General features: G+C 45.9%; 86 protein-coding genes. 18 read left to right on the top strand and 68 right to left on the bottom strand.

The genetic code is table 11. The annotated features are described in order from the left end of the window. Positions 1-83: 83 nt before the first annotated feature. Entirely contained in the window at positions 84-923 is an 840-nt protein-coding gene (gene fadR, locus AB4405_RS10785) for a fatty acid metabolism transcriptional regulator FadR (protein ID WP_372060774.1), read from the bottom strand. A gap of 677 nt (positions 924-1600) precedes the next feature. Between fadR and nhaB the strand changes: the two genes are divergently transcribed. Together nhaB and dsbB are read left to right on the top strand one after the other, a co-directional pair. Continuing rightward, entirely contained in the window at positions 1601-3193 is a 1593-nt protein-coding gene (nhaB, locus tag AB4405_RS10780; protein WP_372060773.1) for a Na(+)/H(+) antiporter NhaB, read from the top strand. 78 nt (positions 3194-3271) lie between these two features. After that, positions 3272-3814 carry a disulfide bond formation protein DsbB gene (gene dsbB / locus AB4405_RS10775; RefSeq protein ID WP_372060772.1) on the top strand — a complete coding sequence of 181 codons (543 nt, stop codon included), beginning with the start codon at positions 3272-3274 and terminating at the stop codon, positions 3812-3814. A 94-nt stretch (positions 3815-3908) separates the two neighbouring features. Here dsbB and AB4405_RS10770 read toward each other — a convergent pair whose 3' ends face one another. Continuing rightward, on the bottom strand, positions 3909-4511 hold the full coding sequence (locus AB4405_RS10770) for an SEC-C metal-binding domain-containing protein (RefSeq protein ID WP_372060771.1): 603 nt from the start codon (positions 4509-4511) through the stop codon (positions 3909-3911). A 120-nt stretch (positions 4512-4631) separates the two neighbouring features. Between AB4405_RS10770 and dusC the strand changes: the two genes are divergently transcribed. Beyond that, complete coding sequence (gene dusC, locus AB4405_RS10765; RefSeq protein ID WP_102467694.1) at positions 4632-5594, top strand: tRNA dihydrouridine(16) synthase DusC; 963 nt, start codon at positions 4632-4634, stop codon at positions 5592-5594. Between the two features lie 74 nt (positions 5595-5668). Here dusC and malZ read toward each other — a convergent pair whose 3' ends face one another. The 4 genes from malZ to AB4405_RS10745 form a co-directional block, all read right to left on the bottom strand. After that, positions 5669-7510, bottom strand: coding sequence for a maltodextrin glucosidase (malZ, locus tag AB4405_RS10760; protein WP_372060770.1), 1842 nt, complete (start codon positions 7508-7510; stop codon positions 5669-5671). Between the two features lie 143 nt (positions 7511-7653). After that, entirely contained in the window at positions 7654-8448 is a 795-nt protein-coding gene (locus AB4405_RS10755; RefSeq protein WP_102467692.1) for an ABC transporter ATP-binding protein, read from the bottom strand. Then, positions 8445-9386 (bottom strand): ABC transporter permease, encoded by a 942-nt coding sequence (locus tag AB4405_RS10750; protein WP_102467691.1) that lies wholly within the window; start codon positions 9384-9386, stop codon positions 8445-8447. The genes AB4405_RS10755 and AB4405_RS10750 overlap by 4 nt, the downstream gene beginning before the upstream one ends. 66 nt (positions 9387-9452) lie before the next feature. Beyond that, complete coding sequence (locus tag AB4405_RS10745; RefSeq protein ID WP_102467690.1) at positions 9453-10418, bottom strand: ABC transporter substrate-binding protein; 966 nt, start codon at positions 10416-10418, stop codon at positions 9453-9455. A gap of 396 nt (positions 10419-10814) precedes the next feature. On the opposite strand from AB4405_RS10745, the gene AB4405_RS10740 reads away from it, so the two are divergent. Then, positions 10815-11918 (top strand): PQQ-dependent sugar dehydrogenase, encoded by a 1104-nt coding sequence (locus AB4405_RS10740; protein ID WP_372060769.1) that lies wholly within the window; start codon positions 10815-10817, stop codon positions 11916-11918. Positions 11919-12036: 118 nt separating this feature from the next. Here AB4405_RS10740 and yfbV read toward each other — a convergent pair whose 3' ends face one another. Next, positions 12037-12489, bottom strand: coding sequence for a terminus macrodomain insulation protein YfbV (yfbV, locus tag AB4405_RS10735; RefSeq protein WP_102467689.1), 453 nt, complete (start codon positions 12487-12489; stop codon positions 12037-12039). A gap of 332 nt (positions 12490-12821) precedes the next feature. Here yfbV and AB4405_RS10730 point away from each other — a divergent pair, with 332 nt between their 5' ends. Both AB4405_RS10730 and pta read left to right on the top strand, forming a co-directional pair. Then, on the top strand, positions 12822-14018 hold the full coding sequence (locus AB4405_RS10730) for an acetate kinase (protein ID WP_372060768.1): 1197 nt from the start codon (positions 12822-12824) through the stop codon (positions 14016-14018). 129 nt (positions 14019-14147) lie between these two features. Continuing rightward, positions 14148-16292, top strand: coding sequence for a phosphate acetyltransferase (gene pta / locus AB4405_RS10725; protein WP_372060767.1), 2145 nt, complete (start codon positions 14148-14150; stop codon positions 16290-16292). A gap of 159 nt (positions 16293-16451) precedes the next feature. On the opposite strand, the gene AB4405_RS10720 is transcribed toward pta, so the two are convergent. The 7 genes from AB4405_RS10720 to AB4405_RS10690 form a co-directional block, all read right to left on the bottom strand. Beyond that, positions 16452-17396, bottom strand: coding sequence for a glutathione S-transferase family protein (locus tag AB4405_RS10720; RefSeq protein ID WP_372060766.1), 945 nt, complete (start codon positions 17394-17396; stop codon positions 16452-16454). A gap of 220 nt (positions 17397-17616) precedes the next feature. Continuing rightward, the gene (gene oppF / locus AB4405_RS10715; protein ID WP_372060765.1) at positions 17617-18618 is read right to left on the bottom strand and encodes a murein tripeptide/oligopeptide ABC transporter ATP binding protein OppF; all 1002 of its coding nucleotides are present in this window, start codon (positions 18616-18618) and stop codon (positions 17617-17619) included. Beyond that, the gene (locus tag AB4405_RS10710) at positions 18615-19586 is read right to left on the bottom strand and encodes an ABC transporter ATP-binding protein (protein WP_102467684.1); all 972 of its coding nucleotides are present in this window, start codon (positions 19584-19586) and stop codon (positions 18615-18617) included. The genes oppF and AB4405_RS10710 overlap by 4 nt, the downstream gene beginning before the upstream one ends. A 21-nt stretch (positions 19587-19607) precedes the next feature. After that, positions 19608-20510, bottom strand: a complete 903-nt coding sequence (oppC, locus tag AB4405_RS10705; RefSeq protein WP_372060972.1) for an oligopeptide ABC transporter permease OppC — start codon at positions 20508-20510, stop codon at positions 19608-19610. A gap of 15 nt (positions 20511-20525) precedes the next feature. After that, positions 20526-21446 (bottom strand): oligopeptide ABC transporter permease OppB, encoded by a 921-nt coding sequence (oppB, locus tag AB4405_RS10700; RefSeq protein ID WP_372060764.1) that lies wholly within the window; start codon positions 21444-21446, stop codon positions 20526-20528. Positions 21447-21545: 99 nt separating this feature from the next. Continuing rightward, complete coding sequence (locus tag AB4405_RS10695) at positions 21546-23177, bottom strand: ABC transporter substrate-binding protein (RefSeq protein WP_102467682.1); 1632 nt, start codon at positions 23175-23177, stop codon at positions 21546-21548. Positions 23178-23987: 810 nt separating this feature from the next. Beyond that, the gene (locus tag AB4405_RS10690) at positions 23988-24824 is read right to left on the bottom strand and encodes a helix-turn-helix transcriptional regulator (RefSeq protein ID WP_372060763.1); all 837 of its coding nucleotides are present in this window, start codon (positions 24822-24824) and stop codon (positions 23988-23990) included. A 596-nt stretch (positions 24825-25420) separates the two neighbouring features. On the opposite strand from AB4405_RS10690, the gene AB4405_RS10685 reads away from it, so the two are divergent. Then, entirely contained in the window at positions 25421-26137 is a 717-nt protein-coding gene (locus AB4405_RS10685; protein WP_102467680.1) for a cation transporter, read from the top strand. A gap of 191 nt (positions 26138-26328) precedes the next feature. Here the strand turns inward: AB4405_RS10685 and AB4405_RS10680 are convergent, their stop codons facing one another. The 3 genes from AB4405_RS10680 to AB4405_RS10670 all read right to left on the bottom strand — a co-directional run bounded on the left by AB4405_RS10680 (position 26329) and on the right by AB4405_RS10670 (position 27789). Next, entirely contained in the window at positions 26329-26856 is a 528-nt protein-coding gene (locus AB4405_RS10680; protein WP_372060762.1) for an NADPH-dependent FMN reductase, read from the bottom strand. 115 nt (positions 26857-26971) lie between these two features. After that, on the bottom strand, positions 26972-27235 hold the full coding sequence (locus AB4405_RS10675) for a YfcL family protein (RefSeq protein ID WP_372060761.1): 264 nt from the start codon (positions 27233-27235) through the stop codon (positions 26972-26974). Positions 27236-27261: 26 nt separating this feature from the next. Beyond that, positions 27262-27789, bottom strand: coding sequence for an elongation factor P hydroxylase (locus AB4405_RS10670; protein WP_372060971.1), 528 nt, complete (start codon positions 27787-27789; stop codon positions 27262-27264). A 212-nt stretch (positions 27790-28001) separates the two neighbouring features. Between AB4405_RS10670 and AB4405_RS10665 the strand changes: the two genes are divergently transcribed. Then, positions 28002-28625, top strand: a complete 624-nt coding sequence (locus AB4405_RS10665) for a trimeric intracellular cation channel family protein (protein WP_372060760.1) — start codon at positions 28002-28004, stop codon at positions 28623-28625. 73 nt (positions 28626-28698) lie between these two features. Here the strand turns inward: AB4405_RS10665 and fusA are convergent, their stop codons facing one another. The 3 genes from fusA to prmB form a co-directional block, all read right to left on the bottom strand. After that, positions 28699-30714 (bottom strand): elongation factor G, encoded by a 2016-nt coding sequence (gene fusA / locus AB4405_RS10660; protein ID WP_372060759.1) that lies wholly within the window; start codon positions 30712-30714, stop codon positions 28699-28701. 302 nt (positions 30715-31016) lie between these two features. After that, positions 31017-32102, bottom strand: a complete 1086-nt coding sequence (gene aroC / locus AB4405_RS10655; RefSeq protein ID WP_372060758.1) for a chorismate synthase — start codon at positions 32100-32102, stop codon at positions 31017-31019. A gap of 200 nt (positions 32103-32302) precedes the next feature. Further along, positions 32303-33235: a 50S ribosomal protein L3 N(5)-glutamine methyltransferase gene (prmB, locus tag AB4405_RS10650; protein ID WP_102467674.1), complete on the bottom strand. Its 933-nt coding sequence runs from the start codon at positions 33233-33235 to the stop codon at positions 32303-32305. A 63-nt stretch (positions 33236-33298) separates the two neighbouring features. Here prmB and smrB point away from each other — a divergent pair, with 63 nt between their 5' ends. After that, the gene (gene smrB / locus AB4405_RS10645) at positions 33299-33829 is read left to right on the top strand and encodes an endonuclease SmrB (protein WP_102467673.1); all 531 of its coding nucleotides are present in this window, start codon (positions 33299-33301) and stop codon (positions 33827-33829) included. Between the two features lie 142 nt (positions 33830-33971). Here the strand turns inward: smrB and sixA are convergent, their stop codons facing one another. After that, a complete protein-coding gene (gene sixA, locus AB4405_RS10640) occupies positions 33972-34436 on the bottom strand; it encodes a phosphohistidine phosphatase SixA (protein WP_372060757.1) in 465 nt (154 codons plus the stop codon). A 332-nt stretch (positions 34437-34768) separates the two neighbouring features. On the opposite strand from sixA, the gene AB4405_RS10635 reads away from it, so the two are divergent. After that, the gene (locus AB4405_RS10635; RefSeq protein WP_372060756.1) at positions 34769-37558 is read left to right on the top strand and encodes an insulinase family protein; all 2790 of its coding nucleotides are present in this window, start codon (positions 34769-34771) and stop codon (positions 37556-37558) included. An 83-nt stretch (positions 37559-37641) separates the two neighbouring features. On the opposite strand, the gene fadJ is transcribed toward AB4405_RS10635, so the two are convergent. Both fadJ and fadI read right to left on the bottom strand, forming a co-directional pair. Continuing rightward, positions 37642-39756, bottom strand: a complete 2115-nt coding sequence (fadJ, locus tag AB4405_RS10630; protein ID WP_372060755.1) for a fatty acid oxidation complex subunit alpha FadJ — start codon at positions 39754-39756, stop codon at positions 37642-37644. Further along, complete coding sequence (fadI, locus tag AB4405_RS10625; RefSeq protein WP_102467669.1) at positions 39756-41078, bottom strand: acetyl-CoA C-acyltransferase FadI; 1323 nt, start codon at positions 41076-41078, stop codon at positions 39756-39758. The genes fadJ and fadI overlap by 1 nt, the downstream gene beginning before the upstream one ends. A gap of 627 nt (positions 41079-41705) precedes the next feature. On the opposite strand from fadI, the gene AB4405_RS10620 reads away from it, so the two are divergent. From AB4405_RS10620 to AB4405_RS10605, 4 genes are all read left to right on the top strand, one after another. Beyond that, entirely contained in the window at positions 41706-42212 is a 507-nt protein-coding gene (locus tag AB4405_RS10620; protein WP_241903118.1) for a sigma-70 family RNA polymerase sigma factor, read from the top strand. Beyond that, positions 42205-42924 carry a DUF3379 domain-containing protein gene (locus tag AB4405_RS10615; protein WP_372060754.1) on the top strand — a complete coding sequence of 240 codons (720 nt, stop codon included), beginning with the start codon at positions 42205-42207 and terminating at the stop codon, positions 42922-42924. Before AB4405_RS10620 ends, AB4405_RS10615 begins: the two co-directional genes overlap by 8 nt. A 267-nt stretch (positions 42925-43191) precedes the next feature. Then, positions 43192-44439: an outer membrane protein transport protein gene (locus AB4405_RS10610; RefSeq protein ID WP_372060753.1), complete on the top strand. Its 1248-nt coding sequence runs from the start codon at positions 43192-43194 to the stop codon at positions 44437-44439. 331 nt (positions 44440-44770) lie between these two features. After that, positions 44771-46024 carry an outer membrane protein transport protein gene (locus AB4405_RS10605; protein WP_372060752.1) on the top strand — a complete coding sequence of 418 codons (1254 nt, stop codon included), beginning with the start codon at positions 44771-44773 and terminating at the stop codon, positions 46022-46024. A 266-nt stretch (positions 46025-46290) separates the two neighbouring features. Here the strand turns inward: AB4405_RS10605 and AB4405_RS10600 are convergent, their stop codons facing one another. The 22 genes from AB4405_RS10600 to flhA form a co-directional block, all read right to left on the bottom strand. After that, positions 46291-47217, bottom strand: coding sequence for a VacJ family lipoprotein (locus AB4405_RS10600; protein WP_372060751.1), 927 nt, complete (start codon positions 47215-47217; stop codon positions 46291-46293). 223 nt (positions 47218-47440) lie between these two features. Further along, complete coding sequence (ccmI, locus tag AB4405_RS10595) at positions 47441-48670, bottom strand: c-type cytochrome biogenesis protein CcmI (RefSeq protein WP_372060750.1); 1230 nt, start codon at positions 48668-48670, stop codon at positions 47441-47443. Next, complete coding sequence (locus tag AB4405_RS10590) at positions 48670-49149, bottom strand: cytochrome c-type biogenesis protein (RefSeq protein ID WP_372060749.1); 480 nt, start codon at positions 49147-49149, stop codon at positions 48670-48672. Before AB4405_RS10590 ends, ccmI begins: the two co-directional genes overlap by 1 nt. Then, positions 49146-49700, bottom strand: coding sequence for a DsbE family thiol:disulfide interchange protein (locus tag AB4405_RS10585; RefSeq protein WP_102467661.1), 555 nt, complete (start codon positions 49698-49700; stop codon positions 49146-49148). Before AB4405_RS10585 ends, AB4405_RS10590 begins: the two co-directional genes overlap by 4 nt. Then, the gene (locus AB4405_RS10580) at positions 49700-51661 is read right to left on the bottom strand and encodes a heme lyase CcmF/NrfE family subunit (RefSeq protein WP_372060748.1); all 1962 of its coding nucleotides are present in this window, start codon (positions 51659-51661) and stop codon (positions 49700-49702) included. The genes AB4405_RS10585 and AB4405_RS10580 overlap by 1 nt, the downstream gene beginning before the upstream one ends. Beyond that, a complete protein-coding gene (gene ccmE, locus AB4405_RS10575) occupies positions 51658-52143 on the bottom strand; it encodes a cytochrome c maturation protein CcmE (protein WP_102467659.1) in 486 nt (161 codons plus the stop codon). The genes AB4405_RS10580 and ccmE overlap by 4 nt, the downstream gene beginning before the upstream one ends. Then, positions 52140-52346, bottom strand: a complete 207-nt coding sequence (ccmD, locus tag AB4405_RS10570) for a heme exporter protein CcmD (protein ID WP_102467739.1) — start codon at positions 52344-52346, stop codon at positions 52140-52142. The genes ccmE and ccmD overlap by 4 nt, the downstream gene beginning before the upstream one ends. A 2-nt stretch (positions 52347-52348) precedes the next feature. Further along, positions 52349-53104: a heme ABC transporter permease gene (locus AB4405_RS10565; RefSeq protein WP_372060747.1), complete on the bottom strand. Its 756-nt coding sequence runs from the start codon at positions 53102-53104 to the stop codon at positions 52349-52351. A gap of 65 nt (positions 53105-53169) precedes the next feature. Next, positions 53170-53838 carry a heme exporter protein CcmB gene (gene ccmB, locus AB4405_RS10560; RefSeq protein ID WP_102467657.1) on the bottom strand — a complete coding sequence of 223 codons (669 nt, stop codon included), beginning with the start codon at positions 53836-53838 and terminating at the stop codon, positions 53170-53172. A 1-nt stretch (position 53839) separates the two neighbouring features. Continuing rightward, entirely contained in the window at positions 53840-54457 is a 618-nt protein-coding gene (ccmA, locus tag AB4405_RS10555) for a cytochrome c biogenesis heme-transporting ATPase CcmA (protein WP_102467656.1), read from the bottom strand. A 288-nt stretch (positions 54458-54745) separates the two neighbouring features. Next, positions 54746-55249 carry a DUF2802 domain-containing protein gene (locus AB4405_RS10550; protein WP_372060746.1) on the bottom strand — a complete coding sequence of 168 codons (504 nt, stop codon included), beginning with the start codon at positions 55247-55249 and terminating at the stop codon, positions 54746-54748. Next, the gene (locus AB4405_RS10545) at positions 55249-55743 is read right to left on the bottom strand and encodes a chemotaxis protein CheW (RefSeq protein WP_102467654.1); all 495 of its coding nucleotides are present in this window, start codon (positions 55741-55743) and stop codon (positions 55249-55251) included. Before AB4405_RS10545 ends, AB4405_RS10550 begins: the two co-directional genes overlap by 1 nt. Positions 55744-55800: 57 nt before the next feature. After that, the gene (locus tag AB4405_RS10540) at positions 55801-57054 is read right to left on the bottom strand and encodes a chemotaxis protein CheW (RefSeq protein WP_372060745.1); all 1254 of its coding nucleotides are present in this window, start codon (positions 57052-57054) and stop codon (positions 55801-55803) included. Continuing rightward, positions 57041-57823 carry a ParA family protein gene (locus AB4405_RS10535; RefSeq protein WP_102467653.1) on the bottom strand — a complete coding sequence of 261 codons (783 nt, stop codon included), beginning with the start codon at positions 57821-57823 and terminating at the stop codon, positions 57041-57043. Before AB4405_RS10535 ends, AB4405_RS10540 begins: the two co-directional genes overlap by 14 nt. A 4-nt stretch (positions 57824-57827) precedes the next feature. Then, positions 57828-58955 (bottom strand): chemotaxis response regulator protein-glutamate methylesterase, encoded by a 1128-nt coding sequence (locus AB4405_RS10530; protein WP_372060744.1) that lies wholly within the window; start codon positions 58953-58955, stop codon positions 57828-57830. Positions 58956-58966: 11 nt separating this feature from the next. Then, on the bottom strand, positions 58967-61237 hold the full coding sequence (locus AB4405_RS10525; RefSeq protein ID WP_372060743.1) for a chemotaxis protein CheA: 2271 nt from the start codon (positions 61235-61237) through the stop codon (positions 58967-58969). Positions 61238-61246: 9 nt separating this feature from the next. Beyond that, positions 61247-61963, bottom strand: coding sequence for a protein phosphatase CheZ (locus AB4405_RS10520; RefSeq protein WP_102467650.1), 717 nt, complete (start codon positions 61961-61963; stop codon positions 61247-61249). Positions 61964-61994: 31 nt separating this feature from the next. Beyond that, on the bottom strand, positions 61995-62363 hold the full coding sequence (gene cheY, locus AB4405_RS10515) for a chemotaxis response regulator CheY (RefSeq protein ID WP_096995504.1): 369 nt from the start codon (positions 62361-62363) through the stop codon (positions 61995-61997). A 45-nt stretch (positions 62364-62408) separates the two neighbouring features. Continuing rightward, a complete protein-coding gene (locus tag AB4405_RS10510; RefSeq protein WP_372060742.1) occupies positions 62409-63143 on the bottom strand; it encodes an RNA polymerase sigma factor FliA in 735 nt (244 codons plus the stop codon). Then, positions 63136-64020, bottom strand: coding sequence for a MinD/ParA family protein (locus tag AB4405_RS10505; RefSeq protein WP_102467737.1), 885 nt, complete (start codon positions 64018-64020; stop codon positions 63136-63138). Before AB4405_RS10505 ends, AB4405_RS10510 begins: the two co-directional genes overlap by 8 nt. Positions 64021-64032: 12 nt before the next feature. Beyond that, positions 64033-65742 (bottom strand): flagellar biosynthesis protein FlhF, encoded by a 1710-nt coding sequence (gene flhF / locus AB4405_RS10500; protein WP_372060741.1) that lies wholly within the window; start codon positions 65740-65742, stop codon positions 64033-64035. A gap of 81 nt (positions 65743-65823) precedes the next feature. Then, the gene (gene flhA, locus AB4405_RS10495; protein ID WP_372060740.1) at positions 65824-67923 is read right to left on the bottom strand and encodes a flagellar biosynthesis protein FlhA; all 2100 of its coding nucleotides are present in this window, start codon (positions 67921-67923) and stop codon (positions 65824-65826) included. A 206-nt stretch (positions 67924-68129) separates the two neighbouring features. Here flhA and AB4405_RS10490 point away from each other — a divergent pair, with 206 nt between their 5' ends. From AB4405_RS10490 to AB4405_RS10475, 4 genes are all read left to right on the top strand, one after another. Then, the gene (locus AB4405_RS10490; RefSeq protein ID WP_372060739.1) at positions 68130-69029 is read left to right on the top strand and encodes a LysR family transcriptional regulator; all 900 of its coding nucleotides are present in this window, start codon (positions 68130-68132) and stop codon (positions 69027-69029) included. Positions 69030-69108: 79 nt separating this feature from the next. Then, the gene (locus tag AB4405_RS10485; protein WP_102467645.1) at positions 69109-70209 is read left to right on the top strand and encodes an efflux RND transporter periplasmic adaptor subunit; all 1101 of its coding nucleotides are present in this window, start codon (positions 69109-69111) and stop codon (positions 70207-70209) included. A 12-nt stretch (positions 70210-70221) separates the two neighbouring features. Then, entirely contained in the window at positions 70222-73293 is a 3072-nt protein-coding gene (locus AB4405_RS10480) for an efflux RND transporter permease subunit (RefSeq protein ID WP_372060738.1), read from the top strand. 4 nt (positions 73294-73297) lie between these two features. Further along, positions 73298-74794 (top strand): efflux transporter outer membrane subunit, encoded by a 1497-nt coding sequence (locus tag AB4405_RS10475; protein WP_372060737.1) that lies wholly within the window; start codon positions 73298-73300, stop codon positions 74792-74794. A 130-nt stretch (positions 74795-74924) separates the two neighbouring features. Here the strand turns inward: AB4405_RS10475 and flhB are convergent, their stop codons facing one another. The 23 genes from flhB to AB4405_RS10360 form a co-directional block, all read right to left on the bottom strand. Then, positions 74925-76055, bottom strand: coding sequence for a flagellar biosynthesis protein FlhB (flhB, locus tag AB4405_RS10470; protein WP_372060736.1), 1131 nt, complete (start codon positions 76053-76055; stop codon positions 74925-74927). 22 nt (positions 76056-76077) lie between these two features. Continuing rightward, positions 76078-76860, bottom strand: coding sequence for a flagellar biosynthetic protein FliR (gene fliR / locus AB4405_RS10465; protein WP_372060735.1), 783 nt, complete (start codon positions 76858-76860; stop codon positions 76078-76080). A gap of 8 nt (positions 76861-76868) precedes the next feature. Then, positions 76869-77138, bottom strand: coding sequence for a flagellar biosynthesis protein FliQ (fliQ, locus tag AB4405_RS10460; RefSeq protein ID WP_102467640.1), 270 nt, complete (start codon positions 77136-77138; stop codon positions 76869-76871). Between the two features lie 12 nt (positions 77139-77150). Next, positions 77151-77981: a flagellar type III secretion system pore protein FliP gene (fliP, locus tag AB4405_RS10455; protein ID WP_372060970.1), complete on the bottom strand. Its 831-nt coding sequence runs from the start codon at positions 77979-77981 to the stop codon at positions 77151-77153. A 25-nt stretch (positions 77982-78006) separates the two neighbouring features. Beyond that, positions 78007-78447 carry a flagellar biosynthetic protein FliO gene (gene fliO / locus AB4405_RS10450; RefSeq protein ID WP_372060734.1) on the bottom strand — a complete coding sequence of 147 codons (441 nt, stop codon included), beginning with the start codon at positions 78445-78447 and terminating at the stop codon, positions 78007-78009. A gap of 2 nt (positions 78448-78449) precedes the next feature. After that, positions 78450-78860: a flagellar motor switch protein FliN gene (gene fliN, locus AB4405_RS10445; protein WP_102467637.1), complete on the bottom strand. Its 411-nt coding sequence runs from the start codon at positions 78858-78860 to the stop codon at positions 78450-78452. A 16-nt stretch (positions 78861-78876) separates the two neighbouring features. After that, positions 78877-79923 (bottom strand): flagellar motor switch protein FliM, encoded by a 1047-nt coding sequence (gene fliM / locus AB4405_RS10440; RefSeq protein WP_102467636.1) that lies wholly within the window; start codon positions 79921-79923, stop codon positions 78877-78879. 7 nt (positions 79924-79930) lie between these two features. Further along, on the bottom strand, positions 79931-80425 hold the full coding sequence (fliL, locus tag AB4405_RS10435) for a flagellar basal body-associated protein FliL (protein WP_372060733.1): 495 nt from the start codon (positions 80423-80425) through the stop codon (positions 79931-79933). A 104-nt stretch (positions 80426-80529) separates the two neighbouring features. Further along, positions 80530-82431, bottom strand: coding sequence for a flagellar hook-length control protein FliK (locus AB4405_RS10430; RefSeq protein ID WP_372060732.1), 1902 nt, complete (start codon positions 82429-82431; stop codon positions 80530-80532). 170 nt (positions 82432-82601) lie between these two features. Beyond that, the gene (fliJ, locus tag AB4405_RS10425; RefSeq protein WP_372060731.1) at positions 82602-83045 is read right to left on the bottom strand and encodes a flagellar export protein FliJ; all 444 of its coding nucleotides are present in this window, start codon (positions 83043-83045) and stop codon (positions 82602-82604) included. A 13-nt stretch (positions 83046-83058) separates the two neighbouring features. Continuing rightward, positions 83059-84378, bottom strand: coding sequence for a flagellar protein export ATPase FliI (gene fliI / locus AB4405_RS10420; protein WP_372060730.1), 1320 nt, complete (start codon positions 84376-84378; stop codon positions 83059-83061). Continuing rightward, positions 84378-85178, bottom strand: a complete 801-nt coding sequence (gene fliH / locus AB4405_RS10415; RefSeq protein ID WP_372060729.1) for a flagellar assembly protein FliH — start codon at positions 85176-85178, stop codon at positions 84378-84380. Before fliH ends, fliI begins: the two co-directional genes overlap by 1 nt. 21 nt (positions 85179-85199) lie before the next feature. After that, positions 85200-86252: a flagellar motor switch protein FliG gene (gene fliG / locus AB4405_RS10410; protein ID WP_372060728.1), complete on the bottom strand. Its 1053-nt coding sequence runs from the start codon at positions 86250-86252 to the stop codon at positions 85200-85202. After that, positions 86252-87958: a flagellar basal-body MS-ring/collar protein FliF gene (fliF, locus tag AB4405_RS10405; protein WP_372060968.1), complete on the bottom strand. Its 1707-nt coding sequence runs from the start codon at positions 87956-87958 to the stop codon at positions 86252-86254. Before fliF ends, fliG begins: the two co-directional genes overlap by 1 nt. 51 nt (positions 87959-88009) lie before the next feature. Beyond that, the gene (fliE, locus tag AB4405_RS10400; protein ID WP_102467628.1) at positions 88010-88321 is read right to left on the bottom strand and encodes a flagellar hook-basal body complex protein FliE; all 312 of its coding nucleotides are present in this window, start codon (positions 88319-88321) and stop codon (positions 88010-88012) included. Between the two features lie 137 nt (positions 88322-88458). After that, positions 88459-89895 carry a sigma-54-dependent transcriptional regulator gene (locus AB4405_RS10395; RefSeq protein ID WP_372060967.1) on the bottom strand — a complete coding sequence of 479 codons (1437 nt, stop codon included), beginning with the start codon at positions 89893-89895 and terminating at the stop codon, positions 88459-88461. Then, entirely contained in the window at positions 89895-90971 is a 1077-nt protein-coding gene (locus AB4405_RS10390; protein ID WP_102467626.1) for a PAS domain-containing sensor histidine kinase, read from the bottom strand. The genes AB4405_RS10395 and AB4405_RS10390 overlap by 1 nt, the downstream gene beginning before the upstream one ends. A gap of 211 nt (positions 90972-91182) precedes the next feature. After that, the gene (locus tag AB4405_RS10385; protein ID WP_372060727.1) at positions 91183-92643 is read right to left on the bottom strand and encodes a sigma-54 dependent transcriptional regulator; all 1461 of its coding nucleotides are present in this window, start codon (positions 92641-92643) and stop codon (positions 91183-91185) included. 231 nt (positions 92644-92874) lie between these two features. Then, positions 92875-93285 (bottom strand): flagellar export chaperone FliS, encoded by a 411-nt coding sequence (fliS, locus tag AB4405_RS10380; RefSeq protein ID WP_102467624.1) that lies wholly within the window; start codon positions 93283-93285, stop codon positions 92875-92877. Positions 93286-93295: 10 nt separating this feature from the next. Beyond that, positions 93296-93598, bottom strand: a complete 303-nt coding sequence (locus tag AB4405_RS10375; RefSeq protein ID WP_372060726.1) for a flagellar protein FliT — start codon at positions 93596-93598, stop codon at positions 93296-93298. 82 nt (positions 93599-93680) lie between these two features. Beyond that, a complete protein-coding gene (gene fliD / locus AB4405_RS10370; RefSeq protein WP_372060725.1) occupies positions 93681-95627 on the bottom strand; it encodes a flagellar filament capping protein FliD in 1947 nt (648 codons plus the stop codon). 60 nt (positions 95628-95687) lie between these two features. Beyond that, positions 95688-96149 carry a flagellar protein FlaG gene (locus AB4405_RS10365; protein WP_372060724.1) on the bottom strand — a complete coding sequence of 154 codons (462 nt, stop codon included), beginning with the start codon at positions 96147-96149 and terminating at the stop codon, positions 95688-95690. 134 nt (positions 96150-96283) lie between these two features. Then, a complete protein-coding gene (locus AB4405_RS10360; RefSeq protein WP_372060723.1) occupies positions 96284-97414 on the bottom strand; it encodes a flagellin in 1131 nt (376 codons plus the stop codon). Between the last annotated feature and the right edge of the window lie 366 nt (positions 97415-97780).

Raw genomic sequence — 97780 nt, 5'->3', positions numbered from 1 at the left:
CGGCTTTTTATTGTTTCGTCGGCAAGTATTCAAACCTAAACAACGTTTTCTCTTACATAACACGAACAAAATTTTACCAAAACCTAACCATCATCTTCAGTAAAACTCGTTGGCAATGTTGTTTTCATTTCATTCCACATATGGCCGCTGTCTAAACCGTATTGGCGAATAACCATCGGCAAACGGTCTCGATCACCAGACTCACAAATAACCAGCAAGTCCTTATAAAAATTTAGTGCCAATGTTCTTGCTTGGGCGTTAGAAAAATAATATGTGCCTACGCGGTCATACAGTTTTTTAACCCCATTGAAGATCAATCCGTAAATTTGATTCCCGGAATGAAATGCTAATCGCTGAAACAACATGTAATCATAAAAGTTAAACGTGCGAGCAATTAAAGCGATCTGACGCTTCTCTTCGTCTTTTTCGGTTTCATCTTTTACATGCTGACGAATCTTGTCTTCGTACGGTGAGGTTGCAACAAATGCATCCCATGACTCTGCGTTAAGTAAGCTCTCACAGGACTCAATCACACCCTCTATAGTGCGTTCTGAGTTTTCTTTGTTCGCTTTGAATGCATAACGCATAAAAATCGGGCTAATACTCGTTCGAGCAGCAAGCAAATCTTCAACAATCGACGTTGCATTATCAGCATCTAGGGTCATCAACGTATCGAGAATATGTAAACCGGAGGTTTCCATAAACTGGTTCACTTTTGTTGGTTTACCATGCTGAATGGTCAACCAACCATCTCGAGCCAGACGCTGTAATACCTCTCGCAATGTGGTCCTTGTGACCCCAATTAGCTCTGATAACTCACGCTCTGCCGGTAAAATTGAACCAGGGGGAAAGCGACCATTCCAGATACTCTCGATAATATATTTTTCAGCGAACCCTGCTGGGCTCTTCGCCTTAATCACCATTATGGGGTTTATCCAATTAATTTATTCATTTGGTTATGGAACTCATCATACCACTACTTAAAGAATTTGGTAAACCTACACTACTTATATCTGTAACATTAAAAATATAGAGTATTGACTCTATATTGACATTTTATTAGCGAAGTGCCGTTATTGGTGATGAATATGAATCACTTGCTCCTGTTAATAGTGCTGCTACATACTCATGCCTTGGTACGCATGCAGTTTGTCCCTATAATTCAATATATCTATTATTACGTTATATCCGAAGGTTCGATACTTTTCGCACAGAATAACTTACTTTTTTACGCCCTTCACATACCTTATTATCGATGAGTCTTATTTTAAACAATCCATGCTCACACAGATGTTTAACTTCAAGGCATGAAACACCGCAATTTACTTATCTTGCATGGATCGCGTTTTTGGCAAAAACTATAAAAATCAACCCCTAAAATTGTAATTTTTGTTGACTAAATTTAACCAAAGAGTAGAGTTGCGGTCGAAGCAAGGAGTGCTTTAAAACTGAGAGACTTGGCAAGTGAACGCAGTTATTCGCTAACGTGCAACCATGTTTGTTTTCTAAGTTTTTACAGTTCAACTTTTGTTTGGAACTTCCTCTCAAATACTCAACGCACCCTTGCAATTGTCGATTAATAACAACAAAGAGTATTAGTATGCCGATGTCTCTAGGAAACGCTTTCATCAAGAACTTCCTTGGTAAAGCTCCGGATTGGTATAAATTAGCGATCATTGCTTTCCTAATTATCAACCCTATCGTTTTTTTTCTGATTGATCCCTTCGTAGCTGGTTGGCTACTGGTTATCGAGTTCATTTTTACGTTAGCAATGGCGCTAAAATGCTACCCATTACAACCAGGAGGGCTGCTCGCGATAGAAGCTGTCGCCATGGGGATGACCAGTCCTGCCATGGTAAAACACGAAATAGTCAACAATATCGAAGTATTGTTATTGTTGGTGTTTATGGTGGCAGGCATCTACTTCATGAAACAACTATTGTTGTTCATGTTTACTAAAATTTTGCTCGGTATCCAATCCAAGATCATTTTATCGTTGGCTTTTTGTTTTACCGCCGCTTTCTTATCCGCATTCCTCGATGCATTAACCGTGATTGCCGTCGTCATCAGTGTCGCTGTAGGCTTCTACTCGATCTACCATAAAGTCGCATCCGGCAAAGGGTCAGGTTCTTCTCATGATCATACTCACGATGAAGAAATCTCTGAACTGACGCGTGACGATTTAGAAGACTATCGAGCTTTCTTGCGCTCACTACTCATGCATGCCGGTGTTGGTACTGCCCTAGGTGGCGTAATGACCATGGTAGGCGAACCACAAAACCTGATTATTGCCGATCAAGCTGGGTGGCTGTTTGGTGAGTTTATCATTCGCATGCTACCAGTTACTGCACCAGTATTCGTACTTGGTCTTGTCACTTGTGCGTTGGTTGAAAAATTTAAGGTATTTGGCTACGGCACTAAGCTACCTGAAAACGTTCGTAAGATTTTGGTTGATTTCGATCGAGAGGAACGCAAATCTAGAACTAAGCAAGACGTTGCAAAGCTTTGGGTTCAAGGCGCTATCGCTGTTTGGTTAATTGTGGCGCTTGCCATGCACCTTGCTGCGGTTGGCCTCATCGGCCTTTCCGTCATTATTCTGGCGACAGCGTTTACGGGCGTGATCGAAGAGCATTCAATGGGTAAAGCATTCGAAGAAGCGTTGCCGTTTACTGCTCTACTTGCGGTATTCTTTTCTATTGTTGCCGTCATCATCGATCAAGGCTTGTTTAAGCCCATCATCGATGCTGTCCTTCACGTTGAAGATAGCAGCAGCCAACTCGCGCTATTTTATGTTGCCAACGGTATCTTATCGATGGTATCAGACAACGTCTTTGTCGGAACAGTCTACATAAACGAAGTAAAAACAGCACTCAACGAAGGCATCATCACTCGCGATCAGTTCGACTTGCTGGCCGTTGCTATCAACACAGGTACGAACCTACCGTCCGTTGCAACACCAAATGGCCAAGCGGCGTTCTTGTTCTTGCTTACATCAGCACTTGCCCCGCTCATCCGTTTGTCTTACGGCAGAATGGTCGTGATGGCACTGCCTTACACCCTAGTACTGGCACTTGTTGGTTTGTTTGGTATTGTTTATTTGCTCGAACCGATGACCGCTTGGTTTTACGACGCGGGCTGGATTGTCGCGAACTCAAGTAAAGTTATTGAGGCCGCAGTCTCATCTGGGCATTAATTTTTAGTTGATTGTGAAACTAATCCACGATAAAAAGCTCTGAGTATTCAGAGCTTTTTTTATTCCAAGGACGAATCAGTGACCATTCTCTCCAACATCAAAGCATTTTCAACAACACGTCTATCATGGGCTTTGTTATTTGCTTGCACATTAATCTTTGAACTATGTGCGCTTTTCTTTCAGCATGTCATGATGCTGGGTCCGTGCGTCATGTGTATCTATGAGCGAGTGGCAATGTTCGGTATTTTAGGTGCCGCGTTTATTGGCATGCTCAATCCAAAAAATGTCGTCTTGCGCTGGGTTGGGTTTGCCGCATGGGGTGCATCCGCGGTAAAAGGCCTCACCTTAGCTCTTGAGCATGTCGACTACCAGTTTAATCCCTCTCCATTCAAAACCTGCGACCTCTTCGTCACATTTCCGGATTGGGCACCACTCAATGAGTGGGCACCATGGCTATTCGAGGCTTACGGCGATTGTTCAAAAGTTGTTTGGCAGTTTTTAACACTGTCCATGCCGCAATGGCTTGTCATCATTTTTGCGGGTAACCTTTTCGTGTTAGCGATCATTATTTTATCTCAAGGTGCTAAGCAGACCCGCTCACGTGCTCGAGGTTTTCAATAAGTGACACTTGATTGAAGCCAGTCTGTCGATGTTAAAAAGCCTCCAACAGGAGGCTTTTTAACGACAATTTGTACATTCATTACTAGTGTTGAAGTTATTTACCACAACATTTTTTGTACTTCTTACCGCTTTCACAAAGACACGGGTCATTTCGTCCCGTGTCTTTAAACGGATTGACTGACTGAGACTGATGGCCAATCATCATCTCATCCGCGGCCAGTGCTATCTCGTTGATCATATGATCAACTTGTGGGATTAACCCTTCAAGTTGCGGTAAGGTCTCAAACCCGGCTTCCGTCATTTGCGCATGCGTTTGCTCTTCATCAATCGCCAACATTAGCGTCGTTAACCAAGCTTGCAACATACGCATTGTGCCATCATTGGGCGACTTTTTTAGCCATAACGGTTCAACATGCTCCCAAACCACCATAAAGCCTTGCGCAAAATCGGCTAAACGCTCTCGACTTTCACCCACTTTAGGTAGAAGGCTGTACTGATTAGCTTTCAAATACGCATACTGTGCATTTAAGTGTGCGACGACCCAGTCTTCCTGTGACTTGTCGTAATCAGCAATCACGCTCGCAAGCCAGACCGAAGGCTCAAGTGGAGATACGGTAAAGTTTGCGGCTAAGATCGCCCCTTCTAGATAATCGGCCGACTCGCCTTGCCACGCTTCTGGCAATTGAATGAGGTTCATAAGTTCAATTCTGTATTTAGGTTTGCCGCAAGTATATTTCGAGCGTGTCGATACATCAATGGTCGATTCTTGATCGCTTTCCAGATAGAATCGCCGCTCCAGAATTATGAGAGTACCAATATGCGTGTTGTGCTAGGTCCGATGGAAGGTGTTTTAGACCATTTGATGCGAGAGATTTTGACTGAGATTAACGACTATGATCTCTGCGTCACTGAATTTGTGCGTGTTAGCGACCAATGTCTCCCTGACCACGTTTTCCAGCGCATTTGCCCTGAACTCTCGCAAGGGTCACAAACTAAATCTGGTACGCCTATCCATATTCAATTACTTGGCCAGCACGCACAATGGATGGCAGAAAATGCGGTAAAAGCGGAACAGATGGGGGCAAGGGGGATCGACATTAATTTTGGTTGTCCAGCGAAACTAGTGAACAGAAGTAACGGTGGTGCCGCCATGCTTCAGTATCCTGACCAAATCTACCAAGTCGTTAAAGCCTGCCGTGATGCCGTCGACGCTACCATTCCAGTAACAGCGAAGATTCGCCTCGGTTGGGAGAATCCAGACGATTGTTTCGAGATCGTTGACGCCATTGAACAAGCCGGCGCAGCTGAACTCACGGTTCATGCTCGAACCAAAAGCGGTGGGTATAAGGCCAGTGAAATTAAGTGGGATTATATCACTGAGATCCGTAAACGCACGTCACTGCCGTTGATAGCCAACGGTGAGATTTGGAACTACGCGGATGGCCAGCGCTGTATTGAAACCACCGGTGTCGATTCATTGATGGTATGTCGAGGCGCATTTAACGTGCCTAACTTAGGCAATGTCGTCAAACATAATCATTCCGTGATGCCCTGGCATGAGGTCGTTGACCTATTATTGCAGTACTCCACATATGAAATGAAAGGTGACAAAGGCTTATACTATCCGAACCGGGTGAAGCAGTGGTTTGCTTATCTTCGCAACCAATACCCTCAGGCGATGGATTTATTTAGAGAAATTCGCATCCACAAAACCGCTGCACCCATCGTTGCCGATATAAAACGCTATCGTGACGCAATCGATGGTGCAACGACCCTGTGATCATTAAGTGCTAGAGCCGGAGATTCTTAACTGCCAGAACTAACGGCTTATTACTAGAGTTGGCTCATCAATCATTACCTTTCGGCGTTGGCAAGCAGTATTGACCCTCTCCCGCCAATTGTCACGGTAAACGCACTGTCTTGAACCGGTTGAGACTTCTTCGTCCACCAGCAATGCATTACATGAAGATCGGTGGCAAGCTTCCATAACGGTAGTGTCACTGTGATGTCACGATCAGAAAGGTTAAAGCCGCTGATCACAACTTCCCCCCCGAGTACTCGTGCAAAGACAAGGCATTGCTCACTCACCGACAAGGTGACAAAGCTGCCTTTCTGTAACGCTTTGAACTGCCGTCTTGCCGCGATTAGATGCTTAAAATACACTAACCAATCACTATCCACTGTCTTATCCCACGGAAAACATCGGCGATTATCGGGATCATGCCCTCCTTCCAAACCCACTTCCGTGCCGTAATAAAGACAAGGTGTGCCAACATACGTCATTAACAGTTGCGACGCGATTTTGACTGCTTGTGAATCCCCATGCAATGTCGTCAAGAACCGTTCCGTATCATGGCTGTCCAGTTGATTCAGTTGTGACAACTGGTTGGCCCACGGCACTTTGGCTTGCGCCTCCAACAACCAAGCTAAGAAGTCATGACAATCTATGTCAATGGGATCAAATTGAATGTCCTTATGAGCCAATAGCGCCCTAACTGGGTGGGCGAACCCATAATAGTTCATTGAACCGTCTTCTTGATCGCCTTGTAACCAACTCGTCGCCTCAAAGAAATGTTCACCTAACATGTAAGAATCTGGCGAGACCGTTTTCATTGAATGACGAAACGCTTTTACGTAGTGGGCATTATTCGCGGCCCCTTCCCCTTCTCCCAGCATATGGATAACATCAAAACGCCAACCATCAATAGAATAAGGTGGTTTTAACCAATGTTTGATGACAGAGTTTTCATTGAGATAAATCTCGTTACGCACTGGCTCGTGATGGAAATTAAGTACCGGCAACGTATCAATGCCCTTCCAGCCGACATAATCCTGACTAGCACCATCAAAAAAATAGTAGTCGCGATATGGGCTGTCTACCGACCCATACGCCCCATTGCCTTGCTGTGATTTATCAAACCATGCGTGCTCGGTCGAGGTATGGTTCAGCACCGCATCCAACACCACTTTCATACCACGTTGGTGAATATCAGCCGATAGCGCTGCGAACTGCTGATTGGTGCCAAATTTTGGGTCAATCGAAAAATAGTCAACTGTGTCGTATTTATGATTCGAGTAGGACTTGAATATAGGGTTAAGGTAAAGGGTGGTGATGCCCAACGCCTGTAAATAGTCTAGTTTTGCTTGTATACCCGCTAAATCGCCACCGTAGAACTCGACCGCCCCGGTATTACCGTGCTGACCAACCGGATCCCCCCACTGTCGTTTAACCGATTGTCGATTCTTACCAAGATATTGATATTCACCTGTTTCTACGCTCAAAGACGGGTCACCATTACAGAACCTGTCGGGGAATATTTGATAAAAAACTTGTTCTGACACCCACTCTGGTGGGCGATCGACACGATTGTATTTAAAGTGATATTCTCTTCCTGGCATCCTGGGCTGCACCCCTCGGCCATCTAACCAATATTGCTTGGCTCCTAAGATTGCTTTGAACGTGTAGTATGTGACGTCTTTATCAAGACTCATCGGCAGCTCTGCACGCCACACCCTCAATTGACCTTTGAGACCCATAGGCTGCATCTCAATCATATATTCTTCATTATCAGGCTCATGCCTGAGCAGAACACGCTCGAAAGATAGATCTTCGGTTAATAATTCAATCACGAGATAGCTCACGTTCAGCGTCACGCCATCGGTCGTTTGGGAGTGGTAGAGATAAGGTGTGCTCATGGGTATCTTCTTATTAAACGATTGAGATAAGACTATTTTAATTAACTTCCCCTATAAAAAAATCCCCCTTCAAATTGAAGAGGGATCACAGTTGGTAGGGTTAGAACTTAGGGCGTAGCGACAACCTCATACACCTTAAATAACTAGCTAAGCAGCAAGCTATCATCCGCTAATTCTTCGCCTCTTACCTTAGAGAACATCTCAAGTAGGTCCGGTACCGACATATTGGCGCGCTGATCACCGGCAACATCCAACACGATCTCACCTTGGTGCAACATTACCGTTCTATCACCACACGCAAGCGCATCTTTCATCGAGTGAGTCACCATCATAACGGTCAGGTTAAACTCATTGATGACCTTTTTTGTCAGGTCGATAATGAAAGCCGCCATACGAGGATCTAACGCAGCAGTATGCTCATCGAGTAATAGTAACTTACTGTCGGAGAGCGTCGCCATCACTAAGCTCACGGCTTGGCGTTGACCACCTGACAATAGCCCAATGTTGTCACCTAGGCGATCTTCTAATCCCAAGCCAAGAATACTAATACGCTCTTGAAATAGCTGACGACGTTTTGAGGAAAGTGACATACTCCAGCCTCGTTTTTTCCCGCGCATGTAAGCCAATGCCATGTTCTCTTCGATTGTTAAATCGGCACAGGTCCCCGCTAGTGGGTCCTGAAAAACACGTGCGCATTGGTTAGCACGCTGATCGACAGTTTGCCTAGTGACATCCATCTCATCAATCAAAACCCGACCACCAATCATTGGTGTTTCACCTGTCACGGCGCCTAATAAGGTTGATTTCCCAGCGCCATTAGAACCAATAACCGTCAGAAACTGATGCTCTGGAACCTCTAAATTCACACTTCGTAACGCGCGGTTTTCCAGGATCGTTCCTGGGTTAAAAGTGACCTGAATATCTTCTAATCGAATCATGTTACTTTCCCCGTTTTGCCTGAATTTGAATTTGCCTTATTCTCAACAGGCTTACCGACCTTTTTTGCTTTAAGGTTCCCCTTAATCTTCGGCGCAATCAACGCTGCGGCAACAAGGATGGCCGTAACCAAGTTAAGATCTGATGCCTGTAATCCGAACATACCACTACTTAAGGCAAACGCGACCGCAAGGCGATACAAAACGGACCCAACGATAACCGCCACAACAGCGATCCAAATTCGTCGACCAGGAATAAGCGTTTGACCGAGAATAACAGCCGCTAAGCCGACAACAATCGTCCCTACCCCTGAAGTCACATCAGCAAAGCTGTTCGTTTGAGCAAACAGCGCGCCTGCAAAACCAACGAACCCATTTGATAACGCCAAGCAAAAATACGTGTATAACGCGGTGCTTGCGCCTTGAGCTTTCACCATACGTGCATTGACACCCGTCGCGCGAAGCCCTAAACCAAAGTCACTATTCAATAAGCGGACAACAAACCAAGCGGAAATAAGGACTAATACACCAACAACGATAGGACGAATGTACATTGAATCCCCCATCATTTCGAATGGCGTTAAAATCGTCTCCTCACCTAACAGCGCGATATTAGGTCGACCCATGATTCGGATATTGATAGAAAATGCAGCGATCATCGTCAAGATAGAGGCCAGAAGATGCAAAATACCACAACGAACCGCTAAAAAAGCCGTGACCCAACCTGTCGCTGCGCCAGCAACAATAGCCATTCCCGTCGCGAGCCAAGGGTTAATTCCAGAAACGATGGCCGTTGCTGCCACTGCAGCGCCCATAGGAAAACTGCCATCAACACTCAGGTCAGGGAAATCGAGCACTCTGAAAGTAAGGTAAACACCCAGTGCCACTAAGCCATAAATAAGGCCTATTTCAATGGCACCGAAAAATGCAAAAGCAGACATAACAACTCCTTTTCTGCTTATTTATAAGGACCGAGTAGAGCACTCGGTCCGGAATAGGAACAAAACCTATTTAACGCTGGTCGCGCGATCCATGACGGTTTTAGGAATCGTTAGACCCAATTTTTTAGCGGCCGTCGCATTAATAACGAGATCCGACCCTTTAGCGACTTTAACATCCAGTTCACCGGGATCTTTACCATCTAAAATTTGTGCAACGTAGTCCGCCGTTTGCACGCCTATCTGGTAGTAATCAAAGCCAAGGCTTGCTACTGCACCACGCTCAACATAAGACGTTGCTGCACCAAACACTGGTGTATTCGCTTGGTTTGCTGAAACAATCATACCTTCAATTGCACTGGCAACAGTGTTATCGATCAACGCATAGATAATGTCTGACTTACCAACAATTGCCTGAGTCGCGGTTTGAACATCCGCCGTTCTAAGCGCTGTTGCTTCAACCAATTCGATACCATGTTTCTTGGTGCTTTCTTTCAACAGCTCCATCAAACTCACGGCGTTAGCTTCGCCAGGATTATAAACCACACCGATCGTTTTCACGCTTGGCATAATTTCTTTAATAAGCGCCACGTGCTGGTCAACTGGAGACAAATCTGACAAGCCCGTTACATTTTGTCCTGGCTGCTCGAGTTGCTTAACTAACTTTGCGCCTACCGGATCGGTCACAGCAGTAAAAACAACCGGGATATCACGCGTGGCAGAAACAAGCGCTTGTGCGGTCGGCGTAGCAATTCCGACGAGCACATCTGGGCGTTCACCAACAAATTGGCGAGCAATCTGAACCGCAATCGCAGGATTACCTTGCGCTGTCTTATACTCAAACTCTAAATTCTTACCCTCTTCATAACCGTTGGCTTTAAGGCCATCAACCAATCCTTGTCTTGTCGCATCCAACGCAGGGTGTTCAACGATTTGTGAAACGGCAACTTTTGCCGTTTTTGCCATAATGCTGGCTGAAGACAACAATGCTGCCCCCGTTAAAATCGCGGTGGTAATTAGCTTGCTTGCTTTCATCTTGACTCCTTGATTCAGCAACTCGTTTTTGTGTTTGCTGTGACGACACCCCATTATTGAATTTGAGGTGTAATTATTATTTTACGATCTATTATCGATGTGATTTATTAATCACACTTAACCAATATTACTACCAGTAAGCACACCAAATTGAAAGAAGTTATTAACATCTAGCGCTGCAAACGTGCGGGCAGGACAGTTTCACAAAAAACATTCCCTCTGCGCCGTACATAATACAATACAGGATGCGCTGTCTATTTTTCAATGACGAAACCATAGCAGTGAACGCACGACAAATAGCAATGGCCAACATGAACCACGATGACAACTTCCCGATCTATTACTAATCAGCATTCCCGACTATATTTGAAATAACGTCGTCTTAAAGGGATAAAAATGGACATAAAATCTCTCATCCGTATAGGCCTTATAGGATGTATAGCTTCAACAGCTAACGCTCAAGAATTTGAAAGCAGTGAGCATAAAAAGCTCACGCAAGTTTCTGGCGTACCATGGGCAATCGAAACCTTTTCTGATACGCATTTTCTCGTCTCGATTCGTTCTGGTAAATTGCTACTACTCAATAGCAAAACTGGCCATTCCGAAACCATTGCTGGGCTACCTGAGATTTATAGCAAAGGACAGGGCGGGCTGATGGACATAGTGCAAAGCCCCAAAAATGATAATGAGTTCTTTTTTACTTACGCGAAGCCCGTCGATGATGGGGGTGCACCGACGCTTGCAAAAGCCACGCTTGAAAATCAAACCCTGGTCAACTGGCAAGACCTATTTACCAGCAACACGGCAGTAACGACAGGTCGTCATTTTGGTAGTCGGCTCGTTATTCAAGATAATAAAGTGTTTATGACCATTGGTGATGCGGGAGATAGGGACAACGGCCAAAACACCAAGACCCACGCAGGAACCATCGTAAGGCTAAACCTTGACGGTACAATCCCTAGCGATAATCCATTCATTGAGGATGGGAATTACCTACCCGAAATTTACAGCTATGGGCACCGCAACCCCCAAGGTATTGCTTATCACCCTAGGACCCAACAATTGTGGGCAATCGAACATGGCCCTAGAGGCGGTGACGAACTCAATTTGATTGTAAAAGGTCATAACTACGGCTGGCCGGTCACTTCACACGGAAAAGAGTACTGGGGGCCGTTAAATGTTGGCGAAGCGCAAGAAAAAGAAGGGATCGCCGCACCGAAAAAAGTCTATATCCCATCAATCGCACCAGGTTCGCTTTATATTTACCCACATCAGTACTTTCCTCGCCTAGAAGGTAAGCTATTAATCGGTGCGTTGAAGTTGACTCACATCAACCTACTCGAAATCAATCAAGCGGGACAAGTGTTGGAAGAAAGGCGTTACTACGAGGAGTTCAATGAGAGGATAAGAGACATTACCTCTGATACGAAAGGCGTCGTCTGGTTTACGACCGACAGCGGTTACATCTACCAGGTCTCCCGCGCATACGAACCACAGTAGTCACCAAAAAGCGAAGATCTTACTTATGTATGAAGACACTCTGATATAACTCTATAACTCTTATCATAAAAAAACAGCCTGCTACTCAGCAGGCTGTTTTAAAAATTCAATACTATTATTAGAACCAACGCTCAAACGAGCTGCGGTCGAGCTGTCGAAAAGCATTATTCAGCATAACCGCCAATTCTTTGTAGCGAGGTTTCGCTTTCGGTGGCTCTAAGGCATAACCCGTTTCCGTCACCTTTTGATGAAGCTCGCGGTACCAAGATGCCAGTGCAGGAGGTAATGTGGTGTTTGACCGGTTTCCCAACCACCACATGCCTTGTAGCGGTAGACTGATCGCAAACAATGCAATAACAATTGTTTGAGGGAGCGCTTGTGCGTTGTTGAAGACCATCTGAGTAAGCACACTAATAGCCGCCACTGCAGGCATCACTTTCACAGCAAACTTTGTCGCCTTAATAATGCGCTGTTCTGGAAACAGAGGCGTTAACTCTTTTCTCATCGGCCAAGTATCCATGTACTTCTGACCATTTTTCAAACTCTGAGTTAAGCTTAGTCTTTCACTCATCGGCAACCTCACTAAAAAAAAGTTTAACCATTCAAATAAAAACGCAAAATATTGACGAAAGTTAATATTCTTTCAAATTTATTTTGTTATCATTACGCAATATCGTTATTCTCTGCGTAACCTCAATCTCATTGTTGACTTTATTTTCGGATAAGGCAACCCAGAGATGAACGTCGCAAGGACGCAAAAGTGATTTTCTGAGAAAATCGCTTATGATTATACGGCAATTGTTGAATTTTTGATCAAGGCTGAATCGTAACAATTTGTGCGATCTCAGCCTTGAGATATTTATACCCTTGATCTTCGATCAGACAAATTACAGGTAACCTTTAATGTCTAAGCTAGTTTTAGTTTTAAACTGCGGCAGTTCTTCTCTTAAGTTCGCTATCGTTGACGCAACCAATGGTGAAGAACACCTAACAGGCCTTGCTGAGTGTCTTCACCTTCCTGAAGCACGTATCAAGTGGAAACTTGATGGCAAACACGAAGCACAACTAGGTAACGGTGCTGCTCACGAAGAAGCATTAGCGTTCATGGTAGAAACTATTCTTGGTTCTAAGCCTGAGCTTAAAGCTAACCTAGGCGCTATCGGTCACCGTATCGTACACGGTGGCGAGCAATTCACTTCGTCTGCACTTATCACTGATGATGTTCTTAAAGGAATTGAAGGTGCTTCAACGTTTGCACCTCTTCACAACCCTGCGCACATCATTGGCATCGAAGCGGCTAAGCACAGCTTCCCTGAGCTTAAAAACGTAGCGGTATTTGACACAGCATTCCACCAAACAATGCCTCAAGAGTCTTACCTATATGCCCTTCCGTACAACTTGTACAAAGAGCACGGCATCCGTCGCTACGGCATGCACGGTACTTCTCACCTATTTATCGCTCGTGAAGCTGCTGAGCTACTAGGCAAGCCAACAAGCGAACTAAACATCATCAACTGCCACCTTGGTAACGGCGCATCTGTATGTGCTATCAAAAATGGTGAGTCTGTAGATACTTCAATGGGTCTTACTCCACTTGAAGGTCTTGTGATGGGTACGCGTTGTGGTGACATCGATCCTGCGATCATCTTCCACCTGCATGACGCACTAGGTTACTCAGTTGAGCAAATCAACACGATGCTAACGAAAGAGTCTGGCCTACAAGGTCTAACTGAAGTGACTTCTGACTGTCGTTTTGTTGAAGACAACTACGGCGAGAAAGAAGAAGCAACGCGTGCGATGGACGTGTTCTGTCACCGCCTTGCAAAATACGTTGCTGGCTACACGGCAACTCTAGACGGCCGTCTAGACGCTATCATCTTTACTGGTGGTATCGGTGAGAACTCTGCACCAATCCGTGAAATGGTTCTTAACCGTCTAGGCGTATTCGGTATCGAAGTAGATAACGATGCGAACCTGAAAGCACGCTTCGGTGGTGAAGGTACTATCACTTCAGCTGACAGCCGTATCCCAGCAATGGTTATCTCGACTAACGAAGAGCTAGTGATTGCCGAAGACACTGCGCGTCTAGCAGGTCTGTAAGATTCAAACTGGCTGACCTAATGGTCGGCCAGTTTTTTATTAAGCTCAGTTTTTCTCGCTTGCCCCCAATCGAAGTGCACAAATGCACTGAGCTTCTTCCCCCCTTATATAGTTTGAGGTGCTCAAAGAATGTCCCGTACTATTATGCTTATCCCTACTAGCGCAGGCGTCGGCCTAACTAGCGTTAGCATGGGTCTCCTTCGCGCAATGGAGCGTAAAGGTGTTAAAGTTTCTTTCTACAAACCAATTGCTCAACCTCGTAGTGGTGGTGATCAGCCTGATCTAACCACAACTATCGTTGCCGCGAACAGCGATATGAAAATTGGTTCGCCTCTTCAAATGTCTGTCGCAGAAAGCCTAATCGGCAACGACAACATGGATGAGCTGCTAGAGACGATTGTAGAGCGTTACAACCAAATCAATAAAGATGCAGATGTGACTCTAATCGAAGGTTTGGTTCCAACTCGTAAGCACCCATTCGCTAACCAAGTGAACGCGGAAATTGCAGCGACACTTGGTGCAGAAATCGTCATGGTTGCAACACCAAGTACAGACAACCCAGTACAGCTTAAAGAGCGTATTGAAGTAGCGTGTTCAAACTTTGGTGGTACAAAGAATAAGAACATCTCTGGCGTTATCATCAACAAATTGAACGCACCCGTGGATGAAGCAGGCCGTACTCGCCCTGACCTTTCTGAAATCTTTGATGATGCAGACACTGCAAAACAAAACGAATTGAAAGTGATGGAAATCTTCAACACTAGCCCAATTCGTGTGCTAGGTTGCGTGCCTTGGAGCATCGACCTTATTGCAACGCGTGCTATCGATATGGCGCAGCACCTTAATGCTGAAATCATCAACGAAGGCGACATCGCCACTCGTCGTGTGAAAAGCATTACCTTCTGTGCACGTTCACTGCCAAACATGATTGAACACTTCAAGCCAGGTTCATTGCTTGTCACTTCAGCGGATCGTCCAGATGTTATCGTTGCTGCTGCACTTGCTTCAATGAACGGCGTTGACATTGGTGCTATCTTGCTAACTGGCGGATACGACATTCCAACTGAAATCCGTGACCTAATTAAGCCTGCACTTGATACTGGCCTGCCAATCTTCAAGGCACAAGGTAACACATGGCAAACGTCTCTGAACCTGCAAAGCTTTAGCATTGAAGTCCCTGCGGATGATAAAGAGCGTATTGAGTTCATCAATGACCACGTTGCTGGCCATGTTGATGGCAACTGGATTGAATCAATGACGGAAGGGACTGAAAAGTCTCGTCGTTTGAGCCCACCAGCATTCCGTTACCAGCTAACTGAGTTCGCTCGCAAAGCTGGCAAGCGTATCGTCCTTCCTGAAGGCGATGAGCCACGTACCGTTAAAGCGGCGGCTATCTGTGCAGAGCGCGGTATTGCTGAATGTGTGCTTCTTGGTAACCCTGAAGAGATTCGCCGCGTTGCTGCGCAACAAGGTGTTGAATTGGGTGCTGGCGTACAAATCATCGACGCCGATGCAGTACGCGATAACTATGTTGCTCGTCTTGTTGAGCTTCGCGGTGCGAAGGGCATGACAGAAGTTGTGGCTCGTGAAAAACTTCAAGATTCAGTTTTCCTAGGCACAATGATGCTAGAAAACAACGAAGTTGACGGCCTTGTTTCTGGTGCGGTACACACGACAGCAAACACTATCGTGCCTCCGTTCCAAATCATCAAAACGGCGCCTGATGCGTCTATCGTATCCTCTATCTTCTTCATGCTTCTGCCTGACCAAGTATTGGTTTACGGTGACTGTGCGATCAACCCAGACCCAACGGCTGAACAGCTTGCTGAGATTGCTATTCAGTCTGCAGACTCTGCAACTGCATTTGGTATCGAGCCTCGCGTTGCAATGATCTCATACTCTACTGGTGAGTCTGGTAAAGGCGCAGATGTTGATAAAGTACGTGAAGCAACGAAACTTGCTCAAGCGAAACGTCCTGACCTTATCATTGACGGTCCGCTACAGTACGATGCTGCTATCATGGAAAATGTTGCCGCTTCTAAAGCGCCTAACTCTCCAGTTGCCGGTAAAGCAACCGTATTCGTATTCCCTGATCTAAACACAGGTAACACGACATACAAAGCAGTACAACGTTCAGCTGACCTTGTATCAATCGGTCCAATGCTGCAAGGCATGCGCAAACCGGTTAATGACTTGTCACGTGGCGCGCTAGTAGACGACATTGTTTACACTATCGCTCTAACAGCAATTCAGTCAAGCCAAGAGCAAGGCTAATTAATGTCGCTAGCGAGATAACATTCACGCAAGCAACAAATCATTAGTCCTATGAAAAAGCGCCTTCGTTACCGAAGGCGCTTTTTGCTTTTGAACTCTTAACTCTTAACTCTTAACTCTTAACGACTTTAAATCGCTCATCACCTTGATTCGGCAACGCTAGATGCTTTCTCGACCATGCAACGATTCTAAATCTAAATCAGGCCCCATCGGCACAATTTGCGTTGGATTAATCCCAGCATGACTAAAGTAATAGTGACGCTTGATATGATACATATCGGTTGTCTCTTTCACCCCAGCGACCTGATACAATTCTTTGAGATAGCCTTGAATATGCTCATAGTCGGCAATGCGCTTTTTGTTGCATTTAAAGTGACCAACATAAACCGCATCAAACCGCACTAAGGTCGTAAACAAGCGCCAGTCTGCTTCTGTTATCTGACTTCCCGCTATGTAGCGATGCTGAGATAGATGCTCATCAACTTTATCTAAGGCATTGAACAACTCTGTATACGCCTCTTCATAGGCATCTTGCATCGTGGCAAACCCACAGCGATATACCCCGTTATTTATCGCTGGATAGATAAAGTCATTCCAATCATCAATGCTTTTGCGCAGTTTCTCGGGATAATAGTCGTCCGTATTTCCTGTTAAATCATTGAACTCAGAATTAAACATGCGAATAATCTCAGACGATTCGTTACTCACAATCGTCTGCGTTTTTTTATCCCAAAGCACAGGAACGGTAACGCGACCTGAATAATCTGATTTTGCTTTTGTATATATCTCATGAAGATTTGAGAAACCGAATAAAGGTTCAGGAAGCCCAAAAGACCAACCTTGGCTGAGCATGTCAGGGCATACTACGGTTACATCAATATGAGGTTCGAGTCCCTTTAATGCACGAAAGATCAACGTTCGGTGCGCCCAAGGGCATGCGAGAGAAACGTAGAGATGGTAACGGCCCGATTCCGGCAGAAACTTTGCTCCAGCCTCATTTTTCACCCAATGGCGAAACCCTGCATCTTCACGGACAAACTTACCGCCACTGGTTTTTGTGTCATACCAAACGTCATGCCATACGCCATCAACTAATTTACCCATTACCCACACTCACTTTATTCTGCTTTGAAATCAGTATAGAGAACGAGATCGCTAAGGTTCAGTGGGGTAGGTAAAAGAAGATGTTCGAATAAACTGAAGGAACAAAAAAAGCGCGACTCAAATTGATGTCGCGCTTAGGCCTGTCACAGGCTGAAATTATTGTCTTTGCTGTTCATAACGCTTAAGCGACATAGCGACGCTACTGCGAAAATAGAGCGAACTAGACCGAAACGTTAAGGCAAGACACGGCGTGCACATCTGAGCCTTGAATGGTCGGCTTTTGCTGAGCACACTGTTCCGTTGCTTGAGGGCAACGAGTCCTAAATACACAACCAGACGGTGGGTTAATCGGCGACGGCAAGTCCCCTTCCAACATTTGAATGGTTTTAGAACGCTCCAGTCTTGGATCCGGGATCGGTACTGCAGACATTAGCGCGCGCGTATAAGGGTGCTTAGGGTCAGCAAACAAAGCATCGGCTTCACCGAGTTCAACAGCGTTACCTAAATACATCACTAGAACACGGTCAGAGATATGTTTCACTACCGACAGGTCATGCGCAATGAACACTAGGCTCAAGCCTAATTCCGTTTGTAGCTCTTTAAGTAGGTTAACCACTTGTGCTTGAATCGACACATCAAGCGCTGAAACCGGCTCATCACAGATGATCATTTTGGGTTTCAGAATCAAGGCTCGAGCAATCCCGATACGTTGACACTGACCGCCAGAAAATTCGTGAGGATAACGGTTGATCACGTTAGGCAACAAGCCTACTTTCGTCATCATTTCCTTCACTTGATCCTTCACTTCTTGCTTAGATAGTTGCGGATAAAATGTTTGTAGAGGCTCGGCGATGATATCACCAACGCTCATACGTGGATTCAATGATGCCAGGGGATCTTGGAAAATCATCTGAATCTCTTTGCGCGTTTCACGGCGCTGAACCGCTTCCATCTTAGTCAGGTCTTGACCTAACCACATGACTTCGCCTTCCGTTGCTTCAACCAAGCCAATAATCGCGCGAGCAAACGTCGATTTTCCACAGCCTGACTCACCAACAACGCCTAAGGTTTCGCCCTCGTAAAGGTGAACATCGATACCATCGACCGCCTTTAGATTGGCAGGTTTTGACCATGGCCACGAAGATTTAGATGCAATGCTGAAATGTACCTTGAGGTTCTTAACATCAAGCAGTAGAGATTTATTATTTGAAATAGCGTTCATCGTACCCAAGTCTCCCAATCAGAAAAACACGCGCGTTGGCGATCTTGCCCAAAGCTCGTCAGTATCGGTGCTTCTTTACGGCAACGATCGGTCACTCGATGGCAACGCTCTTGGTAAGGACAGCCTGTTGGCAGACGCAGCAGGTTGGGTGGGTTGCCCGGTATGGTCGGTAGCACCGCTTCTACGCTATCGAGACGTGGAATCGCTTTAAGAAGACCTTCTGCATACGGGTGCGTCGGCTGGTAAAATATTTCGTCAACCGTCCCATATTCCATGGTACGACCAGCGTACATCACCAATACCTTGTCACACGATCCTGCCACAACACCCAGATCGTGGGTGATCATGATGATAGCGGTATTAAATTCGCTTTTAAGCTCGTTAAGCAAATCCATGATTTGTGCTTGAACGGTCACATCTAATGCGGTGGTTGGTTCATCGGCGATAAGCAGTTTAGGGCGACACAACAACGCCATAGCAATCATGACACGTTGGCGCATACCACCGGAGAACTCATGAGGGTACATGGTAATACGCTTGCGAGCCTCAGGGATTTTTACTGCTTCAAGCATGCGTACCGATTCTTCAAATGCTTCTGATTTTCCCATGCCTTTGTGAAGCATAAGCACTTCCATCAACTGGTCACTCACCTTCATATAAGGGTTGAGCGACGTCATCGGGTCTTGGAAAATCATGGCAATTTGTTCAGCGCGCACCTTGTTCAAGGCCTTTTCAGGCAGATTTAGAATCTCGTTGCCTTCAAACTTTGCACTGCCAGAAATAATACCGTTTTTGGCCAGTAGGCCCATAATCGCAAAAACCGTTTGCGATTTACCTGACCCTGACTCACCCACAATACCTAAGGTTTCACCTTGGTTTAGTGAGAAATTTAAATCGTTAACTGCGGTAACAATACCATCTTGCGTGGTAAATTCGACTCGCAGATCTTTGACATCTAATAAGCTCATATTGTTTCCTTTCTCTAATTCTTATCTGTCTTTTGGATCAAGCGCGTCACGAAGACCATCGCCCACATAGTTGAAGCAGAACAAGGTCACGACCATAAAGATGGCAGGGTAAATCAACTGCCAAATCGCCACTTCCATGGTTTGAGAGCCTTCTTGAAGAAGCGCGCCCCAACTTGTCATGGGTTCTTGAACACCTAAGCCAAGGAAAGAAAGGAAAGATTCCGTCAAAATCATGCTTGGAATCAGCAGCGTTGAATACACCGCAACGATACCCAATACGTTTGGAACAATGTGCTTTGTAATGATTTTCCAGTTACTCACACCAGAAACATACGCCGCTTCGATAAACTCTTTATTACGCAGGCTGAGTGTTTGTCCACGAACAATACGCGCCATATCCAGCCACGCAATGGCCCCTATCGCCACAAAGATTAGAACGATATTTCGTCCAAAGAATGTCACTAGTACAATCACAAGGAACATGAAAGGCACCGCGTATAGGATCTCCAGGATACGCATCATGATACGATCGACACGACCGCCGATGAATCCCGACGTTGCGCCGTACAAGGTACCAATTAATACCGCAACAAACGCCCCCAAGATACCGACCATCAGCGAGATTCGTCCACCGATTAGCGTACGTGTGTACAAGTCGCGACCCAAGCTGTCGGTACCAAACCAGTGATCGGCGCTCGGCGCAGCGTGCATCGCATACCAATCGGTATCATCAAACGCGTGCTGAGCAAACATCGGTAAGAAAATCACCGCTAGCGTCATTAAAGTCAGAATAAATAGACTGACCATCGCCGCTTTATTACGCATAAAACGAATACGAGCGTCTTGCCACAAACTGCGGCCTTCAATTTCTAGATTCTCGGAAAATTTTTCAATCGCTTCCAAGTTTTCTTTTTTCGTTAACATCATTACCGCACTCCCTTAGTAACGAATTTTCGGGTCAATCATCGCCAGTAAAATATCAACGATAGCGTTGAAAAGAATGAATAGGAAACCAATCAAAATGGTGACTCCCATTACTAGCGAGTAGTCGCGGTTAAAGGCAGCGTTCACAAACAGTTTACCGATACCGGGTAAGCCAAAGATCGTTTCAACCACTACTGAACCGGTGATGATGCCAACAAACGCAGGTCCCATGTAAGAAACAACCGGGAGCAATGCAGGTTTTAAAGCATGCTTGAGAACGATGTAACGGTAGCTCAACCCTTTCGCGCGAGCAGTACGGATAAAGTTACTGTTCAGTGTTTCAATCATGCTGCCACGAGTGATACGGGCAAACGTTGCCACGTAAAGCAACGACATTGCCATCACAGGTAAGACGATGTACTTCATGCCGCCATCGTGCCAGCCGCCTGCTGGAAAGATATTCCAATGGAGCGAAAATAGGTAGATCAATGCGGGTGCCAACACGAAGGATGGCATCACCACCCCGAGCATGGCGGTCGACATTATGGTGTAGTCGACCCAGGTATTATGCTTCAAGGCGGCAATAGTGCCGACGCTTACCCCCATGATCACGGTGAATATAAAGGCAATAAAACCAACTTTTGCAGACACAGGCAGTGCCACGGCAATCAGCTCATTTACGGTGTAATCTTGATATTTGAAGGAAGGACCAAAGTCACCTTGTAGAATGTTCGTCAAGTACGTGGTGTACTGCTCAAACACAGGCTTATCAAGACCATATTTTGCTTCAATGTTCGCCATCACTTCCGGAGGAAGGGGACGCTCACTTGAAAAAGGGTTACCTGGTGCAAAACGCATCAGGAAGAAAGATACGGTAATAAGCACCAACAAGGTTGGGATTGCTTCGAATATCCGTTTCATAATGAATTTAAGCATAAACTCACTCATCCAGTCTGTGACAATTTAAAATAGAAGAGACCCTGCGTGTGCTTTCGCACACACAGTGTCTTATATCGTTATATTTTTTATAGGGTTTTATTTAGCTTTGATGTAGAGATCTTTAGAATAGATCTTATCTTCAGCGTTACCTTCAGGGTAACCACCAAGCTCAGGTGACACGAGACGAGTCGTCACGTACTGATAGATTGGTGCGATAGGCATGTCTTTCGCGAGTAGTTTTTCAGCGTCGATATAAAGCTTAGTACGCTCTTCTTCAGAAGTAGAAGCCAGTGCTTTTTCGATCACCGCATCGTACTCTGCACTCTTGTAGTGCTGACCCGCTGTTGTGTTAGCGCTCACCATTAGAGTTAAGAATGAAGAAGCTTCATTGTAGTCACCACACCAGCCAGCACGTGCAACGTCAAAGTTACCTGTATCTTTACTGTCTAGGTACGATTTCCACTCTTGGTTCTCAAGTTTTGCATTGATACCCAGTTCTTTTTTCCACATTGAAGCAATGGCTACCGCAATCTTCTTGTGGTTTTCAGACGTGTTGTACAAAAGATCAAATTCTAGAGGGTTACTCTTCGAGTAGCCGGCTTCTTCAAGGAGACGTTTTGCTTCTGCAACACGCTCTTTTTGCGTCAACTGACCGTAAGCTGGAGTCACCGGATCAAATCCCGCTGTGATTTCAGGCGTTAAGAAATAAGCAGGTTTTTGGCCTTGGCCAAGGATCGCTTTAGAGATGATATCGCGGTCCATTGCATAAGACATCGCTTTACGAACGCGAACGTCGTCGAACGGTGCTTTTTGTGCATTAAATTGGTAGTAATAAGTACAAAGGTTACCTTTGATAGCAACGTCTTGTGGGTATTCTTTTTGTAGGCGACGGAAGTGCTCATTCGGTACTTCGTAAGTGAAATCTAATTCACCAGACAAGAAACGGTTCATTTCCGCTACTTGGTTTTCAATTGGTAGGAACGTTACCTTGGTCAATACTGTCTTATCTTTATCCCAATATGTATCGCTCTTAACAAGCTCTAGACGCTCGTTTACTACCCATTTGTTTGGTACAAATGCGCCGTTACCTACGAAGTTTTCTGGCTTCGTCCATTGGTCACCAAATTTTTCGACCGTTGCTTGGTGAACAGGCTTAACCGTTGTGTGACCCATCATCATTACAAAATAAGGAACCGCAGTATCCAAAGACACTTGTAATGTATGGTCATCCAGTGCCTTAACACCTAGCTCACTCTTGTCTTTCTTACCAGCAACGATGTCTTTTGCATTCGCCATCTTGGTGTATTCCATATACCAAGCGTACGGAGAAGCCGTTTTAGGGTCAACTGCACGTTGGAAGCTGAATACAAAGTCATTGGCGGTTACAGGGTCGCCGTTAGACCACTTCGCGTCATCACGAAGATGGAATATAAACGTTTTGTTGTCTTCCGTTTCCCAAGACTTAGCAACACCGGGGATAGTTTTGCCGTTTGCATCTTGGTTGACCAAGCCTTCTAGAAGATCACGAATAACATGTGATTCTGGAACGCCTTGAGATTTGTGCGGATCAAGTGTTGCTACTTCTGTACCATTACCACGTACAAGCTCTTGTTTATCTGCTAGTTTTGTGCCAGCAGGAACGTCTGCGGCAAGCGACGAAAAAGAGGTGGCAGCCACTGCCATACTCGCGCCTAGAAGAAGGGCTTGAGTGATTTTGTTCTTATACATGCATCTAACTCCAAGTAATTTTTATTGCATCCATGACGTCTTCGTATATTTGCTAGAACGGACAGCATTTTAGATTAATTTAGCTTCAACAATGAGCACAAAAATCTAAATCCATACAAAGATTGCGGTTCACATTACCAACCTTCAAAGTAATTTGCCATTAATTTGTAACAGAAATGGCATAACAAGCCTGTTTGCTCGAATAACCAGCAGATTACCCTGAAATATCGCTAATCCTTTAAAACTTATCGCTACAAAGTGCTAGATAGACAAAAGTGGTTATTTAAAATTCTTAAAAGAACAAGTTTTTTAGAACAATACACCATATATATCTACACTTATTTAACAATTAACCCTCATTCTACCCTTTGTACAGAATGTTCAAGTGTCAAAATAAACCTAAATGTGATATTTATCACATCAAATAGAAAGTCTTTTTTTTTACTCGATAAAGGTCACAAATTTTTCGGACTGCACCGTTTAATTGGTACGCTGAGAATAGAGATTATCACGCAGATTAATGAGCCACTAAATCAGTAACGACCTTCTAGAATTCAATATCACATCATTTTTGGGCATTATTTTTTACACCACTTGCACTTAACAAACAAGAAAGCAAAAAAAACCCAGCCTTTGACTACCAAAAAGACTGGGGTAACTGGAGGTTTGCGCGGCTCTAGCGCAATCTCAGATAAGGAGATGTATTATATGACGAGAAAGCGTTGCTACTTTGCGCATCATCAACACAAGTAAATGTTAAATATTTTTAACATTTACTTCCATAACCCATTCAGGGGACATACTGAGTGGTTAGTGAACATGTTTCCCACCAAAATATACCGTCAAAGGATCAATGTTACTGTCAGATGGCACTGACGAAGCCGCCTCCAGAAAAAGGGAGAACAGCTCGGATTGTGACGATATCTTTAACTTATTATGTATTCGCTTTCGATACACTTTAACCGTTTCCGTACTGACCTCCAATAAAGGAGCGATCGCCTTCGTCGAATAGCCTTGCAGCACAAGTTGCGTGACCTGACATTCTCGCTCACTCAAAAAGTCCTTACCGAAATTGCTAAAAATATCGTTGAGTTGATGGCCGATGGTTCGTTCTTCATTATTGCTCATTTTAAAATGCTTACTCACGGCAGCCTGAATGAGTTCAAAATAAATATCGAGGCGAGACTTTTCATCGCAAGACACCGCTTCTTGCTCACGAAGTCCGAGTGATAGCACAACATTAAATTCTGCGGAACACTGTATCAACATCCCAACCTCTTTCTTTAACCCAGTTTGCTTATACACCTGTTGGTAGTAATCGCTGGTATAAAATTCATCGGGTGCAATGTCGTCAAGCTTGTAAATTCCATCTTTAATGCCCGCCCTTATCAGCTGATAAAAGGGATCAAGAACTAACGTATTGAGCAACTCTTTGTTTTTCACCTCGTCACAGAAGTAATCTGAATCGTTATAGATCATGACAGGGGGTTGACCTTGGTTAAATCCCATCACCACTAGGCTTTCATAACCAATAATTTGAGTCACAAGCTTCGATAACTCTGACAGAAATTCAGCCTCCCCAATGGCCGTTACCACACTTGGGTACTTGTCACTAAACACTTGCCAACCTTCTATAGGTAAGGACATAGACACTCCTTATTGTCATTGCCATTCTATCAATAAGGATTTACCACGATTAGTGGCGTACCTCAACGCTTCCCCCTCCAACCTATTCGCTTCAATCAAAGAGCGACAGCCAACCTATTAGTTCTTCGGATCAAGAGCGAATGTAAGTAAATATTTCTTACATACTGGCAAATATAATTAACATCAAAAAGGACAATAACGATTTTTGATAGCATCCATCACAGTTTTAATTCGAATTTTATAAAATAAGCCTACTTCGATAACCAACTCGACTCGACCCAGCATCGGATTCCGCCCCGCTCCTCATCACGCTTATCTATTAACAGGCTTGTTATGCAAATAATTTAAAGGCCGAGCCCTAGGGTAACAACCCCAAAGCACCATTACCGTCGCTTTTAAACACCATTTGAGTTCAAGCAAATAGCGTTACCTTTGTCTTTAGTTCGCGATGTAGGCAACAATAAAAACCATCACAACAAACACAATCTAAACAAATTTAACAAACCTGTAACCCAAAGGGGGACTATGGCAAAAAGTCCATTCAGCACATCATGGAATAGCTGATAAAAATATATCTTAGAGACAAGGAATTGGTTATGAAAGTCACACAAGTAGAAAATCAAGCTATGGTCGCTGGCTTTGTCATGTTCTGTATAATGGCAATTGCTGGTTACGTTATGATGGGCCCAAATTACGTAGACTCAAACTTAGTCTTCGTCGATGCGTTATTCTCAACGCTATCGGCTACCTGCACACTTGGGGCAATTATGGTCTCTCGCGTGGTTGCGAAGCATTACGCAAAAGTGCCCGAAGGTGAAAGTAACCCTGAGAATTACTATGTATTATTTCGCGCAAGCCTTTTAGTCCTTGTGTTGCTGCTTGCCTTAGTCGGCGCTGCAGAAACGCTTGTTCTTCTCTATGGTGGGGCGACAGTATCTCTTCCTAACGCTGACCTATTTGCTATGTACTTCCTTGGTATTGGCCTTTTTTACTGCGTTTTATGGTTCCTTTATGCTCGCGCTAATCGTAAAGTCAACGGGCAAAGCTCTCTCTTAACAGCAGAAACACTTAACGCTAAAGTGAATGCTTTCTTACTCATTGGCGTGATGTTTATTTATATTGCAGTCATCAACATCCAAGCAATTTCAAGTATTTCAATAGGGCAAAGCTCGATTGGTGCCATGGCCGACAACTTGATACTTCTTGTTATCATCGCGGTCATCTCGCCAGAGCCAATTAAGTTAGCAAAAAGTGCTCTTAAGCAATTACGAACCAATAAAACCATGGTCTCCATCACTGGCCATAAAGCATGATGATTTCAGTACGCTTTTAAAAATATGCGAATGACTAGGTGAGAGGGATCGAGCCAGTCGCTAGCGGTTAATAAAGAATAGAACTGTGAATATATAACACAAAAAGCCACCTCTCCCCGAGGTGGCTTTTTGTGTTTATCGCGACTCAATTGCTACAACAAGAGACTCGTTTAACATCTCTTGTTCTGTTGCTACTCAACTAACGTGGCAACAGCTTGCTGCAGTTGTTGTTTGATTTCAGCATTAAGAACGTCACCATTCTCAACGTCAAAGTTGTCATAAAAACTTGGTACAGAAAGACTCGCTTTTACATTACCACCAAAATATGGCGCTGAATTCAAAGCGGCGGCCAACACATTTGCAGCCCCACCCGGTCCCGGTGAAGTCGATAAGTACACAGCAGGTTTTCCAGCAAAGACTTCACGTTCAATACGTGTCGCCCAATCAAACAAGTTCTTATAAGCCGCTGGAAAATGACCATTGTGCTCTGCATATGAGATGACTAGAGCGTCAGCCTGAGCAATCGCTTCTAGAAACTGTTTAGCGCCATCAGCTTGTCCGATCTCTTTCTCTTTGTCTTCGCTAAAAAGAGGAACTTCATACTGATTGATATCAAGCACTTCAACATCAGCTCCTTCAATTTGGTTTGCGGCGTACGTCGCAAGTGATTTGTTAATAGATGTACTACTAGTGCTTGCGCCAAATGCGATAACTTTCATGATGATTCCTTATATTCTTATTGCTGCTTGCTTCTATTTGTTAATAGATTAGTCCACTAACAAAAATCAACAAGCTAGAAAATCTCACTAAGTCATTCAATATTTTCGAACAAGGTTAAACCAGCGCTTGCAGTTCAGCCCAGAGTGCATTAACGATGGTTCGATCTGACGGGCTTAATTCTGATTTTGCTTCATCTAAGCTTACTTGGATACGAGCCTTCAATATTGCAATATCGTCGATCTCTTCTTCCTCACAAGAAGCCGTAGATAGCGAAATGTGTCCGCGTAGGTAGCCCCCAGCAAACAACTCGTCGTCTGACGCTTCTTGGATTCGTGCGTCAATAATTTCGATAAGCTGTTCTTCGTATTCAATAATCATATAAAACGTTGTCCTAATTGTGTCGTTCAACGAACAATAAACTGTTCACTGGTTAATTCTGGGGTACCGTAATGCTGCCTGAGCGCAAGCGAAAGCTGTGCCACTCGAACTGGCAGCCCTTCTTGCAATATTTTATCTAATTCATCTTTCACTTTTTGCATGAACACCAACCGATCAGGTTCGACATCACCATTTAAGTTATCGCAGCTTACTGAAAATGGAAAACCAGCACTGGTTGCTAAAATCCATTCATAGGCTTGTGGACGAATCTCAACTTTTTCAAATTCAGATTGGACTTGTTCAGTACGACCATCGGGTTCATACCAATAACCGAAATCTTCCAGTAGTCGCCTCTGTGGACCAGCCACACACCAGTGTGCGATCTCATGTAGCGCCGAAGCATAAAAACCGCGGGCAAATATAATACGATGGTATTCGTAGGTGTTATCGGCTGGCAGATAGATCGGCTCATCGCCACCCAACTCTAGAACGGTATTATAGTCGCTGAAAGTCTGGTTAAAAATCGTTATTAAGTCTTGATATTGGTGCTGCATGGTCATTTTATACTGCAAATATTAGGGCCATATTGTCTATGGAATTGGCAATAAGGTAAAGTCTCTATCTGTCTTTTGTTCTTTCTTGTTTATTTCTCTTTTATTCATTAGTTTTATTTATCGGTAAAACGTTTCCGTTGTAGTTAATTTCATTCGTCAACAACACTTATCCCCCCTACACTAGCGCATCTTTTTCTTTTGAGATTCATATCATGTTACTCAGTGTTTTGTACATTATTGGTATTACGGCCGAAGCGATGACAGGAGCGCTCTCTGCGGGCCGACGTAACATGGACTGGTTTGGTGTCATGCTTGTTGCCAGTGCGACCGCTATTGGCGGAGGGACGGTAAGAGATATTCTGCTGGGTCACTACCCACTAGGTTGGGTAAAAAACCCAGAGTTTTTGGTCATCACCTGTATTGCAGGCGTCCTAACCACTGGGCTTGCCAAATGGATAATTAAACTGAAAGGCGTCTTTATTCGACTCGATGCACTGGGGTTAGTTGTTTTCACGATTATCGGGACTAACGTGGGCCTGAGTATGGAATTGCACCCTTTTATTTGCATCGTTTCAGGGTTAGTCACGGGTGTATTTGGAGGATTACTACGTGATCTTATCTGCCGACAAACCCCGTTAGTTCTTCATCAAGAGCTATACGCCTTAGTTTCCGTTGTCGCAGCGTGTCTCTATTTGGGGCTACTAGAGCTTGGTTTTAATACACTGCCAACAACAATAATCACCATTGTCGTAGGTTATACATTGCGCATGGCAGCCGTGCGCTTTAAATGGCGACTTCCTAATTTCAAGTTAGATACCGAAGAAGCCATCCATTAGACGTGACTCATTGGTGCCTGGGGCTTAAAACGAATAAAGGTCTCGTCAAAACGTAACGAGACCTTTACTTGAGTTAGTCACTCTCTGCACATACGCGATTTTGAACCGAGGCTGGTGCAGGCTCATAGTGACTCAGCGTCATACTAAAACGCCCCTCACCTCCGGTTAACGCTTTCAAGCGACGAGAATAATCTTGCAGTTCATTAACCGGCGACTTTGCTTGCAACCGCGTGGTGGTGTACCCCGTCTGCTCAGTGCCTACAATCAACCCCCTGTTGCCCGACAAATCGCCGGTCACGTCACCAACACAGGACATGGGAATGTCCAATGCAAGGTCAACTATCGGCTCCAATACAATAGGACCCGCTGACCTGACTGCGTCTAAAAATGCTTTTTTACCGGCAATCACAAACGCAATTTCTTTGGAATCAACAGAGTGATATTTGCCTTCATGAAGCGTCACTTCTATGTCTCGGATAGGGTTCCCCGAAATCGCCCCTTCTTCCAGTGCCTGGCGAATACCTTTTTCAACTGCCGGTATCAATGAGGTTGGAATGGAAGCCCCGACCACCTTATTAATGAAGGAAAACCCTTTACCACGTTCTAAAGGCGTAACCGATAACGACACCTCGCCAAACTGTCCAGCGCCACCACTTTGCTTTTTATGCCGGTATCGCGCGTCTGCTGGGCGAGTAATGGTCTCAAAATACTCGACACTGGGTTGATGAGTATCGACGTTGAGCTTGTAGACCTTCTCCATTTTTTCTAGTGCAATGGTGAGGTGAAACTCACCCTGGCCACTCAACACCGTTTCGTTTGTTGCGGCACGATGTTCCAACTTAAGAGAAGGATCCTCAGCCAAAATTTTCGTCAGAACATCGGAAAGTTTCTGTTCATCCCCACGCTTCGTTGGCGTCATAGCTAAACTGTACATGGACTCAGGAAACAACAGGGTGCGAAATTTCACGCCGTCTTCGTCATGGGAGTCATGAATCAACGAATCGAAAGCCAACTCATCCACTTTCACCATCACGCATAGTCCACCAGCTTTACAAGACGCAATCTCTTGACGTTTTTTCCCTTGCAATGAGTATAAATGTCCTACCTTAAAAGCCTTATTATTCTCACCCACATAGAGTTGGCTACCGGCGGTAATCTCCCCTTGGAAGACTCGAATATAAGCAATTTTGCCAAGGTAAGGGTCGACGCTGACTTTATAGACATGCGCGACGGTATGATCACGCTTATCACAATTAATCGCCACTGACTGGCCATGTTTTTCTAACAATGGCGGATTCCCTTCATCAGGCATTGGCATAATTTCAGCTAATGTACGCAGCAATAAATCACAGCCTGCTCCTGTGTCCGAAGACACAAAACAGATCGGTATGACATGCCCTGTCCGTAAAGCTTCTTCAAACGGATCGTGAAGTTGCTCTGCCGATAGCTCCGAGCCTTGCTCTAAATAGACCTCCATTAAGGATTCATCCATCTCAACAACTTGGTCCACCAGCAACTCGTACGATTCATCAACACTACTAAATAGCGTCGCTCGCTCAATGTTGGGTTCAAAATAACAATCGACAACCTCTGCGGGTTTATCCGATGGAAGATTGATGGGTAAACACTGCGCACCAAAACGTTGCTCTATTTCATCAAGGTATGCCATCAACCGCTCTGGATGTGCGTCAATTTTATTAATGATGATCATCTGACACTTACGCTGTTGGTTAGCAAAAGCAAAAAGCTGTTCAGACACTTGATTGATCGGGGTGCTTGCATCAAGGACCAGTGCCGTCGCTTCGACCGCAGGGAAAATACTGAGCGTTCTGCCCATCAGTTCCGTTTGCCCCGGAGTGTCGATGAGGTTGATACGGTGCTTATTCCACGTTAGAGAAATAGGGGTAGCTTCAACACTGTGTTGATAATGAATAGACTGGTCATCAAAATCGGTGATTGTGTCGCCATCTTCAACGTGCCCCAAGTGTGAGCTGGAGTGCGATTCGAAAAGCAAGCGTTCGATTAAGCTGGTTTTACCGGTACCGGTTTGGCCAATAAAGGCAATATTTCTGATTTCATAATGGGACATAACAGGCTCCTTAAATGATAGAAAACACGTGTACACGTCGAGTCGGCGGTTTCCCGCCTTCTCGTCTTCCATGTCATTTTTTGGATTCCTCTACTCAAGAAGCACCTCCTTGTCACCGGAGTAGATAGTCTGACCCTATAACCATATTATTTATGTGACTAATTTCATGTCGCCGTAATTTTTATAGTGACCATGACGCATTTCCGTTATTTATGCGATGTTTCGTGAACCAATACAAAAAAACGCCCCGAAGGGCGTTATTTTCATATTTGTTGCATCCGTTGTGCTTCCACACTAGGCGATTAGATTTTTGGCGTCTCTGTTGTCACGCCGTGGTTTTGACCACGATGGCGCAATAGATGGTCCATCAGTACAATCGCAAGCATTGCTTCTGCAATGGGTACCGCACGGATACCCACACAAGGATCGTGACGACCTTTAGTAATAAGCTGGGTCGCTTCGCCGCTTCGGGTAATCGTATCTCCTGGAACGGTGATGCTCGATGTTGGCTTCAAGGCAATACTGGCAACAATATCTTGCCCAGTAGAAATACCACCTAGAATGCCACCAGCATGGTTGCTGCTAAAGCCTTCTGGGGTTAAAGGGTCGCGATGCTCACTGCCCTTTTGCCCAACCACATCGAAACCGTCGCCAATCTCTACGCCTTTCACCGCATTAATGCTCATCAGTGCGTGAGCAATGTCAGCATCAAGCCTGTCAAAGATAGGCTCCCCAAGACCAACTGGGATATTCGTTGCGACGACCTGCAACTTGGCACCAATCGAATCGCCCTGCTTTAGAAGCGCACGAATCAGCTGGTCAAAGTCATCAACCTTATCGGCATCAGGACAAAAGAACGCATTGTTTTCAATCTCGTTCCAATCTACCTTATCGATGCTGATATCACCCATTTGTGACAAATAAGCGCGAACCTCAACACCAAATTCTTTTTTCAAGTACTGTTTTGCAATCGCACCCGCGGCGACACGCATCGCAGTTTCACGCGCTGAAGAGCGACCACCACCTCGGTAGTCACGCACGCCGTATTTCTGATGATATGTGTAATCAGCGTGACCAGGGCGGAATTTGTCTTTAATTTCTGAATAATCTTTAGAGCGTTGGTCGGTATTTTCAATCAGTAACCCGATTGACGTACCTGTTGTTTGACCTTCAAAGACACCAGACAGGATCTTGACTTCATCCGCTTCACGTCGTTGAGTGGTATAACGTGATGTGCCAGGACGACGGCGATCGAGGTCAACCTGGAGGTCTGCCTCTGAAATTTCCAATCCTGGAGGGCATCCATCAACGATACAACCTAGCGCGATACCATGGCTCTCTCCGAATGTTGTCACTCGAAAGTGTTGTCCGATACTATTTCCTGCCATTACTTCCTCTGTTTTCTAGAACAAGCCCGCCTCAATACAATAGCTTGTTCTTCTGCCTGTCTGTTCTTCGTGATTTCATAGTGACGACAAAGCCTGACGTTGTAAAGCCCCAAACAAAAAAACGCCGCAATAATCATTGCGGCGTTTTCGTTAAAATCATGACGATAATTCGTGAGCGCTATGCCACGAACAAAGGCATGCTAGTCTTTATAAATGGCGAAATCATCCGCGCACGCTAGCAACTGTTCACGACTTAGCATGAACACGCCGTGGCCGCCATTCGCAAACTCAATCCAAGTGAATGGAATATGCGGATATTGTTCCATCATGTGTACCATGGAGTTACCCACTTCACAGATAAGGAAGCCATCATCAGTCAAATAATCCGGTGCATTACACAAAATGCGTCTCACCAACTTAAGACCATCACTCCCAGCAGCCAAGCCAAGTTCTGGCTCATGCGTAAACTCTTCTGGCAATGAGTTCATATCTTCTTCATCCACATACGGCGGATTAGTGACAATGAAATTGTACTTGTCTTTCGGCAGGTCGCGGAATAGATCGGAACGAATAGGGAAAACTTGCTGCTCTAGGCCGTGGTCTTGAACATTTTGCTCTGCCACTTCCAGCGCATCTGCCGAGATATCGATAGCATCCACTTCGGCGTTCGGAAACGCATGCGCGCAAGCAATGGCAATACAAGCGCTTCCTGTACACATATCCATGATACGTGTCGGTTCTTCTGTTAGCCAAGGTTGGAACTGCGCTTCAATCAACTCGCCAATTGGTGAACGTGGCACAAGAACGCGCTCATCAACAAAGAACTCCAATCCACAGAACCACGCTTTATTCGTGAGGTAAGCGGTTGGCGTTCTGTCGTTGATGCGTCGAATGACTCGTTCAACGACTCGCAAACGCTCACTGCTCGTTAGGCGAGAGTTCAATACATGCGGTGGTACATCAATCGGCAGATATAATGTCGGCAAGATAAGCTGAACGGCTTCATCCCAAGCATTGTCTGTACCGTGTCCGTAGAAAAGACCCGCGGCATTAAAGCGGCTAACAGTCCAGCGTATCAAGTCTTGAAGTGAGTGAAGCTCGGAAACGGCCTCTTCCACAAAAATCTTATCCAAAATTGCCTCCAAAAAGCGCTACAATACTACCCAATAACGACGTTCACTGAGTTTTTCTAAAAAATGAGCCAAAATGACACCGACGCGGATGACGATTTCGCCCTTTTTAGGGGTGAAGTACAGGGCGTAAAAAAGTTGCGACAGGATACCATAGTCCAGCAACCAAACCGAAATAAGAAACAGAAAGAAGCAAAAAGAACGCATCGAGAGGCCTCTGATGCCGAGTTCTATTTTTCTGATGAATTTGTGCCTCACTTGAGCGAAGACGGCCCGACCCGTTACGCGCGTGACGATGTATCCACTTACGAAGTTAAAAGACTGCGTCGTGGTGTGTATGTCCCAGACGTATTTTTAGATATGCACGGCATGACTCAACAAGAAGCCAAGCGTGAGTTGGGGGCAATGATTGCTCACTGTGTAAAAGAAAGTATTCATTGTGCCTGTGTGATGCACGGTATCGGCAAACACATACTCAAGAAGAAAGCGCCTCTTTGGCTAGCACAACATCCCGATGTGATGGCATTTCACCAAGCCCCTCTCGAGTTTGGTGGCGACGGTGCATTGTTGATTTTACTCTCGATTCCTGAGAAATAATGCGCTAAAGCGACCCAAATCTAAATCATTCATACCAAATAGCATGACATTCAAATAAGTAATACGCTCAAATAAGTAGCATGTTGAAGCTAGGCCATCTGAATCATCAGATGGTCAAACGTGTTTTGTCAGTATTGTCAGTCTAAGGGTGAAGATGCCAGAGTAATTCGCCCTGTCTTTTGTCAACATCGTATTCTACACACACCAACCCCGACGTAGGGAACATGGGTGCATTGATGCCGCCCACTAATTCCGCAGTCAAATAACCAACCAACGGTAAGTGTGATACCAATAAGATGGAATCCAAAGACTCTACTTTCGTCAATGCGTTGATAAACTCCGCGACATCTTCCGCCTGACCATAGGGCGTAATGTCATCACATACGGCAACGTCTTTGCCGTTAAACTCAGCACTGATGATATCCCATGTCTGCTGCGCTCTTAAGTAAGGGCTCACCAAAACCATATCAAACGATGAAAATCCTTTCTGTTTACATGCACGTGCAACCGCAAGAGAACACGCTTCGCCATGTGGAGTTAGGGCTCTCTCTTCATCCGAAGCGGCATAATGAACCGCTTCTCCGTGACGCATTATAAAAACTTTCATACCTTTACCTGTTCAAATCGGCGAGCCCAAAGTATGTTTAAAGGACTCTATATGACCATTACTCAAGAATAAAAAATTAATTATATCAATTGACTTGCTAAAGGCGTCGACTTTCTTAACAATTTAATGAGTAAACTAAGAAAAATTGTAACTTTATTTTTGCGTGTCTCTTATTAACCGTCATAATTATTCTACTCAGTGAGTTTAATGAATATTTGGCAACAACTGTTAGTAGCATTTATGAGAACACTAGAGTTACCCATGAGACGACGCGTTTTTTGCCAGATGCTTGGTATGCCCGTCCAAGCTTTCGCTTAATCTGGAGAAGATAAGTGCATCTAAGTCCTAACGATAACCGTTCCTATCGTACCCTTACCCTCGATAACGCGATGCGGGTCTTGCTGATTAACGATCAACACGCTCAAAAATCGGCGGTGGCGCTCGCCGTGAACGTCGGTCACTTCGATGACCCCGACGATCGAGAAGGTCTCGCCCATTATCTAGAGCATATGCTGTTCCTCGGGACTGAAAAATACCCTAAAGTGGGAGAATTTCAATCCTTTGTTAGCCAACACGGTGGTTCCAATAATGCTTGGACAGGCACCGAGCATTCTTGTTTCTTCTTTGACATCTACCCCAACGCTTTTGAACGAGGGCTTGACCGCTTTAGCCAGTTCTTTTCTGCGCCGTTATTTAACGAAGAAGCGCTAGATAAAGAACGACAAGCCGTCGATTCAGAATACAAACTCAAACTTCACGATGACGGCCGACGTTTATATCAAGTACAAAAAGAAACCGTCAACCAGGCGCACCCTTTCGCCAAGTTCTCTGTCGGCAATCTCGATACGCTAAGCGACCGAAATGGCAAGTCAATCCGAGATGAGATCTTACACTTCCACCAACAAGAGTACTCGGCGGATCTCATGACTCTTGCACTCATCGGTCCGCATGACCTAGATGAACTACAGCAATGGGTTGAAGATAAATTCAGGTCCGTCACTAATCAACAACGCGTAGGAAAACGGGTTGAAACGCCCTACATGACGCCAGAAAATACCGGTGTCGTGGTTCGAGTGGAACCCATCAAAGAAATTCGTCGATTGACCCTGGCATTCCCAATGGCAGAAACCAATCAGTACTATCACAGCAAACCCCTGTCTTATTTTGCCAATTTATTAGGCCATGAAGGCAGTGGCAGCTTGATGTTGTTTTTAAAAAACAAAGGCTGGATCACGTCACTCTCCGCAGGTGGCGGCGCATCAGGCAGTAACTTTCGTGAGTTTTCCGTTGGTATGACACTGACTCAAGAAGGGCTCAACCACACCGACGACATCATACAATCGGTATTCCAGTATATCTCGCTTATCAAGACGGATGGGATGCAAGAGTGGCGTTATCTTGAAAAACGCGCAGTATTAGAGTCGGCATTTCAATTTCAAGAGCCAGCGCGTCCACTGGATGTGGTCAGCCACCTCGTCATGAACATGCAGAATTATCAGGTTGAAGACATCATGTACGGCGACTACAAGATGGCGGCGTACGACGAAACGCTCATTCGTCATTTTGGCGAACAACTGACAACAAACAATCTCAAGGTAACGCTTGTCGCGAAAGAGCAACACTTTGATAAAGAAGCCGAGTGGTATTTTACCCCCTATTCCGTCGAGCGCTTCTCCGATGAGCAGCGTGCATTATTTGTTGAAGCAGAGTCCACACTCCCACAGGATCTGCCTTTCTCATTGCCAGAAAAAAACCCGTTCATCATTTATGATTTGAGCAGCTACCCAGCCGAATCCAGCGGTGAATACCCGGTATTATTGGAAGAGCTTGATGGCTTTCGTCTATGGCACCTTCAAGACAGCGAATTTAACGTGCCAAAGGGCGTGGTTTTTATTGCCATTGATAGCCCACACTCAGTAAGCACTCCACGAAATATCGTTAAAACTCGCCTTTGTGTTGAAATGTTCCTTGATTCACTCTCAGAAGAAACCTATGAGGCTGAGGTTGCTGGCCTGAACTATGATATGTACGCACACCAAGGTGGTGTCACTCTGTCTATTTCTGGCTTTAGCAAGAAACAACCACAGCTGCTCAATATGATCCTGCAGCGCTTTGCGACTCGCGAGTTTAATCAGGCCCGTTACGAAAGTATCAAGGCGCAGCTATTACGCAGCTGGAAAAATGCCTCTAAAGACCGCCCCATCTCTCAGTTGTTCAATCAAATGAGCGGTATTTTACAACCTAACAATCCACCCTACCCTGTGTTGATCGAGGCACTTGAAACCATCGATGTAGACGAACTGCCATCATTTGTTCAGTCGATCTTGTCAGAACTCCACATCGACATGTTTGTCTATGGCGATTGGCAGCGTCAAGGCGCTATCGATATTGCGACCACGTTAAAAGATGCACTTCGCCTTGCTGACCAGCAATATGAAGAAAGCCTGAGACCACTCGTCATGTTGGGCAAAAACGGCAGCTTCCAACGAGAGATGTTCTGTGACCAAGAAGACTCCGCTATCGTAGTTTATTATCAATGTGATGATATTTCGCCACGTAGCATTGCACTGTACACGCTTGCCAACCACTTAATGTCCGCGACCTTCTTTCATGAGATTCGCACTAAGCAGCAGTTAGGGTATATGGTCGGTACCGGCAACATGCCTCTTAATCGCCATCCCGGGATTGTACTCTATGTGCAATCTCCCAAAGCCGCGCCAGGTGAACTCATTCGTTCGATTGACGAATTCTTAAATGCGTTTTATATGGTGCTGTTTGAGCTCGATGATTACCAATGGCATAGCAGTAAAAAAGGCTTATGGAATCAGATATCGACGCCCGACACGACGCTAAGAGGACGAGCACAGCGCTTATGGGTGGCTATTGGTAACAAGGACACAAATTTTGATCAGCGCGAAAAAGTGTTAGAGCAGCTCAAAAACCTGACTCGAGCCGATATGATTCGCTTTGTGGTTAACGAGCTTAAACCGCGTACTGCCAACCGTTTGATCATGCACAGCTTAGGGAAAGCACACCTCGACGCACCTCGCTTAAACGTCGGGCTCGAGATTGGTTCCATCGATGAATTTCAGCTACGACCAAAAGACACGGATTTAGGTTAGCGTGGTCTATTAACCACAAACAATAAAAGCCATCCCTAGGGATGGCTTTCCATTTCATCTAACACGGTAAACGATGACGAGCGTTAGTAGAACGTCTCGTTTAAACCCGCTCGAGTCAGCAAGCCGTCACACGGTGCAAATCGATCACCATGTTTTTGCGCGTGTTCGTTCATCATCTCAACCACCTTAGTGATACCGAGCGCATCCATATAGTGGAACGGTCCACCAAGGAACGGCGGGAAGCCAATCCCGAAGATTGCGCCAATATCGCCATCTCTTGGGCTTTGAATGATACCTTCATCTAAACAACGAACCGCCTCATTCAACATCGGTAATACGCAACGCAATGCCATCTCTTTTTCTGACGACTTCGCTTCCGGTTTCAGCCCTAGCACACTATAAACTGAGCTATCGACTGACTTTTTCTTACCTTTATAGGTATAAAATCCTTTGCCCGATTTTCTGCCTTTGCGGCCATCATTCAACAGCTTGTCAAAGACATCCGGCCCTTGGAATCGCTCGCCCAATTCTGCAACCAAAATAGGCATAATTTTTGCGCCGATATCAACCCCAACCTCGTCAAGCAGCGTAATAGGCCCAACAGGAAAGCCAAAGTTAAGCAAGGCTTTATCTAGGGCTTCAATCGGCTCATTAGCCAAAAGGACGTTGGCGGCTTCATTCATGTAAGGCGCCAAGATTCGGTTCACGTAGAAACCCGCCTGGTCTTTAACCACTATTGGGGTTTTACCTTGCTTCTTCGCTAAGCTAACCGCGGTTGCTACTGCCTCATCAGAGGTGGTGTCATGTGGGATAACCTCCACCAGTGGCATCTTATCGGCTGGGCTGAAATAATGCAGCCCCACCACATTTTCAGGCCGTTGTGCTTGTTCGGCAATCTGACGAATAGGCAGCGATGACGTATTGGTGGCAAAAATAGTATCTGGACGCGCATGAGTTTCGACATCTTTTACCATCTGCTGTTTAAGCGCCAAATCTTCAAAGACCGCTTCCACCACAACATCGGCTTGATCGAAGCCGGTAAAGTCCGTGCCTCCTGCCATTTGTAGCATCTGTGATTGCAGTTCCGCTTTAGATATAATGCGGCGCTTACGCTTTTTCTCATACAGCTTGTAGTTGTAGCTTAAGGCATTAAGTACGCCTTCATTCGCCACATCTTTGATTCGCACCGACGCCTTAGCCTTGCTCACCGTGACGTGAGTAATGCCTGCGCCCATCAACCCCCCACCTAAGACCACGGCATTTTTCACCGTTTTAGGTTGAGCATCACGACCCAATTCTTTCTTCATTTCTGTCGTTGCAAAGAAGATAGAGCGCAACGCTTTAGATTCGGAGCTCATAACCAACTCACCAAAGCGTTTAGCCTCGTATTCCAACCCTTTCGCCATGCCTTTTTCTAGGCCGTAACGAATGACGGCAAGGATGGCATCAGCCGCTGGGTAATTACCACGAGTTTTAGCATGGGTCTTCTTCGCAGCTTGGTCAAAGATCACTTTTCGCCCAAGTCCTGTGCCAGCCATGACCAGTTCTTTATTAGACAGTTTTTTCGTTTTGCGCTTTTTACCTTTGTCTAAGAACTGCTTAGCCACATCCAGCAAGATAGTTTCTGGCACCATGGCGTCAACAACACCTAGTTTCTTAGCTTTCTTAGCGCGAAGTTGCTTGCCGGTAAGGATCAAATCTAATGATGGCAATAAGCCAATCAATCGAGGCAGGCGCTGCGTGCCGCCGGAACCTGGCAACAAGCCAAGTTGAACCTCAGGCAGTCCCAACTTAGTAATCCCAGCGTCCGTACATACACGGTAATCACAAGCCAAGGCAAGCTCTAGCCCCCCGCCTAGACAAGGACCATGTATCGCAGCAACCACAGGAAACGGCATGCCAGCCAGCCGGCCAAACATCTCTTGTCCTTTTGCCGCAAGGCTTTGCGCCTCGTCAGCGGACGTGCAAGCCGCCAACATACGAACGTCTGCGCCAGCGACAAAATTATCGGGTTTTAAAGAATGTAGGATCAAGCCTTTAAGAGACGATTTCTGTGCATCGAGTTGACCAAACACATCCGCCATCTCGTCAGCGAATGCCGCTTGCAGCGTGTTCATCTTTTCGTTTGGTACATCAATACTTAACCAAGCAATGTTTTGCTCATCTACTGTTAGCTGAAATGCTTTTTGATCACTCATTATTCCACCTCCAAAATCATCGCAGCACCAAGACCACCAGCCGCACAAGCGGTATTCAACGCCAATCCACCGCCACGTCTTTGTAGCTCATTAAGAGTTTGGGTAATCATTCGTGCCCCCGTCGCCGCAAACGGATGACCGTAGGCAATAGAACCACCAAGCACGTTAAATTTATCCATATCGATTTCGCCGATCGCTTTGTCGCGCCCCAGCATCTCTTTGGCAAACTTATCACTGCCAAACATTTTCACGTTCGACAACGCTTGCGCTGCAAAGGCTTCGTGCATATCGATAAGCGTTAGGTCCGATAACGAAATACCCGCGCGATCAAGTGCCATTGGGGTTGCATACGATGGCCCCATTAGCATATCTTTTTGTACACCTATCGCAGAAAACGCATAAGAACGTATGTAACCTTTTATCTCCAAGCCCAACTCTTTTGCTCGGCCTTCGCGCATCATCATAATAGCCGCCGCACCATCGGTAAGCGGCGTACTGTTCGCCGCCGTCACGGTTCCGTATTGGCGATCAAATGCTGGGCGCAGTTTTGCATAACCGGCCAGCGATGAGTCATGACGAATGTTGTTATCTTCGTCTAAATACTTTCGATACGGTTCGGGGAAAGCGGTCATCACCTCATCTCTCACCTTGCCGTCTTTCCAGGCTTGCGACGCCAAGCTATGCGACCGGTGTGCGAGTTCATCTTGCTCGAGACGAGTAATGCCGTATGACTTGGCCATTTGTTCCGCGGTTTGCCCCATTGACTGACCCGTTGAATATTCAGCGACAGCAGGGGGAACGGGCATCAAATCTTTAAGAGAGAGCTTCTTTAGAATACTCAGCTTTTGTCCGACAGTTTTGGTCTTGCTTAGCGCAAGCAAATTCGCCGCCAGTGTTTTAGATACACCAATAGGCAGGACTGAAGAAGAATCGGCGCCACCGGCTATTCCCACATCAATCGTTCCCGACATGATGCTTTCGCAGACGTTCGCTGCCGCTTGGAAACTCGTGGCACATGCGCGGGTGACACTGTAAGCATCAGTGTGGATGTCCATTCCTGTACCTAGCACGATCTCGCGAGCAATGTTCGGCGCTTCTGGCATTTGCACCACTTGGCCAAAGACGACTTGCTGCACCAATTTAGGGTCGATATCAGTTCTTGCCATCATTTCTGCAACAACCATTTTACCTAAATCAACGGCAGGCACCTGCCCGAATTCTGTGCTTTGTTTTGCGAAGGGAGTACGAAGCCCTGCAACAATGGCGATTCGCTCACCATTGCGTGTGGTAAGGTCGAGCTTCCTCACATCCTGATTGCTCATAGTTTATCCTTTCAATAAGAGGTCTGACCACGACATTGTAACGAAGATGTTAAAGATTTAAAACGTTCGTTTGATAAAATTTCGAGTCTTTATTGAATAACGTGATAGGGTCGACCAAAATTGAATATGAGATTTCGTTCAATTGGGTGAGAATAGCAGTAGGTTTTATGTTATTTAAAAATAAGTTAGCGAACAGCGTATAAAAAACATCTATGGCGTCGCGCCTCATTTAAAAGTCGCTGGCGAACGATTGTCACCCAAAAAAAGTGCCGTAGAAAAGTAAATGACAGGTAAAAAAAAACCACACAATCAATTGTGTGGTCGGAATGTATAAAGCAATTAACTTGCGCCAATTGAAAATAATCAGTTTCCTGATTAGGAGAAAGTAAAGTCAGCCTTCAAAAGGAAGTGTCATCTTGCTCAACATGTCGGTTTCGAAAAACCAACGAGATGACAGAAACTAATATAACGATTTCGCGTTTATAAAATTTGCAGTAGATCAATTTTGAGTGACTTTACTGGCCTTATGTAACAAAAAATGCCAATCACAGAGCAAAAACGGGGGCTCCTGTGTCAGTGATAAAAAAAATTCGAAATAAATTTTCAGATAGTCCGGTCAACTTAGATATGGATAAACAAAGAAAATACGAAGCACTTGTACGTGCCTATCATCGTGACCTGTTCCGATATGCTTATTGGTTATGTAAAGACAAGAGCATTGCGGAAGACTTGGTTCAAGAAACCTGCCTCCGCGCTTGGAAATCTTTAGATAGCCTCCAAGACGAAAAGGCGGCAAAATCGTGGCTAATCACGATACTACGACGTGAAAATGCAAGACGCTTTGAGCGCAAGCAGTTCGATCTCGTGGATATCGATGATTTTGGCAACGAGGCCAAGGTATCTGATGACCCGCACCATCAACAAGAATGGCTTCACGCCCAGATAATGAAACTCGATGTTGAGTATCGCGAACCGCTTTTTTTACAAGTCGTGGCCGGCTTTAGTGGCGAAGAGATTGGTGACATACTCGATTTAAACAAAAATACCGTCATGACCCGACTGTTTAGAGCCAGGAACCAGCTCAAAGATATGATGGAGTCTAGCGCATCACCAAGGGGGCAACAAAATGGATGAATTAGAATTCCGTCGTCGCATTATGTCCGAACCGAAGGCGAGAGATACTGAGCTGCTGGAAGCTATTCAGAATAACGACGCCAATGCTAAGTTTATGGATGACATCCTGTCGCTGGATGCGCGTATCGAACAAGCCATGAAGGTCGATGTTCCCGATGACTTAGCCGATAAAATACTGTTTAATCAATCAAGCAGCAACGTGGTAAAAGTGAACTTCAGCAAACGCGCTATGTCGCTCGCCGCATCCATCGCATTCGCCTTTGGCCTTGCAGTGGGTCAGGTCAATTGGGGAGGCGCTATTGTCGCACCTGCTCATGCCTCGATGAGTGACACCGCGATTGAACACGTTCATAACGAAATGGGCTTTATTGACCCACTCGATGAAAATGTGTCAGAAGCACAGATCAACGCGAAGCTGCTGCCGTTTGCTTATCAGATTGGTCAACAATTCCCTTACCACGTGTACTATCTTAATCACTGTGGCTTTGGTGACGCAAATGCGATGCACATGGTTTTCCAAGGGGAAAAGGGAAAAGTGACACTTTTCCTTACAAAAATACCCAGTGAACAAGCGAACCTTTTCGATAAAGACGGTATGTCAGGGCTGGTTGAACCGATCGGTGACGCAAGCTTTATCTTAGTCGGAGAGAAAGGCGAAGACTTTTCTAAGATCGGCGAAAGTATAAAAAAAATACTCGATCCTGCGGCTTAATTCGTCCAAAAGGCTTCATTTCATCATGAAGCCTTTTTTGTATGCAAATCTTGTCAACACGCACCAATAACTAGAGTACAAACTCTAAAAATAGACATTTTCGATACTTTTCCTGTCAGATACTCATCATTTATATACTTTTCACTTCTTTTTTACTACTGGTCTGATTTCTATTGCCTATACTACCGATTAGGATCAGCCCCAAAATTGAGTATTAACTCAATTCAATAACGCCCATAGAGGCGATTACATAAAGGATGTATATAAATGACAACTTCGCGTCTGTATAAGAAAACACTAGTAGCAGTGGCCGTGTCATCACTCACACTTGCTTCGCAGCAAGTCGCAGCTGCTGGCTTCCAACTTAACGCTCAATCTGCAACCGGCTTAGGTCGTGCTTTTGCTGGTGATGCGGTTATCGCTGATAACGCATCGGTTATGGCTCGTAATGCTGCAGCTATGACACTATTTGACTCACACCAATTCTCCGGTGGTTTGAATGTAGTAAGCTCTAGTGTTGATGTGAAAGACATTGGCGGCGTAGGTGCTGGACTAGAAGATGCTAACAACACTGCAAACTCTCCAGTTCCAAACATCTATTATATTCACCGACTAAATGATAAATGGGCACTTGGCGCAGGTATTTATTCTAACTTTGGAACTACTAATAATTTCGATGATTCTTTCGGTAGTACGACTCCAGGAGCTTCACTCTTTGGCGGAACTACGGAAATTAGTAGCATAAATTATACTCTTAATGTCGCCTATAGAATCAATGAGCAATGGAGTCTTGGTGGCGGTTTAGACATAGTACAGGGCAGCGGAAAACTAGAAAGAAACCTTGTAGTTGGGTCTAGCTCAACAGCGGCATTAGCTATTGACGCTAGCGGTGTAGGCGTGGGCTTCAACTTAGGCACTGTTTTTGAGCTTAACGAAAATAATCGCTTTGGTTTAGCATATCATTACAGCCCTGAAATTAAAGCGTCAGGCGATATGTATTATGACCCCACTTTCGGTGTCCTCGGCAACCAAATTGCGGATCAGAAACTAAAAATGGCCCTACCAAGCATGGTTGAATTTTCGGGCTATCATAAAATTCAAGATACTAAATTTGCAGTACACTATAGCCTACAGTGGATTGGTTGGAGTGTATTCGACACTCTGGAAACAGATGGTGGAGTTCCAATCAAAGATTATGATTGGAAAGATGGTTATCATGCATCAATCGGTGGTACGTATTACTTGAACGACTCGTGGACACTGCGTGCCGGGTATATGTATGACACAGCAGCACAAGATCAATTGACTTCAATTTCAGTACCAGATTCAGATCGTCAATGGTTATCAGCAGGTTTTGGTTACCACTTTAAACAACACCATGTTGTAGATTTTGGTTTCACTTACCTAATGGGCAAAGATGTTAGTGTAACAGAGCAATCGGGTCCGGCAACATTAACTGCAACAACGCAAGCTAACGCAATACTAGCTGGTATCCAATACAGCTACAGCTTCTAATTGCCAACCAGTTAAAAGCGTAAAGCATCACTATCGAAAGGGTCGGTTATCCGACCCTTTTTTGTGCCCAAAATTCACATCAAATTAACCCATTCAGACATCCAAAAGCCGCTCTATTTGCGTAACTGGTCACACCTGCCTTTCATATTTAGTTACATGTGTTCGCTGAAAAACTGAAACAACCTCATAACAAGTAACATATATCTCCCAAATTATATAAATTCAAAGCATTTAACTCCAAAAATGCACCTTTTGTAATAAATAAGTGTTAAAGCATTTGCTCTAAAAATACAATCGCCGCTCAAAATAGAAATGCATTGAGCGAATAATAATGACAATATCAACACGTACTCCCCTTTCCATAGCAGTGGTGCTAGGTTTACTTTCTTCTACGCAAGTGTCTGCCGCAGGTTTCCAGCTTGCTGAGTATTCAGCGACGGGCCTAGGCCGCGCCTTTGCTGGTGAAGCAGCGATGGCAGACAATGCCAGTGCACAATGGCGTAACCCTGCCATGCTGACTTACTTAGAGGGCACTCAGATTTCCGGTGGCGTGTTGTATGTTGATCCTAATATTGATGTGAAAGGAACAGCACGTAGCGGTTATACCGAAGCAAACGACATTGCGCACAGTGCTCCGATTCCTAATCTCTACATCTCCCATCAGATTAATGACCAGTTTACGGCAGGCCTAGCACTTGGCTCGAATTACGGCATGGAAACTGAGTTAGACCAAAACTTCAAAGCAACACATTTTGGCAACCAAGCGAGTGTCATGACAATGGAGATTGTCGGCAGCGTCGGTTACAAAATTAATGACCAGTTCAGTATTGGCGGTGGTGTACGTTACGTAATGGGTGATGGTCATTTTGGCGCGACTATCCCAGGTACGACAACAAACCTAAAATACATGGAAGGCTCAGACACCTCATGGGGTTACCAACTGGGTGCCGCATGGCAGATCAATGATAGCAACCGTGTGGGTATTGCTTATAAATCAGAAGTCATGATGGACTTTGAAGGGCATGCTGAAGGATTTGCCTATTCTCCTTCAAATCCAACCCAGAAAATTGACGGAAAGCTAAGTGTTCCATTACCGGCGTCGTTAGAAATCGCTTCACACCACACCTTAACTGATAACTGGGCAATACACGGAAGCTTCAATTGGACTCAGTGGAGTAAGTTTGAAGAGCTCGTTGCTGAGTTGGATGGTAGAGATCCTGATCTTATTAAAGAAGAAAATTGGAAAGACAGTTACCGTTTTGCAATTGGTACTACTTACAATCTAAATAAAAAAGTCACATTGCGCGGTGGTGTCGCTTATGACATGTCGGCCGTTGACGACAAATATCGTACGACGACAATACCAGAAACAGATAGGACTTGGCTAAGTGCTGGTGCTAGTTACGCCTTTAGCGATCAATTTACCATTGACGGTGGTCTCACTTACATAATGGCACGAACGGCATCGATCAGTGAACCAAGAGACTCATCCGATGAAGAAGCCGCCTTGTTGTTTGGTAATTTTGAAGGCGAAATCTCTGGTGATGTATGGATTGCCGGCATTCAAGCCAACTACCGTTTCTAATTTCACTGCGTAAATACGTTGTTACTGACACGATAATCTCAGTATTGGTAACAACGTAAACACAATGCCTAACTGCGTGTCACTCCTGCGCAGGCAGGAACCTAACTAAGGCTGGGGCTCGCTGAAAGTCGATCCCAGCCTTAGCTGGGATGACAAACTTTTCCTATGGCACTTTTCTTCTAGCACTTTTGCTGTATAGCTATATCTAGAGTCTTGCTTATCAAAACGCCACTCTGAGAGTGGCGTTTTATCTGGTCATCGTGAATCTATTCAAAATCGTCTAAGTAATCATCGATATACGCTTCTTGCTCTTCGTCTACCTCATCATTTGTCACTTCGGCGTTGTAGTCCTGACGTTGAATATAGATATCTCGAGTCAGTGCATACGGATCCGGCGATTGCTCAAGTGTGGCTTCTTGCGGCACCAACAATGCTCGTTTCTCCATTCCTTCTAGTGCCCACTTACCAAAGCTGGCCCAGAAGTTTAGGTATGAGATCGGCGGGTAGAAGCCATCAACAGTATCAGCAAAAGAACGTACTGTGGTTGGGCCGTAACCCGGCACCATAATATAAGGACCGTGCCCTACACCGTAATGCCCAATCGCATCACCAAACTCTTTCTTGCCTCGTTTTTCAATTCCAGCGGCTGACGCAATATCAATAAAGCCTAACAACCCTAAGGTACTGTTTATCCAAAAACGATTAAAATGGTCTAAAGCTTTGCCCCCATTACCCATTACCGCATTGTTGACGGCGCTGAAGGGTTCATCTAAGTTCGCTAGAAAGTTACGTACACCAAGACGCACAGGATCAGGAGTATAATTGACGTATGCCAATGATACTGGGCGAACAAAGTACGGATCGAGATAATCATAGTTCAGATCCCACATCACACGGTTAAAGCCTTCAATGGGGTCATAGATGTCTGAATCTGTGACAGATTCATCGGCAGCGTTGGTCTCTAAAGGCGTGTTGAGATCAGGCGTCTGATCGGAGTCCGATGCCAAGGCAGGTTCAGAATTCACGGCAGTATTATTACTGGGTTCTGATTGCTGTAATTGCTGTGCTGTTGTCTCTTCAACGTGAGTCGATTGAGCTGTTTCATCAGGTGCCGACGAACAACCAAACAGAAATACGCTAGAAACAAAAACGGCAAAAAGTGTCTGCTTTTTGCCGGTTAATGCTGATTGCATAACCTCTTCCATAAGTCGCTGCAATCTGAGTTTTTTTAGTTTTTACTTTCTATAACCATATGATTTATAGAAATAATGCTCGAGATTGCTACTGTACTACTTTGAATGAGTATACATCCTAGTATTCAAGCATTCTAGGTTTAGTCGCAATCAAGATGCATTTAAATAACAATCATTTCATCATTATTGATTATTAATGAATGTAACCGAGCGTTAGCACTGGTTAATATTGCTGATTGATATTCACCTCAATCGTATCACCAAGCTTGCCCGGTTGGCTCTCGCCATACCAGTCACCCTCACGGGTAGACACGTTGCCATCGCTATCAATTCGCGCACGAATCATAAGACCATCTAGGTCAGACAACTTTCGGCCTTCCATCATGCTGTCTTTATCATCCAACACGACAGTGCGAGGGAATGTACCGACAGGGTAACGAGCGGCAGCGACTGGCATCGGTGCGCCATCAGCGGTATGAGCCGAAACAATCAAAAACGACGTCGGTCGTGCCGACATTTCTGGTGAAACGGTAATATTCACCGCTACCGCGTTCGCACTTACCTGCCCCGTTTTGTGCTCCGTTTCACCAAGACGCGCTTCTGCACTCTCGATACTACGGCTCAGCATTTCGTAACGGCTATCATCTGGGCCAATCAACTGTTGCATAATGCCCCAATATTTCGCGGCACCAGCAAAGTCTTCGCGTTCAAACGCATCAAAGGCCAACAAAGAGAATACACGCAGATCAACATAGTCTTCTTGAATTAGCCCCGTCAATAGACCACGGGCGCGATTCTGATCCATTTCGTCTTGCGACATCATCAACGCTTGAGCGAACCCTAGCTGAACATCAGCATCTTTAGGTTCTAAACGGTAGGCATTTTCCATGGCATCTGTTGCCGTTGTCACATCACGATTTGCCAAGGCAATACGACCGAGTAACAACCAACCGGTAGAGTCATTCTTTTGGTAATGCAAGCGAGTTCGAAGTGCCAGAGTCAAATCTTGCATTTCCTCTTCGGTCATCGGCTCTGCAGACCCTGCCATCAATTTCTTCGATAACTCAGGCAAGTTTGCGGAAACGTCTTGCCACTCTTTCACTTTTGTCGCACCACCAAAGGCAGCGTACAGGCCATAACTCATACCAACAATCAATATCAGTGACGGCACAAGTACGGTCATTGGAGAGATCGCCGACTTGTCCTGCTTCTCTTCTTTTGGGATGTCATCAAGGAGAGACTGCTTAAGATCAGAGATGAGGTCTTGTTCGTTTTCAACCAAGCCTTCTTCTGTCTCGATCGCCAATTCGCCTAGACGGTCTTTATAGAGCGCTTTGTTGAGATCGTCACGTAGCTGCTCATCGTTATGTACTTTTTTACTGCGCAGTGGAATCGCTAACATGAAGCAAGCAACAACGACTAATGCGACAGTCGATATCCAAAATAGTGTCATTATTGCTTATCCCCTGTCTTTTTTTCGTCTAGCAAGGCGTTAAGCTCCGCTTCTTTTTCATCACTCCAGTTACTGGTGCGTGCTTTTTTGATTTTGCTTTTACGACTTCTCAAGATAATCATACCAAAACCAATCAGGACAACAGACAAAGGCCCAGCCCATAGAATAGCGGTGCCCAGAGTCAGTGGCGGATTGTAGGTCACGAAATTACCGTAACGCGCAATCATGTAGTCAACGATCTCTGACTTAGACTTGCCATCTTTGGTCATCTCATACACTTTTTGACGTAAATCTTGCGCCAATTCTGCATTTGAGTCGCCAATAGTATTGTTCTGACACTTTGGACAGCGAAGCGTGTGATTCAGCTCTTGGAATTGAAGCTCTTGTTCCATCGAGTCAAATTCATGGATCTCAATCGCGGCCTGAACAGAAAAAGCCAGCACGAGTGCAGAGATCCCAGCGATTAACCACTTTCTCATTGTTTCGCCTCCTGCAGGAGTTCTTGATACATCGGCTGAAGTTTTTCACTCCAGTTACGAGCATTTACATCACCGACATGGCGGTAGCGAATCACACCATCCGCATCAATTAAGAAGGTTTCCGGGGCACCATATACACCAAGATCAAGACCCAGCATGCCGTCGCCATCGAACAAACTAATAAGGTACGGATTACCCAGTTCTTGCAGCCATTGAACGGCTTTATTGCGTTGATCTTTGTAGTTAAGTCCAATGATTTTAACGCCATCTCCCGCCAACTCGTTTAGATATTGGTGCTCGGCGTAACACGTTGGGCACCACGTCGCCCAAACATTAAGAAGAAGAGGCTCACCTTTAAAGATAGATTGATCATAAAGCTTGCCAGGTTCGACTAAGTCTTCAAGTCGAAACTCTGGAACCTGTTTGCCCAACAATACGGACTCTAGCTTGGTCGGATCGTCTCCCGCTGAATTGCGGCCTAGCTGAACCGCAAAGACAGTAACGAGCACCAAAAAGAAGACCAAAGGAATAAACAGTATCTTTTTGTTCATTACGCTTTCTCCTCTTCAGTTGACGGTTTACGGAAGCGGTAACGCTTGTCGCTAATGGCTAGTGCACCGCCTATCGACATGAATATCGCACCTAACCAAATCCAACGAACAAACGGCTTGTGGTAGATACGGATCGCCCACGAACGCCCATCATCAAGCTGCTCACCCATCGCGATATACAAATCACGAGTGATACCGCGATCAATCGCCGCTTCGGTCATCATAGACTTCGCGGTGCGATAGAAACGCTTCTCAGCATGTAAGGTGTTGATGTACTTACCGTCTTTTGTGATTTCGAAATCAGCAATGTAGCCATCGTAGTTCGGGCCGTCATGATCACGTAGACCTTTGAAGTAAAAGTCATAATCATTGATTTGGTAGTGTTCACCCGGCGCTAAACGCACGTCACGCTCTACGCTATAGTTCTGCACCATTGCAATACCAATCACGGTGACCGCCATGCCTAAGTGAGCCATGATCATAGCCCAATGGCTACGTGGGAGTTTTCTTACCCCCACCATAAAGCTGTGGCGGTGAGTCGCACGTTGATAGAGCTCAAAGCCGTGCATCGTGACAATCCACGTGGCCATTACCCAGCCAAGGAACGCAAGACCTGTGAAAAACTCGGCCAGCAACATAACCATTAATGCTGAGAACGCTAGCGAGATCACACCAGAGATAAGCATCGGTTTTATGAGCTTCGATAAGTCATCACGCTTCCAGCGAACCAGAGGACCTATACCTAACAAGAACGCAAATGGCACCATTAACCACGTAAACAACATATTGAAGAATGGCGCACCAATGGACACGGAACCCAAACCAATCTGTTTATGGACGAGCGGCAGCAATGTACCAATCAACACAACAACCAGTGCGGCTATGAGTAGAATATTGTTACCTAGCAGCGCATTTTCACGCGACACTAAATCAAAGTTACCCCGAACTCGAACAGAGGCCCCTTTCACGGCGAACAATAGCAATGACCCACCAATCACAAAGACCAGGAAGCCCAAAATGAACATACCGCGCGATGGATCGGAAGCAAACGCGTGTACAGAAACCAAAATACCTGAACGAACTAAGAACGTACCGAGTAAGCTCAATGAGAACGCTGAGATTGCAAGCAATACGGTCCAAGCTTTGAATGTGCCGCGTTTTTCAGTAACCGCAAGGGAGTGCATGAGCGCCGTACCGGCTAGCCAAGGCATGAATGAGGCGTTTTCAACCGGATCCCAGAACCACCAGCCACCCCAGCCAAGTTCATAATAAGCCCACCATGAACCTAGTGCGATACCCAACGTTAGGAAAACCCATGCCGCTGTAGTCCAAGGACGGGACCATCTTGCCCATGCCGTATCCAAACGGCCTGTCATCAATGAAGCAATCGCGAAAGAGAAGGCAACCGAGAAACCAACATAACCCATGTACAACATCGGCGGATGGATAATCAAGCCAGGATCTTGCAATAACGGGTTGAGGTCACGGCCATCAACTGGGAAGAATGGCAGCGTACGCAAAAACGGGTTAGACGTGACGATAATAAACAGTAGGAAGCCCACGGTTATCATACCCATCACAGCCAAAACACGCGACACCGACTCTTGAGGCATGCCACGACTGAAGGTCGCGACGGCTACAGTCCAACCTGCTTGGATTAATACCCAAAGCAGCAACGAGCCTTCATGCGCACCCCATACCGCTGTTAGCCGATAATACCAAGGCAGCATGGTATTGGAGTTACTGGCAACATAGGTCAGGGTAAAGTCGTTACTATAGAAAGCCCATAGCAGAATAAGAAATGACATCAACAACATTAAGAACATGCCCCAAGACAACGGTCTTGCGGTGTTCATCAGCATGGTGTTGTTTCTTGAGGCACCAATAAGTGGCAAGATACTGAGCAGAACCGAAAGGCTCAGCGACACTATCAGGGCGAAATGCCCAATTTCAGCAATCATTGACCGCTTCCTTGTTTTTGTTCAGACGAATATTCGAGTGGCGCATGAGTTTTCTTCATCGCTTCGGCGACTTCAGGAGGCATGTATTCTTCATCATGCTTCGCTAATACTTCAAAGGCTTCTATCGTCGTTGGATCGACCAGCACACCTTGTGCCACAATGCCTTGCCCTTCACGGAATAGATCCGGAAGAATACCATCGTAAACCACCGTCACTTTCGGGCCGACATCCGCCAGATCAAAACTGACACGCAGTGATTCATTGTCTCGTTTTACTGAGCCTACGACGACCATGCCGCCAATACGCAAGCGCTGGCCAACCTCTGGCAGAGAGCCATCATCTTTACCGTTTACCAATTCCGTTGGTGTATAAAAAAGGTCCATATTCTGATTTAACGCATAAAGAATGAGTCCCACGGTGGCACTGATGCCAATAAAGATAGCAAGGATAATTCCAAGCCTTTTCTTACGCCTAGGGGTCATAATGTATTCTCCATATTTTTCGCCGCGTCAATCCGCGCTTGTCTGTCTACTTTAGCCTGAACCTCTTTGAGTAAGGTCTTGCCGCGTGAAACACTGGTTAAAAGCAAAATAAAAAGTGATAAAAAGGTAATGCCAAAGGCGCTCCAAACGTAGCCTGCATAACCGCCCATCGCAAAAAAGTCACTTAATGAATCAAAATGCATGGTCATTGCCCTCTTGGCTTAAGCTGTTGATTGGCAAGAGCTATCACCCACGGGCGATGACCTTCCTTACTGATAATTTCGTTACGAAGTCGGATGAGCGTCAATGCACCAAAGAAAAATGCAAAGCCTATGATATTGAGCAATAACGGCCAAAGCATATCACTTGAGATTGACGGTTTTGCAAACTTGGTAATCGACGCGCCCTGATGGAGTGTGTTCCACCATTCAACAGAAAAGTGAATGATCGGCAGATTGACCACACCGACAATAGCAAGAATGCCCGCTGCTTTAGCGGCGGTTTTTTGGTCGTCAAATGCATGATAAAGCGCAATAACGCCGAGATACAGGAACAAAAGGATAAGTTCAGAAGTAAGACGTGCATCCCACACCCACCAAGCGCCCCACATCGGCTTACCCCAAACGGCGCCAGTCAGTAACGCAATAAAGGTAAAGACTGCGCCAATAGGTGCCATTGCAAGGGCCGCCATGCTCGATAACTTTACCTGCCAAACGAGCCCAACAAATGCGGCGATCGCCATCGACATGTATACACCCATTGACCAAATCGCCGACGGGACATGGATATAAATGATCCTAAAACTATCGCCCTGTTGATAGTCAGATGGAGCGAATGCAAGCCCCCACACCGTACCAACAGAAAGACAAGCCAGCGCTATCGTGGCAAACCACGACAACAAACGACCACACAATTGATAAGCAGTTTCAGATTTGGCATAAGGATGAAGCCATTTCCACATAGTGTCTCTCACTCTTTTAACAACATTGCCGTGTCTCTACAATGGACACACGCGCATAATAATTATTAGTTAACGCTGACTCTAAGGGCAGCGCTGATAGCAATTGGGGTTAATGTCATCGCACCTGCCAACATGGCCGCCAACAAGGCTAACTGCCCGTTATACGCAACACCCAGCGATGCCGCATCAATTGCAGACGTAGCAAAAATCAAAATAGGGATATAAAGCGGCAATACCAATAAACTTAGCAAGACCCCTCCCTTTTGCAATCCAACCGTTAACGCAACACCAATGGCGCCAATAAAGCTTAACGTTGGTGTGCCCACTAACAATGTTAATACCACCGCCAACCACGTATCGAAATCTAGTGATAGCAAAACAGAAAGCAGTGGGCTAATCAAAATCAGCGGCAACCCCGTTAGCAACCAATGTGCGATAATCTTTGCCATCACTACCAATGATAATGGTATGGGCATGAGCATCATCTGCTCCAACGCGCCATCTTGGAAGTCATCTTTAAAGAGGCGCTCCAAGGATAATAAAGCCGAAAGCAGTGCGGCAACCCAGACTATCCCAGCCGCAATGCGTGCTAATAAATTTGGCTCTGGCCCTATACTCAAAGGAAAGAGCGTAATGACAATAATAAAAAACCACAATGGGTTAAAAATGTCCGCTTGACGTCGAAAAGCAATAAGTAGTTCGCGACGGATGATTTTCATCGTAGAAGCTAACATACTACGCTCCGAGCTTAATTTTTTTTAGTTTAGGGCTTTGACTAAACATATCTTGATGGGTGGTCAACAATACAATGCCACCTTTGTTGGCATGGTTGAGAAACAAGTCTTCCAATACCTTGACACCTTGTTTGTCAATCGCCGTCAATGGTTCATCTAGTATCCATAATGGTTGCTCACTCAGCCACAAACGCGCTAACGCAACTCTTCGTTGTTGACCAGCGGATAGCTGTGCAACTGGCACGTCCTCACGCCCAGCCAGTCCGACTTGGGTCAAGGAATCAAATATCTGAGATTCAGAGGTATCAGGAGCATGAATCGACTGGTAAAACTTTAAGTTTTCAAAGGCGGTCAATTCTCGCTTAACACCCGTCTGGTGCCCCAAAAAGAGCAACGATTGGTGATACTCTTCTCGATTGGACTCAATCGTTTCATCTTTCCATCGAATTTCGCCACTTTCTCTATCACCTAGACCCGCTATGATTCGCATCAAGGTGGTTTTTCCAGTGCCGTTTCGACCTTCAATCTGAACTAGGTCCCCGGATTGTAACGAAAATGATAAATTTTCGAACAATACGCGTTCATCTCGAATCGCGGTTAACTTTATGACTTCTAACATTCATTTACGTGCTGGGTCGAAAAGAGGTTCATCTTACCATAGCTATAAAGCGACAATAGGATAATGATCAAACTCGCTTCACGAAACTTGAGAACAACGCGCCAAGCGTTGATACCATTACCAATCAACTAACCCTTAAGTATTATAAAATTAAATTTTTTGCGCCATAATGACTGTTAGAATAGCAGACGTCATTTTGCTCGCGAATAGGAAAACGTAATAATTTATTATGAATGTAACAAGAAAATAACAAGTGTATCTCTTTAATATCAATACACTTGTTAACAACTATCGAGGACGCTTTGGCGTTTGATAATTTCTGATTTGAGGTTTGGCAGTTTGACCGCGCGTGGTATTTAACGGTGGAACCCGTTCTTTGCCTGCAATCTTGTTTTGCAGTGACATCATGAGTTCAGCTTCGGCTTTTGGCAGCTCGCACTCTTCAATCAATTCATTGATGTCCGCACCAAGTTTAACCATCTTGTTGGCTCGAGTGTAAAGACGGCCATCGCTATCGATGTTTTCTAATTCAACGACACGCTCAGTCAAGTGACGGATAATATCCTCTTGCTCTGAGATCTTTTGACCCAAACCCACCAACACCGAGCGAACTTCAAGCAATTGTTTATTGCACTTGTCTAACTCTCTGTCTGACTGACGAATCTGTTGACGGCTTGTATTTTTGTGCACGTTTAACTGGCGATGAACTTTCACTAACCAGATAAAAGCCACAATAAACGCAACCGCCCCTATCCATGGTAGAGGCGATTGAAATGGCAATGACTCAAACATTATAAGTAAGCCATATCGTCCCACTCATCTTCTGAGAGCAGTTTATTTAAGTCGACAAGTATCAGTAACTTACCTTCACGATTACTCACGCCTTGAATGAATTTCGCACTTTCATCGGTACCAACACTCGGTGTGGTATCAATTTCTGAAGAGCGTAAATACACCACCTCAGCAACACTATCAACTAAGATACCGATCACTTGACGTTCTGATTCAATCACAATAATACGTGTATTATCGGTGGTCTCACCTTGCATTAAGCCAAAGCGTGAACGTGTATCGATAACCGTAACCACGTTGCCACGTAGGTTGATAATACCTAACACATAGTCTGGCGCACCGGGAACAGGCGCAATTTCCGTGTAACGAAGCACTTCGCGTACTTGCATTACGTTGATGCCGTATGTTTCCTCTTCTAATTGGAAGGTTACCCACTGCAACACTTCGTCATTAGCTTGGTCTTTTCTTAGTTCTACATCCATCGTCTGAGACATGATTTTCCTCTCAATATCTTAATTGCGGAGCCATCCACAATGGCATCATTCTTGTTGTTATTGTACTGAATTAACATCTAATCCAGCATTAAGCATTTCAATTAGTTCTGACACATGCACTAGTGCACACATTTTTTCTTTCACCATGCCGGCAAGCCATGGACGTTTACCTGATTGCTCACGCCAACGAACGGCTTCTGGTTGCAGTTGTTCCGTGCCTTTCAATTTCGTTGCGGCAAGGCCCCAATTACTTTCTCCAAGCATCACAATGTATTCATAATCCAATTTATAATCATCATCGTTCAGCACCTGAGGCATCACCCAGCGTGCCGTATCGACAACATCGAACTGGCTATCTCGACTCGACTGCAAACCAAGATACCATCCAGGTCGTCCGATCAAATGACTAAGCTCTCCCATTTGATGAATCCCGCCCAACTCATCAAGCGGAACTGCAAATGTCACGTCATTAACCGAAAAATACAATACTTGAAAACTTTCACTGCGCTCGGTGCTTTGCCAACTATCAAGGTGGCCACCACCAACGTCTCCGGTCGACGCGGCCCCGATATGCGCGTCTGCTGACTCGTTTTCTCGGCTTGTGTCAGTGCCTACTTCAGGCGCTGTCTCGGCAATTGCAGGCTTTACATCAACAGAATCATGACGGTCGATGTTTAGATTTACATCCACGCTTTTACTAGTATCGGCAGTTAACCCATCAGCTTGAGGGTTGGATTCGTTCGCAACCACTTCTTCTGTCGGGATCTCCCAACCCTGAATCTCAGTCTCTAACGACTCGTTACTATCCGCTTCTGACTGAGACAAAGTCACGGCATCAATGTCACCGCGCATGCCATCAAATAACTTTTCTAACTGTTGTAAATTCGGCGGTTCATCATAGTCAATCGGTGCACTCGTTGATGGATAAATAGCAGATTGCGTCATCGGCGATTGAACAGGTGATAACCATTCTCTTGGCTCCGGTAGGCAAGCCGCGGAGTTTGCATCCTCGCTTGCTGCAACCTTGCTTGGCGAGTGGAGTTCGCCGTCAACTTGACTACCAGCGTCAACATTTTCAGTGACCGTACACTGAGCATCTTGCTGAGACAAAACATCGACAGCGGTATCTATATCTACTTCCACATCTACCGCTATATCAACAACATCGTCTTCTTTGGATTGCGCATCGGATAGCACCGTCGATGGAGGAAGGCCGTCAATGTCTTCTGAGAAGTCACCGATACCAAGTAATGAGTTGAAGTAGTCATCAAGCGCCTGTTCGCTTGATAGAGGCGTCTCATCCATTGCCATCAATTGCCAGCCTCTCTAAATAAATAAGCAGTTGCTTGTAGGCAAACACCCCTCGACTACCAGAAGCAAAGTGTGATGCTGGTAAGTGCTTGAGGCTCGCATCTCGGAACTTGGTGTCAATCGGCACCGCTGAGCTCCAAACTTGATCCGGATAATCCTGCTTCAATTGTGTGAGCGTTTGCAGCGATGCACGAGTTCGTTTGTCATACATCGTGGGTACAATCGTCACTTTAAATGGTCGTTGACGAGACTTTTGCATGATGGCCAATGTTCGAACCATTCTTTCCAGCCCTTTCATGGCCAGAAATTCAGTTTGAACTGGAATCAGGATACGATCGCTGGCGGCCAGAGCGTTCACCATCATGACGCCAAGGATAGGTGGACAGTCTATGAGCACATAATCGTAGTGGTCACGCAGCGTGAGTAACGCTCGCTTAAGAATAAGCCCCATACCACTGCGATTACCCATGACACGGTCTAGGGTCGCCAAAGACATATGGGCTGGAATCACATCAATATTGTCTATCTCTGTGGCATGAATCAGCGCTTTGACTTTAGGTTCGGTAAATTCCTTTAACTGAAACAAGTCAAATAAACTCTGAGGTAAGGTGTCTGAATCCATGCCGAGGTAAGTCGTCAGGGAGGCATGAGGGTCGGTATCAATTAATAACACGCGGTGACCTTTCTGAGCTAGAAGCCCTGCTAAGGTTACCGTGCTTGTGGTTTTTCCGACGCCACCTTTTTGATTCGCAACACTCCATACAATCATGTTGCTACCTCTTTAATTCAACAAGAATACGTTCCGCGACGCGTTCTAATGGTAGGTCTTCTGTCGAGATCCCCGCTTTTGCAACGGCTTGCGGCATTCCATATACCACGCAGCTTTCTTCATCTTGTGCCCAGATGGTCGAACCGGCCGCTTTCAACATACGAGCACCTTCTCGGCCATCTGCACCCATACCGGTTAATACAACCGACAACACTTTGTCTTGGTATATTTTTGCCGCAGACCCGAATGTCACATCGACACAAGGTTTGTAATTCATTCGCTCACCGCCATCAATAATTCTGATTTTGGCGTTAGATGGGCGTCCTTCTAGCATCATTTGCATGCCACCGGGTGCAAGGTAAGCCACACCGGGCTTAAGTACGTCCCCATCAGCGGCTTCCTTAACGGTAATTTGGCATAGCGAATTTAAGCGAGCTGCAAAGGCGGCAGTAAACGTCGCGGGCATATGTTGAATAAGCAAAATAGGATGTGGGTAATTTCTCGGAAACTGCGTCAGTATTTTTTGTAACGCAACTGGCCCACCTGTTGAAGTGCCGATCGCTGTCAATTGATACTGTTTTCCCGAGGCACGAAAACGAGCTTGGACAGGCGCCGCTGGCGTGACGATGGATTTGGATATGGTACTGTCTGACGCTTTCAACGCCGCAGGGCGAGTTGAGGCAGGCTCAATTCTTGGAGTACGACCTGCCATCGGCATGCGGCGAAGCATTGCTCGCCGACTTGCAATGTGCTGGACACGTTGCTGTAACAAGGTGACTGCTTCGTCTTTGTTGCGAGCGATGTCTTCAAACTTCTTAGGTAAGAAATCCAGCGCTCCGGCCTCAAGTGCGTCTAACGTCGCTTTAGCGCCGTCATGGGTCAGCGATGAAAACATGAGAATCGGCGTAGGTTGCTTTGCCATTATCTCACGCACAGCGGTAATCCCATCCATCACAGGCATCTCAATGTCCATGGTGATAACGTCAGGTTTTAGAGAAAGCGCTTTTTCAAGCGCCTCCTTTCCATTGACCGCCACATCAATGACTTCTAACCGAGGAGCGGCGTTAATGATGTCACTAACTCTACGACGAAAGAAACTCGAATCGTCTACTACTAACACTTTGATCGACATAGATTTCCTTATCAGATACGCGACGCGGCAGCGTACTGCTTAAGCAAATCAGGTACATCCAAAATAAGCGCAATATGGCCATCACTGGTAATCGTTGCCCCCGCCATGCCAGGCGTGCCCTGCAATAATTTATCGAGAGGCTTAATCACAACCTCTTCTTGGCCGATGAGTGTATCGACGACAAAGCCAACCCGTTGACTGCCAATCTGAACAATCACGACATGACCATGTCCCTTACGCAACTCAACTTGATCGGCATGAGAAGCAAGCCAGTTTCGCAAATAAAATAGTGGGATCGACTTGTCACGAACGATGATCGTTAATTGACCATCAACAACATTCGTTTGGCTAAGATCAAGGTGGAATATTTCATTTACGCTCGCCAGAGGTAAAGCAAAAGGATGTCCTCCCACTCCGACCATTAACGTGGGTAAGATTGCCAGTGTGAGCGGCACCTTAATCGTGATCTTGGTACCCGTTCCAAGCTCTGAATCAATATCAATCGAACCATTAAGTGTATTGATGGCCGTTTTCACCACGTCCATACCTACACCGCGTCCAGAGATATCCGAGATCTTTTCTTTGCTCGAAAAGCCAGGCATGAAAATCAGATTGAAGCACTCTTTGTCGGTCAGACGAGAAGCCGCATCTTCATCCATCATGCCGCGTTTCACCGCAATAGCACGCAGTTTATCTGGGTCCATACCTCCGCCATCATCAACGATAGCGAGCTCGATATGATCACCTTCTTGTGATGCCGAAAGTGTGACGGTACCGGTTCTAGATTTACCGGATTGTTCGCGTACATCCGGCATTTCAATGCCGTGGTCGACCGAGTTACGAACCAAGTGAATCAGAGGATCCGCTAACGCCTCAACCAAGTTTTTATCGAGGTCTGTCTCTTCGCCTTGCATCACAAGAACAATGTCTTTGTTCAGGCTGCGTGCCAAATCGCGGATGACGCGAGGAAAACGTCCAAATACCTTTTTAATAGGTTGCATACGCGTTTTCATCACCGCACCTTGTAAATCGGCGGTCACGACGTCTAAATTAGAAACGGCTTTCGACATTTCCTCATCGTTACTGTTTAGCCCAAGGCTAACCAGTCGATTGCGAACCAATACCAACTCACCCACCATGTTCATAATGGTATCAAGGGTTGACGTGTCAACACGCACGCTTGCTTCAGCTTGCGGTTTCTTTACTGGTGTCGCTTTTGTTTCGCTGTTTGTTGGCAGTTTTTTCTCTTGTAACACAGGCACAGAAGCGACGGGCTGAGCTTTTTCGGTCTCTACTGCAACGGTTGGTCTCGGCGACACCGTCGCTTCGGATACCTGAGTAGGAACAGACGATGTCGACCCCTTCAATACTGAAACCGGTTGGGTTGCCGCTTCCAATTCTTCTGGCGAAGGACCATTACCTACACCATGAAGTTCATCCAACAGTTTTTCAAACTCTTCATCAGTCATCAAATCTCCACCATTAGGTGGCGAGGATGGAGAAGGCGGTGGTGTCGATACAGCGGCTGGAGGTGGTGGCGTAGCATCCCCTAAGGAAGGGCCTTTTCCTATACCATGCAACTCATCCAGAAGCTTTTCAAACTCATCATCCGTAATATCCGACGAGCTAGCATTAGCCGCGACAGGCGCTCGATCCACAGCAGCAATCGCTGGTGATGGGGGTGGCGTCACCGCATTTTTTTTCTGATTAGGCGCTGCACCTTTACCGTGAAGCTCGTCAAGAAGACGTTCAAATTCGTCTTGAGTAATGTCGTCAATTGAACCACTTTGCACGTCGACTGAGCTTGGTTCAATTGCCGCTACAGGCTCAATTATGGGAGCAATGGGGGCGATTTGGGGCGCAATAGGGTCAGGTACGTCTTCATTACTGGTCGCCGGTGAGCTAAGGCGATGCAGCTCTTCCAATAAATCAGGATCGGCAGATGACATTGTTTCTGAATTCTGCACGGCTTGGAACTGGTGGTTAATCGTGTCCAATGCCCTTAGCATCGTATCCATCAAGCTTGCGTTAACGCTTCTTTGACCATTACGAAGAATATCAAACACGTTCTCCGCGCCATGGCACGTATCAACGAGTTCGGTCAGCGCCAGGAATCCAGCACCACCTTTAACCGTGTGAAACCCTCTAAATATCGCATTCAGCAGATCTTTATCTTCAGGGTTGTTTTCTAGCTCCACGAGTTGTTCAGACAACAATTCGAGAATTTCACCCGCTTCTACTAGAAAGTCCTGAAGAATCTCTTCATCTAATTCGTAGCTCATAATCCACCTCTAAAACCCAAGACTCGAAAGCAAATCATCAACTTCGTCTTGCGAGGAAACGGCATCAATGCGTTCATGAGGATTGATAATCGGTCCTTCAACGCCAACTGGTGCCTGCTTTGGTTTTGTTGTTATTGATTGTTGTTCGTCACTGAACACTTTCAAAATTTCCACAAGCCTTGTTTCCACTTCACTCACTAACGTGATAACGCGGCGTATGATTTGTCCAGTAAGATCCTGAAAGTCCTGAGCCATCAATATGTTGGTCAACTGAGTTCGAAGTTCAGTGCTGTTGCCCTCAACCTGAGTCAGTAGATTATCAATTCGATGACACAAATCTTTAAATGTTTGTAGCTCGACACGTCCATGCATCAGTTCATTCCATTGTGGACGAACTTGTAGCAAGCACTCATGGAGGTTGTCAGCCATCGGCAAACAATGTTCAACCGCATCCATGGTTGTATTGGCCGAAACCTCGGTCTTGTTAATAACGTATTCAAGACGGTCTCGCGCTTCAGGAATTTCGTCATTGGCAATCTCGTTGAGACGAGTATCAATGCTAAATTCACTCAGTGCGTCGTGCAGATCTCGTGTCAATGCTCCTACTTCTTGAAGCACCTTACTTTCACTGCCGCCTTGAACCATTATGATTAGCTCATTCGCCTCTTGTTGTTTGCCTTCTTCAAGCAGTTCAACAAGTTGCTTCGCTTGTTCCAATGAAATCATTCTGAAATAGCCGCTTTGCTATAGGAGCGCGTTATAAGCGCTCAAAAATTTTATCTAGTTTTTCTTTTAAGGTTGCTGCGGTAAATGGTTTAACAATATAACCATTCACACCGGCTTGTGCCGCTTCAATAATTTGCTCGCGTTTTGCTTCAGCTGTAATCATTAAAACGGGTAAATGCTTTAACTCGTCATCCGCTCGGATATGGCGAAGAAGATCAATGCCTTGCATGCCTGGCATATTCCAGTCAGTCACAACAAAATCAAAATCGCCTTTTTTGAGCATAGGTAACGCCGTTAAACCATCATCAGCTTCAAGTGTGTTGCTAAAGCCCAAGTCGCGTAGAAGGTTTTTGACAATACGTCGCATTGTTGAAAAGTCGTCAACAATAAGGATTTTCATGTTTTTATTCAAAATTGCCTCCACTGACAGAAAGATCAGTGATTATTAATTATTATCAGTCCAAGCGTTGAGCTTGGTACGAAGACGCTGCATCGTTTGACTAAGTATTTGGCTAACGCGCGATTCGCTGACGCCCAATACCTCTCCTATCTCCTTCAAATTTAACTCTTCGTCATAATACAAGGATAACGTTAACGCTTCACGCTCGGGGAGCGTTTTAATTGATTCAATTAACGCTTCGCGAAAAGCTTCATCCGCGACACCCTGAAATGGCGAGTTGTCTTCATCATCAGTAGCAATAGAGACCGAGTCCTCTGAAACGCCTAAATCTTCAATACCAACCAGACGAGAACAGCTAATATCTGTTAACGCTCGGTGATACTGTGTCAAACTCATCCCTAAATGCTGCGCAACCTCACTATCGGTAGGCTCCCGGTTAAGTTCGACTTCAAGAAGAGAGGTTGCTTGAGATATATCACGACTATTTTTATGTACCGACCTTGGCACCCAATCGCCACGACGAATATCATCCAGCATAGAACCACGTATACGAATACCCGCATACGTTTCAAAACTCGCGCCTTTACTACCGTCGTAGTTTTTTTGCGCTTCAATCAAGCCGATCATGCCTGCTTGAATTAAATCTTCCACCAGTACATTTGGTGGTAGTCGCCCAATTAAGTGGTGCGCAATCCGCTTCACTAATACTGAGTATTTCTCTAAGAAAGCTTGTTGACCGCTTAAATTGGCGTGCTGGTCATAGGTCAAAGCTTTATTCACTAAATGGTTCCTCTACGGCAGGTCTATTTAGCAAACGCTCCACAAAAAATTCCAAGTGTCCACTTGGAACCTTGGGTATAGGCCAAGTGAGCGCTTTACTCGCTAAAGAGTTCAATGCTAATGCAGCAGGAGAACGTGGAAACGCATCGACAACAATTTTTTGTCTTTTCACTGCTTGTCGCACTTTATCATCTAATGGGATGCATGCGACAAGTTCAAGACTCACATTGAGGAATCTCTCTGTGACTAATGTCAATTTTGCGAATAATTCTCTGCCTTCACGGTAACTGCGAACCATATTCGCCACAACTTTGAAGCGTTGTACTTGATGCTCACGGCTGAGGAGTTTAATCAACGCATAGGCATCCGTAATTGATGTAGGTTCATCACAAACCACAACGACTACATCTTGAGCAGCACGAGAGAAACTCACGACCATGTCCGATATTCCTGCTGCAGTATCGATCAGCAGAATATCCATATCGTCTTCTAAGCTACCAAACGCTCTGATAAGACCGATATGTTGTGCATGGCTAAGCTCCGTCATGCTTTGTGTGCCCGACGTTGCTGGTATAATGCGAATACCGTGTGGACCCTCAACAATGGCGTCTTTAAGCTCACACTCTCCTGCCAATACATGACCGAGGTTTTTCTTAGAGCGAATCCCTAGCATTACATCGACATTCGCTAGACCTAAATCAGCATCTAAAACCATGACTTTTTTGCCTTGGCGAGCCATACAGATAGCCATTCCTAGTGTGACATTGGATTTGCCAACGCCACCTTTACCACCAGTAACCGAAATCACTTTCGTATGTGTCGGTTGAGCCAAACGCCTCAGGCCACTTGCTTGGTCATATATCATGTTATTTGTCATATTCGATTGCACCTAAACCCCCTCCATGTCGCTGTTCCAAAAGTGGGGTTCGTTCTCTGTCGACTTCTCAAGTAATTCGTTCGCTTTAGCGACCATGTATTTTGGCTGAGCGATTACAATATCTTCCGGGACTCGTTGCCCGTTTGCGATGTAAGTCACTGGCAGCGCATTTTGCACTACAACACTGATAAACTCTCCCAAACTCAGTGATTCATCGAGTTTGGTCATGATGCAGCCAGAAAGCGGGATGCGTCGAAAATGATCCAGTGTTTCTTGTAACACCTGGCGTTGCGCGGTAGCAGGTAACACCAAGTAACTATTAATATTCTCACCGCTTTCTTGCATCAAGGTATCAAGCTGTTCAGACAAGCGGACATCTCTTTGTCCCATACCGGCGGTGTCAATCAAAACCAGACGTCGATTTCGTAACTGATATAATACATCGGCCAGTTCTTCAGAATCTTTAGCCACTCTTACCGGACATCCCATAATTCTGCCATAAATCGACAACTGCTCATGGGCACCAATTCGATAAGTATCCGTAGTAACTAGCGCGACATTGTCTGAACCATATTCCATGGCGGCTCTTGCCGCTAGTTTCGCAACGGTGGTCGTTTTGCCAACACCAGTAGGGCCAAGCAAAGCGACAATGCCCCCTTGGCGAAGGATGTCTTGCTTACTCACGACAATTTGATCCGAAACTAACGCCAATAGCGCCTTCCATGCCTTTTGAGGCGGCGTATCTTCAGGGATATAACAAGCCAGTTGGTCCGCTAATTCAGGTGACAGCCCCATGCGCTCGAGTCGTTTGATCAGCATGGCACGAAGGGGTTCTCTGCGTTCAACTTCTTGCCACATCAATCCGGAGACTTGATGCTCAAGTAGACGACGAATGGATGACATGTCTTCCTTCATCGATTCAAGCTCTTCGCCAATTTTGCCATCTCGCTTATTGGAAGGAGAATGACTATTGGGCATATGACTCGCGGGGGATCCCTGATTTATGCCATTGCGACCTAATGCATTTCTAGGTTCAGCCCTTTCTTCAAATGACCGTTGCTGAGCAGCATACGGGCTCTGGTTATCGCGCAGGTTATTGTTATCACGCAGGCTACTGTTATCACGTAAGCTATTGCTATCACGTAAGCCACTGTCTCGCAGACCACTATCGCGTAAACCATTATCACGAGCGCCATTACCTTGTGTATGATTGTCACGCATGCCACGTTCGGGCGTATTCGATGAATACCCACGATTTCCCTGAGCATATTGATATTGATCGCTACTTTGATAGGCGTTATTCATTGACGCAGTGCGCTCAGATTGACGCTCTAGCAGCGCAGACAGTGAATCTGTTGGCTTGACTGGTGGTGTTGGTTCGCTGGAAGCAGGACCACCGCGATAGTTTTTCAGCATATTAGCAAAACGATCGGTCACCGACGGTGCATTCGTTGCGCTTCTCGGGTTCAGGCTAACGTGGTCGTCTTTTAGCTCACGCTCGCCAGCATAGTCCGATGGGTTTGATTGAGTGGGTGGGGACAATGCCTGCCTGCTCATTTGACGAGGGGCTGACTGGTTACCATCACCATCGACCGCGGCAACGATTTCAACACCACCCGCCACTTTCTTATTCGACATAATAACCGCCTCAGCACCAAGTTCTTCTTTCACTTGCTGCAGTGCTTGTCTCATATCTCTGGCAAAAAATCGTTTAATTTTCAACGGTCACATCCATTTTCAATACCGGCATTCATAGGTCTTAATGTGTCAGTTTTATGGTTAACAAGAACAACTTGTTCATTCTTAATTACCGACGGCCTGTACGATACGTATTTGTTTTTCATCAGGTATTTCTTGGTAAGACAACACTCTCAAATTTGGAATGGTGTTCTTTACAAATTTGGCTAACGTCGAGCGAAGTACACCCGAAGTCAGTAAGACGGCCGCTTCACCTTTCAGTTCTTGCTCTTGCGTGGCCTGCGTCAATGACGCTTGCAAACGCTCGGCTAAACCAGGTTCAATGCCTGCAGATTCTCCACCTGCCGCTTGCATAGTTTGATGCAATATTTGTTCCAGTTCAGGAATAAGTGTAATAACGGGCAATTCAGGTTCTATTCCATTGATTTCTTGAACAATTAGTCGTTTAAGTGCAATTCGTACAGCAGCCGTTAAAACGTCAGGTTCTTGACTCTTTGAAGAATATTCAGCCAATGTCTGAACGATGGTTCGAATATCTCGAATAGGAATGGCTTCGTTCAATAAGTTTTGTAACACCTTGACCATGGTACCTAATGGCAATTGTTCAGGAACAAAGTCTTCAACCAGTTTTGGTGCGCTTCGGCCAAGCAATTCGAGTAGGTTCTGGACTTCTTCATGCCCTAACAGCTGTGCAGCATTGTTGGTGAGCAGTTGGCTAAGATGGGTGGCAAGTACCGTTGAAGAGTCCACTACCGTATAACCTAATGCCTGCGCATGTTCTTTTTGTACTTCTTGAATCCATACTGCTTCAAGGCCAAATGCGGGATCAATCGTCGACTCGCCATCAATGAGGCCATAGACTTGCCCAGGGTTAATCGCCAGCTCTTGATCGGGTCGAATTTCCGCTTCACCCACCGCAACGCCCATCAGCGTGATGCGGTAAGAGTTTGGTGTGAGCTCCAGATTATCTCGAATGTGAACCGCTGGAATAAGAAAGCCAAAATCTTGTGATAGCTTTTTACGTACCCCTTTAACACGCTCTAACAATTCTCCGCCTTGGTCTCTATCGACCAAAGGAATCAATCGATAACCGACTTCTAAACCTATAACATCAACAGGATGAACGTCATCCCAAGACAATTCTTTAGGCTTGCTTGGTGAATCGCCAGCTTGAAGTTCCGCGGGAAGGTTTTTTTGTTCTTCTGCTTTTTTGTGTTTCTTTGTCATCCAATACGCCCCGCCACCGGCCAATGCAGCGAGTAACAAAAATGCGAAATGCGGCATGCCAGGGACAATACCCATTATAAACATGATACCGGAGGTGATCATCAACGCCTTTGGATTATCAAATAGCTGAAAGACAACCTGTTGCCCCATATCCTCGTCAGTATTTTGACGCGTCACCATAATAGCAGCGGCAATAGACAATAAGAGCGAGGGAATTTGGGCAACCAAGCCATCACCAATCGTCAGTAGCGTATAAATCTGCAGGGCTTCGCCAAATCCTAATGAATGCTGCATCATACCGATGCCAAGACCGCCGACGATATTAAGGAAAAGGATCAAGATACCCGCGATTGCATCGCCTTTCACAAACTTTGACGCACCATCCATCGAGCCATAAAAGTCGGCTTCTTTGGTCACTTCAAATCGACGGGTTCGCGCTTGATCCTGGTCAATCAGCCCAGCATTTAAGTCCGCATCAATGGCCATTTGCTTACCAGGCAAGGCATCCAAGGTAAAGCGGGCACTCACTTCTGAGATACGACCGGCACCTTTTGTGACCACCATAAAGTTGATGATCATTAGAATCATAAAGACAATCAGGCCAACCGCATAGTTACCCCCGATGACCACATTACCAAACGCCTCGATAACATTACCCGCAGCGCCACTTCCTTCATGACCATAGAGTAAGACGATACGAGTCGAGGCAACATTCAATGCCAAACGCAATAGTGTTGCGATTAATAGTACCGTTGGGAAAGCAGCAAAATCGAGAGGGCGACGGGTGTAGACCGATACCAGTAAAACCACCATCGCTAAGGCGATGTTAAAGGTAAAAAACAGATCGAGAAGAAACGCCGGTATTGGCAGTATGATCATCGCCAACGCAGCAAGGACCATAATTGGAGCGCCAATAGCAGGCAAAGCTCGACTTGGTAAAGCCGGCATCTTATCGGCGAACGGTAACGTTAATTTCATCGACTACATCACTGCGGATGGTGCATATTCGCACCAGAATTAAAATACTTCAGCGATATATGCAAAATTCATACCCAACACCCGTCATTATTTTGACGCGCCACTTATGCCGTCTTATCAATGATTAATGTCGAAACCTCAGGTACTATTCGCACAAAATATTACAGGGCCAACAGGGTCTAAAACCATTTCATATGGGAACTCAGATGAAAATTGCCGACTTAAAATTATTTATCAAGGTTGTTGAACTTGGCAGCTTTACTGGAGCGGCAAATGCGCTCGACCTACCTAGAGCAAACGTGAGTCGTCGTATCAATGAGCTTGAACGAGAGATTGGCACGCAGTTATTTCATCGCACAACACGAAGCTTATCGCTCACCCATAGCGGCAATACATTTTATGAAGAAATCACCAGTGCAATCGAATTATTTGATCGTGCCCAGCAATCAATCACGACATCAGCTCAAGTTATTTCAGGCAGAATTAAGCTAGGTATCCTACCTGAGACATATGAATTATTGCAGCCAATCCTATTTGACTTCCAAGACAATTACCCAAATGTCGAGTTAGATATCCGCAGCATCAACAACGGATTCAATGAAATGTTCCGGCAAGGTCTCGATATCGCACTGCATGGCGGCCGTTTAATCGATTCCGATATCGTCGCGAGAAAAGTGATCAGTTTTGGGCGAACTTTGGTGGCATCGCCTGGCTACCTAGAAACGTTTGGCGTTCCAATTTCGATACAATCTCTTTATGAACACAAGTGTATCTGTTTTCGCTGGCCTAGTGGTGATGTAGACGATAAATGGCATTTTAGTACCGGCCATTTTTCTGTTAATGCCCGACTCATCTCCGATAGTGTAGGGTTTATTAAAGGTGCCACACAGCAAGGACGTGGCATTAGCTTTCTTCCTACGATGATGATTCAGGATGAATTAAAAGCTGGACGGCTCGTATCTTTGCTGCCCCATGAAACCACGCTAGAAGCAGATGGGTGGCTACTTTATCCACAGCCAAAAACACTGAATCAAGCAAGCCGCTTACTTATTGAACATCTTTCTGAAGAAATCCCTAAATTAAACTTATTGTCACGAATTGTGTGACAGTAAGTCTCAATAAGACCGGATTATCTCCCCACGGTTCACGATTATGATAGCGCCATAATAATGGAGCTATATAATCATGAACAGAATGAACCTAATAACACTCAGTATGGTGTCAACGCTAGTACTCACAGGTTGTCATCACCCCCAAGTCGCAGCCAATGCACCGACACACAAGAAAACCCTCCAAGTCGTGCAACTAAAAGACTCTCTCGAGCATTCAGCTAAGCATTTTAACGGGGTCGTTCGTTCGCAAGAAAAAGCCAATCTCACCTTTCGAGTGCCAGGTACGATTTCTACTATCCATGTTCGTACCGGCCAATTAGTGGCACAGGGCGACCCAATTGCGCAGCTCGATCCCCATGATTATCAGGTCGCGTTAGAAGAGCTGCAAGCTAAAATGCTTGAAGCCAAATCCGCACATAAACTCGCAAAGGCAGAATTACGCCGTGTCAAACAAGCGACTGAGGATAACGCCATTGCCAGCGTCAATCTTGACCGTGCCACCAGCGGATATGAACGCAGTCTTTCGGCGATTAAAGTCGTTGAAAAAAACATCCAACGCGCCAAAGACGTCCTGCATTATACTCAGCTAACGGCTCCATTTGATGGTGTCATTGGCAAAGTAAACTTCGAGCAGCATGAACAAGCCTTGCCCGGTGTCGCTGTCGTTACCCTTCACAATACCGACCAATTAGAAGTTGAAATCGATGTCCCTGAAAACATGATTCAACGCTTTGAGCTTGGTGAACAGGGCACCGTTTCTTGGCATCATTCATCTGAACCAGTCAACGCGCGCATTACAGAAATCGCTCCGCTGCCACATTTGATCAAGCAAACCTACACCGTGACTTACGCTATCGATGACGCTAGCAATGAGAACAACAACCACAAAAAGTTGTTCCCCGGTAAATCTGTGTCTGTCACCTCAACGCTCACCAATATTGATGAAGCGCACTGCGTGCCTTATTCGGCTATCGTGGGCGAAAAAGAAACACTACATATCAATGTAGTACGTAACAAAACCGTGGTCACTACCCCCGTCGAACTGCGTTCACTCGATGCCTATCAGGCTTGTATTACCGGGCCGATTTATCGTGATGATTTTGTTGTGGTCAGCGGCTCAAGCTATCTACATGATGGCGATATCGCGGATCAATTAATCATGCGCAAGCAGTAAGGAATACTGACCATGAAGCTTGCTGAATTCGCAATTCGTCAACGAACGTTTTTGCTATTTTTCACCGCCCTAAGCATTATTGCTGGGATCTACTCTTATTTTGACCTTGGTAAACTTGAGGACCCAAGCTTTACCATCAAAACAGCAGTGGTTGTTACGCTCTATCCAGGCGCATCAGCAGAACAAGTTGAATACCAAGTCACCGACACCATCGAAACCAAACTACAAGAAATGGGCGAGTTGAATAGACTTCGCTCACTTTCTCAACCCGGTGTTTCTATGGTGTTTGTTGACCTAAAAGAAAGCCTCAACTCTTCTCGCCTTCCTCAACAATGGGATTTATTACGTCGCAAAGTGCAAGACGTCAAATTGCAACTGCCTACGACGGCACAAATCAGTATTGTCCAAGACGAGTTTTCCGAGGTGTACGGCATGCTTTTCGCTGTCCATAGCCACGACGCCAAGCCCGAAGAACTACGCCAGTATTCAGAAGAGCTGCAACGCCGACTGAAAACGGTTAAAGGCATCAAGAAAGCCGAACTGCACGGTGTTCAACCACGAGCCGTCTATATTGACCTTCCTGATGAGCGACTCGCTCAATATGGTTTATCGATGGCGCAAGTCTGGAGTCAACTCAACACCAGTAACATGACGTTCGAGGCAGGCCAATTCGACGCTGGAAGTGAGCGTATTCGTATCCAGCATGGTAGCGAGTTTCAGTCCCTTGCCGACATTAAAAATCTAATGATTCAAGGCGGGTTCAATGAACTCGGCACCGGTCTAATTCGATTGGGTGATATTGCGGATGTGACCATGGGGTATCAAACGCCCGCATTGACTGAAAACCGCTTTAATGGCGAACCCTCCGTCACGCTTGCTGTCAGCCCCGTTAGCGGCATTAACGTGGTGTCCTTAGGCGATAGTATTCATTCGATTATCGACGAATTTAACGCAACATTACCCCTTGGTGTTGAAATTTCACCCATCGCCTATCAACCTGATGAAGTTGAGAAATCGATTGAAAACTTTGTGCAAAACTTAGCCGAAAGTGTCGCGATTGTTTTTGTTGTTTTATTGATTTTCATGGGATTCAAAAGCGCAGTCATTGTCGGTGGTAGCCTATTGCTCACTATTTTGCTGACGCTGGTATACATGAATATCAACAGTATTGACCTTCATCGAGTATCACTTGGAACCTTTATCCTCGCACTCGGTATGTTGGTTGATAATGCCATCGTTATTACCGACATGATGACAGCTAAACTCAACAAGGGCATTGAGCGCACAACCGCCGCTATCGAATCTGTCAAAGAAACCGCCGTGCCACTCTTTGGCGCAACGATCATCGCGGTTATGGGCGCCAGCCCTGTGTTATTTTCCAAAACTGATGCGGCTGAATTTGCTGGGTCTGTCTTCTACATCATGGCTTCATCATTGACGCTGTCTTGGCTCGTCGCCATGACGTTCACGACGCTGATGTGTTGGATGTTCCTCAAACCGAACACAAAAAGCAGCGCCGATAAGCAATCTCGCTACAAACAAGCGGTCTGCTGGACGGTCGATAATCCTAAGCGAGCCTTGTCTGCCCTGATTCCACTGATACTAGTGACCGTGCTTGCGTTGCCTTATGTCGCCATTAACTTCCTGCCGCAGTCAGATCGCGCGATCGTGTTTTTTGACTATTGGTTGCCTAACGGCGCCAAGGTTGAACAAACATCAGCGGACATGAAAAAGATCGAAGCTTGGTTACTCAAACAACCTGAAGTTGAAAGTATTTCTAGTGCGATTGGCGCCAGTGTTCCACGATTCTCCGTCACCGTTGAGCCTGAGCCTTTTGATTCGTCCTACGGTCAGATTTTGATTAACACGACCGACTATTATGCCATTTCTGCTTTGGTTTCTCGTGGCGACAAATGGGTCGCAGAAGAATTCCCTAATGCCCAACCTCGCTTTCGCGCATTGAAATTGGCTACCGCAGATAAATATGCCGTTGAAGCTCGATTCTCTGGGCCAGATGAGCACGTTTTACATGATTTATCACGCCAAGCACAAGTCATCATGGCCAGACATCCAGATGCGAAATATGTCCGAGATGATTGGCGCCAACAGAGCAAAGTGCTGACACCCATTATCAACATGGACAAAGCGCGCCGCGCTGGCATAAATCGAGCGGACATTGCGTTTGCGATGAAGCGCGCTTCCAACGGCATGCCTTTGGGACAGATGAACCTGAATGACGAATTGATACCCATTCAATTTCGCGGCTCTGAACCCACCATGGCATCGCTAGAAACCCTGCCGGTTAAATCACTGCTTGGATTGCACAGCGTTCCTCTAGGTCAAGTTGTCGATGGTTTCGAGTTAAGTACTGAAGAAAGCATGATTTGGCGACGCGACCGAGTAAAAACCATCACAGCACAAGCCGGTGTTGCTCGTTCAAGTACACCTGCAACGGTGAGAAACAGCATCAAGGAAGAAATCGAAGCAATCGCACTACCACCCGGTTACCACATGGAATGGGGCGGAGAATATTATGATGAATATAAAGCGGTCTCAGACATCGTTAAACAGTTACCAAAAGCACTCCTTATTATGGTGATTATCCTAGTGGCGATGTTCAACGGATTCAAACAACCCGTCATTATTTTGTCCACGATTCCTTTAGCTGCAACAGGCGCGACCTTTGCACTGCTTGGGTTCAATAAACCGTTCGGCTTTATGGCGCTGATCGGGGCAATTACCTTGATGGGGATGATCATTAAAAACGGCATCGTTTTGATGGACCAAATTGAGCTTGAAAAACGCAATGGACGAAGCTTATCGGATGCCATCAAAGAAGCGACCATCAATCGTACAATGGCCATTTCAATGGGGGCATTAACCACCGCATTAGGCATGATACCGCTACTGAGTGACTTGCTCTTTGACCAGATGGCGGCAACCATCATTGGCGGTTTAGCCGCCGCAACCGTGTTGTCTTTATTTGTGATGCCAGCTCTCTATCGCTTGGCCTACAAAGAGAGCGCTGCGTCCACCGCCGCAGAGCAATCATCAACATTGACTATTAAAGAGCAGAAGGCATAACCACATGAGAATAAAGCCAAGTCAACGTCGCTTAACCAACGTGCTTAACCTTGCTCCTATTGCGTTAGCGTTAACACTCGCTGGGTGCACCGTCGGTCCTGATTACCAAGCTCCGACGGTCACACTGTCCGAGGCATATCTGCATGCCGATAATCAACAACATGTCGTCAATGAACATTGGTGGACACAATTCAATGACCCGGTACTCGATACCATGGTCGCTGATGTTCAGCGGCAAAATATCCCACTCAAGATGGCAGCTGAACGTATAAAAATGGCCAACAGCTACAAGTCGATTGTGGATTCATTCAAAGTCCCTACAGTTAACATTGGCGCAGGCTATTTTAATTATCAGTTGAGTAAGAGTGATTCCTTGTTAGGTCCCGCGCTTAACCCTATCGGTGATTCTATGCCAACAGGTACCGCGCTTGACTCCGCCACACTGCTGGATAACCAACATGACGGCGTATTTGCCGGTGCGAGCATCGGGTGGGAAATGGACCTTTTTGGCCGGCTTGACCGTCAATCAAACGCAGCAGCGATTCGAGTCGAGCAAGCCGAAATCTATCAAAGCGGCTTAACAACCTTGATGACGGCAGATATTACCCATAACTATCTGCAGTATCGTGGAGCACAAGCGCGTTTAGAACTTGTAAAAAGTAACCTTGCAGACCAAGAGAAAACCTTGTTGCTAGTGAAGCGCTTGGTGAAAACTGGTTACGGTTCAGAGTTGGACCTTGCCCAAGCTCAGAGCATGCTAGCAGCCACCGAGTCTGTAATACCACAGCTTGAAATCGCTCAGCAGGTACACAAACAACGCATGGCTACCTTGTTAGGTGAGCCTCTCACTCGTGTCGATATTAGATTGGCAAAACACAGTGAATTGCCCACTCTCGAGGGAATTATACCGACAGGATTACCATCAGATTTACTGCAACGCCGACCCGATATTCGCATCGCAGAACGTGAAATGGCGGCAATTAATGAAGAGGTCGCAGCCAGTATTGCCAACCGCTACCCTAAGTTCTTCCTGACCGGTGCGCCAGGCGTATCAGCCAGTAGCTTTGATGATTTGTTTAGCAGTGATTCCTTTGGCTGGTTTGCATCGGCTGGGGTCAGCTGGAGTGTCTTTGATGGTGGACGCGGCGAAGCCATGGTCGAACTCAACGAATCTCGATTTAACAATGCCGTGTTGGCTTATGAATATTCAGTCAACACCGCCATTACCGAGGTCGATTCAATGCTCTTTGCGTACGGGCGTAGCCAGCAAAACGAACTGCGAATAGGAGAAGCTCTGAGCGCATCGGAACGCGCTGTCACAAAAGCCCGTTCCTTATATAAAGCAGGATTAATTAATCACTTAGCATTACTTGATGCACAGCGACAACATCGCATGATGGAAGATCGAACGATTGCGGCACGCTTACAAACCGCACAAGTGACCATCGGCGTCTACAAAGCCTTAGGAGGAGACTGGCGACTTGAAAATACAACGCTGTAGATGTCGATAACGTTGTAGATGTCACTAACACTGTAAACGTCGATAACGCGGTTAAAGTCACCCATAAAAAGCCGTTCGTAATAAAGTAAAGGCGTACTCTATCGAGTACGCCTTTACTTTATCGGTTTGATTAATATCGCATGTCTTTGGGAATCGTAATTTGATCATTTTGTAGCGTCGGTCTTTGCCCCCCCTTCTTACGATACTGTTTGAGCTGATATACATACGCTAGGATTTGAGCCACGGCTGCGAACAAGCTATCAGGAATTTCTTGTTCTAACTCAGAGGTGTGATAAATAGCACGAGCTAAAGGCGGTGATGGGATGATGTATATATTATGCTCACGAGCAACCTCTCGAATTTTTAGTGCCATATGGTCGATCCCTTTGGCAACTACGATAGGTGCTTTGTCTTGCCCTTGTTTATATCGAAGCGCAATAGAAAAGTGTTCGGGGTTGGTGATAATCACATCGGCTTCAGGGACTTCTGCCATCATCCGGCGCTGTGCGGCTTCACGCTGAAGCATACGAATTCGACCTTTCACCTCAGGTTTGCCCTCCGTATCCTTAAACTCATCCTTGACCTCTTGCTTAGTCATTTTGAGCTGTTCGGCGTGCTGCCATATCTGAAAAGGGATATCAATTGCTACTACAATCAGCAATGTGGTACTGATTAATAAGATAAAATTCAGCAAAATATCGAGGGCATGGAAGATGTTTTGTGGAAAGACTTCAACGCTCAATTGAAACAAATCGGCACGTGAGGCACTGACCAAGTAAAATGCCATGCCTGCGACTAACGATACTTTCAAGATAGATTTGATCAACTCCACCCAGCTCTGCATACCGACCATACGTTTTAGGCCGCTCATCGGGTTCATTTTCGACATTTTCGGCATGGCTGCTTTGGCAGAGAAGCTAATGCCCCCTACCCCGGCAGCGCCTGCTAGTGCAGCAACAAACAGCACGGCTAGGATCAGCAGCAAGGGTAAAATGAGACCAGATAGCGCGCCTAGAATGACATCAAATAGCTTAGTATGATCGAAGATTTCTTCCCGAGTAAGGGTAAAGAATCGCCCCATGGTGTTATACAGTGCTTTGGCTAAACCATCACCAAACATCATCAACGACAACGCACCGACAATCAGTACAGAGACTGAGGCAAGTTCTTTCGAACGAGCAACCTGACCTTTTTCACGCGCCTGTTTTAACCGCTGGGGCGTGGCGTCCTCAGTACGTTCTTGTCCATCAGATTCAGCCATACCTGTCTCCGTTACTCATCCATTAACACGTCAAACGAATCAGGCGGCAAACCTGGCCTTCAACATCTATCCAATACAATTGATAGTGGCTATACAGCCCTGCCAATATATACCAGCAGATCATCAACCCGACCAACAGCGCAAAAGCAAAACCCAACGAAAAAATGTTTAATTGTGGGGCCGCTCGGGTCATAACACCAAATGATAAGTTGACCGTTAACAGCGCGATAATACCGGCCAGTGCCATACTCAGCGCCGTCTTAAACATTAGGCTCAGCCAGCCTGCCATCTCACGAAAATCCACTGCGGTGAGGTACCCACTGCCTATTGGCAATGTTTTGAAACTCATTACGACCAGCTGGATCATCTTGAGATGACCATCGGTCGCCAAAAAGAACATCGTTGCCAGAAACATAAATAGCTGACCTAACAAAGGCGTGCTCTGCCCATTCGCGGGGTCTACCATTGACGCAAAGCCCAGACTGGATTGCATGCCAAGGATCTGCCCTAGCATAACAAACGTCTGAATCATAAATATCGTGACCATACCCATTGAAATGCCAATAAGCATCTGTTCAGCTACGATCAAAAAGCCTTGAAAAGAAAACAGTTCAATGTCTTGTGGCACAGCAGGTAGGGAAGGCATGACGCCAAGTGTCAACGCTAATCCGAGGAATAGTCGAATGCGCGGTGATACAAAATTGGCCCCTGTCACCGACATCACCATCAGCATGGATGAAATCCGCACGTAAGGCCAAAAATAGTTTGCGAGCCATTCAATAACGGTACCGGTTGGATATTCCATGGCTTAGGTTACCAAAGAACCTGAGGGATTCGTTCGATGATTTCAAAGAAAAACTCCATCATCATTTGCGTCCCCCAATGAGCAAAACCCATCAATACCAACAGGGTAACAATCAACCTAGGTAAAAAGCTTAATGTTTGTTCATTGATCGACGTGGCGGCTTGGAACACAGCAACAATCAAGCCTACTAAAAGGCTAGGAATAATAATGGCACATACTAAGATGAGCACCATCCACAGCGCATCACGAAACAGTTCGACAAACAGTTCAGGAGTCATTAGCTACTCCAGCTACAAGGCAAAGCTGCCGGCCAAGGTCGATAGAATCAAGTTCCAACCATCCACCAAGACAAACAGCATAAGCTTAAAGGGTAAAGAGACGATCATCGGTGATAACATCATCATACCCATCGCCATTAATACAGATGCCACCACCAAATCGATGATTAAAAAAGGTAGGAACAGCATAAAACCAATTTGGAATGCGGTCTTTAATTCTGAGGTAATAAACGCGGGAATTAGCACTGCAAGTGACACATCTTCAGGGTTTTCCGCTGTAGAGCCTGACATCTCAACAAACGTCTCAAGATCTTTCACTCGAGTTTGTTTCAGCATGAAGGATTTCATTGGGCCTTGCGCCTGATCAAACGCTTGCTTTGCCGATATTTCTTCATTCAAATAAGGCTGGATGGCTTGTTCATTCACCTGACTTAATACTGGCGACATGATAAATAATGTCAAAAACATCGCAATACCAATAATCACTTGGTTAGACGGTGTTTGCTGCAGCCCCATCGCTTGCCTAAGAATCGACATCACGACAACAATTCGAGTAAAGCTTGTCATCAAAATGACCATGGCAGGCAAAAAGCCCAACATGGTCATCAAAGCCAGGATCTGAAGATTCACTGAGTAATCTTCACTGCCATCCGAATTGGTTTTCATTGTGAAAGCAGGGATACCCGGACCAGTAGCAAACCCGCTAGCGGTCGAACTGCCGGCCGCGCCCTGATCGCTTTGCATTGCAGATACGGTCACGCCACTATCAAGGGCTGATGAGCTAGGAACCGGAGTCGTCAACGCCTCTTCTGCAAAGCTAACTGGCGCCAGCAAAAGTAACATGCCAAAGAACAGTACGCGAAAAACATTAATCATGCTGGCCCTGCTTTTTCATCAGTTTAGACAGCTGCGCAGCAAAAGCAGGTTGTGCATTTTCTTCCTGCGTGAGTGGCGTGTCTAATTTGGAAATCAGCTGAATCGATTGGGCCGTAATCCCCACTAGAAATTGCTCCTCCCCAGCCTCCACAATCGCAATACGCTCTTTTGTGCCAACCGGGATTTGGCGAACAATTTTGAGACCTTGCTGGTTCATCATTGACGGTACTTTCATACGCTTGAGTAACCATGCCAGCCCTAGAATAACCACAATGACAAGCACCAGCGCGCCTAAGGTGGCCGCTAAATCAAACGGGGATTGCCCTGCAGCTAAGCCCACAGGCGCAGACTCATTTGGTTTTTCTAATGCCGACACCGACAAAGGTAGCAACGCACTGACGATAAAAAGCGAGCATAGATTGTGTATTTTCATGGTTAACGTAACTTTTTAATGCGCTCTGTTTGGCTGATGACATCGGTGAGACGAATACCAAACTTATCATTCACCACAACCACTTCACCATGAGCGATTAAGGTCCCGTTAACCATCACATCCAGTGATTCACCGGCAATTCGATCAAGCTCCACCACAGAGCCTTGGTTAAGTTGCAGCAGGTTGCGAATACTAATTTGTGAGCGCCCAACCTCCATGGATATCGTCACTGGGATATCCATAATGGTGTCGAGTTTACGGCGTTCATCGTCTGAAATTGGTGTCGAGGAATCTTGCAGTTCATCAAGTGGTGCGGCAAGCACCTCATCGACGTCAATGTCAGGAGCCATTGGGTCTTCCCCAAGTGCCGCTGCCCATTCATCCGCTAATTTTTGGTCGTCTGTCATACCCATATCTTCTTAAACTCTCTTATTCGTTCTCATCGTCCACATGTTCGAGCTCGGCCATAATATCCTTACCTAGGAAAGCCAAATCCGTTTTCACCACATCTGGGCGTCTAATCTTCTCTGAAACCTGAACCGCCATTTTTTCACCAGTTCGTCCCATTTTTACACGATAGGTTGGTAAATCTTCCACAAACATTGTGGCGTTTTCTGGCATTTCAATTGGAATGATATCGCCGACTTGCAACTCCATCAGGTCTCGCAGTGACACGTCTTTCTCGAGCAGGTTTACACGAAAATTAACGGGCACATCCATAATTTCCTCACGCAGTGCACTGCTCCAGCGAACGTCGGTTTCCATCTTGTCGGATTGAACACCGGCATCAAGCAACTCACGTATCGGTTCAACCATGGAATACGGCATCACAACGTGGAAGTCACCACCGCCACCGTCCACTTCAATATGGAAAGAGCTGACGACAATTACCTCGGTAGGGCTGACGATGTTCGCCATGCTTGGGTTCACCTCAGAGTCCAAATACTCAAACTCCACGCCCATGACCGGCGACCATGCCTCTTTGTAGTCCTCAAAAACGGTCTTCATCAGAAGCTGAATAATGCGACGCTCTGTCGGAGTAAACTCACGCCCTTCAATTTTGGCGTGAAAACGCCCATCACCGCCAAAGAAATTCTCCACCAGAATAAATACTAAGCGTGCTTCCATGGTGATCAGCGCGGTGCCTTTCAAAGGACGAAAACGCACCATATTTAAACTAGTGGGTACGTACAACGTATTTTGATACTCGCCAAACTTCATCATTTGGACGCCGTTAATCGACACCTCAGCCGTTTTCCTAAGCATGTTGAACAAGCTGATACGCATGTGCCTAGCAAAGCGTTCATTGATCAGCTCTAGCGTCGGCATCCGACCGCGGACAATGCGATCTTGAGAGGAAAAATCAAAATGCACGGCATCGTTTGGGTCTTGATCCAGCTCTTCCTCTACCTCATCAACATCGTCGACACCGTGAAGAAGCGCATCAATCTCGTCTTGGCTTAATAAGTCAGTCACACATTACCTACTGGATTACAAAATCGGTAAAAAGTACACGCTCAATCACTGGCTTTCCAACCACTTGAGAGAGGCTGCTTTGAATATCGGCGGTCGCTTGATCTCGTAATTCGACACGCCCGTTTGAGCTTCTCAGTTGATCCACTGAAGCCGATGCAAACGTCGACAACAATGTACTTTCAATTAAAGGAGAATGATAACGCGCTAACTCTTCATTATCGAGCCCACGAACCATCAATTGCGCCTTAATTTGCACCATACGGTCACGCTTTGTTCCTGCCACATTAAAAACGAAAGGTTGCGCGATATTGACGTATGAAATAGGGTCGACCACGACCGTTTGAGCACTATTTTGTGTCGATGACGTCTGGGTCGCTTTAGATTCCGAGCTAAAGAACCAATAAGCAGCACCACACGCAATGAGTAGCACTAGCAAAGCGGCAATAATGATAATGAGTAGCTTTTTTTTGCTATTGGGTTGTTCTTGAATGTCTTCAGGCATATCGATGTTTACTTTTTGTTTTTCGCTTTTATTTTGGGTAAGTCAGCGTCCATACTGGCCGCCCACTTATCGAGTCGTTTCGCGTTTAGAGCCGAACCCACACATTAGGCATAATAACTTATACCGTCTTCTTTTTTAGAGATATTTGCAGTCATAGTGACACCTTCTTCCATGGTATCAGAATCACCTTGAGCACTTCCTACACCACTTGATGTCTGATCCTGTGGACCATGAGAGGCATGCCGCTGTTGTTGTCCTGAGTTCTGTTGTTGGACAGAGGTGTCTGCCAATTGAATACCTTGTTGAGAGAGCATCTCACGTAGCCTTGGCATCGACTGATCCACCATCTCACGAGTTTGTTGGTTTTGTACGGTAAAGTGTACCGTTGCCGAGTCACTATTCAGTGTCATGCGGATTTGCATGCGTCCCAACTCTGGAGGATCCAATCGAATATCAATTTGTTTCAGATTCTTAGCCATCATCATTTGGATGCGCTCTGACACCTGATCACTCGCGTTTTCTTTTGTTAACACCAGTGGCGATTGTACATTTGTCGTGCCCTGAGCTTGGTCCGCTCGAAGTGCCTGCGTACCAAGGGCGGCACCTGCGGCAGAAGCTTGTGTCAGCCCGTTTAATGGCTCACTACCTAGCGTCTGGGTGGGCTTCAACCCTTTCGGATTGGTACCTGCAATGCCTTTTGTCCCTAACAAAGATGCGTCAACCGACGCCTTGACGGCATGACTAGGATCTTTATTCGCCATCAGACTCGCCGCAGCAAGTGTGCCCGTCACAGCGGCACCTTCATGTGAACCTGATGCAGGTAGCGTTGATGGCGGTATATTAGTGGCAGCCCCGGATGTTTGTGCTTGTGCTTGTGCTTGTGCAGATAATTGCGCCATAGATTTATCAGCGGAAGCGCCAGCCGCCAGTAAGGATGCTTTACCTTCCAGCTTAGCTTCATTGGAGGTATCAGCTTGAGACCAAACGATCTGAGAAGATTGGCTCTTAGATGGCTGATTTTGCGTTGAATGACTTAGCGGCGAACTAGTATCGGCTTTAACGGTTCCATCACTCGATGCCGCTAATGCTGCTTTACCAGTTTGTGATACCGCCTCGGTGCTTTGAATTGATGTGGACGACGTTGGTGTATCGACAGCGGTTACAGTGCCTGGCACGATAACATCAGGGGCCGTATCATCAACGGCTTGCGCAGCATTTTCATTCAGCGCTTGACCATCAACTAAGCGAGTAACGTCATTAGAAGCCGCTATTTCGCTAGCGTTTATTGCTCGCTCTTCACCAATAACGGTTGAATCTTTAGAAGCCGTTGTGGCAACGCCTGCCGCGACGAATGCTTGTTCACTGCTATCGACTGAATTGGTTGGTGCGGCTTTCAGTGCCTTGTTTGATTCGTCTAATCGGCTCAACAGTTGAGCGCTCTCATCCATGGTATGTTGAGCGTTAGTATTTTTAACCGGTGACTTATCAGAAGACGGCTCTTGAGAAGGTGTGTTTTGCGCTGTCCATTCCGTCGCGTGAGCCCCTGAAGTGCCTTGTTTTGCGTGACTATCAATCTCCGCACTGGTTGTTCCCGCCACTAACGCCATTTTATTGACGCCTTGCTCTGAACTATCTTCCACTTCGTGCTCAGAAGCTTTCGACGGTTTTACTTCTGCTTGGGAGGCACTTGAGTTATTTTTCGGGGCAACGTCAGTATCCGATTGAATCATTTCACCGTCATCATCGCTGGCCGCCAGCGCTGCATCAGGTATTGGTGCGTTATCGGCAACCGAAGTACTCGCCGTATCAGAGCGGTCATTTTTTATTTCTGAACCGTCAAGCTTTTGTTTTTCATCTGAATTACTACCCGCCAATGCGTTTTTCAACGTATCGAAAAAGCCAGCTTCCTCTGAAGAGGCTGGGATGTCTTTTGTCGATATAGGGTCGCCACTTGATTTGAGGTTAGACGCTGGCGACACATTATTGCTTGAGATAGACAGACTCATTCCATTCGGGCCTATATAATATTAATGACACGACGAGAGGCAACACACTGCCACCACGCTTTATTGGTGGTTACGATGCAATTATTATACCGGAGTATCGGGCGGGCAGAAGACGGCGAGTAATGAAACCACGTAGCGTGGTCATTATGGGCTTCAAAAACTGTGACAATCTAACGTTGTGTCTTTCTTCGAGCAAACAATAGATTAGAAAACTCATCCATCTCTTGTTGTTCTTTTTTATCCGCTAAGCGTGCTTTTTCTTTTGCCTTTTTGTCTAACATCCATTCATATGAACGACGCTGCTTACGCGTGTTATGCCAAAACTCTTGGCAGTCTTCAACCTGCTGCTTGAAGTGTGACTCGGCCGTTTTTTGCTTTGTGAGGGTTTCATCAAGTTGCGTCAAAAAACGGTTCAGGTGGCCGTATTCGCTGGCCGTTAGCCCTTCTTTCCCTCGTCGCACAAGTTGATTACAGTAGTCGAGACGATATTGTTCTATCTGTTTAACCTGCTCATAATAGCCGTCCAATTCAGAGCGTGCTTTATTCAGCGCCAACACTGCTTGTTGTTCATTATCCTTCGCTTGGCTTAATAGAAAATCGAGCGCATTATCCATAAACGATGATCAACTAACCTTGTAATATTTGCTTGAGCATATTCACACACATATCGTACGGAACACTTTCTTTCATGCTTTGCTGAAGATACTGATCGAGCTTAGGTTTTAACGTAAATGCCGCATCAATAGCAGGGTCGGTACCGGGTTTATACGCACCGATTGACACTAAATCTTGGTTCTTTCGACATACCGATAAGACTTGTCTCACCGCTTTAGACATCAATACATGTTGATCGTCTGTAATTTGTGGCATCACACGACTCACCGACTTCTCTACGTCGATGGCAGGGTAATGGCCAGCATCCGCCATTTCACGAGATAATACAATGTGACCATCTAATATAGCTCGTGATGCATCAGCAATAGGGTCTTGGAGGTCATCCCCTTCCGTCAACACGGTAAAGAATGCGGTTATCGAACCTTGGTTGTCATCGCCATTGCCCGCTCTTTCCACTAAGGCTGGAAGCTTAGCAAATACCGACGGTGGATAACCTTTCGTCGCCGGCGGCTCACCCACGGAGAGCGCAATCTCACGCTGTGCTTGTGCAAAACGCGTTAATGAATCCATAAGTAACAGGACATCAAGCCCCTGATCTCGAAAATATTCGGCAATAGTCAATGCTGTTTGGCAGCCTTTCAATCGCATCAACGGCGAAGAATCGGCTGGGGCAGCCACCACAACGGAGCGCTGGCGACCTGTCGTTCCAAGGATTTCTTCAATAAATTCTTTAACTTCTCGGCCACGCTCACCAATCAAACCCACGACGACAACTTGTGCGGTCGTGCCTCGGGTCATCATCCCTAAGGTTACCGATTTACCGACACCAGAACCGGCAAACAAGCCAATTCGCTGACCTTTACCGACGGTCAACAAACCATTGATGGCTTTTAACCCCACATCCAATGGCTCAGAAATGGGTTTACGTGCTAGTGGGTTAATTGGTTGAGCATTGAATGACGCGCGTTTCTCTGTGTATATATCACCTAACCCATCAAGGGGGTTACCTACACCGTCAATCACTCGACCAAGTAACTCCATCCCAACAGGCAATCCTGTTTCAGCCGTCATTGGGGTCACTCGTGCCCCTGGCAAAATACCGGTAATCTGCTCACTGGGCATTAAGAAAAGATGTTCACCAGAAAACCCCACCACCTCGGCTTCCATTTCACCACCCATGGTTTCAACTTTGCACAAACTGCCAATTGGGGCTTTACAACCCGTTGCTTCTAGCGTCAAACCAACCACTCGGACAAGCTTACCTGAGGCAACTGCGCGTGATTTATGCCCAGACACTTTATACTGTGCCAGGCGGTCAGACAGCCCCTGCATCAATCAGCACCTTGGTGACGGTTGGTACCACAAAAACTTTGCAATACACTGCGAATGCGCTCTTCCATTTTGTAGCTCACGCTCGATTCGCCCGCTTCAATTTGCACATCGCCACGACTAAGAGCGGGCTCAACGACCAGTGTCCAGTTACGGATATCTAACTCAGCATCTCCGTACGCGGCGCGAATAATATCGACATCAGCTGGGTGAAGCTTAAGCGTAATAGCATGGCCGGCAATAGGCAGAACCTCAACGGATTGCTTCACTGTATCGAGAATAAACTGAGGGTTGGTCTGCACCTCAACGTGCACGACTTCTTTGACTAAAGTCAGTACCATATCCACTAGCTGCTTTTCAACTTGATGGTTCATCAGTTCAAGCGGTTGAGCGAATTGATTAGCCATGCCCATGAAAATTTCGACCTGTTGTTTAATGTATTCTTCACCGGCAGCAACACCTTCGGCTTTACCAAGATCTAACCCTTCTTGATGGCCAGCCGCTAGGCCTTCTTCTTTGCCCTTTTCAAACCCTTGCTTAAATCCGGCTTCTTGTCCTTGAAATAAGCCTTCTTGATAAGCGCCTTGCTTGATGAGTTCAATCTGTTCTTCAGTTAGCTCAAACGGCGCGTCTTCTAATACGGGTTCATCGCTAGGTGTCCAGCTTGGATCGTAGTTAAATGCAGTTTCGCGGGCTTGTTGGTTGGTTTGCGATGTGTAATCAGGCAAACCCCACGAGTGCGCGGATTCCATTGTATTATCTTCTGAAGGACGCAAAAAACCGCGCTTTCTATCTCCAGCCATGATTGTTACCTTTCATTGGCATTACAAGAATTCGTCCGCACCACCAGAAAGCATCAACTCTCCGCTGTCGGCCATTTTTCTCGCAATGGTCAGGATCTCTTTTTGCGCCGACTCTACATCAGCGACACGGACTGGCGGCATTGCCTCAATATCTTCACGCATCATATCGGCAGCACGTTTAGACATATTGCCAAAGATTTTCTCTTTAAGGCCTTCATCGGCACCCTTGAGTGCACGTTGCAAGACATCTTGCGGGACGTCTCTAAGCAGTTTCTGAATACCTTGGTCATCAACCTCAATAAGGTTCTCAAATACAAACATCAGGTCTTGGATATAGGTCGCCATATCTTCGTCTTGGTCGCGAATTTGATCCATGAGTATGCCTTCGACACTGTTGTCTAGGTAGTTCATGATCTCCGCCGCTGCTTTCAGGCCACCGATCTTCGCGGCTTGAGCCCCCGCCTGACCAGCAAACTGTTTCTCCATAATTTCGTTCAATTCTGCCAGAGCCGAAGGTTGTACTTCTTCTAGGTTGGCAATACGCATCATAAGGTCAAGACGAACACGCTCTGGAAACTGCGATAAAATTTCCGCCGACTGGTCCGCTTCTAGATACGACAGGACAATGGTTTGAATCTGTGGGTGCTCATTAATGATAATGCTGGCGACCTGACGAGGGTCCATCCACTTCAAAGAGTCCAAGCCTTTTGAGCCGGTCCCCAATAAAATTTGGTCCACTAAGTTGTTGGCCTTGTCTTCGCCCAGTGCTGCCACCAAGGTATTACGCATGAAGTCTTCACTACCCATGCCAATATTGGTGTACTTTTGAATATCTTCTAGAAATGCACGATGCACCGCACCGACCTTGTCTTGACTCAAATCACTCGCTCGCGCCATTGCGCCGCCCACACGCTGAACCTGTTTGGGTTCAAGGTGACGAATAATGCTGGCCGCGTCTTGTTCATTTAAACTCAGCAGTAAGATGGCGGCTTTTTCTTCACCACTAATGTTAGAGATATCGACGGTGGTATCGGCCACCTGCCCACCATTACTGGGTATTAAGTCATTTGCCATTAGTTTTCAACCATCCAATTTTTCACAACTTGCGCAGCAAGCTCCGGCTCATTCGCCACCAGCGCTCGAACTGCTTTCAAGACGTCTTCATCTTTGTGTAAGTTAGGTAAGTCAATCCCGGTGCTAAACTCAAACAATTCACTACTATCGATGTCCCCACCAATCAAACTTGTCTCACCATCGGCTCCAAGTGGTAAGCCATCTGGGCCATAAAGCTGATCATCGCTTTCTTGCACCGCAGGATTAAGAAGTTTTTTCATTGCTGGACGGATTAAGACCAACACAACAACAATGATGACCATTGCGCTCGCAAACCAACGAATCCAGTCATTGAAGTTAGGGTGCTCCCACAAAGGTACATCCGCGAGTTGTTCCGTCACGGGGGTCTCAAACGTCATGCTCAATACATTGAGTAGATCGCCTCGACTCTCGCTAAAACCAACCGAACCAATCAATATTTGTCGGATTGCCGCCAGTTCACTTTCAGAGCGAGGCACATAGGTGACATCGCCAGTATCAGGGTTGACTTGTGCACGGTTTTTAATGGCAACGGCAACCGTCTGTCGGTTCACCACGCCACTTTGCTTACGCTCATGACTGATGGTGGTATCTAATTCAAAGTTACGAGTCGCTTCTTTATGCACGGAACCTTGTCCAAGCATCGAGCCGTCCTTCATTTGAGCGACGTCGGTTGGAATGGAGGCGTCAGCGGGGGGCTGATTACTTAATGCGCCGGGTACACCAGCGACGGCATTGCCGTTATTGTAATCTTCAAGTGTGTACTCACTTCTCGTCGCAGGAGTGTTGGGGTCAAACTGCTTTCGAGTTTGCTCAACAGCGCTAAAATCGAGTTCAATGTCCACCTGCGCGGTATAGTTACCCAAACCTAAAATAGGGATTAATACCGAGTCGATTTTCTCACGCAGAGCTTGCTCTTGGTTTTGCTCAAGTTCTTGCTCTTTTCTTCTTGCCGCTGAGGTCGCATCTTGTGAGCCCGAGCTTAACAATCGGCCGTGCTGATCCGTGACCGTGATTCGAGTGGTCTTCATGCCAGGTACAGCACTTGCGACCATATCAACAACCGAGTCGACTTCTTGACGCTTAAGCACAGAGCCCGTAGCCAGCGTAAGGAAAACCGAGGCGGAGGCTTCTTGGTTATGACGGACGAAGACACTTTGCTTCGGCAGGGCTAGTAGAACACGCGCCCCACGAATCTGCTTCATTTGTTCAATGGCTTTACCAAGTTGCCGCTCTCGACTCAGCTTCAAGCGCTCTTGTTCAAGACGCTGCGAGACACCGAAACCCATGTCTTGCATTAGGATATCGTCGCCAGTATTGGAAGCGCGATTCAAACCAGCTCGCACCATATCAAGTTTCAAGTTACTGTATTGACTAACCGGCACACTTAGGGCATTACCCTCAAGCTTATATTCGACTTTTTTCTGATCAAGATAGTCTAGGACCGGAATGAGTTCTTCCGTTTCATATACCCCTAATGGACGCATTTCAGGCTCTTTCACCCAAAAAAACAACATCACAATCAAGGCCACACAAATCGAAATTGAGAGGACTAAGACGATCTGTCTTAAAAGGTCGAGGTCACCCACCGCCAAGTCAAACTTAGAGCTGCTTTTTTCGTTGATGTCCGGGTTTTGTCCGTCGATGAGTTCTGAACTCGCGACCATACTGGAATCCGCGCCATCCATTACCGTTACATCTGTTGAATGATTATCTTGAGCCACTGTCTACTACCTAAATTATACGGGCATATTCATGAGCTGTTTGTAGGCATCAACAAGCTTATTTCGCACTTGGATAGTCGCCTCAAAGGCTACGCTGGATTTGTTTCTGGCAATCATGACATCAGAGAGCGACACATCGGCATCGCCTCGATCAAAACGCATCTGCAAGTTACCCGACGATTTTTGTAGTCCATTCACATTGTTTACTGCTTGTGAAAGCATGTCACCAAAGTCTGCACCCACTTGCTTTGCGGTTGGCGTCGCTTGTGAGCTTGATGCTTCCAGCATCATGGCGTGCATCTCAGTGTTTAATCCATCTACTCTCATGCTTTCTCAATCACTGTCACTTTCTTGACAGTGTCCTTCATTTGTCAGCGCTGTATTAGTTATCAGCAAAAATTATGCCATGAAATGTATCACAATGACTAGCAGCAACACGGTGAAAACACGACGTCAACAGCGTTCTAATTAGAAATTTCAATGCCCGCGTCACGCATTTTCGCTAGCTTGTAACGCAAGGTACGTGGGCTAATACCCAGTTTCTCTGACATTTCTTTACGGCGACCTTCGCACTCTTTTAAGGTCTCGAGAATAATGGCAAATTCTTGGTCTCGCAGCTCACCGCCTAGCCCTTCTCCTACAGACATCAATTTATCAGCACTGTGTGTCGGGTCGGCAATTGGCGCAACAACTGGTGTGGCGGGAACTTGCTCGGTCACGCTTTCCGTATTGGGGTTGGCGACCGCTTGCTGCAAGCCTACCGCATCCTGCCAATCGACACCTTCTAACAGGATATGTTCAGGGGCAATCGTCGCGTGGTCACAAAGAATTAGCGCTCGTTGCACAACATTATCGAGTTCACGGACATTGCCAGGCCAAGGATATTGCATGAGTTTAGTCAGCGCCGACTCACTAAATGTTGGCACTGGAAGACCTAACTTCTGGCAGTGTCTTTCTGTTAAATGCGTGGCTAAAGGCGCGATGTCGCCTGTTCGCTCACGAAGCGCAGGCCAAGAAATTGGGAAGACGTTCAAGCGATAATACAAATCTTCACGGAAATTACCCTCTTGGACATATTGCTTAAGATCGCGGTTACTTGTCGCAAGAACACGAACATCTAACGCAATGCTTTTTCGGCTCCCTAGACGTTCAACCTCTCGTTCTTGCAGAACACGTAATAGCTTCGCTTGTAGATTAAGCTCCATCTCACTGACTTCATCAAGTAAAATGGTGCCGCCCTGCGCTTGCTCAAACTTTCCCGGGCAAGCTTGTATTGCGCCAGTAAACGCGCCTTTCTCATAACCAAATAAGGTCGCTTCCAACATATTATCTGGTATTGCTGCACAGTTAATGGCAATAAAGGGGCCATTAGACCGCAGCGACTGATTATGAATATAACGCGACATCACTTCTTTACCCGACCCGCTCGGCCCAAGCACCATGACACTAGCATCCGTTTTAGCCACTTTGTCCGCCAGCGCCAGTAATTGAATACTCTTCGGATCGGCGACAATAGCATCGCCATTGCTGTCCGATTTTACCGGAGCGTAACGGCTCACCATGTTCAACAGTACTTCAGGTGCAAACGGCTTCGCCATGTAATCAATCGCGCCTTCTTTCATCGCAGCAACAGCGTCTTCAATATTGGCATACGCGGTCATAAGCAAAACCGGTAAATTAGGCCAGTGCTGCTTAATATTTCTAAGTAGCGCTAGACCGCCCATTCCCGCCATTTGTACGTCGGAGACGACAATATCGACAGGTTGGGTTTTTAATTTCACCAAGGCATCTTCAGCACAATCCGCTTCTACCCAGTCGTAGCCTGCGAGCGCTAATGTATCGACGAGCGCCTCACGCAACCCCTCGTCATCCTCTACAATCAATACTTTGCTTTGAGCCATCATTCTTGTCCTTGTTGTGTTGCGTCAGAAGCAGGCTGTTCTGCAAGAGGCAGGCACATCGTAAAACACGCCCCTTCACCTACTTCTGAAATCAATTCGAGTCGACCGTTATGGGCGCGACACACCATTTGCACTACCGCTAAACCCAAGCCTGTGCCTTGCGAGCGAGTGGTAAAAAACGGTTCCATTATGCTTTGCTGTAATTCTTTAGGAACGCCAGGACCATTGTCCTGTACTGAAATCTTTAGTTCATTGTTTACTGGGCGAAAAAACACATCGACTTGGGCTTCTTTCCCGCTAATCTGCACCGCATTTAACACCAGATTACTCAACGCCGATGCGATCGCATTCGCATTACCCAGCAGTTCAACGTGGTCTTGTTCCACTTCGATGAAATAATCGATGTGATTACTTTTCAACGTTGTCTCAACCATCGGTTGGTACTCACCAACCAAGTCCTTTAATGAAAAAGGCTGAACCACTTTGTTGTCGCCTCCCTTAGCAAACAACAGCATGTCATTCACCTGCTTCTCGAGGTCGTGGAGTCGATCCACAAGCTTGATTTGAAACCGTGAACGTGTAGCGTCATTCAGGTTAGGCGCCCCTAGGTTGGAGGCATATAACATGGCGCTCGATAACGGCGTGCGCACCTGGTGGGCCAATGACGCCACCATCCGCCCTAACGAAGACAAACGTTGTAAGTCACTGACTCTTGACTGAAGCAGACGCGTTTCGGTTAAATCGGTGATCAGTATCAGTTGCCCCGTCGAAGAGGCGGAAATCGCTAGGCGTACTTTCCGTCCATTACGTAATGACACCTCATGACCATCATCTTCTTTAGGGTCAAAAACTACCTGAATCAAATGAAACCATTTTTGACCAACGAGTGGCAATTCAAGAATTCGGTGCGCCTCAGGATTCGCTTCCCTCACCACACCCTGGGTATCCAATAAAATGACACCAGCAGGCATTGCTTCTATAACTTGCTGATAACGCTCCACTTGTGATTCCAAAGAATCCAAATGTGAAGACGACGGCTCGTTCAGATCGGCGGCATCATGTGACGACAAGTTCATGGATGAAGCATTCCTTTTTCTTTGCCAAGCGCAGCACGTGTGACATCGTAGATATGACGCCGACACTCCCAGCTTAGAATATACAGTTCTGTAAAAACAACTTAAGCCCGTAATGCAAAAGGCATGCCGGGCTTAAGTCTTTGTTTTATAACAATCATAGTGCGTCAAAAAAATGCCGCGTCAATATTTAGTGTGACTCACATCACGCAGGCTAGCGATTTAGACTGTATTTTCTCATTTTCTCTACAAGCGTTGTTCGTCTCATTCCAAGCATATCCGCGGCGCGAGCAACAATGCCATCTTGGGCATCTAGTGCTTGGTTAATCATATTCACTTCCAAGTCTGCCAGCATCTCTTTCAGATTGACCCCTTCTGCGGGTAACGCTTGAGGGGCGTTGTAATCGTCGATTTCTGGCTCACTGAGGCTAAAATCATCAGAGAAAATGCTGTCTAAAGCATCGCGCTCTTGTTCTTCCACCGTTTTAAAGGCATTCATTTCAGGCTGGAATTCTGGGATATCACTATAGCGATACTTCACTGGTAAGTGATTGACATCCACTAAGCTGTTCGGGTACAGAATCACCATTCTTTCCACTAGATTCGCGAGTTCTCGTACATTCCCCGGCCAATCATGTTCCATTAACGAGTTCACCGAACGCGGTGTGAAACAGATAGGTTGCCCCCCTTCCGCCTCTAAGCGAGTTAGGAGTTCTTGTAGCAACAGTGGGATGTCTTCTTTTCGGTCTTTTAATGATGGCATTTCAATTGGAAACACGTTCAAACGGTAGAAAAGATCCTCACGAAAATCTCCACATTGAATCATATTTTCCAGATTGCGGTGAGTGGCAGCGACAATACGTACGTTGGCCTTTAACACCACCGTCCCGCCAACACGCTCAAAGACTCGCTCTTGCAAAACTCGCAGTAACTTGACCTGCATCGACATTGGCATATCGCCAATTTCGTCTAAAAATAATGTCCCGCCTTCTGCTAGTTCAAAGCGGCCTTTTCGAGAAGTAATCGCGCCTGTAAACGCTCCCTTCTCATGACCGAACAGTTCACTTTCGAGAAGATCGGGGGGAATCGCCCCACAGTTGATAGGTACAAATGGCCCACCACGGCGGCTCGAATGATAATGAATATTGCGGGCAACAACCTCTTTTCCCGTCCCTGACTCACCCAATATAAGTACGCTAGCTTCCGAGCCAGACACTTGCTCAATAAGGTGTCGTACGTCTTGGATACCCTTACTTTGGCCAACAAGGCTTCTAAATAAGGTGTTTTTCCGACTGTTCGAGGGAACTTGAACGCCTTTGCGCCCTAGAAAATCTTGGCAATGTCGCAGCGCATCACTCAGTTGCGGATAATTCAGAGGTAACTCAAGCTCACCAACATAATTCGTCAGTGGCTCTACCATTCCAGAGAACTCGCTCGTGACAAGCAACGGCACGTGATTACTCTGCGAGAGTTGAGATAATAAGGCTTTAGAAAAGGTAGGGTGACTTACTGCCCCTACAATGCAACCTGACCATGCTTGGGACCAATCAACTTGATGGATATCACTTGAAGGAATCGTGACACAGTGCTCGCCGACAAACTCTAAAATGGTGTTTAGATTGGTACGAATTTTCTCATCGTCAGCGATGACGAGTAATTTAGCTAAACCATGCATCTTGTGAGAGTAACGCCTCGATAAAAAATGATCACCAAAGTAACGTCAAATATTTGTCATTGCACTCTATAAGCGCCACTCACTTACCAATTGGTCACTTTATACAATTGACTTTATAAAATAGCGAGTTGGAAACAAAAAAACGCCATCTGGCATCGGATGGCGTCTATTCTATTGACAATAACCTTATAAGGCAACTTCATCGCCCTCAGTTTAAGAGGTTAATTCCGCTTAAATACCGACTTCTTCCGCGGTTAAATTGTGAAAACCGGCTGGGATTTGGTCCCATGCAGACTTAATTTCGCGAATAATATCGATAACGTCGTCGATAGGCTCAGGGTTATTATGATGGTTGGCTTCCGTAATTTGAGTGATCATAAACTCATAAAGTTGGTCAAGGTTCTTCGCGATATCCCCACCATCGTCCATCGAAAGGCAGCTGCGCAATGCAATAATGATATCAAGCGCTTTACCGATACGCTCTCCCTTCACAGGGATATTGCCTTGCTGCATCGCCGCTTTGGCTTGAATCAGTCTTTCTATCGCTCCGCCCATCAGCATCTGGATGACTTTGTGCGGTGAGGCAGCACTAAGCTGGCTGTCTACGGATACTTTCTTGTAAGCTTGTAATGAACCACGCATCACTGTCCTCTCAAATAAATTTTTGGTACTGCTGCAAAGATTTATTACCATGTCGGTATTTTCTGAGCGACAGTCCGAGTTGTTCGGTTTTAGAATGCATCTTGGTGGTGACGTGCTGGGTCTGTTCAACCGCTAGCCGCCACTCCTCACTCTGTTTTAAACGAGGGTTACGCTCACAAGCAGCAATCAACGTCTTTATTATCTGTTCTCTTGTATCGACCAAGATGTGAATTTCTTCAGTATTTAACTCAAGATTTTCCAAATGTGATAGCAATTGGTGATCCGTATCACGTAGTTGTTTGAATATCGTCACTTCCCAGACCTTTTCCCATCATTAACAGCAAGTTAAATAGTCTAATGTCTCGTTTTGCCGTGTCACCCAAAGTGCACCTACGTTAAGACAAAGCATTCATCATTCCTGCCAATTGTGATTGCATCTTTCCGGTCGCATCTTGCATCGCAGCAAACTTGTCATGGGTCCGTTTTTCCAGCCCTTCCATGCGTCGATTTAGCGTCACTTGGTCATCGTTCAGGCTATAATTTCGCTCTGTTAAACTTTTCTCACGAGTTCGGATTGAACCCGTCACACCCGTCATACTATGAATGGCATCTTCGACCTTTTTCGCAAAGCCATTATTACCACCAAAAAAATCTTCTAGCTTATTGAAATTGTTATTCAGCTGCTTATCAAGCATCTGGTAATTGATTTCTAGGTTACCTTGTCGCGTGGTGGTAATACCGAATTCTGTGAGTGTTTTAAGATCATCGGGTGCCCCTTCCACAGAGCTTGAGAATACGCTTTTCAAACGCGAGTCTGCGCTTCGGACTACACTATCACCGGCTAATGGCCCAGTTTGGCCCGTCGTTGGGTCGGCCTTGGCCAAATCTTTGGATACTTGGAAGAATTGGTTATAGGCACCAACAAACTGCTCGATGTCCGCACGGACACTTTGCCTATCGTACTCGACGCCGATTTCAGCGGGGCGCTCACCGGGTTGGGTGGTACCTTTTAAGGTTAAATCAACCCCTTCGATTGCATCCTCAATGACGTTATTGCTACTTGCGAGCTCTGCGACCCCATCAAGCACAACAATAGAGTCTTGCGCGCCTTGAACCTCAGCCATTCCGTTGTAGACTTGTAATGAACGCTGAGCTTCCGCTAGTTCCGCTCGCGTTGTTTCAACTTTCTCAATTCGCTCACGCTCTTCTGGCGTGAGCTTTTCACGTTCAATCTGTTTCGCTTCCGCTTCACTCATATCACCATCAGCAACCGCTTTAGCAATGGCTGCTTTTTCAGCTTTTAGTTCTTGTTCTAACTTTGCTTGTGCTTCAGCTGGTGTGACATAAGAATCGGTGAGTGTTCCTGAGGCCGTATTGGTCCAACCCGGCACGTCTTGGGATTTGGCCAATGCCTTATCGTCGAGTTCTGGCTCTGGTGCTTGGTAGGAATCCATCAATGTGCCTGATGCGGTCTCAGTCCAACCAGGAATGGAGTCTTCTGGGCGGCCAGATTTTGCCTCTTGTTTCGCTTGCGTATCAATATCACTATCGGCCGCAGTGTCATCCAGTGCTGCGTTGTCATCGTTAACGACATCTGTTTGAGCCTTCGCTTCTTCATCCGTCAATGTCGCATCAGTCGCGGCCATTTCGGAGGATTGGTCAGGAAGCCCCAATAACGCTAGAGCATCAGATTGAGCTTGTTCAAGGTCTTTTACTCGTTGCTCTATCGTCTTGTACTCAAAGCGAAACAGTTCATTACCAGCCTCAGCTTCGACATCAATTAGAATGTTTTTTTCGGCGCCAGATTGGTTAGCGGCAACGATAAGACGGGGTCCGTTCATATCTTTAATGATCGAGGCACGGATACCAGGATTATCACGAGCACCGTTAATCGCTCGAACGACATCAACAAGTTTAGAATTTTTACTAAGAGACAGGTCGAAGTTGTCTTCGCCTAGAGAAATTTGCAACTTGCCCGGCCCAAACCTCGTGTCGTCAGGAACGACATCGGAGGCCACTTTATGGCTCTGAGCAAGTTGCAATACATCGACTGCATATTTGCCAGCGATCGCATCCGTAGAGGCGGTTGCCGTGACAATATTTTCCTCAGTAGTATCCACGCTGCGCACTGCGAACGCTTTTTCCTGACGAAAGTTTGCCATTAGGTTTTTCATCGTATCTAGTGACTCTCTGAGCCGCCCATAGGCACTGATACTGGAATCAATTTTAGTACGCTCATAGTCAATACGTTGCTGTTTAGGCACGCGCTCTGCATTGACTATTTTGCTCACCATGGAATTGATATCCATGCCAGATGACATCCCTATCGGGCCCATATTCACCAAACCGCTTCAAATTAATACTCTCACCCTACGCATACGTTTAATACGCGAGGTGTTCCATTAAACTCGCATGTCGATACTGACAGAGGCATGTTTTTCAAGGCGTTCGAGAACAACAAGTAAATCTTCATCCGGTACCTGACGAATTATCTCGCCGGTATCACTAGCAAAAATAGTCACAATGTGTCGCCCAGAGTCTTCATCCCGACGAATCGATAAACTCGTATTCATCGTCGCTAAAAACTCATCCAGACGCTCTACCATTCGCTCACGTTCAACATCATTAAGATCTTGACGCTCTTTCGCAATATGTTGAATAACTTGCGAAGTCTTATCTTTCGATAAGGCTTCATTCTCAATTTTTTTCTCAGGGTTCACTCTATGAGTATCGGGTGTTTGATTGACCCGATTTTCATTCGATTGACTCTGTGTTGCCGCACTTGTTGTATTATCTGAAGCAATTTTTGTGCCACTAGACGTGGCAAAAGGCTGAATGTTCGATGCATAGGATGAAATATCCATAACAGTCTCCCGTTTCTCACCTTAATTGCCCACGTTCAACCCAATACCTCATCGTTATTGGGCTAAACATGGTAATTGACGGTTACCATGATGAACCGTCAATACGACTTGCCTAAGGTTGTACTTGCCTTGAATTAACCTAACAAACTAAGTGCTGCAGACGGTGATTGTTTCGCTTGCGCCAGAATCGAAGTACTTGCTTGCTGCAAGATCTGGTTCTTGGTCATCGCTGTCGTTTCTTTTGCATAATCCGTATCTTTGATGCGGCTATTTGATGCGTTTACATTCTCGTTAATGTTGCTGAGGTTGTTAATCGCATGATCAAAACGGTTTTGGAATGCACCTAATGACGCGCGTTCTGAATCGACATTTTTCAACGCACCATCAATAATCGCAACGGCTTCTTGAGCACCACCAACCGACGTGACATCAATATCTTTTACTGTGACGTCTTTTGCATCACCAATGCTCAGTTCAGAGGCCAAGTTACCGCCAAATTCAACCCCACCGGCAACTTTTTGAGTAGCAGCAAAGAGCTGCATTTTTCCGTCTTCACTAACAGACGCTTTTACATCGCCGCTTTGGCCGTTGATGTAAGTAGCGAGTTGTTCAATGTCATCACCTTGTTTGGCTGTGATTGAAAGCTCAACTTCTTCACCTTGTTTATTGGTGTAGTTCATTGTCAGCTGTGCATCTTGACCTACGCGCCAGCTCGCATCTTTGCCTTCTTCAGAGGCGTAGCTTTTACCGCCCATACCCGTTGTATCAGAACGCATGTTGCCCATAGACAACATAACCGCTTCACCTGAATCAGCACCGATCTGGAACGATTGTGTTCCGTACGTACCGTTAAGAAGGCGGTTACCACCAAATGAAGTGGTTTCAGCGATACGGTTTAATTCGTCGTTTAGCGCCGTCACTTCTTCTTGGATAGCCACTCGCTCTGACTTAGAGTTAGAACCATTTGAAGATTGAAGAGACAAATCACGCATACGTTGCAGGATGTTTGTCGATTCATCCATTGCCCCTTCTGCGGTTTGTGCAATTGAAATACCATCATTGGCATTTTTCACTGCCATGTCTAGACCACGGCTTTGTGCATTCAAACGGTTAGAAATTTGTAGACCCGCAGCGTCATCTTTTGCGCTGTTGATTTTATAGCCAGAAGACAGACGCTCCATTGACTTGGTGGTGTTCTCTGCAGCTGTGCTTAGATAGCGCTGCGCTGTCATTGCAGACACGTTAGTGTTTACATTAATCGCCATAAATTGATCTCCTTAGGCATTTTTGGGTAGATGGCCGCCGAGTCTCTCACCTCACGTTGGCACATCTATATCATTTCTCTCATTCCCTTTAACGGCGACTAAATTAGAACCTTTAGGAAAAAAAAACGCTTTTTGGCTAATTAATTCAATTGATTGGGCAAATGTGATCCTGATCTGGAATAACGTACTCACTGAATTATTGATTTTTTTTCAAATAAGCACGCTCTAGCGATCATTCAAACGAAAAAAACCAGAGCATAAGCTCTGGTTTCATAATAAAGAGTCGCGACGATTATGAACAACAACGATTCAATCCAAAACGCTATCAATTCACAACGTGATGTCGTTAACCTAGCAGACTCATTG

The sequence above is a fragment of the Vibrio sp. 10N.261.51.F12 genome (assembly GCF_041471725.1).
Taxonomy (GTDB): Bacteria; Pseudomonadota; Gammaproteobacteria; order Enterobacterales; family Vibrionaceae; genus Vibrio.
Note: the sequence above shows the minus strand (reverse complement) of the source record. Positions and strands in the feature narration are given on the sequence as shown.

Bases quoted from the DNA above. Each gene is read 5' to 3' on its own strand.
- AB4405_RS10550 (WP_372060746.1), bottom strand. From the start codon at position 55,249: ATGTTTGAGTCATTGCCATTTCAATCGCCTCTACCATGGATAGGGGCG.
- fliE (WP_102467628.1), bottom strand. From the start codon at position 88,321: ATGAGAGTAGATGGATTAAACACTGAGATGCACGCCATGATGCTGGAA.
- pta (WP_372060767.1), top strand. From the start codon at position 14,148: ATGTCCCGTACTATTATGCTTATCCCTACTAGCGCAGGCGTCGGCCTA.
- AB4405_RS10395 (WP_372060967.1), bottom strand. From the start codon at position 89,895: ATGGCTCAAAGCAAAGTATTGATTGTAGAGGATGACGAGGGGTTGCGT.
- AB4405_RS10680 (WP_372060762.1), bottom strand. From the start codon at position 26,856: ATGAAAGTTATCGCATTTGGCGCAAGCACTAGTAGTACATCTATTAAC.
- oppC (WP_372060972.1), bottom strand. From the start codon at position 20,510: ATGTTAACGAAAAAAGAAAACTTGGAAGCGATTGAAAAATTTTCCGAG.
- AB4405_RS10665 (WP_372060760.1), top strand. From the start codon at position 28,002: ATGTTACTCAGTGTTTTGTACATTATTGGTATTACGGCCGAAGCGATG.
- cheY (WP_096995504.1), bottom strand. From the start codon at position 62,363: ATGAAAATCCTTATTGTTGACGACTTTTCAACAATGCGACGTATTGTC.
- ccmA (WP_102467656.1), bottom strand. From the start codon at position 54,457: ATGTTAGAAGTCATAAAGTTAACCGCGATTCGAGATGAACGCGTATTG.
- flhB (WP_372060736.1), bottom strand. From the start codon at position 76,055: ATGGCTGAATCTGATGGACAAGAACGTACTGAGGACGCCACGCCCCAG.
- ccmD (WP_102467739.1), bottom strand. From the start codon at position 52,346: ATGCATTTTGATTCATTAAGTGACTTTTTTGCGATGGGCGGTTATGCA.
- sixA (WP_372060757.1), bottom strand. From the start codon at position 34,436: ATGAAAGTTTTTATAATGCGTCACGGAGAAGCGGTTCATTATGCCGCT.
- AB4405_RS10690 (WP_372060763.1), bottom strand. From the start codon at position 24,824: ATGTCCTTACCTATAGAAGGTTGGCAAGTGTTTAGTGACAAGTACCCA.
- AB4405_RS10670 (WP_372060971.1), bottom strand. From the start codon at position 27,789: ATGCAGCACCAATATCAAGACTTAATAACGATTTTTAACCAGACTTTC.
- AB4405_RS10505 (WP_102467737.1), bottom strand. From the start codon at position 64,020: ATGACAAATAACATGATATATGACCAAGCAAGTGGCCTGAGGCGTTTG.
- AB4405_RS10360 (WP_372060723.1), bottom strand. From the start codon at position 97,414: ATGGCGATTAATGTAAACACTAACGTGTCTGCAATGACAGCGCAGCGC.
- oppF (WP_372060765.1), bottom strand. From the start codon at position 18,618: ATGAACGCTATTTCAAATAATAAATCTCTACTGCTTGATGTTAAGAAC.
- fliG (WP_372060728.1), bottom strand. From the start codon at position 86,252: ATGGCAAATGACTTAATACCCAGTAATGGTGGGCAGGTGGCCGATACC.
- fliO (WP_372060734.1), bottom strand. From the start codon at position 78,447: ATGAAAATACACAATCTATGCTCGCTTTTTATCGTCAGTGCGTTGCTA.
- AB4405_RS10530 (WP_372060744.1), bottom strand. From the start codon at position 58,955: ATGTCGATCAAAGTGTTAGTAGTAGACGATTCGAGTTTCTTTCGTCGT.
- AB4405_RS10545 (WP_102467654.1), bottom strand. From the start codon at position 55,743: ATGTCTCAGACGATGGATGTAGAACTAAGAAAAGACCAAGCTAATGAC.
- fliR (WP_372060735.1), bottom strand. From the start codon at position 76,860: ATGGAATATCCAACCGGTACCGTTATTGAATGGCTCGCAAACTATTTT.
- ccmB (WP_102467657.1), bottom strand. From the start codon at position 53,838: ATGTTAGCTTCTACGATGAAAATCATCCGTCGCGAACTACTTATTGCT.
- fliI (WP_372060730.1), bottom strand. From the start codon at position 84,378: ATGCAGGGGCTGTCTGACCGCCTGGCACAGTATAAAGTGTCTGGGCAT.
- AB4405_RS10620 (WP_241903118.1), top strand. From the start codon at position 41,706: ATGGATAAACAAAGAAAATACGAAGCACTTGTACGTGCCTATCATCGT.
- AB4405_RS10770 (WP_372060771.1), bottom strand. From the start codon at position 4,511: ATGAACCTCATTCAATTGCCAGAAGCGTGGCAAGGCGAGTCGGCCGAT.
- malZ (WP_372060770.1), bottom strand. From the start codon at position 7,510: ATGAGCACACCTTATCTCTACCACTCCCAAACGACCGATGGCGTGACG.
- AB4405_RS10365 (WP_372060724.1), bottom strand. From the start codon at position 96,149: ATGGATATTTCATCCTATGCATCGAACATTCAGCCTTTTGCCACGTCT.
- AB4405_RS10580 (WP_372060748.1), bottom strand. From the start codon at position 51,661: ATGATTGCTGAAATTGGGCATTTCGCCCTGATAGTGTCGCTGAGCCTT.
- AB4405_RS10475 (WP_372060737.1), top strand. From the start codon at position 73,298: ATGAGAATAAAGCCAAGTCAACGTCGCTTAACCAACGTGCTTAACCTT.
- AB4405_RS10390 (WP_102467626.1), bottom strand. From the start codon at position 90,971: ATGAACTTGTCGTCACATGATGCCGCCGATCTGAACGAGCCGTCGTCT.
- AB4405_RS10685 (WP_102467680.1), top strand. From the start codon at position 25,421: ATGAAAGTCACACAAGTAGAAAATCAAGCTATGGTCGCTGGCTTTGTC.
- AB4405_RS10590 (WP_372060749.1), bottom strand. From the start codon at position 49,149: ATGAGAAAGTGGTTAATCGCTGGGATCTCTGCACTCGTGCTGGCTTTT.
- aroC (WP_372060758.1), bottom strand. From the start codon at position 32,102: ATGGCAGGAAATAGTATCGGACAACACTTTCGAGTGACAACATTCGGA.
- AB4405_RS10750 (WP_102467691.1), bottom strand. From the start codon at position 9,386: ATGTCTGCTTTTGCATTTTTCGGTGCCATTGAAATAGGCCTTATTTAT.
- fliF (WP_372060968.1), bottom strand. From the start codon at position 87,958: ATGGATGGCGCGGATTCCAGTATGGTCGCGAGTTCAGAACTCATCGAC.
- AB4405_RS10745 (WP_102467690.1), bottom strand. From the start codon at position 10,418: ATGAAAGCAAGCAAGCTAATTACCACCGCGATTTTAACGGGGGCAGCA.
- fliJ (WP_372060731.1), bottom strand. From the start codon at position 83,045: ATGGATAATGCGCTCGATTTTCTATTAAGCCAAGCGAAGGATAATGAA.
- AB4405_RS10385 (WP_372060727.1), bottom strand. From the start codon at position 92,643: ATGCATGGTTTAGCTAAATTACTCGTCATCGCTGACGATGAGAAAATT.
- yfbV (WP_102467689.1), bottom strand. From the start codon at position 12,489: ATGAGTGAAAGACTAAGCTTAACTCAGAGTTTGAAAAATGGTCAGAAG.
- fadJ (WP_372060755.1), bottom strand. From the start codon at position 39,756: ATGAGTGATCAAAAAGCATTTCAGCTAACAGTAGATGAGCAAAACATT.
- AB4405_RS10710 (WP_102467684.1), bottom strand. From the start codon at position 19,586: ATGAGCTTATTAGATGTCAAAGATCTGCGAGTCGAATTTACCACGCAA.
- AB4405_RS10675 (WP_372060761.1), bottom strand. From the start codon at position 27,235: ATGATTATTGAATACGAAGAACAGCTTATCGAAATTATTGACGCACGA.
- AB4405_RS10610 (WP_372060753.1), top strand. From the start codon at position 43,192: ATGACAACTTCGCGTCTGTATAAGAAAACACTAGTAGCAGTGGCCGTG.
- ccmI (WP_372060750.1), bottom strand. From the start codon at position 48,670: ATGACACTATTTTGGATATCGACTGTCGCATTAGTCGTTGTTGCTTGC.
- fadR (WP_372060774.1), bottom strand. From the start codon at position 923: ATGGTGATTAAGGCGAAGAGCCCAGCAGGGTTCGCTGAAAAATATATT.
- AB4405_RS10485 (WP_102467645.1), top strand. From the start codon at position 69,109: ATGAACAGAATGAACCTAATAACACTCAGTATGGTGTCAACGCTAGTA.
- fliQ (WP_102467640.1), bottom strand. From the start codon at position 77,138: ATGACTCCTGAACTGTTTGTCGAACTGTTTCGTGATGCGCTGTGGATG.
- dusC (WP_102467694.1), top strand. From the start codon at position 4,632: ATGCGTGTTGTGCTAGGTCCGATGGAAGGTGTTTTAGACCATTTGATG.
- AB4405_RS10600 (WP_372060751.1), bottom strand. From the start codon at position 47,217: ATGCAATCAGCATTAACCGGCAAAAAGCAGACACTTTTTGCCGTTTTT.
- fliL (WP_372060733.1), bottom strand. From the start codon at position 80,425: ATGCCTGAAGACATTCAAGAACAACCCAATAGCAAAAAAAAGCTACTC.
- AB4405_RS10605 (WP_372060752.1), top strand. From the start codon at position 44,771: ATGACAATATCAACACGTACTCCCCTTTCCATAGCAGTGGTGCTAGGT.
- fliN (WP_102467637.1), bottom strand. From the start codon at position 78,860: ATGGGTATGACAGACGACCAAAAATTAGCGGATGAATGGGCAGCGGCA.
- smrB (WP_102467673.1), top strand. From the start codon at position 33,299: ATGAGCCAAAATGACACCGACGCGGATGACGATTTCGCCCTTTTTAGG.
- nhaB (WP_372060773.1), top strand. From the start codon at position 1,601: ATGCCGATGTCTCTAGGAAACGCTTTCATCAAGAACTTCCTTGGTAAA.
- fliH (WP_372060729.1), bottom strand. From the start codon at position 85,178: ATGGCTGGAGATAGAAAGCGCGGTTTTTTGCGTCCTTCAGAAGATAAT.
- AB4405_RS10565 (WP_372060747.1), bottom strand. From the start codon at position 53,104: ATGTGGAAATGGCTTCATCCTTATGCCAAATCTGAAACTGCTTATCAA.
- fliS (WP_102467624.1), bottom strand. From the start codon at position 93,285: ATGCGTGGTTCATTACAAGCTTACAAGAAAGTATCCGTAGACAGCCAG.
- AB4405_RS10520 (WP_102467650.1), bottom strand. From the start codon at position 61,963: ATGATTTCATTGGAACAAGCGAAGCAACTTGTTGAACTGCTTGAAGAA.
- oppB (WP_372060764.1), bottom strand. From the start codon at position 21,446: ATGCTTAAATTCATTATGAAACGGATATTCGAAGCAATCCCAACCTTG.
- AB4405_RS10535 (WP_102467653.1), bottom strand. From the start codon at position 57,823: ATGATTGTATGGAGTGTTGCGAATCAAAAAGGTGGCGTCGGAAAAACC.
- AB4405_RS10695 (WP_102467682.1), bottom strand. From the start codon at position 23,177: ATGTATAAGAACAAAATCACTCAAGCCCTTCTTCTAGGCGCGAGTATG.
- AB4405_RS10525 (WP_372060743.1), bottom strand. From the start codon at position 61,237: ATGAGCTACGAATTAGATGAAGAGATTCTTCAGGACTTTCTAGTAGAA.
- AB4405_RS10740 (WP_372060769.1), top strand. From the start codon at position 10,815: ATGGACATAAAATCTCTCATCCGTATAGGCCTTATAGGATGTATAGCT.
- AB4405_RS10730 (WP_372060768.1), top strand. From the start codon at position 12,822: ATGTCTAAGCTAGTTTTAGTTTTAAACTGCGGCAGTTCTTCTCTTAAG.
- AB4405_RS10585 (WP_102467661.1), bottom strand. From the start codon at position 49,700: ATGAACAAAAAGATACTGTTTATTCCTTTGGTCTTCTTTTTGGTGCTC.
- fliP (WP_372060970.1), bottom strand. From the start codon at position 77,981: ATGTTACTTTTGCTGGCGCCAGTTAGCTTTGCAGAAGAGGCGTTGACG.
- AB4405_RS10720 (WP_372060766.1), bottom strand. From the start codon at position 17,396: ATGGGTAAATTAGTTGATGGCGTATGGCATGACGTTTGGTATGACACA.
- fadI (WP_102467669.1), bottom strand. From the start codon at position 41,078: ATGAGCAATCAGGATGTGAGGAAGCTCGACCTTACCACACGCAATGGT.
- AB4405_RS10430 (WP_372060732.1), bottom strand. From the start codon at position 82,431: ATGAGTCTGTCTATCTCAAGCAATAATGTGTCGCCAGCGTCTAACCTC.
- AB4405_RS10540 (WP_372060745.1), bottom strand. From the start codon at position 57,054: ATGGCAATGGATGAGACGCCTCTATCAAGCGAACAGGCGCTTGATGAC.
- AB4405_RS10490 (WP_372060739.1), top strand. From the start codon at position 68,130: ATGAAAATTGCCGACTTAAAATTATTTATCAAGGTTGTTGAACTTGGC.
- AB4405_RS10615 (WP_372060754.1), top strand. From the start codon at position 42,205: ATGGATGAATTAGAATTCCGTCGTCGCATTATGTCCGAACCGAAGGCG.
- ccmE (WP_102467659.1), bottom strand. From the start codon at position 52,143: ATGACCCCTAGGCGTAAGAAAAGGCTTGGAATTATCCTTGCTATCTTT.
- fusA (WP_372060759.1), bottom strand. From the start codon at position 30,714: ATGTCCCATTATGAAATCAGAAATATTGCCTTTATTGGCCAAACCGGT.
- flhA (WP_372060740.1), bottom strand. From the start codon at position 67,923: ATGAAATTAACGTTACCGTTCGCCGATAAGATGCCGGCTTTACCAAGT.
- AB4405_RS10480 (WP_372060738.1), top strand. From the start codon at position 70,222: ATGAAGCTTGCTGAATTCGCAATTCGTCAACGAACGTTTTTGCTATTT.
- AB4405_RS10755 (WP_102467692.1), bottom strand. From the start codon at position 8,448: ATGATTCGATTAGAAGATATTCAGGTCACTTTTAACCCAGGAACGATC.